The 103010-nt window shown below is 67.1% G+C and carries 85 protein-coding genes and 1 tRNA gene; 47 read left to right on the top strand and 39 right to left on the bottom strand.

What is annotated here, in order from left to right; translation table 11 throughout:
• The 6 genes from metG to ORK51_RS14760 form a co-directional block, all read right to left on the bottom strand.
• Positions 1 to 1593 (bottom strand): methionine--tRNA ligase (gene metG, locus ORK51_RS14785; protein ID WP_266085439.1); only part of this gene is annotated, 1593 nt, incomplete at its 3' end.
• A 97-nt stretch (positions 1594 to 1690) separates the two neighbouring features.
• Positions 1691 to 2134, bottom strand: coding sequence for a DUF2147 domain-containing protein (locus ORK51_RS14780; protein ID WP_266085437.1), 444 nt, complete (start codon positions 2132 to 2134; stop codon positions 1691 to 1693).
• Between the two features lie 101 nt (positions 2135 to 2235).
• The gene (gloA2, locus tag ORK51_RS14775; protein ID WP_026069813.1) at positions 2236 to 2655 is read right to left on the bottom strand and encodes an SMU1112c/YaeR family gloxylase I-like metalloprotein; all 420 of its coding nucleotides are present in this window, start codon (positions 2653 to 2655) and stop codon (positions 2236 to 2238) included.
• On the bottom strand, positions 2652 to 3692 hold the full coding sequence (locus ORK51_RS14770) for a serine hydrolase domain-containing protein (RefSeq protein ID WP_429000685.1): 1041 nt from the start codon (positions 3690 to 3692) through the stop codon (positions 2652 to 2654). Before ORK51_RS14770 ends, gloA2 begins: the two co-directional genes overlap by 4 nt.
• A gap of 57 nt (positions 3693 to 3749) precedes the next feature.
• The gene (locus ORK51_RS14765) at positions 3750 to 5666 is read right to left on the bottom strand and encodes a DUF885 domain-containing protein (protein ID WP_266085433.1); all 1917 of its coding nucleotides are present in this window, start codon (positions 5664 to 5666) and stop codon (positions 3750 to 3752) included.
• Positions 5667 to 5797: 131 nt separating this feature from the next.
• Positions 5798 to 6475 carry a DUF502 domain-containing protein gene (locus tag ORK51_RS14760; RefSeq protein WP_070425632.1) on the bottom strand — a complete coding sequence of 226 codons (678 nt, stop codon included), beginning with the start codon at positions 6473 to 6475 and terminating at the stop codon, positions 5798 to 5800.
• Positions 6476 to 6552: 77 nt separating this feature from the next.
• On the opposite strand from ORK51_RS14760, the gene ORK51_RS14755 reads away from it, so the two are divergent.
• Complete coding sequence (locus ORK51_RS14755; protein ID WP_266085430.1) at positions 6553 to 7845, top strand: hypothetical protein; 1293 nt, start codon at positions 6553 to 6555, stop codon at positions 7843 to 7845.
• A gap of 23 nt (positions 7846 to 7868) precedes the next feature.
• Here the strand turns inward: ORK51_RS14755 and ORK51_RS14750 are convergent, their stop codons facing one another.
• From ORK51_RS14750 to ORK51_RS14725, 6 genes are all read right to left on the bottom strand, one after another.
• Positions 7869 to 8597 carry a hypothetical protein gene (locus ORK51_RS14750; protein ID WP_266085428.1) on the bottom strand — a complete coding sequence of 243 codons (729 nt, stop codon included), beginning with the start codon at positions 8595 to 8597 and terminating at the stop codon, positions 7869 to 7871.
• Positions 8598 to 8647: 50 nt separating this feature from the next.
• The gene (locus tag ORK51_RS14745; protein ID WP_266085426.1) at positions 8648 to 9112 is read right to left on the bottom strand and encodes a DUF4442 domain-containing protein; all 465 of its coding nucleotides are present in this window, start codon (positions 9110 to 9112) and stop codon (positions 8648 to 8650) included.
• Positions 9113 to 9180: 68 nt separating this feature from the next.
• A complete protein-coding gene (locus ORK51_RS14740; RefSeq protein WP_266085424.1) occupies positions 9181 to 10812 on the bottom strand; it encodes a CHASE2 domain-containing protein in 1632 nt (543 codons plus the stop codon).
• Positions 10809 to 12467 carry a FecR family protein gene (locus ORK51_RS14735; protein ID WP_323054098.1) on the bottom strand — a complete coding sequence of 553 codons (1659 nt, stop codon included), beginning with the start codon at positions 12465 to 12467 and terminating at the stop codon, positions 10809 to 10811. Before ORK51_RS14735 ends, ORK51_RS14740 begins: the two co-directional genes overlap by 4 nt.
• Positions 12468 to 12682: 215 nt before the next feature.
• Positions 12683 to 13546, bottom strand: a complete 864-nt coding sequence (gene trxA, locus ORK51_RS14730; protein ID WP_266085420.1) for a thioredoxin — start codon at positions 13544 to 13546, stop codon at positions 12683 to 12685.
• Complete coding sequence (locus ORK51_RS14725) at positions 13543 to 13677, bottom strand: hypothetical protein (RefSeq protein WP_266085418.1); 135 nt, start codon at positions 13675 to 13677, stop codon at positions 13543 to 13545. Before ORK51_RS14725 ends, trxA begins: the two co-directional genes overlap by 4 nt.
• Here ORK51_RS14725 and ORK51_RS14720 point away from each other — a divergent pair.
• The 8 genes from ORK51_RS14720 (at position 13676) to ORK51_RS14685 (ending at position 20793) form a co-directional block, all read left to right on the top strand.
• Entirely contained in the window at positions 13676 to 14287 is a 612-nt protein-coding gene (locus ORK51_RS14720; RefSeq protein ID WP_266085416.1) for a DUF998 domain-containing protein, read from the top strand. The genes ORK51_RS14725 and ORK51_RS14720 overlap by 2 nt on opposite strands.
• A gap of 186 nt (positions 14288 to 14473) precedes the next feature.
• Positions 14474 to 17122, top strand: coding sequence for a leucine--tRNA ligase (gene leuS / locus ORK51_RS14715; protein ID WP_019183388.1), 2649 nt, complete (start codon positions 14474 to 14476; stop codon positions 17120 to 17122).
• Between the two features lie 162 nt (positions 17123 to 17284).
• The gene (locus ORK51_RS14710) at positions 17285 to 17875 is read left to right on the top strand and encodes an LPS-assembly lipoprotein LptE (RefSeq protein ID WP_019183387.1); all 591 of its coding nucleotides are present in this window, start codon (positions 17285 to 17287) and stop codon (positions 17873 to 17875) included.
• 31 nt (positions 17876 to 17906) lie between these two features.
• A complete protein-coding gene (holA, locus tag ORK51_RS14705) occupies positions 17907 to 18944 on the top strand; it encodes a DNA polymerase III subunit delta (RefSeq protein WP_070425626.1) in 1038 nt (345 codons plus the stop codon).
• A gap of 4 nt (positions 18945 to 18948) precedes the next feature.
• Entirely contained in the window at positions 18949 to 19614 is a 666-nt protein-coding gene (gene nadD, locus ORK51_RS14700; protein WP_266085412.1) for a nicotinate-nucleotide adenylyltransferase, read from the top strand.
• Between the two features lie 121 nt (positions 19615 to 19735).
• Positions 19736 to 20104 carry a ribosome silencing factor gene (gene rsfS / locus ORK51_RS14695; RefSeq protein WP_087947504.1) on the top strand — a complete coding sequence of 123 codons (369 nt, stop codon included), beginning with the start codon at positions 19736 to 19738 and terminating at the stop codon, positions 20102 to 20104.
• Positions 20105 to 20188: 84 nt separating this feature from the next.
• Positions 20189 to 20659 (top strand): 23S rRNA (pseudouridine(1915)-N(3))-methyltransferase RlmH, encoded by a 471-nt coding sequence (gene rlmH / locus ORK51_RS14690; RefSeq protein WP_019183383.1) that lies wholly within the window; start codon positions 20189 to 20191, stop codon positions 20657 to 20659.
• A 57-nt stretch (positions 20660 to 20716) separates the two neighbouring features.
• Positions 20717 to 20793, top strand: a tRNA-Asn gene (locus ORK51_RS14685).
• A 126-nt stretch (positions 20794 to 20919) separates the two neighbouring features.
• On the opposite strand, the gene ORK51_RS14680 is transcribed toward ORK51_RS14685, so the two are convergent.
• Together ORK51_RS14680 and ORK51_RS14675 are read right to left on the bottom strand one after the other, a co-directional pair.
• On the bottom strand, positions 20920 to 23754 hold the full coding sequence (locus ORK51_RS14680; protein ID WP_266085409.1) for a TonB-dependent receptor: 2835 nt from the start codon (positions 23752 to 23754) through the stop codon (positions 20920 to 20922).
• Between the two features lie 356 nt (positions 23755 to 24110).
• Positions 24111 to 24845, bottom strand: coding sequence for an SIMPL domain-containing protein (locus tag ORK51_RS14675; RefSeq protein WP_070427441.1), 735 nt, complete (start codon positions 24843 to 24845; stop codon positions 24111 to 24113).
• A gap of 130 nt (positions 24846 to 24975) precedes the next feature.
• On the opposite strand from ORK51_RS14675, the gene ORK51_RS14670 reads away from it, so the two are divergent.
• The 4 genes from ORK51_RS14670 to tldD are packed head-to-tail and all read left to right on the top strand — an operon-like array spanning position 24976 to position 32428.
• The gene (locus ORK51_RS14670) at positions 24976 to 25557 is read left to right on the top strand and encodes a Maf-like protein (RefSeq protein ID WP_070425623.1); all 582 of its coding nucleotides are present in this window, start codon (positions 24976 to 24978) and stop codon (positions 25555 to 25557) included.
• A complete protein-coding gene (gene rng, locus ORK51_RS14665) occupies positions 25550 to 27037 on the top strand; it encodes a ribonuclease G (RefSeq protein ID WP_019182611.1) in 1488 nt (495 codons plus the stop codon). Before ORK51_RS14670 ends, rng begins: the two co-directional genes overlap by 8 nt.
• Before the next feature lie 30 nt (positions 27038 to 27067).
• Positions 27068 to 30928: a YhdP family protein gene (locus tag ORK51_RS14660; RefSeq protein ID WP_266085406.1), complete on the top strand. Its 3861-nt coding sequence runs from the start codon at positions 27068 to 27070 to the stop codon at positions 30926 to 30928.
• A gap of 54 nt (positions 30929 to 30982) precedes the next feature.
• Positions 30983 to 32428 (top strand): metalloprotease TldD, encoded by a 1446-nt coding sequence (gene tldD, locus ORK51_RS14655; RefSeq protein ID WP_019182613.1) that lies wholly within the window; start codon positions 30983 to 30985, stop codon positions 32426 to 32428.
• Positions 32429 to 32506: 78 nt separating this feature from the next.
• Here the strand turns inward: tldD and yjgA are convergent, their stop codons facing one another.
• Complete coding sequence (gene yjgA, locus ORK51_RS14650; RefSeq protein ID WP_266085403.1) at positions 32507 to 33121, bottom strand: ribosome biogenesis factor YjgA; 615 nt, start codon at positions 33119 to 33121, stop codon at positions 32507 to 32509.
• A gap of 68 nt (positions 33122 to 33189) precedes the next feature.
• Between yjgA and pmbA the strand changes: the two genes are divergently transcribed.
• A complete protein-coding gene (gene pmbA, locus ORK51_RS14645) occupies positions 33190 to 34557 on the top strand; it encodes a metalloprotease PmbA (RefSeq protein WP_019182615.1) in 1368 nt (455 codons plus the stop codon).
• Between the two features lie 78 nt (positions 34558 to 34635).
• On the top strand, positions 34636 to 35013 hold the full coding sequence (locus tag ORK51_RS14640) for a DUF4870 domain-containing protein (RefSeq protein ID WP_019182616.1): 378 nt from the start codon (positions 34636 to 34638) through the stop codon (positions 35011 to 35013).
• Positions 35014 to 35115: 102 nt separating this feature from the next.
• On the opposite strand, the gene ORK51_RS14635 is transcribed toward ORK51_RS14640, so the two are convergent.
• The 5 genes from ORK51_RS14635 to ORK51_RS14615 all read right to left on the bottom strand — a co-directional run bounded on the left by ORK51_RS14635 (position 35116) and on the right by ORK51_RS14615 (position 39925).
• Positions 35116 to 35994, bottom strand: a complete 879-nt coding sequence (locus ORK51_RS14635; RefSeq protein ID WP_266085398.1) for a polyprenyl synthetase family protein — start codon at positions 35992 to 35994, stop codon at positions 35116 to 35118.
• Positions 35984 to 36244 (bottom strand): exodeoxyribonuclease VII small subunit, encoded by a 261-nt coding sequence (locus ORK51_RS14630; protein ID WP_019182618.1) that lies wholly within the window; start codon positions 36242 to 36244, stop codon positions 35984 to 35986. The genes ORK51_RS14635 and ORK51_RS14630 overlap by 11 nt, the downstream gene beginning before the upstream one ends.
• Before the next feature lie 36 nt (positions 36245 to 36280).
• Positions 36281 to 37570 (bottom strand): tRNA lysidine(34) synthetase TilS, encoded by a 1290-nt coding sequence (tilS, locus tag ORK51_RS14625; RefSeq protein ID WP_266085396.1) that lies wholly within the window; start codon positions 37568 to 37570, stop codon positions 36281 to 36283.
• 64 nt (positions 37571 to 37634) lie between these two features.
• Positions 37635 to 38213 carry a WG repeat-containing protein gene (locus ORK51_RS14620; protein WP_266085394.1) on the bottom strand — a complete coding sequence of 193 codons (579 nt, stop codon included), beginning with the start codon at positions 38211 to 38213 and terminating at the stop codon, positions 37635 to 37637.
• Entirely contained in the window at positions 38213 to 39925 is a 1713-nt protein-coding gene (locus tag ORK51_RS14615; protein WP_019182621.1) for an alkaline phosphatase, read from the bottom strand. The genes ORK51_RS14620 and ORK51_RS14615 overlap by 1 nt, the downstream gene beginning before the upstream one ends.
• A gap of 149 nt (positions 39926 to 40074) precedes the next feature.
• Between ORK51_RS14615 and ORK51_RS14610 the strand changes: the two genes are divergently transcribed.
• From ORK51_RS14610 to ORK51_RS14580, 7 genes are all read left to right on the top strand, one after another.
• The gene (locus tag ORK51_RS14610; protein ID WP_266085391.1) at positions 40075 to 41403 is read left to right on the top strand and encodes a dicarboxylate/amino acid:cation symporter; all 1329 of its coding nucleotides are present in this window, start codon (positions 40075 to 40077) and stop codon (positions 41401 to 41403) included.
• Between the two features lie 654 nt (positions 41404 to 42057).
• On the top strand, positions 42058 to 42588 hold the full coding sequence (locus ORK51_RS14605) for a FapA family amyloid fibril periplasmic chaperone (RefSeq protein WP_266085389.1): 531 nt from the start codon (positions 42058 to 42060) through the stop codon (positions 42586 to 42588).
• On the top strand, positions 42585 to 43223 hold the full coding sequence (locus ORK51_RS14600) for a FapB/FapC family functional amyloid domain-containing protein (protein WP_266085387.1): 639 nt from the start codon (positions 42585 to 42587) through the stop codon (positions 43221 to 43223). The genes ORK51_RS14605 and ORK51_RS14600 overlap by 4 nt, the downstream gene beginning before the upstream one ends.
• Before the next feature lie 44 nt (positions 43224 to 43267).
• The gene (locus ORK51_RS14595) at positions 43268 to 44746 is read left to right on the top strand and encodes a FapB/FapC family functional amyloid domain-containing protein (protein WP_429000684.1); all 1479 of its coding nucleotides are present in this window, start codon (positions 43268 to 43270) and stop codon (positions 44744 to 44746) included.
• Positions 44747 to 44893: 147 nt separating this feature from the next.
• Positions 44894 to 45589 (top strand): C39 family peptidase, encoded by a 696-nt coding sequence (locus ORK51_RS14590; RefSeq protein WP_266085451.1) that lies wholly within the window; start codon positions 44894 to 44896, stop codon positions 45587 to 45589.
• Positions 45590 to 45598: 9 nt separating this feature from the next.
• Positions 45599 to 46363, top strand: a complete 765-nt coding sequence (locus ORK51_RS14585) for a hypothetical protein (RefSeq protein ID WP_070425615.1) — start codon at positions 45599 to 45601, stop codon at positions 46361 to 46363.
• A 48-nt stretch (positions 46364 to 46411) separates the two neighbouring features.
• The gene (locus ORK51_RS14580) at positions 46412 to 47728 is read left to right on the top strand and encodes a hypothetical protein (protein WP_019182628.1); all 1317 of its coding nucleotides are present in this window, start codon (positions 46412 to 46414) and stop codon (positions 47726 to 47728) included.
• Positions 47729 to 47759: 31 nt separating this feature from the next.
• Here ORK51_RS14580 and ORK51_RS14575 read toward each other — a convergent pair whose 3' ends face one another.
• The 3 genes from ORK51_RS14575 to ORK51_RS14565 all read right to left on the bottom strand — a co-directional run bounded on the left by ORK51_RS14575 (position 47760) and on the right by ORK51_RS14565 (position 50791).
• Complete coding sequence (locus ORK51_RS14575; RefSeq protein ID WP_266085382.1) at positions 47760 to 49097, bottom strand: sigma-54 interaction domain-containing protein; 1338 nt, start codon at positions 49095 to 49097, stop codon at positions 47760 to 47762.
• Positions 49098 to 49343: 246 nt separating this feature from the next.
• Positions 49344 to 50120, bottom strand: a complete 777-nt coding sequence (locus ORK51_RS14570) for a C40 family peptidase (protein ID WP_429000683.1) — start codon at positions 50118 to 50120, stop codon at positions 49344 to 49346.
• A 131-nt stretch (positions 50121 to 50251) separates the two neighbouring features.
• Positions 50252 to 50791 carry a C40 family peptidase gene (locus ORK51_RS14565; protein WP_070425614.1) on the bottom strand — a complete coding sequence of 180 codons (540 nt, stop codon included), beginning with the start codon at positions 50789 to 50791 and terminating at the stop codon, positions 50252 to 50254.
• Between the two features lie 111 nt (positions 50792 to 50902).
• Here ORK51_RS14565 and ORK51_RS14560 point away from each other — a divergent pair, with 111 nt between their 5' ends.
• The 6 genes from ORK51_RS14560 to ORK51_RS14535 all read left to right on the top strand — a co-directional run bounded on the left by ORK51_RS14560 (position 50903) and on the right by ORK51_RS14535 (position 56527).
• Positions 50903 to 51382: an FKBP-type peptidyl-prolyl cis-trans isomerase gene (locus tag ORK51_RS14560; RefSeq protein WP_019182632.1), complete on the top strand. Its 480-nt coding sequence runs from the start codon at positions 50903 to 50905 to the stop codon at positions 51380 to 51382.
• Positions 51383 to 51465: 83 nt separating this feature from the next.
• On the top strand, positions 51466 to 52713 hold the full coding sequence (locus tag ORK51_RS14555) for a DUF418 domain-containing protein (protein ID WP_266085378.1): 1248 nt from the start codon (positions 51466 to 51468) through the stop codon (positions 52711 to 52713).
• A gap of 154 nt (positions 52714 to 52867) precedes the next feature.
• A complete protein-coding gene (gorA, locus tag ORK51_RS14550) occupies positions 52868 to 54223 on the top strand; it encodes a glutathione-disulfide reductase (protein ID WP_070425612.1) in 1356 nt (451 codons plus the stop codon).
• Between the two features lie 260 nt (positions 54224 to 54483).
• Positions 54484 to 55404, top strand: a complete 921-nt coding sequence (locus ORK51_RS14545; protein ID WP_026069690.1) for a DMT family transporter — start codon at positions 54484 to 54486, stop codon at positions 55402 to 55404.
• 11 nt (positions 55405 to 55415) lie between these two features.
• Positions 55416 to 55763: an MGMT family protein gene (locus ORK51_RS14540; protein WP_266085447.1), complete on the top strand. Its 348-nt coding sequence runs from the start codon at positions 55416 to 55418 to the stop codon at positions 55761 to 55763.
• A gap of 89 nt (positions 55764 to 55852) precedes the next feature.
• Positions 55853 to 56527 (top strand): rhomboid family intramembrane serine protease, encoded by a 675-nt coding sequence (locus ORK51_RS14535; RefSeq protein ID WP_070425611.1) that lies wholly within the window; start codon positions 55853 to 55855, stop codon positions 56525 to 56527.
• Positions 56528 to 56629: 102 nt separating this feature from the next.
• On the opposite strand, the gene ORK51_RS14530 is transcribed toward ORK51_RS14535, so the two are convergent.
• From ORK51_RS14530 to ORK51_RS14510, 5 genes are all read right to left on the bottom strand, one after another.
• Positions 56630 to 58642 (bottom strand): M13 family metallopeptidase, encoded by a 2013-nt coding sequence (locus ORK51_RS14530; RefSeq protein WP_266085374.1) that lies wholly within the window; start codon positions 58640 to 58642, stop codon positions 56630 to 56632.
• Positions 58643 to 58785: 143 nt separating this feature from the next.
• A complete protein-coding gene (locus ORK51_RS14525) occupies positions 58786 to 60894 on the bottom strand; it encodes a M13 family metallopeptidase (RefSeq protein ID WP_174704342.1) in 2109 nt (702 codons plus the stop codon).
• Positions 60895 to 61114: 220 nt separating this feature from the next.
• Positions 61115 to 63928, bottom strand: a complete 2814-nt coding sequence (locus tag ORK51_RS14520) for a TonB-dependent receptor plug domain-containing protein (protein ID WP_070427439.1) — start codon at positions 63926 to 63928, stop codon at positions 61115 to 61117.
• Positions 63929 to 64336: 408 nt separating this feature from the next.
• On the bottom strand, positions 64337 to 67144 hold the full coding sequence (locus ORK51_RS14515; protein ID WP_266085371.1) for a TonB-dependent receptor domain-containing protein: 2808 nt from the start codon (positions 67142 to 67144) through the stop codon (positions 64337 to 64339).
• A 420-nt stretch (positions 67145 to 67564) separates the two neighbouring features.
• Entirely contained in the window at positions 67565 to 70366 is a 2802-nt protein-coding gene (locus tag ORK51_RS14510; protein WP_261997115.1) for a TonB-dependent receptor domain-containing protein, read from the bottom strand.
• 204 nt (positions 70367 to 70570) lie between these two features.
• Here ORK51_RS14510 and apbC point away from each other — a divergent pair, with 204 nt between their 5' ends.
• Positions 70571 to 71428: an iron-sulfur cluster carrier protein ApbC gene (apbC, locus tag ORK51_RS14505; RefSeq protein ID WP_070425608.1), complete on the top strand. Its 858-nt coding sequence runs from the start codon at positions 70571 to 70573 to the stop codon at positions 71426 to 71428.
• Positions 71429 to 71503: 75 nt separating this feature from the next.
• On the opposite strand, the gene ORK51_RS14500 is transcribed toward apbC, so the two are convergent.
• The gene (locus ORK51_RS14500) at positions 71504 to 74545 is read right to left on the bottom strand and encodes a TonB-dependent receptor (protein WP_070425607.1); all 3042 of its coding nucleotides are present in this window, start codon (positions 74543 to 74545) and stop codon (positions 71504 to 71506) included.
• Positions 74546 to 74817: 272 nt separating this feature from the next.
• Here ORK51_RS14500 and dcd point away from each other — a divergent pair, with 272 nt between their 5' ends.
• Positions 74818 to 75390, top strand: coding sequence for a dCTP deaminase (dcd, locus tag ORK51_RS14495; RefSeq protein ID WP_019182646.1), 573 nt, complete (start codon positions 74818 to 74820; stop codon positions 75388 to 75390).
• Between the two features lie 242 nt (positions 75391 to 75632).
• On the opposite strand, the gene ORK51_RS14490 is transcribed toward dcd, so the two are convergent.
• From ORK51_RS14490 to ORK51_RS14480, 3 genes are read right to left on the bottom strand one after another with little or no spacing between them, the layout of a single operon-like run.
• The gene (locus ORK51_RS14490) at positions 75633 to 75800 is read right to left on the bottom strand and encodes a LiaI-LiaF-like domain-containing protein (RefSeq protein WP_019182647.1); all 168 of its coding nucleotides are present in this window, start codon (positions 75798 to 75800) and stop codon (positions 75633 to 75635) included.
• Positions 75801 to 75815: 15 nt separating this feature from the next.
• Positions 75816 to 76238 carry an HIT domain-containing protein gene (locus tag ORK51_RS14485; protein WP_019182648.1) on the bottom strand — a complete coding sequence of 141 codons (423 nt, stop codon included), beginning with the start codon at positions 76236 to 76238 and terminating at the stop codon, positions 75816 to 75818.
• Positions 76235 to 76912 carry a dienelactone hydrolase family protein gene (locus ORK51_RS14480; protein WP_266085365.1) on the bottom strand — a complete coding sequence of 226 codons (678 nt, stop codon included), beginning with the start codon at positions 76910 to 76912 and terminating at the stop codon, positions 76235 to 76237. Before ORK51_RS14480 ends, ORK51_RS14485 begins: the two co-directional genes overlap by 4 nt.
• A 203-nt stretch (positions 76913 to 77115) precedes the next feature.
• On the opposite strand from ORK51_RS14480, the gene rimO reads away from it, so the two are divergent.
• Both rimO and ORK51_RS14470 read left to right on the top strand, forming a co-directional pair.
• Positions 77116 to 78480, top strand: coding sequence for a 30S ribosomal protein S12 methylthiotransferase RimO (gene rimO / locus ORK51_RS14475; protein WP_070425605.1), 1365 nt, complete (start codon positions 77116 to 77118; stop codon positions 78478 to 78480).
• Entirely contained in the window at positions 78477 to 79310 is an 834-nt protein-coding gene (locus ORK51_RS14470) for a DUF3025 domain-containing protein (RefSeq protein WP_429000682.1), read from the top strand. The genes rimO and ORK51_RS14470 overlap by 4 nt, the downstream gene beginning before the upstream one ends.
• Before the next feature lie 74 nt (positions 79311 to 79384).
• Here ORK51_RS14470 and greB read toward each other — a convergent pair whose 3' ends face one another.
• Entirely contained in the window at positions 79385 to 79888 is a 504-nt protein-coding gene (gene greB / locus ORK51_RS14465) for a transcription elongation factor GreB (protein WP_261997112.1), read from the bottom strand.
• A 55-nt stretch (positions 79889 to 79943) separates the two neighbouring features.
• Positions 79944 to 81449, bottom strand: coding sequence for a helicase HerA-like domain-containing protein (locus ORK51_RS14460; protein ID WP_266085362.1), 1506 nt, complete (start codon positions 81447 to 81449; stop codon positions 79944 to 79946).
• A gap of 121 nt (positions 81450 to 81570) precedes the next feature.
• Between ORK51_RS14460 and ORK51_RS14455 the strand changes: the two genes are divergently transcribed.
• Both ORK51_RS14455 and ORK51_RS14450 read left to right on the top strand, forming a co-directional pair.
• Positions 81571 to 83175 carry a transglycosylase SLT domain-containing protein gene (locus tag ORK51_RS14455; RefSeq protein ID WP_102788066.1) on the top strand — a complete coding sequence of 535 codons (1605 nt, stop codon included), beginning with the start codon at positions 81571 to 81573 and terminating at the stop codon, positions 83173 to 83175.
• A gap of 114 nt (positions 83176 to 83289) precedes the next feature.
• A complete protein-coding gene (locus tag ORK51_RS14450) occupies positions 83290 to 83631 on the top strand; it encodes a ribonuclease E inhibitor RraB (protein WP_070425601.1) in 342 nt (113 codons plus the stop codon).
• Between the two features lie 99 nt (positions 83632 to 83730).
• On the opposite strand, the gene asd is transcribed toward ORK51_RS14450, so the two are convergent.
• Both asd and ORK51_RS14440 read right to left on the bottom strand, forming a co-directional pair.
• Positions 83731 to 84573, bottom strand: a complete 843-nt coding sequence (asd, locus tag ORK51_RS14445; protein WP_046273246.1) for an archaetidylserine decarboxylase — start codon at positions 84571 to 84573, stop codon at positions 83731 to 83733.
• Positions 84570 to 85220, bottom strand: coding sequence for an SCO family protein (locus ORK51_RS14440; protein ID WP_019182656.1), 651 nt, complete (start codon positions 85218 to 85220; stop codon positions 84570 to 84572). The genes asd and ORK51_RS14440 overlap by 4 nt, the downstream gene beginning before the upstream one ends.
• A 147-nt stretch (positions 85221 to 85367) precedes the next feature.
• Here ORK51_RS14440 and prmB point away from each other — a divergent pair, with 147 nt between their 5' ends.
• The 7 genes from prmB to ORK51_RS14405 all read left to right on the top strand — a co-directional run bounded on the left by prmB (position 85368) and on the right by ORK51_RS14405 (position 93402).
• Entirely contained in the window at positions 85368 to 86297 is a 930-nt protein-coding gene (gene prmB / locus ORK51_RS14435; RefSeq protein WP_019182657.1) for a 50S ribosomal protein L3 N(5)-glutamine methyltransferase, read from the top strand.
• Positions 86294 to 87397: a chorismate synthase gene (gene aroC / locus ORK51_RS14430; protein WP_266085356.1), complete on the top strand. Its 1104-nt coding sequence runs from the start codon at positions 86294 to 86296 to the stop codon at positions 87395 to 87397. Before prmB ends, aroC begins: the two co-directional genes overlap by 4 nt.
• Complete coding sequence (locus ORK51_RS14425) at positions 87390 to 88445, top strand: 2-hydroxyacid dehydrogenase (RefSeq protein WP_261997108.1); 1056 nt, start codon at positions 87390 to 87392, stop codon at positions 88443 to 88445. The genes aroC and ORK51_RS14425 overlap by 8 nt, the downstream gene beginning before the upstream one ends.
• A 206-nt stretch (positions 88446 to 88651) precedes the next feature.
• Positions 88652 to 89677, top strand: a complete 1026-nt coding sequence (locus ORK51_RS14420) for an aspartate-semialdehyde dehydrogenase (protein WP_019182660.1) — start codon at positions 88652 to 88654, stop codon at positions 89675 to 89677.
• Between the two features lie 88 nt (positions 89678 to 89765).
• Complete coding sequence (locus ORK51_RS14415; protein WP_266085352.1) at positions 89766 to 91829, top strand: motility hub landmark protein FimV; 2064 nt, start codon at positions 89766 to 89768, stop codon at positions 91827 to 91829.
• A gap of 146 nt (positions 91830 to 91975) precedes the next feature.
• The gene (gene truA / locus ORK51_RS14410; protein ID WP_266085350.1) at positions 91976 to 92749 is read left to right on the top strand and encodes a tRNA pseudouridine(38-40) synthase TruA; all 774 of its coding nucleotides are present in this window, start codon (positions 91976 to 91978) and stop codon (positions 92747 to 92749) included.
• A complete protein-coding gene (locus tag ORK51_RS14405) occupies positions 92746 to 93402 on the top strand; it encodes a phosphoribosylanthranilate isomerase (RefSeq protein WP_019182664.1) in 657 nt (218 codons plus the stop codon). The genes truA and ORK51_RS14405 overlap by 4 nt, the downstream gene beginning before the upstream one ends.
• 45 nt (positions 93403 to 93447) lie before the next feature.
• Here ORK51_RS14405 and ORK51_RS14400 read toward each other — a convergent pair whose 3' ends face one another.
• Positions 93448 to 94338, bottom strand: coding sequence for a LysR family transcriptional regulator (locus tag ORK51_RS14400; RefSeq protein ID WP_261997106.1), 891 nt, complete (start codon positions 94336 to 94338; stop codon positions 93448 to 93450).
• Positions 94339 to 94433: 95 nt separating this feature from the next.
• Here ORK51_RS14400 and trpB point away from each other — a divergent pair, with 95 nt between their 5' ends.
• From trpB to glmM, 5 genes are all read left to right on the top strand, one after another.
• Positions 94434 to 95660, top strand: a complete 1227-nt coding sequence (gene trpB, locus ORK51_RS14395) for a tryptophan synthase subunit beta (RefSeq protein ID WP_019182666.1) — start codon at positions 94434 to 94436, stop codon at positions 95658 to 95660.
• Positions 95657 to 96355 carry a hypothetical protein gene (locus ORK51_RS14390; RefSeq protein WP_070425596.1) on the top strand — a complete coding sequence of 233 codons (699 nt, stop codon included), beginning with the start codon at positions 95657 to 95659 and terminating at the stop codon, positions 96353 to 96355. Before trpB ends, ORK51_RS14390 begins: the two co-directional genes overlap by 4 nt.
• Position 96356: 1 nt before the next feature.
• Complete coding sequence (gene trpA, locus ORK51_RS14385) at positions 96357 to 97169, top strand: tryptophan synthase subunit alpha (protein ID WP_266085345.1); 813 nt, start codon at positions 96357 to 96359, stop codon at positions 97167 to 97169.
• Positions 97170 to 97307: 138 nt separating this feature from the next.
• A complete protein-coding gene (gene accD, locus ORK51_RS14380) occupies positions 97308 to 98192 on the top strand; it encodes an acetyl-CoA carboxylase, carboxyltransferase subunit beta (protein WP_019182669.1) in 885 nt (294 codons plus the stop codon).
• The gene (gene glmM / locus ORK51_RS14375) at positions 98192 to 99544 is read left to right on the top strand and encodes a phosphoglucosamine mutase (protein WP_019182670.1); all 1353 of its coding nucleotides are present in this window, start codon (positions 98192 to 98194) and stop codon (positions 99542 to 99544) included. The genes accD and glmM overlap by 1 nt, the downstream gene beginning before the upstream one ends.
• Before the next feature lie 72 nt (positions 99545 to 99616).
• Here the strand turns inward: glmM and ORK51_RS14370 are convergent, their stop codons facing one another.
• Both ORK51_RS14370 and ORK51_RS14365 read right to left on the bottom strand, forming a co-directional pair.
• Complete coding sequence (locus ORK51_RS14370) at positions 99617 to 100471, bottom strand: polysaccharide deacetylase family protein (protein WP_070425593.1); 855 nt, start codon at positions 100469 to 100471, stop codon at positions 99617 to 99619.
• Entirely contained in the window at positions 100458 to 101609 is a 1152-nt protein-coding gene (locus tag ORK51_RS14365; protein ID WP_070425592.1) for a glycosyltransferase family 4 protein, read from the bottom strand. Before ORK51_RS14365 ends, ORK51_RS14370 begins: the two co-directional genes overlap by 14 nt.
• A gap of 391 nt (positions 101610 to 102000) precedes the next feature.
• Here ORK51_RS14365 and ORK51_RS14360 point away from each other — a divergent pair, with 391 nt between their 5' ends.
• Positions 102001 to 102936 carry an isopenicillin N synthase family dioxygenase gene (locus ORK51_RS14360; RefSeq protein WP_266085338.1) on the top strand — a complete coding sequence of 312 codons (936 nt, stop codon included), beginning with the start codon at positions 102001 to 102003 and terminating at the stop codon, positions 102934 to 102936.
• The last annotated feature ends 74 nt before the right edge of the window (positions 102937 to 103010 follow it).

Here is a 103010-nt window from a genome sequence, read left to right as displayed (position 1 = left end):
GAACAGGGGCTCGTACACCGCGATGGTGTGCGCGGTCAGCGGAGTGGCGATGTCGGTCCAGGCCTGCACCGGCGCGGCCAGGAAGGCCTCGGCCTGCGCGGCGGTGGCCGGCAGCACCGGCTTGAGCGCGGTAACCAGCACGCGGAACAGGTTCAGGCCCTGGGTGCAGACCGACTGCAGCTGCGCATCGGCGCCGTCCTGCTTGGCGATCACCCACGGCTTTTCATCGTCGATGTAGCGGTTGGCTTCATCGGCCAACGCCATGGTCTGGCGCAGTGCACTGGCCGGATCGTTGCGCTCGTACGCCTCGCGGATCGGCGCCAGCGCGGCGACGAAGCGGTCGTACTGGGCGGCATCGGGCAGCGCAGCGGCCAGGCGGCCCTCGAAGCGCTTGCTGATGAAGCCCGCGCAGCGGCTGGCCAGGTTGACGAACTTGCCGACCAGATCCGCGTTGACGCGCGCGATGAAGTCGCCCAGGTTCAGGTCGAGATCGTCCACGCCGCCGGAGGACTTGGCCGCGAAGTAATAGCGCAGCGCTTCCGGTTCCAGCCCGGCATCCAGGAAGGTGCGCGCCATCACGAAGGTGCCGCGCGACTTGGACATCTTCGCGCCATCCACGGTCAGGTAGCCGTTGACGTGCAGGCGGGTCGGGGCGCGGTGGCCGGTGCCGTGCAGCACCGCCGGCCAGAACAGGCCGTGGAAGTTCACGATGTCCTTGCCGATGAAGTGGTGCAGCTCGGTGCTGGTGCCCGCGCGCAGGTGCGCCTCGAAGTCTTCGCCGGTCTTCGCGCACAGCGTCTGGAAGCTGGACAGATAGCCGATCGGCGCATCCAGCCAGACATAGAAGTACTTGCCCGGGTGGCCGGGGATCTGGAAGCCGAAGTACGGCGCATCGCGCGAGATGTCCCACGCGCGCAGGCCACCGTCGGCATTGAGCCACTCACCCAGCTTGGCCTTCACGCCCGGCAGGGCGACGTCGCCGGCCAGCCACTCGCGCAGGAAGCTTTCGAAGCGGCCGACCTCGAAGAAGAAATGCTCCGAATCGCGGATTTCCGGCGTCGCGCCGGAGATCACCGATTTCGGGTCTTTCAGGTCGGTCGGGCTGTAGGTGGCGCCGCAGACTTCGCAGTTGTCGCCGTACTGGTCCGGGGTGCCACAGTTCGGGCAGATGCCCTTGATGTAGCGGTCCGGCAGGAACATGCCCTTGGCCGGGTCGTAGAACTGGGCCACGGAGCGGCGCGCGATGTGGCCTTCCGCCTCGAGCTTGAGGTAGAAGGCTTCGGTCAGCGCCTTGTTGGCCGCCGAGTTGGTCGAGTCGTAATGATCGAACGCGACGCCGAACGCGGCGAAATCGCGCTCATGGCTGGCCTGGATGCTGGCGATGAAGGCTTCCGGGGTCACGCCGGCCTTTTCGGCCGCGAGCATGATCGGGGTGCCATGGGTGTCATCGGCGCAGACGAACCAGGTCTTGCCGCCGCTCATTCGACGCGCGCGCACCCAGATGTCAGCCTGGATGTAGCCGACCAGGTGGCCCAGGTGCAGCGGGCCGTTGGCGTAGGGCAGGGCGGTGGTGACGAGAGCGGTGCGGGTCATGGTGAGCGCTGTTGCCAGGGGAACCGGGGATTATCGCATGCCAAAACGCAGTAACCCGGCCGAAGCCGGGTTACCGGGGCTGGAACCTGCGCGGGGCTTACTCGCGCACCCAGGTCTGGGCGCGGCAGATGAAGGCCACGCAGCCGGACACGTCCAGCTTGGCGCCACCGGTCTGCAGCTTCATCTTGGACTTGTAGGTCTTGCCGTTGCCCGGGTCCAGGATGGTGCCGCCGGACCAGGCGTTGGCGCCATCGGCCTTGAGGTTCCACAGGATGGTCATGCCCTTGACCGGCTTGTTCTTGTTGGCGCCCTCGCAGCCATCGCAGACCGGGTTGGGGCCCTTGTCCGAGTGCAGGATGTCCACGACCTTGCCGGTCAGGGTGCCGTTGGTGGCCTGGGTGATCTCCACGATCGACTTCACCTTGCCGGTCTTGTCATCGATGGTCTTCCAGCGGCCGACGGCGCCATCGGCGGCGCTGGCCGACAGGGCGGCCATCATCAGCGGCAACGCCAGCAACAGGGTCTTGAAGGTCTTGCGCATGTTCCCCTCCCAGGGATGTCCGTGAACGCCGGCGCAGGCGGCCGGTACAAGGCCGACTGTATACCCATTCGCTCCGGTACGGAACGTGCCCGGCGCACGGTTCAGCCGGCGTCGGCCGGGATCTCGTACAGCTCCAGCGGCAGGTCGTCGGGATCGGCGAAGAAGGTGAACCGGCGCCCGGTGTACTCGTCCACCCGGATCGGCTCGCAGGCCACCCCGGCCGCGGCCAGGCGTTCGATCATGGGCTCCAGCAGGTGCACGCGGAAGGCCAGGTGGCGCAGGCCCTGGGCCTCGGGGCGGCTGGGGCGCGGCGGCGCCCCCGGGAACGAGAACAGCTCCAGCTGGCTGCCGTCGGGCAGGGCCAGGTCGAGCTTCCAGGAGTCGCGCGCCGCGCGGTAGTTCTCGGCGATCACCCGCAAACCGAGCACGCGGGTATAGAAATCCTTCGAGCGGGCGTAATCCGAGGCGATCAGGGCCACGTGGTGGATGCCGGTCAGCGGCGAGGTGTCCAAAGCGTTCATTGCAGGGTGTCCAGCCAGCGCCGGGCGATCTGCAGCGCCAGCGGATAGGGTTCGGGTGCGTTGCGGTTGCTGAGCACGATCACGGTGAGGCGCTGCGCCGGGTAGCGCAGGATCACGTTGCGGAAACCGATGCTCTCGCCGCTGTGCCAGTGTGCGCGGCCGTTGAGGCGCCAACCGAAGCCGTAGAACGGCACGTCCGGTTCGGCGGTGGGCGTGGCAGGGGAGAACATCTGCGTCAGCGATGTCGCTTTCAGCAGCCGCTGGTCATACAGCGCGGCATCCCACCGGGCCAGATCGTCCACCGAGGAATAGATGCCGCCATCCCCGAGCACTGCACTCGTCAGGCTCTGGTCGGTGCGCTGCCAGCGCCCGTCGACCTCGCTGTAGCCGTAGGCGCGACGGGCGATATCGTCCACCCCGTCCTGATGGGCCACGCTGTCGCGCATGCCCAGCGGCAGGAAAATCCGCTGGCGCAGGAAGGTCGCGAAATCGCTGCCGGAGGCCTTGCCGACCACCAGCGCCAGCAGCGCGTAGCCGCTGTTGCTGTAGCGGTAGGCCGTGCCGGGTGTGAAGTACGTCCGGTCCTGAGCCTCCAGCAGATGCAGCACATCCTGGTCATGCACCTGCGCGGTCGCGTCGGCGGCCATCAGGTCTTCGTAGTCGAGCAGGCCGCTGGTGTGGCTGAGCAGCTGGCGCAGGGTGATCGCATCGGCGGCGGCCGGCAACGAGGGCAACCAGCGCTTCAGCGGATCATCCAGGGTCAGCGCGCCGTCCTCGGCCAGCAGCAGGATCGCCGCGGCGGTGAACTGCTTGCTGAGCGAGGCCAGCCGGAAGTTGGTCCGTGCGGTCACGGCGGTGCGATCTTCCAGCACCGCCAGCCCGTAGCCGCGTTGGAACACCGGTTTGCCATCGTGCAGGACCAGCACCGCCGCGCCCGGCACCTGGCCGTCGTAGCGCTGCATCAGGGCATCGATGCCCGGATCCGGCGGCGTCAGCACCGGCGCGGCCATCACTGATCCGCTGCCGGCGATGCACATCGCGCCGATCCACCCACGTAGATGCCGCACGATGTGCATGTCCGGTTCCTTCTGCGATCAGGGCGCGGGCGTTGCCGCACCGTTCTGGCTGGCGATCCAGCGGGCGATCTTGGCCTCCAGGATATCCAGCGGCATCGAACCATCGCGCAGCACTTCCTCATGGAAGCGACGTGCATCGAAACGCGGCCCCAGTGCCGCCTTGGCCTTGTCGCGCAGCCCCATCATCTTCAGCTCGCCCAGGCCGTTGGCCAGGGTCTGCCCGGGCAGGGCCATGAAGCGCTCGACTTCGGCGTTGGCATCGCTGGCACTCATGTCCGCGGTCTTGACCAGGTAGTCCACGGCCTGGCGCTTGCTCCAGCCCTGCGCGTGCACGCCGGTGTCGGCGGCCATGCGTGCGGCGCGGGTCAATGCGGCCTGGAGATAGCCGATGCGTTCGTACGGGTCCTGATAGACGCCCAACTGCTCACCCAGCGACTCGGCGTACAGGCCCCAGCCTTCCACGAAGGCGATATCGCCGCCCAGGCGACGGAAACGCGGCAGCTTGTCCAGCTCCTGCTGCAGGCCCAGCTGCACGTGGTGGCCGGGAATGCCTTCGTGCAGGAACTGCATCGGTGCGGCCCAGCGGCGGCGGCTCGGCAGGTCGCCGGTGTTGATGTACAGCACGCCCGGGCGCATGCCGTCCGGCAGCGGCTGCTGGTAGCTCACCGCGCCGGCGGTGGCGGCACGCTCGGGCTCCACCGCGCGGATCTCCATCGGCGCCTTGGGCAGCGTGCCGAGCAGGGTCGGCAGGCGCGCATTGACCTGGCTCTGCAGCTGCTTGTAGCGGTTGATCAGTGCATCGGCGTTGGCGTACTGGAAATCGCGGTCGGTGCGCATCGTGCGCAGCAGCTTCTGCTGCGAGCCGCGGATCCGGTTGTCTTTCATGATCGTGGCGATCTGTGCCTGCAGCGAGGCCACGCGCTGTTCGGCCAGTGCGTGGATCTGCTCGGGCGTCAGCGTGGAGGCCGTGCTCTGCACGATGGTCTGCGCATACCAGGCCTTGCCGCCGGGCAGGCCGGCCAGGCCATCGCTGCTGCGCGCGGCGGGCAGGTACTCGGTGGCGATGAAGCCGCGCAGGGCGCGGTAGGACGGCATGATGCGCAACTCGATCATGCGCTTGTACTCGGCCGTGATGCGCGCCTTGTCAGCCTCGGGCAAATCCTCGGGCAGATTGCGCACCGGCGCCCAGAAGATGCTTTCCTCGGCGGTCGGCTTGATCACCGCATCCAGCTGCGGCAGCACTTTTTCCATCAGGTCGCGCGGCTGCACCACGCCGGCAGCCATGCCCTGGCGCATGTTGGCGATGGCCTGTTCGAACAGTGCGGGGATGCCCAGCGAACGGCGCGACCAGCCGTCGTAATCCTGCACCGTGTTGAACGGCTGGGCGCCGGAGCCGGAGCCGAGAATGGCCATGATGCTGCCGAGGTTGTAGTACTGGCTTACCGGCAGCATCCAGCCCGGGAACTGTTCGGCCGCCAGCGACATGCGCGCATCGCGCACGAAGATTTCATAGCTCAGCAGGTCCTGGCCGGTCAGGCCATCCGGGCCGATCTTCTCGACCTTGCCCAGCCATTCCACGGTGAAATCATGCGACTGCTGGCGGTACGCGGCCGAGAGGATGTTGGGGAGTTGATCGTTGTGGCGGCTGTCGCCCTGGAAAGTGGCCTGCAGCGGGTTGAGCCGCATCGAGGCATCCCAGTACTCATCGTAGATCCGGTCCAGCTGCGCGGCCTTGCTCTGCTGGCGTACCAGCGGCTGGCGGGCAGGGGCGGCGGCCGGGCGTGCACGCGGCTTGGCCTTGGGCTTGGCGGCGGGCCGGGACTGGGCCGCGGCGGGCCGGGTGGCCTTTTTCTTGGCGGCTTCGGCCGGAGCGGCGGCACTGAAGGCCATCAGTACGGCGATGGCAAGCGCCAGGGCGCGGGCGGGGTGGGGCATCGGCTGTTTCCGTAAACGCACAGACGAGGGAGCTTGCCCGATTCGCCTGCGTACGGCCAGCATCGGCCCCCGGTCAGCTTTGTCATGTACGGCGCGCGGTCAGCTGCGGCAGCGCGAGGCTGCCGCCACGCTCAACGATCGCCGGCGCGGGTGAACGGCATGGTTTCCGGCGCGACCGCACCGCCGGAGATGATGAAGCTCATCGCCTGGTCCACGGTCCAGTCGGTCGGGGTCAGCAGCTCGACCGGCACGATTTCCAGATAGCCCGAGGTCGGATTGGGGGTGGTCGGCACGTACACTGCCGCCAGCTCGCGCCCACTGCCTTCTTCCTTCATCACCCGCGTGACCAGCCCGACCGACTTCATGTCCCGGTGCGGGAAATCGATCAGCACCACGCGCTGCGTGCTGCCCGGTTCGGTCTGCAGCATGTCCAGCAGTTTCTTGGCGCTGTCATAGATGATGCTGGCCAACGGGATGCGTTTGATCACCGCGCCGAACCAGCGCAGCAGGCGCTGGCCGATCACGCGGCGGCTGAGCACACCCACCGAGAGGATCACCAGCAACGTGGCGGCCAGGGCGATGATGTCCTGCATCCACTCGACCTTGATCCAGCCCAGGTAATGCGGGAAGGAGGCAGCGATCTGCTCGGACAACGGCACCACCAGCGGGCTGGAAATGCCCGAGAGCAGCACGAACACGAATTTGACCACCACCCAGGTCAGCCAGATCGGCAGCAGGGTCAGCAGGCCGGTCAGGAACAGGCGCTGCAGGGAGGGACGCGGAACGAGTTGGGGGGCTTCGGGCGACATCCGCGCATTGTAGCGGTGGCGATGCCCGGTTTACGCTGCCCGTCCCCGCAGGACGCGGGTACGGGGAGAATGCTGTGTTGAAGAATGGACTGAAATGGGTGGGCATCTCGATCCTGAGCCTGATGGTGGCGGTCGCGGTGGTCTGGGCGGCCTCGCGGTTCTGGCCGCTGCCGGTTGAGCAGCGCGAGGCGATGCGGCTGCTGCAGGCGCCCGTGCCCACGAACGGCGGCAACGGCTTCTCCGCGTTGTGGACCCTGCGCTACGACGGACTGGATGCCAACGCACGCGAAGCGGTGCTGGCGCAGGATGTGGAGCGTTGGCGCACCGGCACGCCCGGCCAGCGGCCGGTGGACTCCAGCGCGGAAGGACGCTACCCCGCTACGCCGCTGCCCGCGCTGGCGCGGTGTGGCCGACGGGGCATGGGCTGTCTTGCGGCGGTGCGCGCCGACCCGGAGCGTTTCGCCGCCGCGCATGCCGGTCATGATGCGCTTCACCAGCGCGTGGCCGCGATTGCCGGCCATGGGCACTTCGTCTCCCCGTTCATGCCGTTCGATACCGACCCGATGGTGCCGCTGCCGGTCTTCCACCCGATGCTCGACCCGGTATCGGCGCATGCGCTTGCCCACGTGCGTGGCGACAGTGGCGCCGCACTCGCTGGTGCGTGTGCGGACATCCTCAGTGGGCGCCGGATGACGGGGCAGGGCGATACGCTGCTCACCAGCATGATCGGCGCGGCGGTGGTGGAGACCAACGCGCGGCTGCTGGCCGACATCCTGGTCGAACTGCCCGCCGATGCGACGCTGCCTGCGGCCTGTGAGGCCGCGCTGACACCCATGACGTCCGGCGAGCAGAGCCTGTGCATGGCGATGCGCGGTGAGTTCGCGCTGGCCGGGGCGGGGTTGCGCCTGGCCAGCGGAGACCCGAAGGGCAATCGCCTGCTGCTGGATGTGCCCCGTACCCAGGCGCGCATGGCGCCGCGCTACGCGTGGGCGTGCGCTGCCAGTGCCGAGCTGGTGGCAGCGCGCGATGCGCCCGCCCCGATTCCCGGGCCGGCGCAGGATCGCTTTGCGTGCATCGCCAATCCGCTGGGCTGCAGCCTGGCCAATCTTCCCGGGCCGGACATGCAGCAGTACGCGGGCCGCCCGCAGGACGCCGCCGCGATGCTGCGCCTGGTGGCGGCACAGCGCTGGCTGCGCCAGCAGCCTGGCGAGGCATCCGTGGCGCTTGAGAGGTTGCCGGAGGCGCTGCGTTCGCCCACCCGCACCCCGGTGCTCAGCGACGATGGCCTGTGGCTGCAGGTGGACCGGCGCGTGGTGAGGGACGAGGGCGGGCCGACCCTGCAGGTGCCGATGCAGGCACCGGCACGTTGAACCGCGCGCGGTGCGGCGGCGGTTCAGCGCCCCTCGGCGTCCGCCAGCGGTTCGAAGCTGCTGCCGTCGCCCACCGTCTCCAGGGTCCAACGGCGCGGTGAGGTCAGCGTTTCCCAACGCACCGTTTCGCGGTCGGCGTCGGTGCTGCCCTCGGCGTGGCGCACCCGGCGGGTCGAGTAATTGATGCTCAGGTCTTCGGTCTGCCCGGAGTTGCGCATCAACGAACTGCGGTCGTAGCCGATCAGCGCGAAGGCGCCATCCTGCCAGCGGAAGGTGAAGCTGGCCGAGCCGGTGGACCAGCTGCCGGCATTGGAAAAGAAGAACAGGGTGGTGCGCAGGGTGCCCCGCACGATCGAGACGCCCGCGCCGTCCTCGAATACGTCGGACAGGTTCGGCGCCTCATGGCGGGTGATCAGCGTGTGGTTCTGCGCGGCGAGCGCGTAGCCGTCCTGCGTGGCCCAGGCGATGGCAAGCAGGCGCGGATTGCTGTCCAGCGGGCTGATCCCGAAGCCATCGTGTTCGACGATGTTGCGCGGGTCCTGCTGGCGCAGCACCAGTACCAGGTCATCGCGCTTGTCACCGTTGAGGTCGCCGCTCAACTGCTGCTCGATACGCCAGCCGGCGGGCACGAAGCCGGCCGCGGAGGTGGCACTGGCCGGCAGCACCGGGTAGGCGACCGGCGGGATCCGAAGTTCCTGGCCAACGGCGGGCAGGGCGGTGAGCAGCAGGGTGATCAGAAGCGGCAGGCGCATGGTCGTCCGTGGGGTGGAGCCGGCGCGCGAGCATAGCAGCGCGCTGTCGTTCACCCCGCGCGCTGGCGCGCCCCGGGCTTGAGGCGCAGGTAGACCTGCTTGCGCACGCGCGCGATGACCTCGCCCTGGGCATCGACGATGTCATTGCTGAACCAGTGCAGGTATTTCCCGCCGTCGGCGGTGGCTGCGCGCAACTGGTCCAGCAGTGGCTCGTCCAGACGGAACTCGGCCACCACCGTGCCGCGGCCCGGCTTGAGGAATTCGATCTCGCCGGCGCGGTCCCAGACGTAGTAATCGCGCCCCAGGTTCTGCATCACGGTGAGCATCCAGAACGGATCGGTCATCGCGAACAGGCTGCCACCGAAGTGGGTGCCGACGTAGTTGCGGTTCCACGGGCGCATGCGCAGCTCGACGCGCACATGGCGGTAGTCCGGGCTGACATCGGTCACGTGGATGCCGGTGAACAGGAACGGTGGCCACAGGTTGATGCCGTGGCGGAAGACAGCGGCCTTCATTCGGATCACGTCACGCTGGGGAGGTGATCGGAGTCTACCATTCGCTTGCGTATGGTGCTTGGCGGGGCTCAGCCCGGGCCGCCGTCATCGGCCGCATAGCCGTTCCGCCCGGCCGCCTTGGCCTGGTACAGCGCCGCATCGGCTCCTTCGAAGAAGTGACGCGGTTCGGTGCCCGGCGTCGGCACCCGGGTGAACACGCCGGCGCTCAGGGTGATATGGGTGGTCGCACCGCGGCCGGCCGGAATCTCCAGCCCCTGCGCCCGTGCGACCAGGTCCTGCACCACCTGCACCGCACCTTCCGGCGTCGTGTCGGGCAGGATCAACGCGAACTCGTCGCCGCCGAAGCGCGCGGCCATGTCGCGCGGGCGGCGCGCGTGCGCACGGATCTCCTGGGCGATCCGGCGCAGCACGGTGTCACCGGCCTGGTGACCGAACTCGTCGTTGTGGCGCTTGAAGTGATCCACATCGATCAACACCAGGCTCAGCGGCCGCCCGCTGCGCCGACCGGCGTCGTGCTCGGCCTGCAGGGTCTGCTCGAAGCGCAGCCGGTTGCCCAGCCCGGTGAGCGCATCGCTGTTGGCCTGGCGACGCCAGGCACTGACCCGCCACAGCGTCCAGGCCAGCAGCACGGCCAGCATGCCGGTCAGGGCCGCAGCCGGTGCGAACCACAGGTTGCCCGCGCGCAGCAGCACGAAGCTGAGCAGCAGCGTCAGCGGGAGGGCGAGCACGCCGGTGAGCCATGCCCGCGGCAGCGTCAACAACAGGCAGCACAGCGCGACCAGCACCCCGGCGAGGGCGCTCTGCCATGCCGACGGCAGCGGGTTGATGACCTTGTCGGCCAGCAGCATCGAAGCGACGTTGGCCTGGTACTCGCTGCCACTCATCCAGCGCTCGCGGGTGGTGGGCGTCAGCAGGCGCGGCGCGATCCCGCTGGCGGTCGTTCCGACCAGCACCCGGCGCCCGCGCAGCAAGGCCGGATCAACCTCGCCGTTGAGTACGTCGGCATAGGAAACCTGAGGGAAGCGCTCGGGCGGGCCGGCGTAGCGCACGCGCACATAGTGGTCGCGCCGCCATTGATAGGGCGAGGCCAGATCGGGCTGGGGGTCATGCAGGCCCGGCAGCGGGCCGCGCGTGTCGGCCAGCGCCAGCCCCAGTGCAGGCCAGTGCGGTGAGCCGATCCCGGCGGTGAGGTACAGGCCACGGGCCACGCCATCGCCGTCGACTTCGATATCGCTGTGCCCCAGGCTGGCCGCGTTGGCGGCGATCAGCGGGATCGGCAGCAGTTCCTCGGCCATGCGCGGGCCACTGGCCGGGGCCGCCAGTACCGGCAGCACCACGTTCCCGTTGCGGCGGATCGCCGCGGCCAGTTCGGCATCCTGGGAGCTGTCCTGCCGGTCCGGCTCGGACAGCATCAGGTCCAGCACCACGCGCTCGGCGCGGGCGTCGGTGAGCCGGTCCAGCAGGCGCGCGTGGGTGCCGCGCGGCCACGGCCACTGGCCCAGCTGCTGCAGGCTGTTGTCGTCGATCGCCACGATCAGCAGGCGGGCGTCGGGGGTGTACTCCCACCCGCCGACGTAGGCGTCGTAGACCGCCTCGTCCTGCTTCCAGAACCATTGCCAGTGACTGGCCGCGACCGCCAGCGCACCGACCAGCGCGGCCAGCAGGAGGCGGTGGGGCCAGGGCAGATGCAGCGGCGTCACAGCAGCAGCCACAACAGCAGCGCACTGCCCCCGGTGGCGTAGCAGGTGCGGCACGGCAGGGCGATCTGCTGTGCCGGCGAGAACGGCCCCGCGTAACCGTCGTCGTCGATGTACTGCACGCGCACATGCAGGGTGCCGCGCCAAGGGCGCTTGATCGACACCTCCGGCTGGTCCAGTTCGCGATCCAGCAGCGGCGCACTGAAATCGCCGCGGCGGTCCAGCTGCACGCGATAGCGCTGGCCCGGTTCGCCCGCCTGCCAGCGCAGGGTCAGCTGGCCCTGGGCGGCTTCCGGTGGTTGCAGCGCCGGGTCGACCGGCTCGTCGGTGATGGTCAGCGGCAGCGGGTGGCCGAAGCGGCCGCGGTCGCCGTTGCGATCCACCGACGCCACGCGCCAGACATAGTCCCCCGGGGCCAGATCCAGGATGGGACGCAGGTGGGTGGCGCGGGTGTCCTGTTCAAGCAGAAGAGTGAGGAACTGCGGATCGCGGGCGATCTGCAGCACCGTGCGCTCGGCCTCGGCCACCCGGGTCCACTCGAAGCGCGGGCGCGCGCTGTTGAGGGTCTGCCCATGCAGCGGGCGCACGGTCAGCGGCGGGACCGGCTGATCGCGCACCAGGAAGTCCTGCCTGGCGTCCAGGCCTTCGACCTGCGCTGCGCTGACCGCCCGTACCAGCAGGCGCAGCTCGCCTGGCGGCAGGTCGGGCAGGGTGAGCGTTGTGGCAGCGGTATCGCGCCCGAACAGCAGCACCTCGGGTTGATCGGCGCGGACCACCTCGACCCGGTATCCGGCAGCATCGCTGACCGGCTGCCAGGCCACGGCAGCCGGCAGGGTGGCGAGCCGCTGCGGCTGGGTCGCCATCATGGGTGCGGGCAGCAACGCCTCCAGGCCGGCCGGGCGCGTGTCCAGCGAGGGGCTGCGGGTGGCCTGGCCGCGGCTGACCAGGCGCTGGCCACGGCGGTTGCCGACCTGCACCCGGCCTTCCAGCACTTCGGTCGCCGCGCCGCGGCCGTCCTGGCCGGCGCTGACCCGGAACACGGTGCCGCGCACGCTGCTGGTCGCGGTCGGTGCATCGATGATGTAGCGCGAGGCCGGTCCCTTGGCAGGGGTCACCCGGTTGCTGGCGCGGCCCTGTTCCAGCCGCAGGCGGGTATCGACCATGCCGGTGTGCCCGTAGCGCGAGAGCTGGTCGAAGCGCAGGCGCGAGCGCTCGCGCAGCTGAAGACGCGAATCATCGGCGAACACCACGGTGACGCTGGCGTCCTCGCCGGTGACCAGCTCCTGGCCGATCCGCAGCAGATCGCCTTCGATCACATCGCGACGGGGCTGGCCGTCGGCCTGGCTCTGCACCGGGCCGCGCACGGCGAGCACGCGTGCCGGCGCGGGCTGCACCTGCAGCCAGGCCACCGGGAAGCGCAGCTGGCTGCCGGGGGGCAGGCGGTAGGGATCGGCGATGCCGTTATGCGACTGCAGCTGTTCCCAGGCGATGGACGGCTTGAGGTAGCGGGCACTCAGGTCCCAGATCGTGTCGCCGGGACGCACCCGGTAGGTCCAGTCCTGTGCCAGCAGCGGCGCGGCGGATATCAGCAACGCCACCAGCACCACAAGGCGGGCAGCCAAAGCGAAACGGGGCAATCGGGTCAATCTCACGGTCATTCACGGCCCTGCAAGGCGGGGCGCAGCCAAGTAGGCCGCCATGGCCCAGACCTCATCCTCCCCGATGGATCGCAGCCTCCAGTGGGCCGCGGCGGCATTATTGCCCGGGAGCCGTGCAGGGTTTCTGAACGTGATTCACGTCACACATCAAAGCTGCCAGTTGGGATAGGCAGGTTCGACTGGCCAGCGCCCCGAGAGGCGCTGGCCGCCGGCGATCAGAACAGCAGCGACGCCATGCGGCGGCGGTACTGGCCGACCAGATCTTCATCCTCGATCACCTTGAAGGCATCGATCAGCAGTTTGCGCGGACGCCCGTCGTCATAGGTGCGATCCCGGCGCAGCATGTCCAGGAACTGCTCCAGCGCAGCGGCGTCCTGGCCGGACAGCAGCAGCTGCACGCCGCGCAGGTGGCGGGCCTGCAGGTCGTCGCCGTTGGCCGCAATGCGCGCGTCCAGCACCTCCGCGGCCGGCGCCTCCTGCAGCGCACTGGCGAACTCCAGGCGGGCACGAGCGCGCACGGCGCGGTCATCGGTGGACAGATTGGCCGGCAGCGCATCGATCAGCGCGGTGGCCTCGGCGGTGGCGCCGGTCTGCAGCAGGGCCAGGGCGAGGTCGAGCTTGAGTTCTTCCTTGTCCGGCTCGGCGGCGATCGCCGCGCGCAGCACGTCGACCTGGGCCTGCGGATCCAGCGGGGGCGCCTCGAGGGCTTCTTCTTCGTCCGGGGCCGCCTCCAGCGGGACCACGCCATGCTGGGTCAGGAACTCGCGCAGTTGACCCTCCGGCACCGCACCGGGGAAGCCGTCCACGATCTGCCCGCCCTTGACCAGGAACACGGTGGGCACCGAACGGATCTGGAACGCGGCCGCGATCTGCTGTTCCTTGTCGACATCGACCTTGGCCAGCTCGAAGGCACCGTGGTATTCGCCCGCCAGCTTTTCCAGCATCGGGCCCAGGGTCTTGCAGGGGCCGCACCAGGTGGCCCAGAAATCGACCAGCACGGGGGTCTGCAGGGACTTCTGCAGGACCTCGGTCTCGAAGGTCTCGGTGGTGGCGTCAAAGACGTGGGGCAGATCGCTCATGGTTTCAAATCAACCGGGAAACTGGAGATCAAGTGTATGGTGCCGGCCGCGGCCGGACGCAACCCCGGCCGGCGGATCGGCGTGGAAGCGGCGACAATACGGGCCTTGTAACGCAGCCGGGTGAGCAACATGCAGGGAATCCAACGTTGGGAAGGGGCGATAGGCATTGCCGCCGCCGTGTTGTTCGTGGGCGCGGTGCTGGGCTTCGGCGCGGCGCTGCCGCTGTTCGATCCGATCGGCCACCCGGTGGCGCTGCTGGGCGCGATGGGGGTGCCGCATGCGCTGGCCTTCAATATCGTCGGGTTCGCGTTGCCCGGCCTGCTGGCCAGCCTGGTGGCGCTGCGCCTGCTGCTGCGGGTGCCGCGCACGGCGCCGTGGTCGATGCGCGTTGGCGCCCAGCTGCTGATGCTGGCCGGGGTCGGCTTCACCGCGATGGGCGTGCTGCCGCTGGATACCAGCGACCTGGACAACCCGGCCAGCCAATACCACGCCAGCGCGTGGATGGTCTGGGTGCTGGCCTTCGTGCCCGGGGCGGTGATGTCCGGGATCGGCGCGCTGCGGCTGCCGGCGTGGCGCGCCGTGGGCGCGCTGCACCTGGCCTGCGGGCTGGGCGTGCTGCTGGCGGCGTTCGCCCTGCAGGCCCTGCTGCCGGCACCGCTGGCCCAGCGCGTGGCCTTCGGTGCGTGGCTGGTCTGGCTGGTGGCGGTACTGCCGCTGGCCCCGGCCGCGCGCCGTGCCTGAGCGCGGTTCACCTGCCGCTGCGCCCCGGCACCGCGCCGGGGCCAGGGCAGGGCGATGACGTATTCGGCCAATCCCCAGTCAATTCAATGAGATGACGGGTTTGGGCGCTGCGGTGGGCCACCTCGATTGGAGCCCTATGCCGCACTGCGGTACCCTGTGCCGCTTTGCCGCCGCACTAGCGTTTTTATGACCAGCGTCGAACCCAACGTTTACGATCCGCAGCAGGTTGAATCCGCCGCCCAGCAGTACTGGGATGCCACCCGTGCCTTCGAGGTCACCGAGACCTCGGACAAGCCGAAGTTCTACTGCCTCTCGATGCTGCCGTATCCGTCCGGTGCGCTGCACATGGGCCACGTGCGCAATTACACGATCGGTGACGTGATCAGCCGCTACAAGCGGATGACCGGCCACAACGTGCTGCAGCCGATGGGCTGGGATGCGTTCGGTCTGCCGGCCGAGAATGCGGCGATCAAGAACAAGACCGCGCCGGCCAAGTGGACCTACGCCAACATCGAGCACATGCGTGGCCAGTTCAAGGCCATGGGCTATGCGATCGACTGGTCGCGCGAGTTCGCCACCTGCACGCCCGAGTACTACGTGCACGAGCAGCGCATGTTCACCCGCCTGATGCGCAAGGGCCTGGCCTACCGCCGCAACGCGGTGGTGAACTGGGACCCGATCGATCAGACCGTGCTGGCGAACGAGCAGGTCATCGACGGCCGCGGCTGGCGTTCCGGCGCGCTGGTGGAAAAGCGCGAGATCCCGCAGTGGTTCCTGCGCATCACCGATTACGCCCAGGAACTGCTGGACGGCCTGGATGAACTGCCGGGCTGGCCCGACTCGGTCAAGACCATGCAGCGCAACTGGATCGGCCGCTCGGAAGGGCTGGAGATCCAGTTCGACGTGCGCGATGCCGACGGCAGCACGCTGGACCCGCTGCGCGTGTTCACCACCCGTCCGGACACCGTGATGGGCGTGACCTTCGTGTCCATCGCCGGTGAGCATCCGCTGGCCCAGCACGCGGCCAAGTCCAACCCGGCACTGGCAGCGCTGCTGGCCGAGATGAAGCAGGGCGGCGTCTCCGAAGCCGAACTGGAAACCCAGGAAAAGCGCGGGATGGATACCGGCCTGCGCGCCATCCATCCGGTCACCGGCGCCCAGGTGCCGGTGTGGGTCGCCAACTTCGTGCTGATGGGCTACGGCACCGGCGCGGTGATGGCCGTTCCGGGCCATGACCAGCGCGATAACGAATTCGCCAACAAGTACGGCCTGCCGATCCGCCAGGTCATCGCGTTGAAGTCGCTGCGCAAGGAAGAAAGCGCTTACGACGCCACGCGCTGGCAGGACTGGTATGGCGACAAGACCCGCGACACCGAACTGGTCAACTCCGAAGAGTTCGACGGGCTGGATTTCCAGGGCGCCTTCGAAGCACTGGCCGAGCGCTTCGAGCGCAAGGCCCAGGGCCAGCGCCGCGTGAACTACCGCCTGCGCGACTGGGGCGTCAGCCGCCAGCGCTACTGGGGCTGCCCGATCCCGGTGATCTACTGCCCGAAGTGCGGCGCCTTGCCGGTGCCGGAAGAGCAGCTGCCCGTGGTCCTGCCGGAGAACGTCAATTTCGTCGGCACCGGTTCGCCGATCAAGGCCGATCCGGAATGGCGCAAGACCACCTGCCCGGACTGCGGCGGCGCGGCCGAGCGCGAGACCGACACCTTCGATACCTTCATGGAGTCGAGCTGGTACTACGCGCGCTACACCTCCCCGGGTGCCCGCGACGCGGTGGACAAGCGCGGCAACTACTGGCTGCCGGTGGACCAGTACATCGGCGGCATCGAACACGCGATCCTGCACCTGATGTACTTCCGTTTCTTCCACAAACTGCTGCGTGATGCGCGCATGGTGGACAGCAACGAACCGGCGCAGAACCTGCTGTGCCAGGGCATGGTGATCGCCGAGACCTACTACCGCCAGAACCCGGACGGCTCCAAGGACTGGATCAACCCGGCCGACGTGGATGTGCAGCGCGACGAGCGCGGCCGCATCGTCGGCGCGACCCTGATCGCCGACGGCCAGCCGGTGGTGATCGGTGGCACCGAGAAGATGTCCAAGTCCAAGAACAACGGCGTGGACCCGCAGGTGATGGTGGGCAAGTACGGTGCCGACACCGTGCGCCTGTTCTCGATGTTCGCCGCGCCGCCGGAACAGTCGCTGGAGTGGAACGAAGCCGGCGTGGACGGCATGGCCCGCTTCCTGCGCCGTTTGTGGGCGCAGGTGCAGAAGCACGCCGCCGACGGTGCCGCCCCGGCGCTGGACGTGGCCGCGCTCAACGCCGAGCAGAAGGCGCTGCGCCGCAAGACCCACGAAACCATCGGCAAGGTCGGCGACGACTACGGCCGCCGCCACAGCTTCAACACCGCCATCGCCGCGGTGATGGAGCTGATGAACGCGCTGGCCAAGTTCGATGACGTCAGCGAGCAGGGCCGTGCGGTCCGCCAGGAAGCGCTGCGCGCCACCGTGCTGCTGCTCAACCCGATCACCCCGCATGCCAGCCATGCGCTGTGGCAGGTGCTGGGCCACGCCGAGGAACTGCTGGAAGACCAGGCGTTCCCGCAGGCCGATCCGGCCGCGCTGGTGCGCGACGCGGTGACGCTGGCAGTGCAGGTCAACGGCAAGCTGCGCGGCACCATCGAGGTCGCTGCCGATGCCCCGCGTGATCAGATCGAAGCGCTGGGCCTGGCCGAGCCGAACGCGGCCAAGTTCCTGGAAGGTCTGACCGTGCGCAAGATCATCATCGTGCCGGGCAAGATCGTGAACATCGTGGCCGCTGCGCAGGGCTGATGCTGTCGTGCCACCGGGTGCCTGCGCGCCCGGTGGCACGGATCTCCAGGGGCAGGGTCCGGACGCGCCATGCAGGCCGCTCGGTATCAAGTCCTGTTCACGCGGCATCCGGCACGATCACTGCTTGTTGCCGCGACCGCCCGGCTCCTACAGACTGTGTCCATGACCCGATTCCTGCTTGCCCTTGTCCTGACCGCAACCCTCGCCGGCTGCGGCTTCCATCTGCGCAACAAGCTGATGCTGCCAGCCGATACGGCGGCGGTGCAGGTGGTGTCCACCGCGCCCTACAGCGAACTGGTCAAGCTGCTGCGTCGTGGCCTGCAGGCCTCGGGCGCGCAGATTGCCGACAGCGACAGCACCGAACCGGCCGCACAGCTCCAGGTGCTGTCCGAGCGTTGGGGCGATCTGCCGATCGCGATCGATGCCCAGGGCCGTGCCCAGGAGTACAGCCTGCGCTACGCGGTGATCTTCATCTTCCGCCGCGAAGACGGCAGCGAACTGGTGCCGCAGCAGGTGATCGAGCTCTCGCGCGATTACGTGTCGCCGCCGACCGACGCCACCGGTACCACCACCGAGCGCGAGATCCTCGCCGACGAACTGCGTCGTGAAATGTCGGCCTCGATCATGCGCCGCATCGACAGCGTGGTCCGTGCCGAGCTGGAGCACGGCCGTGCCCCGGCCAAGCCCGGCACGACGCCGGCCACCACCCCGGCCACGCCGGCGGTGCCGGCCGACGTGCCGCAGGGGCACTGAGCCCGGTCCGCCCGCGGATCGGCCTGCCCGGATGGAACTTCGTCCCGAACAGCTTGCCAGCCAACCGGCCAGCCAGCCGCTGGCTCCGGTGTATCTGATCGCCGGGCCGGAAACACTGCGCGTGCTGGAAGCGGCCGACGCCGTGCGTGCACGTGCTCGCGCCGACGGCGTCAACGAACGCGAAGTGTTCGATGCCGATGGCCGTGACTTCGACTGGAACCAGCTCGACGCCAGCTTCAACGCCCCCAGCCTGTTCAGTGCCCGGCGCCTGATGGAACTGCGGCTGCCCAGCGGCAAGCCGGGCAAGGAAGGCGCTGAAGTGATCAGCCAGTTCTGTGCCAACCCGGCGCCGGACGTGATCCTGCTGATCACCTGCAACGAATGGAGCAAGGCCCACCAGACCAAGTGGGCCGATGCGGTGGGCCGTGCCGGGGTGATCTCGGTGGCGTGGGCGATCAAGCCGCACGAACTCACCGAGTGGATCGAGCGCCGCCTGCGTGGCAAGGGCCTGCGCGCGGATCCGCAGGCCGTGCAGCGCCTGGCCGAGCGGGTGGAGGGCAATCTGCTGGCCGCCGCCCAGGAAATCGACAAGCTGGCCTTGCTGGCCGACGGCCAGACGCTGGACGTGGACACGATGGAGTCGCTGGTGGCCGATGCGGCCCGCTACGACGTGTTCCGGCTGGTGGAAGCGACCTTCTCCGGCCAGCCTGCCGCGGTACTGCGCATGATCGCCGGGTTGCGTGCCGAAGGTGAAGCCGTGGCGGCCCTGACCCCGATCGTGATCCGCGAGCTGCTTTCCACCGCCGGCCTGGCGCGGGTGCAGGCGCGCGGTGGCAACCTGGCCGCGGAAATGAAGAGCCGCGGCATCTGGGAATCGCGGCAGGCGCCGTTCAAGCGCGCCCTGCAGCGCCATCCCGAGGTCAAGCGCTGGGAGCGCTTCGTGGCCGAGGCCGGGCTGGTGGACCGCATCGCCAAGGGGCGCGCCGATGGCGATGCCTGGCTGGCGCTGGAGCGGCTGTTGATCGCCGTGTCCGAAGCCCGTGCCGTGCGCCTGCTCGCCCGGGCCTGAGCCCATGGGGCTGCGCATCTATTACGGCGGGACCTTCGACCCGGTTCATCTGGGCCACCTGGCCATTGCCCGCGCCGCGCGCGACCAGCTGCAGGTGGCCGTGCGCCTGCTGCCGGCCGCCGATCCGCCGCACCGCGCCGCCCCTGGCGCCGATGCCGCGCAGCGCCTGGCCATGCTGGCCCTGGCCGTCGGCGACGAACCGGGCCTGCTGCTGGACCGGCACGAGCTGGACCGCGCCGAGCGCCAGCCCGGCGTACCGTCCTACACCGTGGATACCCTGCGCGAGCTGCGCGCCGAACTGGGCCCGCGCCAGCCCATCGCCTGGCTGGTGGGGGCCGACAGCCTGTTGGCCCTGCCCAGCTGGCACGAGTGGGGCGCGCTGTTCGAGCTGGCGCATTTCATCGTGGCCGACCGCCCGGGCAGTCCGCTGGCCGGCACGCTCGACCCGGTCCTGGCCAAGGCCCTGGAAGGACGCTGGGCCAGCCACGAGCGCGCGCTGTTCACCGCCCCGGCCGGGCGCCTGCTGCGTCTGCAGGCCCCGTTGCGCGAGGAATCGGCCACCGCCGTACGCGCGCAGATCCAGGCCGACGGTCCCTGGCAGGCGCTGCTGCCGGCGCCGGTGGCCGACTACATCCTCGGTCACCGCCTGTACGGCGCAACACCGTCGTGAATACGCGCGGCCCCGCCGCCCCGTATAATCGGCCCCACATTTATCGAGTTGACCCGCTTTGAGCAACCAAGCCCAGCCCCAGACCATCAAGGTCCAACTGCCCAATCCGGCGCCCTCCGTCATGCAGCTGCTCGAGTGCGTGCGCGGGGCCACCGAAGAACTGAAGGCCAAGGATCTCGTTGAGATCGACGTCATCGGCCGCTCCAGCGTCGCCGATTACATGGTGATCGCCTCGGGCACCTCCAGCCGTCACGTCAAGTCGATTGCCGATGAAGTGGTGAAGTTCGCCAAGAAGCTGGGTGTGATGCCGCTGGGCGTGGAAGGCGAGCGCGAAGCCGAATGGGTGCTGGTCGACCTGGGCGACGTGATCGTCCACGTGATGCTGCCGCGCGTGCGCGAGTTCTACGCGCTCGAGCGCCTGTGGACCGTGGGCGACCAGCCGCCGATCGAGCTGCTCGACGATGCGGACGACGACTACGACGCACGCTGATCGCAGCGTGCCCGGTCACGACAACGGCGCCGATGGCGCCGTTGTCTTTTGCGGCGCCGCCTGCGGCAGCTGCGGAGGACACCGATGAAAGCCAGGTTGATCGCCACCGGCGAGCGCGCGCCATCCTGGGTCGCGCAGGGGTTTGCCGAGTACCAGAAGCGGCTCTCGCACTGGCTGCCGTTCGAGCTGGTCGAGATCGAGCCCGGCCTGCGTGGCAAGGGGCGCGATGCGCGCCGCGCGACCGATGACGAAGGCAAGCGGGTGATCGCCGCGCTGCCGAAGAATGCCTATGTGGTCGCGCTCGATGTGCCGGGCCGCCAACTCAGTTCCGAGCAGCTGGCCCAGCGCCTGGAGCATTGGCGTGGGCAGGGCAGGGACCTGGCGTTCCTGATCGGCGGGCCGGAAGGCCACTCGGCCGAGGTGTCGGCGATGGCCGACGAGAAATGGTCGATCGGGCCGTTGACGCTGCCGCACATGCTGGTGCGCCTGGTCGTGGCCGAACAGCTGTACCGCGCTGCGGCCATGCTGGCCAATCATCCGTATCACCGTGCGTGAAATAGTTGTCGCCAGACGGGTTACATCTCGCGAAAAACGGGCTACAATGCGCACCCCGCCCGAATAGCTCAGCCGGTTAGAGCACTTGACTGTTAATCAGGGGGTCGTTGGTTCGAGTCCAACTTCGGGCGCCAAGATTTGAAAAAAAGCCTCGCAGCGATGCGGGGCTTTTTTTTGCCTGCGATGTGCGCAACTCGCGTGGCCGAGCAACAAAAAGCCCGGGCACTGCCCGGGCTCCTTGTTCCCCAAGTGCGGCTACCTCATTCGAAGGTGTACTTGGCACCGACGGTGAAGTAACGGCCGATCGCACCGCTGAAGTGCAGCGGGTTGTAGTTCACGCCACCGTAGGTGGTCGGATCCAGCGGAGCGATGCGGTCGAACAGGTTCTGCACCGATGCATTCAGTTCGAAGGCCTCGGTGATGTTCCAGCGACCGGACAGGTCGAAGGTGGTGAACGAGGAAATCTTGGTGACATCCGTGCCGTCGGCATAGGCGAACTGATACGAGCCGTCCGGACCGCGGAAGTCGGTGTTCTCCATCTTGGAGATGTAGTTGGCCACGCCGCTGACGCTCCACGGGCCCTGCTTCCAGGTGGTGCCGAAGTTGATGCGGTCCTTCGGGGTGCCGATGCAGTTGGTGACGTCGCAGTTGCCGTGGGTACCGGCATAGTCGACGGTCACGTCGGCATCGGTACGCTCGAACTTGAGCACGTGGCTCCACTGCAGGTCCATCTCCAGCTGGCCCGGACCGATGTCGAAGGTCTGGCGGATGTCGGTATCGATACCGCGCACGCGGGTCGATGCCGCATTGATGTACTGCGTATTGACCGCCAGGATGCTGCCGGTGCCCGGAACGCCATTGAGCAGGTTGTTGTCACGCAGCACATTGCCCGCGGCAATCGCTTCGGCCGTGCTGCCCTGGGCGATTTCGTTGGTGCGCTTGATCTGCCACGCGTCGACCGTCATCGAGGTGCTGGAGGTCGGCTGCAGCACCAGGCCCACCGAGTAGCTCTTGGACTCTTCCGGCTTCAGGTCGGCGTTGGGGCGGGTGATGATGGCGACCGGCAGTGCGCCGCAATCGTCACCGTTTGCGCCCGGGGCCGGGTTGCCGTCGGGGCAGCGCACGGGATCGGCAGCGTTGGAGAACGCGGCCAGGCCACCGTCGCCGTTCTCGGCCGGGTTGGGGGCACGGAAGCCTTCGGCATAGCTGCCGCGGACGGCGATCCATTCGGCCGGGGTCCACTTGATCCCGACCTTCGGCGTCGCCTTGCCTTCGCCGCTCTCATACTTGTCGTAGCGGACCGCGCCGGACAGTTCCAACTGCTCCAGCACCGGGGCGGACAGCTCGACATAGCCGGCGTACACGTTCTGTGTACCGTCGTAGGCCGAGTAGCCCAGGCCGATGATCTGGCCCTGGTCGGTGAAGGTCTGCGGGGTCAGGCTGTTGCTGGTCTTGCGCCATTCGGTACCCAGCGCCAGGCCCAGCGGGCCACCCTTGAGGTCGGCCAGGCTGCGCGACACGGTGAAGTCGAACATGTCCAGGCTGGACTTGGCGCGGGCGCTGATGTCCGGCGAGATGTAGTCATACAGGGCCTGCGAGTTCAGCCCCGCGTTGTCGCCGATGCGCCACACGCCTGCCGGGCAGGCCGGGTTGCCGAGCACGCAACGCACGGCGTCGTAGTTCAGGAAGCCGGTACGCTTGTTGACCAGGTCGGTGCCCGAATGCAGGTAGGCCGTGTCGTAGCTCCACTCGCCCCAGTTGCCCTTGACGCCGACCAGGAAGCGGTTGAACTCGTTGGTGTTCTCGGTCACACGCGGGCCGACATCCCAGGCCGAGTAGCGCAGGCGCGAGGCCTGGCCGGGGATCGGGTTGTCCGGGTGGGTCGGGCTGAGCACGGTGGCGCCATCGCCGCTGTTGGCGTTGACCGGGCCACCGGGATAGCCCCAGCCACCGGAAACGCCGGAGGGCGTGTTGCTGAAGGTGGTTTCCTTCTTGGAGTAGCCGATTTCGGTGTAGATCTCACCGCCCTCGCCGAAGGCGAAGCTGGCGCGACCAAAGACGTTGACGTACTTCTCTTCCGGGGTCAGGTCACGGTACAGCTGGGCCGGATCCCACAGGCAGCCCTGCTGCTGGGCGGTGACATCGTTCTGGCCGGGGATGGTGGTCAAGCCGGCGCAGCCCGGCAGCGCGACGAGGAAGGCCGGGTCGTCATCCGTCACCGCACGGTCGTCGAACACCGAACCGTTCGGACCCACACCGCCACGGGTACCACCGGAAAGCGCGGCGCCACCCAGGAACTGGGCATTGTTGCCATAGCCCCACGGGCGGATATCACCGGTGCCGATCCACTTGCGGTTCTTGCGGTCGCTGATCTTGATCGCGTCGGTCTTGCCCACGTCCAGACTGAAGAACGCGTTCCAGCCATCGGTGGCCAGGTCGCCGGTGCCGGCGGTCAGGGTGGCCTTCCTGGCATCGCCGTCGCTGTCGCCAGACAGGCCGTAAGAGGCGCGCAGGATGGCGCCGTTGAAGTCACTGCGCAGGATGATGTTGACCACGCCGGCGATGGCGTCCGAACCGTAGATCGCAGAAGCGCCGTCCTTCAGGACTTCAATGCGCTCGACCGCATCCAGCGGAATGGTGCTCAGGTCGGTGAAGACTTTCTGGCCGTCATCGGCCAGGCCGTAGGTCGCCATGCGGCGGCCGTTCAACAGCACCAGCGTGGAGCCGGCGCCCAGGCCGCGCAGCGAGATGCCGGCGCCACCGCCGGCAAACCCGTTGCCGAAGGTCTTGGGAATGGAGCCTGACCCGTCCGCGGTCAGGGTCTGCAGATACTCGGCGACCGTGGTCTTGCCGGTACGGTCGATTTCCTGGCGGGTGACCACCTGGACGGGGGAGGGGGTTTCGGTATTCGTGCGGGGGATGTTCGACCCGGTGACGGTGATCCGGTCAAGGTTGGTCGCCTGCTCCTGCGCGAACGCGGAGGACGACGCCATGGCCCCTACCAGCAGCAGCGCGCCGCTGGTCAGGATCGTGGAAATGGAATGGGCCAGGGTATTGCGGCGGCTGTCGTCGCGGCGTTGGGTCGGGTGTTTCACAGCTTCTCTCCTGACTGGGAAAACCTAGATGTCAATAAGTCGACACCAGAACGGTGGCAACGGCGCCAATCTAGGTTTCCGGCAGGTGACGCAAGTGTGAAAAATTGCTTAATTCGGGAAAGATGGCGTGAGGGCGTTGTATGAATGGGGAGAGCCCCGTCGCGGGGCTCCGGACGCCTCAACGCGGCAACGAGAATTCCACCGGCACCCGGCCATCGGCCTCGACGACCTGACCATCGACGATGGCGGTGCGCCGCGGGCTGCAGCCGGGCTATGACCGCGGACAGCATGACGGCGCCCCAAGGCGCCGTCATGCCAGGCAGGAGCGGACCGTGGGGCCGCTCTGCTGCGACGTGTTACCGGCCCAGATCGAACACCACGTCCAGGTTGACCGACACGGTCGATTCGCCCGGCGACACCGGCGTGGAGACATCGGCCGCCATCGGCGCGGCCGCCGCACGCATCATCACCGGGCGGAAGTTGCCGCCACCGCTTTCGGAGATGCTCACGATCCGGCGCACGCGCAGGCCCAGCGACTTGGCATACGTTTCGGCGCGGGCCTGGGCCTTCTTCAGTGCGGCCAGGCGGGCTTCGTCGTAGACCGGCTCGGGCTGGTCGATCTCGAACTGCGGGCCGTTGATCTGGTTGGCGCCCTGCGCGGCCAGTGCATCAAGCACTTTGCCGAGCTTGGCGATGTCGCGCACCTTCAGGCTGACCGTATTGCTGGCCTGGTAGCCGGTGATCTTCGGCGCCTCGTTGTCGGCATAACGGTATTGCGGGCTCAGGTTGACGCCGCTGGTCTGCACATCGCGCTCGGCAATGCCGGCGGCCTTGATCGCGGCAAGCACCTTGGTCATCTGCTCGGCGTTCTGGCGCATGGCGGTGTTGCCGTCAACGGCCTGGGTGACGACACCGGCCGACAGCGTTGCCACGTCCGGCACGCGCCTGGCCTCGGCATTGGCCGAAATGTTGAGCAGGGTGCCGTCGGCCGGCACGGCGATGGCGGGCTGGGACTGGGCGTGGGCGGTCATCGAAGCTCCCAGGGCAAGGGACAGGGCGAGCAGCAACGGGGACAGGGACGGGCGGCGCATGTACATCTCCTTGTGAAGACGTTGAGGTTGGTGTCGGGGCGATGAACGCGTCGTGAGGTTTGATGGGGTTGATGACGATTGGAGGGTGTTGCTTGCGATTCAGACAGTAGCCTCAGGTTATGCTTCCTCGATGCTTTATCTCGCCTCTCGATCCCCCCGACGAAACGAACTGCTTGCGCGCCTGGACCGACCGTTCCGGGCGCTCGACCTTCACGTGCCCGAAGTCCGTGCGCCCGCCGAGTCGGCCGCCGATTACGTGCAGCGGGTCGCCGCCGACAAGGCGCGTGCCGGGCTGGCGCTGGTCGCCCATGACCCCGACGCGGTGGTGCTCGGCTCGGACACCGAGGTGGTGCTGGATGGGCGCGTGTTCGGCAAGCCGGTCGATGCCGACGATGCGCGCGCGATGCTGCGCGCGCTGGCCGGGCGCACCCACCAGGTGATGACCGCCGTGGCGCTGGTCGCCGCCGGCCGGGAGCAGGGCGTACTGGTGGTCTCGGAGGTGACGTTCGCGGCGATCGACGAGGACCGGATCGCCGCCTACGTGGCCACGGGCGAGCCGATGGACAAAGCCGGCGCCTATGCGATCCAGGGCGGCGCCGAACGATATATCCGCCACCTGGCGGGAAGCTATTCGGGTGTGATGGGTTTGCCCCTGCAACAGACCGAGCAGTTGCTGCAGGCGTTTGAACTGAAGGGAGTCGCCCATGTCTGAAGAAATCCTGGTCAATGTCACCCCGCGGGAAACCCGCGTCGCCGTCATCGAAAACGGCATGCTGCAGGAGCTGCATATCGAACGCGGCTGGCGCCGTGGCGTCGTCGGCAACATCTATAAAGGCAAGGTCCAGCGGGTGATGCCCGGCATGCAGGCGGCGTTCGTGGAGGTCGGGCTGGAGCGCGCCGCGTTCCTGCACGCCAACGACGTGATCCGCCCGGCCCCGGTGGCCAGCGCCGATACTGAAGGCACCACCCTGCCGCCGCCGTCCTCGGTGCCGATCGTGGAGTTGCTGCGCGACGGCCAGGACATCGTGGTGCAGGTGGTCAAGGATCCGATCGGGACCAAGGGGGCCCGGCTGACCACGCAGATCAGCATTCCCTCTCGCTACATGGTGCTGCTGCCGCAGTCCAAGGTGGTGGGCGTGTCGGCCCGGATCGAAGACGAGGCCGAGCGCGCGCGCCTGAAGACCCTGGTGACTGAACTGTCGGCCCAGCACGGCGGTTATGGCTATATCGTGCGCACCAACGCCGAAGGCCAGCCGGCCGAAGCGATCGCCGAGGACGTGGCCTACCTGTCGCGGGTCTGGAACGTGGTCGAGCGCCGTGGCCGCGATGCCGCCCCGTGCAGCGTGATCTATGAAGACCTGAGCCTGCCGCTGCGCTCGGTGCGCGACCTGATCCGCAAGGACGTGGACAAGGTCAAGGTCGACTCCAAGGAGACCTTCAACCAGTTGCAGGCATTCGTGGCCAAGTACATGCCGGTGCTGGCCGAGAAGCTGGAGCTGTACAGCGGCGATCGCCCGATCTTCGACATGTTCGGGGTCGAGGACGAGATCGGCCGGGCGCTGGACAAGCAGGTGCCGCTCAAGTCCGGTGGCTATCTGGTGATCGACCAGACCGAGGCGATGACCACCATCGACGTGAACACCGGTTCGTTCCTGGGCCAGCGCAATCTCGAAGAGACGGTGTTCCGCACCAATCTTGAAGCGGCGCAGGCCGTGGCGCGCCAACTGCGGCTGCGCAACCTGGGCGGCATCATCATCATCGACTTCATCGACATGGATGACGCCGAGCATCGCCGCCAGGTGCTGCGCACGCTGGAGAAGGCGCTGGCCCGCGACCATGCCAAGACCACCGTCTATGACTTCTCGCCGCTGGGCCTGGTCGAGATGACGCGCAAGCGCACCGTGGAAAGCCTGGAGCGCCAGCTCTCCGAGCCGTGCCCGGAGTGCAGCGGGCGGGGGTCGATCAAGACCGCCGAGACGGTGACCTATGAAATCTTCCGCGAGATCACCCGGGCGGTGCGCCAGTTCGATGCGGCCCGCCTGCTGGTGATCGCCTCCTCGAAGGTGGTTGCGCGCATCACCGACGAGGAATCCTCGGCGGTGGCCGAACTGGAGGAGTTCCTGGGCAAGAGCATCCGCTTCCAGGCGGACGAGCAGTACCTGCAGGAGCAGTTCGATGTCGTGCTGCTCTGACCGCGGCCGGTCCGGCGTTCCCAGGTTCCGATGAGCACACCGCTGCGCCTGCGCCTGCGCCGGATCCGCCGCCATGCCGTGTATGCGGTGGCGGTGCTGCTCGTGGGCGTGGCCCTGCTGGTCGGCACCGCCAGCCAGCTGCTGCCGCTGGCCGAGCGCCATCCGGACAGGGTGGCGGAATGGCTGAGCGCGCGTGCCGGCCAGCCGGTGCGTTTCGATGCGCTGGATACCGCCTGGACCCGGCGTGGGCCGCTGCTGCAGCTCAAAGGGCTGCGGATCGGTGAAGGGCAGGGCCTGCGCATCGGCGAGGCCGAGGTGCTGGTGTCGATGTATGCCGGCCTGCTGCCGGGTCACTCGCTGACCGAGCTGCGCCTGCGTGGCCTGGCGCTGGTGCTGCAGCGCGCCGATGATGGCCGCTGGTCGGTGCAGGGGCTGCCGCAGTCGGCTGCGGGTGACCCGCTGGAAACGCTGCGCCGCTTGGGCGAGCTGCAGGTGATCGGCGGGCGGCTGCGGGTCGATGCGCCCTCGCTGGGCGTGAACGCCTCGCTGCCGCGGATCGACCTTCGCCTGCGCGTCAACGGCCAGCGCCTTCGCGTGGGCGCGCGTGCCTGGGCCGATCCCGCCGCCCAGCCGCTTACAGCGGTGCTCGAGTTCGAGCGCAAGCGCGGCGATGGGCAGGCGTGGCTGTCGGCCGATCCGGCCGATTTCCGTGCGTGGTCCTCGCTGCTGCAGTTTGGCGGCATCGGTCTGCAGCAGGGCACCGGTGAATTCAATGCATGGGTGGATCTGCGCGATCACCGGGTGGTGATGGTCACCACGGATGCCGACCTGCAGAACGTGCAGGTCCGCGGCGTGAAGCTTGCAGACGGCACCCACCCGCAGCTGGCGCTGGACACGCTGGAGCTGCGCGCGCGCTGGCGCTGGGTGCACGGTGGCTGGCGCGCCGATGCGCCGCGCCTGCGGATCGGCATGGAAGGCAGCACCCAGCAACTGGATGGGCTGTTGCTGGCCGGCGGGCAGCATTTCGCGCTGGCCGGCGACAACATCGATGCCACCGCGCTGCTGCGCGGCCTGGCGCTGACCGACAGGATCGACCCCGGCCTGCGCGAGTGGCTGCATGACGCCTCGCCGCAGGTGCGGATGACCCGCGTGCGGGTGGCGGGCGAACAGGGCGGCCCGTTGTCGGTTGAAGGCGACCTGGAAGACATCCGTTTTGCCGCGGTCGGGCATTCGCCAGGGCTCAGCGGCGTGGGTGGCCGCTTCGATGGCGATGCCGATGGCTTCACCCTGGAGCTGCAGCCGCAGCGGGTCATGCAGTTTGATTGGCCCAGCGGCTTCGGCGAGCGCCACGACGTGCGCCTGGCTGGCCGCCTGGTCGGCTGGCGCGATGAAGCCGGCGGCTGGCGCATCGGCACCCCGGCCCTGCGCGTGCAGGGCACCGATTACGCGGCCGATGTACGCGGCGGTATCTGGTTCCAGAACAACGGCACGCGCCCGTGGCTGGAGCTGGCGGCCAAGATCGACGATGTACCGATGACCGCCGCCAAACGCTTCTGGATCCATTCCAAGATGAGCAAGGCCGCCACCGATTGGCTGGACGCCGCGCTGGTCTCCGGGCAGGTGCGCGGCGGCGTGGGCCTGGTGACCGGTGATCTGGAAGACTGGCCCTTCGACAAGAACAATGGCCGCTTCGAAGCGACCGGACATATCGACGCTGGCAGCATCCGTTTCCAGCACGACTGGCCGGCGATGAACAAGGTCGATGCCGACATCGCCTTCATTGGTCCGGGCTTCGAACTGCATGGCAAGGGCGACCTGGCGGGCGTGGCGGTGGACCACTTCGACGCCGGCATCCCGGATTTCGGCGTGACCGATCTGTACGTCAAGGCGACCAGCCGCAGCGATGCCGGTGCACTGCTGGCCATGCTCAAGCAGAGCCCGCTGCAGGCCACCTACGGCGAGACCCTGGACAACCTGACCGCGAAGGGACCGGCTGCGGTCACCTTCGATCTGCTGCAGCCGTTGCACCACGACGAAGGGGGCGGCCACCTGCAGGGCACGGTCGATCTCAACGGTGCGACGCTCACCGAGAAGCGTTTCGACCTGGTCTTCGAGAACATGCGCGGCCAGGCCCGTTACGGCCATGGCGGCTTCGATGCGGAACAGCTTGCCGTGCGGCATCAAGGCCAGGACGGGCTGCTCAGCCTGCGCGCCGGCGAGTTCGTGCGCGACCCGCAGCAGGCCTTTGAATCCGAGTTGACCGCTTCGCTGGCCGCAGGTGCGCTGCTGGACCGCGCGCCGGAATTGAACTGGCTCAAACCCTACATCCAGGGTACTTCGCGCTGGACCATCGGGGTGACCCTGCCCAAGGTCGCCGCCGGCAGCAAGGTCGAGCCGCCGACCGTGCTCAAGCTGCATTCGGACCTGGTCGGCACCACGCTGGAGCTGCCCGCGCCGCTGGACAAACCGGCCGCCACGCCGCTGGCCACGGCCGTGACCGCGCAGCTGCCGATGGGCAGTGGCCGCGTGGACGTGGCGTTCGGCCAGCGCCTGGCGCTGGCTGCCCGCACCCATGACAACCAGACCGGCGTACAGGTCACGCTCGGCAGTGACCATGTGGATCGGGATCCCCTCGCCACCGGGCTGGTGGTCAACGGCCGCAGCGGCTCATTGGATGCGCTGGAATGGATCGGCCTGGCCCGTTCGCCCGAGGGGGGCGATGACAAGGACCCGATGCCGCTGCGCCATGTGGATGTGCAGGTCGGCCAGCTGTTGCTGGCCGGTGGGGTGTTCGAGCAGACCCGGCTGCAGTTGCGCCCGACCGGCAACAGTGTGGATGTGCGCCTGGATGGCCCCTCGCTGGCGGGCAGCCTGAGCGTGCCCAATGCCGATGGCGGCACCATCGTCGGCAAGCTCAGCCGCGTCCACTGGCAATCGCTGCCCACGCCGGTCAAGGCGCCCAGTGATGGCGCTCCGATCCTGCTGCCGCCGGACGTGGCGTTGCCTGCACGGGTCCAGGCCAGTGCCAATGACACCAACCCGGCCAAGGTGCCGCCGCTGTCGCTGGATATCGAGGACCTGCAGTTCGGCAAGGCCAGGCTCGGCCAGGCGGTGCTGCGCACCCGCCCGATGGCCAACGGCCTGAGCGTGGACCAGCTGCAGTTCCGCGCGCCCAAGCAGGAGATCGACGTCAATGGCCGCTGGATGGGCATGGGCGCGGCCGCGCGCAGCCAGTTCAACGTGCAGGTCAGGAGCGAGGACCTGGGCGGGCTGATGCAGAACCTGGATTACGGCGGCCAGCTGCGTGGCGGGCAGGGCCAGCTGAGCATGACTGCCGGGTGGCAGGGGGGGCCGTCGGATTTCCAGCTGGGCGCGCTGCAGGGCCAGCTCGACGTGCATGCCCGCAACGGCCAGCTGCTGGAGCTGGAGCCGGGCGCCGGTCGCGTGCTCGGGCTGCTGAGCGTGGCCCAGCTGCCGCGCCGGTTGATGTTCGATTTCCGCGATTTCTTCTCCAAGGGCTTCGCCTTCAACCAGGTCGAAGGCAGCGTGGCCTTCGGCAACGGCATGGCCACCACCGACAAGGTGCTGATCGAAGGCCCGGCGGCGAACATCACCATCCGCGGCCAGACCGATCTGCGCCAGCAGCGCTTTGACCAGACCATCGACGTCAACCCGCGTGCGGGCAACCTGCTGACCGTCGTTGGCGCGGTGGCCGGCGGCCCGGTGGGCGCCGCGGTGGGCGCGGCGGCCAACGCGGTGCTGTCCAAGCCGCTGGGCGAGATCGGCGCCAAGACCTACCGCGTGACCGGCCCCTGGGCCGAACCCAAGGTCGAGGTGATCGACCGCGACACCGCGCCCAGGCCGGCGCCGGCCGCACCCCCGGCGCGCTGACTCCTTTCCCGCGCCCGGGTTGCGATTGCGCCCGGCGCCCATAGATCAAAGAGCATGAACAACAACGCACTTTCGCTGGCCACCGACCGTCTGCTGCTGCCCGCCGGGCTGGATGCGGGCGGTCTGGAACGCACGTTCGGCACCCTGCTGGGGCCGGGCATCGATTTCGGGGATCTCTATTTCCAGCACGCGCGCCGCGAGAGCTGGAGCGTGGAGGATGGCATCGTCAAGGACGGTGCGCATTCGATCGAACAGGGCGTGGGCGTGCGCGCCATCGCCGGTGAAAAGACCGGTTTCGCCTATTCCGATGACATCCACAGCGATGCGCTGCTGGCCGCCGCCCAGTCGGCCCGCGCGATTTCCCGCGAGGGCGGGGCGCAGTCGGCCCGCTCGCTGGTGCGTGGCAGCGGCCGCGCGCTGTACCCGGCGCTGGACCCCATCGATGGCATGGGCAACGAGGCCAAGGTCGAGATGCTCAAGCGCCTGGACCGCTACCTGCGCGCCGCCGACCCGCGCGTGCAGCAGGTGATGGTCAGCCTCTCCGGGGGTGTGGACACGGTGCTGATCGCACGCAGCGATGGCGTGCTTGCCGCCGACATCCGCCCGCTGGTGCGGTTGAACGTGCAGGTGATCGTCGAGCAGCACGGCCGTCGCGAATCCGGTTACTCCGGCGGCGGCGGCCGCTACAGCTATGAAGAGCTGTTCGCCGAGGGGCGCCCGGAGGGCTTCGCCCGCGAGGCGCTGCGCCAGGCACTGGTGAACCTGGAGGCGATCCCGGCCCCGGCCGGCGTGATGACCGTGGTGCTCGGCCCGGGCTGGCCCGGCGTGCTGCTGCACGAAGCGGTCGGCCACGGCCTGGAAGGCGACTTCAACCGCAAGGGCACCAGCGTCTACGCCGGCCGGATCGGCGAGCGCGTGGCCGCGCCGGGCGTGACCATCGTCGACGACGGCACCCTGGACGGGCGCCGCGGCTCGTTGAACATCGATGACGAAGGCCACCCGACCCAGTGCACCACGCTGATCGAAGACGGCATCCTGGTCGGCTACATGCAGGACTCGCTCAACGCGCGCCTGATGGGCGTGGCGCCGACCGGCAACGGCCGCCGTGAGTCGTTCGCGCACATGACCATGCCGCGCATGACCAACACCTACATGCGTGCCGGCCAGCACGATCCGGAAGAGATGATCCGCTCGGTCAAGCGTGGCCTGTACGCGGTCAACTTCGGTGGCGGCCAGGTCGACATCACCAGCGGCAAGTACGTGTTCTCGGCCACCGAGGCCTACCTGATCGAAGACGGAAAAATCACCGCGCCGGTGAAGGGCGCGACCCTGATCGGCAATGGCCCGGAAACCATGCAGAAAGTGCGCATGATCGGCAACGATCTGGCCCTGGACGAAGGCGTGGGCATCTGCGGCAAGGATGGCCAGAGCGTGCCGGTCGGCGTGGGCCAGCCGTCCCTGCTGATCGATGGCATCACCGTGGGCGGCACCCAGGCCTGAGCCGGGATGCGTGCCCTCGTGCTGCCCGACGACGCGGCCGCCAGCCTGGTACTGGCGGTGCCGCGTGAGCGCCGGGGCTCAGTCCTCGGCGTTCTCGTCGCCGTCGGTATCGGTATCGACCGCGTCGTCCAGGTCATCGTCGGACGAGGCGTTCACGCCCTCCAGGCCGAGCGCGGCCGGCAGCAGCAGCGTACGCAGCACCTGGAAGATCTCCCGGTAGGCGCGCGGCGGCTTGTTCTTGGCCTTCTCTGCCTGGGCGTTGCGCACCAGCGTGCGCAGCTCCTGGCGGTCGGCATGCGGGTACTCATCCAGCAGCGCACCCAGCGCCTTGTCGCCGTCCTTGAGCAGGCGCTCGCGCCAGTCTTCAACGCGGTGCATGGTGGCCACTTCACGGCGCGAGGTCTCGCTGTTGGCATCCAGCGCCTTGCGGATCGCATCCAGCACGGCGTCGTCTTCGCGGCGCATGTGCTTGGCCAGGAACGCCAGCTGGCGCTTGTGGGCGATATGAGCGGTGATGCGCTTGGCCTCGGCGATGTGCGGCAGCAGGTCTTCGGGCACCGGCAGGCGCGCCAGCTGGGCCGGGGTCAGCGAGACCAGCTTCTCGCCCAGGGCCAGCACGTCCAGCGCAGCCCGGCGGTTCTGGCTGCGGCTGATATCAAGGAATTCACCGGTTTCTTCGTCGCGTCCGCGCATCGTCTTATTTCCACATCCGTAAACTGTGCCGGCGTCGCGCCGGGCACTCACCTGTACAGGATAAAGCATTGAACGTGATCTCCCCTGAAGTCTCCCCGGCCGACGACAGCCTGCAGCGCCTGGAGCAGCTGGCCGACATCTCCCAGCGCCTGCTGGAGCGGGCCAAAGCCCTGGGCGCCACCCAGGCCGAGGTCAGCTGCAGCGATGAGCGCGGGCTGGATGTGAACGTGCGCCTGGGCGAGGTCGAAACGGTCGAGTCCACCCGTGACCGCGGCATCGCCGTGACCGTCTACTTCGGCCAGCGCAAGGGCAGTGCCAGTACCGCCGACCTGCGCGAGAGCAGCCTGGAGTCGACCGTGGCCCAGGCCTGCGCGATCGCCCGTCACACCGAGGACGACGAAGCCGCCGGGCTGGCCGAAGCGGCGCTGATGGCCCGCGAGTTCCCGGATCTGGACGGCTGGCACCCCTGGGAGCTCAGCGCCGATGCGGCGCTGGACTTGGCGCTGGCCTGCGAAGCGGCCGGCCGTGAGGCCGACACCCGCATCAGCAATTCCGACGGTGCCTCCGCCGCGACTGCGCAGAGCCTGTCGGTGTATGCCAACTCGCATGGCTTCATCGGCCGCGAGCGCAGCAGCCACCACTCGATCGGCTGCGCGCTGATCGCGGGCCAGGGCGATGGCATGCAGCGCGATGGCTGGTACAGCAGCGCCCTGGCCCGGGAAGACCTGGATGATGCCGCCTCGATCGGCCGCCGCGCCGCCGAGCGCACCGTCGCCCGCCTGGAGCCGCGCTCGATGACCACCGCGCAGATGCCGGTGCTGTATTCGCCGGAGGTGGCCCGCTCGCTGATCGGACATCTGCTCGGCGCCGTCTCTGGCGGCGCGCTGTACCGCCGCGCCAGCTTCCTGCTCGACAGCGTTGGCACCCGGCTGTTCCCGGCGTGGTTCGGCATTGAGGAACTGCCGCTGCTGCGCCGCGGGCTGCGTTCGGCCGCCTTCGACGGCGATGGCGTGGCCACGCGCAATTCGGCGCTGATCCGCGATGGCGTGCTGGAGCGTTACATCCTGGGCAGCTATTCGGCGCGCAAGCTGGGGCTGCCGACCACCGCCAACGCCGGTGGCGTGCACAACCTCAAGGTCACCGCCAACGCGGACGATCTGGTCTCGATCGCCCGGCAGATGGGCAATGGCCTGCTGGTCACCGAACTGATGGGGCAGGGCGTCAACAGCGTGACCGGTGATTATTCGCGCGGCGCCGGCGGGTTCCGCGTGGAGAACGGCGAGATCAGCTACCCGGTGGACGGCATCACCATCGCCGGCAACCTCAAAGAGATGTTCGCCAGCATCGAAGCGGTGGGTGCCGACATCGACACCCGCTCGCACGTGCACACCGGTTCGATCCTTGTAGGACGAATGACCGTTGCCGGTAACGATTGACGTATTCTATTGGGGCTGCCCTGGCAGGCGGGGAGCCTGCCGCGTGCAATACCCATTACCTCGAACAAGGAGTTTCACGTGAGCGATTTCGACAACGTCACCACCCCGCCGCCGCCGGTGAGCGCCCCGGCACCGGCCGATCAGCGCACCATGGCGCTGGTGGCCCACCTGCTGGGCATCTTCACCTGGTTCCTCGGCCCGCTGATCATCTGGCTGATCAACAAGGACGACAGCAGCAAGCGCTTCGTCACCGACCAGGCCAAGGAAGCGCTGAACTTCCAGATCACCATCACCATCGCGATGCTGATCTGCATCGTGCTGACCATCGTCATCATCGGCGGCCTGCTGGCGCCGATCGTCGGCCTGCTCAACGTGATCTTCTGCATCATCGCAGCGGTCAAGGCCAACAACGGCGAAGCCTACCGTTATCCGTTCGCCCTGCGCCTGATCAAGTAACCGATCCGCAGCGCTGGAACGAAAAACGCCCGGGATTCCCGGGCGTTTTTCTGTGTCATGGCGTTGTGCAACCACGCCATGCGTGGCTGCCGGCACGGTCGCTCAATGATCCCGCTCAACCGCCAGCGTCGCCAGCGCACGCAGTGCATCTGCCGGCTCGCCATACCCGGCCAGGCCATCGAACATCTGCTCGCTCAGCGTGCGCAGATGCGCCTTCGCCCCGTCCATGCCGAGCAGTGCCGGGAAGGTCGACTTGGCCTGTGCCTCGTCCTTGCCGGCGGTCTTGCCGAGCTGTTCAGAACTGGCTTCGACATCGAGGATGTCATCGCGCACCTGGAACGCCAGACCGAGCGCCGAGGCGACCGTATCCAGTGTTGCCAGATCGGCGGCGGGTGCCTGGCCACACAGCGCGCCCATGCGCACCGCCGCGCGGATCAGTGCGCCGGTCTTGAGCGCGTGCATGCGCTCAAGATCCTGCAGCGGCTGTTGATGACCGGTGGCGTCGATATCCAGCGCCTGGCCGCCGCACATGCCGGCGGCACCGGAGGCGTGGGCCAGCGTCTGCAGACAGGCCACGCGCAGTGACGCGGGCAGCGGCGCATCGGCGATCAGGCCGAACGCGCGCGTCTGCAGGGCATCACCGGCGAGGATCGCGGTGGCTTCATCAAAGGCGATGTGCGTGGTCGGGCGGCCGCGACGCAGGGCGTCATCGTCCATCGCCGGCAGATCGTCATGCACCAGCGAATACGCGTGGATCAGCTCCACCGCCATCGCCGGCGCGTCCAGTGCGTTCTCGTCGGCGCCGAAAATCCGGCCGCCGGCATACACCAGCAGCGGGCGCATGCGCTTGCCGCCCCCGAGCACCGCATAGCGCATCGCCTGGTGCAGTCCACGCGGGGCATCGGACGGGGAGGGCAGGCTGGCGTCGAGCTGGCTTTCGATCCGGTCGCGCCAACGCGCGAACGTGGCCTCAACCGTCATGGCTGGGCGGGTCGAATGGCACCGCGGTGTCGGGCTGGGCCGGATCGCTGAGCAGGCGCACGCGCAGTTCGGCCTGTTCCAGCGCCTGCTGGCACTGGCGGTACAGGCCGACGCCACGTTCGTAGGCGCTGAGCGATTGCTCCAGGCTCATTTCGCCGGTTTCCATCTTCTCCACCAGCTGCTCCAGCTCTTCCAGCGACTGCTCGAAGTGGGCGACCGGGGAGGTTTCATTGGGGGACTTCTTTGCCATGTGCCAAGTGTGGGCTGCTGGCCGGGCGGGGTCAATTCAGGCCGCGCCGGGTATCCACTGCAACTGCGCGTGATGGGCCAGCAGCCATGGTTGCAGGGCGGCACCGATGACCCGGTCACCGGCGGCCAGCAATGTGTCCTCGTCGAACAGCAGCGGCAACTGGCGGCGCTGCCACGGCGGCAGGCCCTGCTGCTGCAGCAGGTCCTTGAGCGCATGGGAATGCGTGCGCCCGGGCAGCTGGATGCGCTCGCCGCCGCGGCGTGCGCGGATCTGCACCGGGCTATCGAAACCGGCGTCCGTGCCAAGCAGGCGCAGCTCGCCACCGTCTGGCAATGCCAGCGGCGCGCGGCCATCCCAGTGCACGCTCCAGTCGGCCGGCAAGGCCAGGCTGGCCGAGAGCAGGTGCAGTTGCCCGCGCCAGCGGCGGATGCGTGCCCCCTGCCAGGCGAACTGCGCATCGGCGTGGTGGGCAGCCGGGAGCAGCTCGCGTTCGACCGCCTCCACGCCCGCGGCCGGCAGCGGCGGCAGGCCACTGCCGCGCACCCAGTGCCGCAGCAACCGGGCGCGGCGCTCGATCGGCTGGCGCAGCAGCCGCGCGCAGTCGATCACACCGGGGCCGACGCTGCAGCGTTCCAATGCGTCGCGGTCGGCACTGTCGAGCAGGTGCTGGGACTGCGCGCACAAGGCGGCACTCCGGGCGAATGCTGCATCGGCCTGCGGCCAGCGCTGGCGCAGTTGCGGCAGCACGTGCAGCCGCAGGAAGTTGCGATCGGCGTCATCGCTGGCATTGCTGGGATCTTCGATCCACTCCAGCCCCTCGGCCTGCGCATGTGCGCGCAACGCACTGCGCGGAACCTCCAGCAAGGGCCGCCACACGGTGCCGGCGCCAAACGCGCTGGTGACCTGCATGGAGGCCAACCCATCCACGCCGGAGCCGCGCAGCGCACGCATCAGGAAGGTCTCGGCCTGGTCATCGCGGTGATGGGCCAGGGCCAGGTGTTCACCCGGCAGCAGCTGCGAAGCGAACGCCTCACGGCGCGCATGCCGCGCGGCGGCTTCCAGGCCTTGTCCCTGGTGACGCGGCACCTGCACGCGGATCACCCGCAGCGGGATGTTCCAGCGCGCACAGAGCTGCGTGCAGTGCACGGTCCAGGCGTCAGCCTGTTCCTGCAGGCCGTGATGGATATGCACGGCGCGCAGGCCGGCCGTCCGCTGTGCCGGCGAGGTGGCCAGCCAGTGAAGCAGGACGGTGGAATCGAGCCCACCGCTGAAGCCGACCAGCACAGGGTGGACGACAGAGGGCGGTGGCGGCAGCAGGGAGGTCATGGGAAGTGCGATCTCAGGCAGACCGGCAGTATCGGTGCTGCGTGGCGACGTTGCCACGCGGGAATCACGGTGTGCCGGCATCCATCGCCGGGCGCCCCTGCCGATCGATGCGATACCAGGTGCCGCCAACCATCGCAATGTGGCCGTGGTCGTCCGGCGTGCCCGGACGGCAGCCTTCGCAGACGCGGGCCACCCCGTCATCAAAGGCCCAGCCAAAATCGAACGTGCCCGGAAATGCTTGGCGCAGCTGGGTATCGAAGTAGCCGATGCGCTGCCCGACACGCCCACGGACCATCCCCTCCACAACGTAGTCCGGGCCGTTGTCGAAGGTGATCACCGGCAACTGACGGCCATCGGCACGGACGTAGTGGAATCCACCGCCGGCGTAGACCGCTGCCAGCCCGTCCTGATCGTAGGACAGCGACGCCAGGGACGCCGCGTCGAGTTCCAGATGCCCATCGAGCCACTGGCAACCGGGCAGCGGCTGCAGCCCATCCTCCTGGGTCAGGGCGGTGCAGCCGGTGTCGGTACCGGTGCCGGTGCCGGCGGCCAAGGCCAGCGGCGATGCGAACAGACCGGCCACCAGCAGCAGGGGCCGCGCGAGGCGGCCCCTGTTTGCTGCATTGCGAAGCAGTCGATGCATTACTTGCTGTCGCCCGCTTGGCGCTCGAACGCGGTCGGCTTGGGCAACTCGACCGGCACGCCCCTGGCATCGCAGGTGCCGGCTTCGCACAGGCGCTGGCGCAGGCGCGGGGTGGCCTGCACGATCATGTGGTAGATCGCGTTCTGCTCCATCGTGCCGCGGACCGCCTTGCTGCCCGGGCCACGTGCCCAGATGCCGACGTCTTCGCCGCCATGCGATTCGCTCTTGGCCGGGACCAGCGCTTCCTGCATGTAATCGGGATGCTCGGTATCCACCGCGGTCAGGTCCGGCCGACCCGTGGTCGGATCGAAGCTGCTCGGGTTGTGCGGGTAGCGCTTCGGGCCGACCGGCTGCTGGTTGGTGGCACCGGTGTAGCCCGGGCCGTTGGCGTAGGTCAGCGTGGTGTACGGCAGGCCGAGGCCGTCGCGGGCCAGGTCCAGCTTGCCGGCACCGTCTTCGCCCCCCTTGTCCTTGACCTTGCCCAGGATCGGGTTGCCACGGGCCGGGTAACCAACGAAGTTCAGTGTGTGGGAGTGATCGGCGGTGACGATGATCAACGTGTCCTGGTCGGAAGTCGCCTCGACCGCGGCGCGCACCGCATCGGACAGCGCCACCGTATCGGTCAGCGCCCGGTAGGCGTTGCCGCTGTGGTTGGCGTGATCGATGCGCGCGCCCTCGATCATCAGCACATAGCCTTCCTGATGGCGCGACAGATTGGCGATCGCCGCCTTGGTCAGCTCGGCCAGGCTCGGCTCACCGGCCGGGTCGTCCTTGCGCTCGGCTTCGTAGCGCATGTGGTCCGGCTCGAACAGGCCCAGGATGGCCGGCGCATTGGCCGCCGCCTGCAGCTGCCTGGCGTTCCACACGTACGCGCCCTGCGGGTGCGCCTGCTGCCATTCGGTCACCAGGCTGCGCCCGTCCAGGCGCTGGCCGACCTTGTCGTCGTACTCGGGATCGCGCTCTTCCACCGTGGTGAACTCACCGCGGCCGCCGCCGAGGGCGACCAGCGGGCCGCGCCCGAAGCGCGAGGTCGACAGCAGCTGCTGGGCGATGTCACGGCAGCCGGCCGCCTTGGCCTCTTCCGGCACATCGGTGTCGTTCTCCCAGTTGCGCTCCGGCGAGTGCGCGTAGGTCGCTGCCGGGGTGGCATGGGTCAGGCGGGCGGTAGAGACCACGCCGGTCGCCATGCCGGCACTGTCGGCCAGCTGCAGCCAGGTCAGCAGGCCCTTGTCGAGGCTGTCGGCGCAGTCATTGCGGGTGCCCGCGCTGACGCCGATCGCGCCCATGTGGGTCTTCACGCCGGTGGTGATCGCGGTCATGGTGCCCGCCGAATCCGGCGTCTGCGAATCGGTGTTGTAGGTCTTGCTGAACGCCGTCGCCGGGAAGCGCTCCCAGGAAAGCAGGTTCTCCTCGCCCGGGTGCCCGTTGCGCTGCCCCTCGAAGATGCGCGCTGCCGCCACCGTGGTCAGGCTCATGCCGTCGCCCAGGAACAGGATGACGTTCTTGGCCTTGCCGTCCATCGCACCGGTGCTGGCCGCCCGTGCCGCGCCGCTGCGGTACCACCACTGCGGCGTCTCCCCGGCAGGGTGGGCAATGGCCGGCACATCGACCTGGACCGCGCCGGCAGAGGCGCTGGAGGAGGGAGCGGTACTGGCGCAGGCGCCGAGCAGCAGGGTGGTGACGGCAGCCACCAGGGGCGTGAAACGGAACATGGATGAATGAATCTCACATGTGAAACGGGCGTTCATTATGCAGAACGCCGCAAGGCACGCCGATGACACGCTGATTTTCCGTCCACGCCTCGTTCCGCGGCCCGGCTTGGGCTAAGGTGCCTAGCTGTCAAATCATCTCTGGAACGCACATGAAGCTGGTCTCTGCCTGGCTGCGGATCCCCTTCTGGCAACGGGTCCTCGGCGGCTTCGTGCTGGGCGCACTGGCCGGCTGGCTGCTCGGCCCGGCGGCCGAAACCTGGTTCGGCCCCCTCGGCGATCTCTACGTTACCCTGATCAAGATGATCGCGGTGCCGCTGGTGTTCTTCGCCGTGATCAACGCCATTTCCTCGCTGCACGGGCAGAAGTCCGTGGCGGCACTCGGCGGGCGCACCTTCCTGTGGTTCATCATCACCGCGGCCCTGGCCGTGTGCGTGGGGCTGGGCGTGGGCACCCTCATGCAGCCGGGCAGCGGCGCGCTCAGCCTGAGCATGGACCACAGCTACACCCCGCGCGAAGTACCCAGCGTGATCAAGGTGCTGATGGATGTCGTGCCCTCCAACGTGTTCTACGCGTTGACCGGCATCGGCACCCGCGTCAACGCGGCCGGTGAAACCGTCCTGGCCGCCGGCCGCGGTTCGATCCTGCCGGTGATCTTCTTCGCCGGCCTGCTCGGCTTCGCCATGGTCAAGCTGGGCGACAAGGTCAGCGAAGCACGCAAGCTGACCGGCCAGATGAGCGACATCATGATCCAGGTGACCCGCTTCGTGCTGGAGATCACCCCGCTGGGCACCTTCGGCCTGATCGCCGGCCTGGTCGGCAGCTATGGCTTCGAGAAACTGCTGCCGCTCGGCAATTTCGTCCTGGCCCTGTACATCGCCTGCGCGCTGCACATCGTGGTGGTCTACGGCAGCCTCCTGCTCATGCACGGCCTGAACCCGCTGAAATTCTTGCGCGGCGCTGCCCCGGGCATGCAGGTGGCCTTCGTCAGCTCCTCCAGCTTCGCGGCCATGCCGGCCGCGATGCGCTCGATCACCCACAACCTCGGCGTCAACAAGGACTACGCCTCCTTCGCCGTTCCCCTGGGTGCCAGCATCAAGATGGACGGCTGCGGCGCGATCTATCCCGCCCTGTGCGCCGTCTTCATCGCCCAGTACACCGGCGTTCCGCTCACCCTCGAGCAGTACATCGTCGTGCTGATCGCCTCGGTCCTGGGCAGCTTCGGCACCGCCGGCGTCCCCGGCACCGCGGTGGTCATGGCCACCGTCGTGCTGAGCGCGGCCAACCTGCCACTGGAAACCATCGGCTACCTCTACGCGATCGACCGCATCCTGGACATGATGCGCACCATGACCAACGTTACCGGCCAGATGCTGGTCCCGGTGATCGTTGCCAAGGAAACCGGCCTGCTCGACCGCGCGGTCTACGACAACCCATCCACCAACCTGGGTGTGGACGAAGGCGAAGAACGAACGTCCTGATGCAGGCACGAACGCAGCACCCAAAGACCGGCGAGAGCCGGTCTTTTTTTTCCGCTTTGGGTGTCCGCGAGCGTCACGCCCCGAAGCGACCGGCAGGCCCCTCGGCAAATGTCCCCCGGCCGCCGCCTGGCGGCGACGGCCTCCTCCTTGATTTTGCCCAGGAGCCTACCGGCCGCTTCGGGGCTCGTTCGCGGTGGTAGGCGTACTGCAAACATGTGCTTGCTGAGGGGGGCGCCAGTGGCTGGACACGCTGGGCCTCGCTGCGCTTGTGGGCGAAATCAAGGAGGAGGGGACGGCCGCAGGCCGGCACCGGGGGACATTCGCCGACAAGCGTAGCGAGGCCCAGCGCTCGACACACCGGCCGCCCCCGCCAGTGAACAGTTGAAGCGTTGCGCGCGCCAGGCAACCACCCTGAATCCGCACCGTAAACCCCTGTATCACCCGGTGTAACACCCGTGATACACCCGCACCGCGTCTACCTGTCAGCAACGCGTGATCACCGCACCGACCCATTCATTCGCCCAAATGCCAACGCCCCTGTAACAGCAATGTTGCGTGCGATTAAGCCGAACCGCACGGAAAGCTAGGAAGCACGGGCGTTCGGAACTTGGCACGAATGCTGCTCCATCCCTCCGCATGTCATCGGAGGTCGCCATGGACAGCGTTGCCGCACACCGCATACGACACACCACACTCTGGCTGCTCGCCGTTGCACTCATCGTGCCGGCCGCCGCCAACGCCTCCGGCGCACGCCAGGGCGTCAAGGCCCAGCCCGGCGAAATCGTCCTCCTGCGTGACGTCTCCGCACGACCGGCCTATCGCCCCGCACCTCCGGGCATGGCCCTCATCGCAGACCCCTCGCCGCGCCGCGAAATCGGCCACGCCCTCGGCACCTCCACCGGCATGGATGAACTCAGCGACGACGATTACGCCTCGCTCGGCTCCAACACCGGCGCCGGCATTCCGCGCAACGCCACCACCATCGAGCGCGTCACCGGGCATACCGTCAACGGCACGCTCGGCAAGGTCACCGACAGCGGCATGCTGTCCAGCGGCCAGTTCAGCAACACCATCGGCGGCCCCATGGGCGCGGTCGGCAACGCGACCCGCGGCATAGGCGACCAGGTGCGCGGCGCGCTCGCCCAGTTCCCGCTCGGCCAGCCTGCGGGCGGGCCCGGCAAATGAATACCGTCCTGCGCACCGCACTGCTCACGGGCCTGATGCTCGCGCCGTTGGCCGCGCATGCCCAGCAGGGCAACGACTACGCCGCGATGCTGTCCTATCTCAACCAGAGCCGCATCGACGGCCGCACCCTGGCCGGCGCCGATGGCGCCATGACCGTCAACATGGCCGCCGGTGATCTCAACCAGCAGGCCAACCTGATGGGCATCGCCAACGGCCGCAACGCCCACATCAACGTCCATGCGCGCCAGCAGCAGTCCAACAACCTCAGCATCAGCGACACCGCCATGGACGCCAGCGCCACGATCGGCGGCCAGGCACTGAACGGCGCCAGCGGCGTCGCATCGATCAACCAGGCCAGCGGCAATGGCAACGCGACGCTCAACGTCGTCACCGCCACGCTGGCGCAACAGGGCATACGCGAAACGAACGACGAGGCCTTGGCCGCGTCGGGCGCGCTCGCGTCAGCAGGGGGGCAGGGGGCCGTCAACAGCGGTCGGTCGGCCGGAACTCGCAGGGTGGCGGTCGAAGCCTCCGCACTGCAGGGATTCGACGGCGTCCTGCAACTCAATCAGATCGCGGGATCCGGCAACGCCACCGCAAACCAACTGAGCATTTCGGTGCAGTCCACCCCGTGAGTAGTCACATCCACCCGATTGTCTGTGATGAGAGAGAGGGCACCATGAACACCAACATGAAACGGACCGTACTGGCCATCGCCGTCGCCGCTGCATCCGCCTCCGCCGGCGCCAATGGCTGGGGCAATGACCGCGACAACCAGAACCAGAGCGCCAACATCAACCACCTGCACAACGTGGCTGAAACGCGCACCAACACCAACACCGATACCAACACCGAAACCAATACCACCACCAACACCGATACCGATTCGCGCACCTGGAACCGGACCTGGAACAACACCCGCAACAACAACAGCACCACCAACACCACCATCAACGACAACGTGACGAGCAATACCAACGTCACCAGCAACCGCAACGTGACCAGCAACCGCAACGTCACCGAGAACGTCAACAAGAACAGCAACATCCAGGCTGACGAGCGCCAGGAAAAGAACAACCACGGCGTCGACGTCAACATTGAAAAGGACCTGCGCCTGAGCTCGGACATCAGCTTCTCGGGTGATCCGGAAATCACCGGCTCGATCGACATCGATTCGGCCGCCATCGCCGTCATCGACAACCGCCAGTCGGTCACCAACAATCTGGCCGGCAACAGCCTGGTGACCAACAGCGCCTCGATCGCCGACGACGTCGGTGCCGATGCCTCCGGCAACCTGGGCTTCAACGTTGCTGCCGGTGACAACAACGCGCAGGACAACGCCGCTTCGCTGTCCGCCGCCGATGCCTCCTTCAGCTTCGGCATGGCCGATGCGGAAGTCTTCGTCAACCAGTTCGGCGGTGGCAACACCACGATCAACTCCGGCGTGACCAACGCTGCGGGCCTGGGTGGCAATGCCTTCAGCGGTGCGTCCGGCAACATCGGCGCCAACGTCGCTTCCGGCAACAACAACGAGCAGAAGAACGCGCTCGCCGCATCGGTCGCCACCAGCGCCTATGCGACCTCGAGCATCAGCTCCAACCAGGTGTCCTCCGGCAACACCGTCAGCAACGCCGGCTACCTGCAGTCGATGACCGACACCGTGGACGTGAACCTGAGTGGTCGCGTCGCCGGCGCCACGTTGGCAGTGGGGGCGGGCCGTTACAGCGGCACGGGTAGTGCCTACCAGAAAGACAACTACTACCTGGACAGCTGGAGCGGCGCGCTGGATCACCCGAGCGGCAGCGCGAACGGTCACATCGATCTGGATAGCGATATCCAGAATGCCACCGCCAACCCGAATCGTCCGGGCGTGGGCGGCATTGCCTTCGATACCGATGAGCGCGGCACCAGCCAGTTCGTCGAACTGGGCGTGGCCGATCTCTACGCGAGCCTGAGCGGCACCGTCTCCACCACCCGCTGGGTGAACGTGGATGCGACCAACACCGCGGCGTTGTCCGGCAGTGCGTTCTCCGGCGCCTCCGGCAACATCGGGGTGAACGTGGCCTCCGGTACCGGCAACCTGCAGGCCAACAGCCTGGCCCTGGCGGTTGCGCAGCCCTCCACCGGCGGCGGTGGCGGCGGCGGTCCGGAACAGTAAGAAGGTTGTCCGTTTTCGCAGGCAGTATGCGTTGAGCGCAACAAACCCGGTCATCCGCCAATGACCGGGCTCCCCGGGAGCCCCTGTCCCTTCTCCCCCTTGGGGCAGGGGCTCCTTCCTGAGCCGGAGTAGACCATGTCCACACGTATGCGCACCTGGATGCTGGCCTGGGCACTGTCGATGATGATGCCCATCGGCCTGGTGCGGGCCGGCGACATCGGCTTCAGCGGGGTGCTGCCCAACGGGGCGGTGCTCACCCAGCGCGTGGAGAGCATGCAGGAACGGCGCTTCCGCAACGTGGTAAGGCAACACACCGATTACAGCTGTGGCGCGGCAGCCCTGGCCACGATCCTGCGCTACGCCTACCACCTGGAGGCGGATGAGGGCACGGTGATCGAAGGGATGATGGGGGTCTCGGATCCACAACTGGTCCACCAGCGCGGGTTCTCGCTGCTGGACATCAAGCGTTATGTCGAATCGATGGGCATGCGTGGACGCGGCTACCGCGTCAATGAAGAGCGCCTGCGCTCACTGCGCGTGCCCGGGCTGGTGCTGATGGATGTGCGGGGCTTCCGCCATTTCGTGGTCCTCAAGCAGGTCCGTGGCGATGTGGTGGATGTGGCCGACCCGATCCTGGGCAACCGCAGCATTCCCGTCAGCGAATTTCTCCAGGCGTGGCCGTCGCGCGCCGTGTTTGTCGTGATCGGCAGTGACTTCGATCGCAACACGGTGCTGCTGCAGCCCGGTGAACGGCCGAGTGCCCGTTCGCTGTACGCCAGGCAGGGACCGATCACCGACGCCGAACTGGTCGATTTCGGATTCACCCATGCCGATCTGTTTTAAGGAGGCAACATGAACATCGCAACCTGGACGCCCGGCATCGTGCTGCTTGCCCTGCTGGGCATCGCACCGGCACATGCCGACGACAGCCGGCCCGGCAAGGGATTGAGCGAAATCCCCGATCCGGAATTGAACCTCATGCGTGGGCGCTACACCGTTGGTGGCAACACCGTGGCGTGGTTCGGGGTCACCATGGTCTCGCAATGGCAGACCGCCGGTGGGCAGTCGGCACAGAGCGCGCTGAAGCTGGGCATGGACTTCAGCCACGGCGGCAACACGCCGAAGATCAGCTTCGCGCCCAGCGTGAGTGTCACCGCTGCGGATGCGCCACTGCCGGTGACACCCGGGCGCAGCGTGGACGCCAGCGGCCTGCAGAACGTGGCCGGCCTGAGCCAGAGCATCCAGGTCGCCGGTGACGGCAACCTGGCCAGCAACGCCACCCAGCTGACGGTGCGCGATGGCACCGCGCCAACGCCCACCGGCGAAGGCGTGAACCTGGCCACCGTGCAACAGGGCGGGGTCAGTGCACTGGCTCAACTGGAAGGCAACACGGCCAAGGTGCAGTTGCAGATCGAGGGTGTCGGCGCGGTCCAGCAGTGGATCCGCAACGGCAGCGTCGGGCAGAGCATCGCGCTGGGCAGTGATGGGCAATCGGTCACCAACCGGCTGCAGATCGACCTTGTCAGGCAGTCAATGGCCAACAACGTGCCGCTCAACCAGAACGTGGCGCAGGCGATGACGCTGGTACGCGGGGTAGGCATGGGGCCGGGCCAGTGATCCATCGGCACGGCAGGGGGAGCGTCAACACAACAGTGGGCCAAGGCAATGCACACGATGATCCGCGCAACACCGCTGGCGCTGGCGGCGCTGGCACTGATGGCGGCTGCGTCCGCCCAGGCGCAGGCGCAACAGCCTGCGCCGGTTGACGAGGCCGACGTCAAGGCACTGATGGCGCAGCTGGAAAGCCTCAAGGCCAACTACGCGCAGGAAGTACGTCGCCTGCGCGAACTGGACATGCAGGTGCAGGCCATGCAGGCACGGCTGACCGGCAAGACCGCGCCGGTGGCCTCCAGCGCGCCTCCCCCGCAGCAGGCCCTGCCGGCGGGCACCCCGGCCGCACCGGCCAGTGCCGATGGCTATGCCAGCTCGGCGGCCGAAGCGCAGCAGGCCAAGCAGGAGTCGCGGCGCAGCGTGGATGATGTCAAACAGCAGCAGGCCGCACTCTTCAGCCGCCGCTTCACGATTGAAAACAGCCTTTCCTACGCCCGCTACGACCGCAAGCAGCTCAGCCTCAACGGCTTCCTGGCGCTGGATGCGATCTTCCTCGGCAACATCGCCATCGAGAACGTGGAGTCGGACACGCTGACCTACAACCTGGCCGCGCGCTGGGGCATCAGTCCGCGCCTGACCTTGAACCTGGACGTGCCGTACCTGGCGCGCAAGACGGTGTTCCAGAAGGGCGGTGCCGGTGGCTCGGCCGCGGCCATCGCGCAGGAAGAGACCACGGGCAACGGCATCGGCGACGTTGGCCTGAGCGCCAACTACCGGCTGTTCGCCGAGCGCGGGCGGCTTCCCGAAACCGTGCTCACCGTGGGCGCGACCGCGCCGACCGGGCGGGCGCCGTACGGGCTGGACTGGAAGGTGCTCGAGCGCGATGACGATGACTTCATCCGCTTTGCCGTGCCCGAGCAGCAACCGACCGGCAACGGCGTGTGGCAGGCCAACGTCGGCCTGTCGGCCGTGAAGACCGCCGACCCGGCGATCCTGTTCGCCAACATCGGCTACATCCATTCCTTCCCGCGCAGCTTCGATGACATTGATGCCAACCCGGACACCACCAATCCGGGCGACGTGAAGCTTGGAGGCTCCTATTACTTCGGCGCCGGCGTGGCGTTCGCGTTCAATGAGCGCACCAGCCTGAGCATCTCCTTCAGTGACAAGCTGAGCGCGCGTGCCTCCACGCGCTACAAGAACGGGCAGTGGTTGAAGGTGATCGGCAGCGACGCCAATGCAGGCACGCTCAACCTGGGCATCACCTATGCGCTCAACCAGAAAACCACCCTGGTCAGCCTGCTGGGTATCGGCCTGACCCCGGATGCACCGGACTTCACCCTGGCCTTCAAAGTGCCGTACAGCCTGTGAGCGCGCCCGCTCACTCGCTGCGCCGTGCGGCTCAACGCAGTTCGGGCAGCGCGAGCTGGTGCTTGCGGCACAACCGGTAGACCGTCACCCGCGAGACCTGCATGTGACGGGCGCAGGCGGTGACGTTGAAATCGTGCTGGCGCAGTGCATGCAGCAGCGTTTCGCGTTCGGCGATCTGCTTTGCGCCGTGCAGGCCGCGTTCGGTGCTGGCCAGCAGCGGCTGACTCAACTCCAGGTCCGCCGCCGTGATCAGCTCGGCATCGCTGACGATCGCCGCACGCTGCACCCGATTGAGCAGCTCGCGCACGTTGCCCGGCCAGCCGAAGCGTTCGAGCGCCTGCACTGCCTCGGCCGTGAAGCCGCGCGCGCGGGTGACATGGCGATGCCGGAAGCTGCTGAGGAAATGGTGGGCGAGCAGTGCGATATCACTGCCGCGCTCACGAAGCGGCGGCAACGGCAGGCGCAGCACATTGAGCCGATAGAACAGGTCGCGACGGAAATGGCCTTGTTCGACCGCCTTCTCCAGATCCACGTGCGTGGCCGCGAGCACGCGCACATCGACCTCCAGCGGCCGGTTGCTGCCGACGCGTTCGACCGTGCCTTCCTGCAGCACCCGCAGCAGGTTGGTCTGCGCATCCAGCGGCAGGTCGCCGATCTCGTCCAGGAACACGGTGCCGCCACTGGCCGATTCGAACAGGCCCAGGCGCCGCGTCGCCGCACCGGTGAAGGCGCCGCGCTCATGGCCGAACAGTTCGGACTGGACCAGCGCAGCCGGAATGGCGCCGCAGTTCACTGCCAGGAACGGGCGCGCATGCCGTGCCGACAGCGCATGCAGCGCCTGGGCGGCGAGTTCCTTGCCGGTCCCGGTCTCGCCGGTGATGAGCACCGGCAGGTCCACCGGCGCGTACTTGCGGATGGCCGCACGGGTGACCTGCAGCACCGCGCTGTCGCCGATCAGGGACTGCGGGCCGTGGGCGGCGGGCAGGGATTCGGCGCCGGCCAGCTGCTGCAGCCGCTGCACGACGCGCGGCAGGTCGATCGGGGCGGCATAGGTATCCACGCACGCCGCCAGCAGCGCATCGAGCACCGGCGAGCAGCGCAGCGGCGCAGCAGGCAACAGCGCCAGCAGGCTCATGTGGCGGTGATCGACCAGCAATTGCTGCAGGTGGGCCAGGTTGGCCGGCACCACCGTGCGCAGGTCCAGAAGGCCGACCACCTGGTCGCTGCCGCGCATGCCGATCCCGGCGCATTGTTCGGGGGCCACGCTGCGGACCTGCCAGCCGGCCGCAGCCAGCGTCGCCCGTTCAAGCGCGAGGGGTTGCCCAAACCAGATCACACACCGGGCAGGAAAATCGGGGACAGCCGCCATGCGTCACCTTGTCGACAGGAATCGCGGGCGGTATCTGCTGCCTGATCGGTTGCCACGGACGTGCCGCCCCACGTCCGGGTCCGTCCCCCGCCGCAGCACGTGTGCGCCGGGCGCGTCGTCGGTCGGGAAAAAGACCGTGACAGAGAAGGGAACGCGGGTTGGGGCGGTCAGCGGCCACTGCCGCGGCCCAACGAAAAAGGCCGCTGCAGGGCAGCGGCCTTCGATCCGGTGGTCCCGCAGGGCGGGTCAGAGGTCGACGCGGCGGGCCTGCATGAACTTGCCACCCCAGTAGCCGCTGACCAGGCTGTCCACACGGACATCCTTGCCGGTGCTCGGGGCGTGCAGGAAGCGGCCTTCACCCACATAGATGCCGACATGGTCCACACGGCCCTTGCGGCCGAAGAACACCAGGTCGCCAGCGGCCAGGGCGTTGCGATCGTTGATCAGCTGGGCGGCGCCGTCATGGGCCATTTCGCGCGAGACACGCGGCAGCTCGACGCCCAGCGCGGTACGGAACACATAGCCGACCAGGCCACTGCAGTCGAAACCGCTGTCCGGCGAGGTGCCGCCCCAACGGTACGGCGTGCCCAGCAGGGTCATCGCACGGCGCAGCAGGGACTGGACCTTGCCGTTTTCGGCGGCGTCGCCGGCCACGGTAACCGCGCCGGTGCTGGCATCGTAATTGGCGAGCAGGCGGCTCAGATCGCCGGCGAACATCGCCGAACGGTCCATGAGGGGGATGGTGTCGTTGGCCGCCAGGTGCGGAAGCAGGGCGGCGAGGGTGGCGCTGGCAGCGGCATCGGCCTTGCTGCGGGCCGGCGCATCAGCCTTGGGCTTGGCCGGCGCGGAGGAATCGGGGGCAACAGTGACAGGGGTTGCAGAAGCTTCGGGGGCGATCGTCGGTGCGGACTGCGCCCAGGCCGGAAGGCTGGCCAGGCAGAGCGCTGCAGCGAGGAAAGCGGGTCGGGCACGTCGCCGGGTTGCGGCGGTCTGGCCTTTGCAAGTCAGGTCGTCTGTCGTCACGCGGCGGTCACTGAATAAAAACGATGGGTGATGATGCCGTGTAAGCGCAGTGATTAGGTACAAATTCCGTTAATTTTTCGTTTACAACTATGTGATTTGCGTCACAAATTTGTACCTTACCCCTGTTCAGCTTAGTTAAGGACGCGTTTCGCGCCGGTGTAGTGGTCCTTCCAATAGGGGCCACCGAGCGAGTCCAGCCTTACCGTGCCCCCGGTGCTCGGGGCATGCACGAAGCGCCCTTCACCCACATAGATCCCGACATGGAAGACGTTGCCCCTGTCGCCGAAAAACACCAGATCGCCCGGTGCCAGTCGTTTGGGGTCGATCTTCGGCCCCTGCACCGCGGCCAGATCGCGCGAGGTCCGCGGCAGGCGCAGGTCGAGCATTTCCCGGTACACATACGCGACCAGGCCGCTGCAGTCGAAACCGGATTCGGGGGTGTTGCCGCCATAGCGGTAGGGCGTGCCGACCAGTCCGATCGCGCGCATCAGCACCGAGTTGGCGGCCTGCGGGTCGTTGGGGGTGACGCTGGGCCAGACCTGGGCCGGGGCGGGCGGCGGGGCCGGGCGGGTGGTCTTGCCGCCGCCGCAGGCGCTCAGCAGGGCGATGATCGCCAGCAGGGCCACGTGGCCGGGCAGGCGGGTCAGGCGCGAAACTGGCGTCATGTGCATGTTGTCCGGATAATGCGCGACCTTAGAAGGCCGTCATGATGGCGGCGTATCCGGCAGGCCACAACCCGCCTCACCCGTCTGCCCTCGGCAGTCTCCAGACCAGAGTTGCGCATGAAGATCGAAAAAGACCGCGTCGTCCGTTTCCATTACACCGTCGCCGAGCAGGGCCAGGAGCCGATCGAGAGCTCCAGGGACCGTGATCCGCTGGCGATCCTGATCGGCCACGGCAACATCATCCCCGGCCTGGAAAACGCCATGATGGACAAGGAAGCCGGCGCCACCTTCGAGGTGGACGTCAAGGCGACCGACGCCTACGGCGAGCGCCGCGAAGGCCTGACCCAGCGCGTGCCCAAGAAGCACTTCGGTACCAGCAAGCTGGTCCCGGGCCAGCAGGTCGTGCTGCAGACCAACTTCGGCCCGCGCGCGGTGACCGTTGAGAAGGTCGGCATGAGCGTGGTCGACGTCGACCTGAACCACCCGATGGCCGGCAAGGACCTGCACTTCAACGTCGAGATCGTCGACGTGCGCGAAGCCAGCAAGGAAGAAATCGAGCACGGCCACGTGCACGGCGACGGCGGCCACCAGCACTGAGTGCTGCGCCCCCTCGTTGATCCAACGGCCCGCTTCGGCGGGCCGTTTTCGTTTCCGGGGCAGGCCGCCGTGCGCACGGCATAATGACGGACCTGGTCAGCGGATTGCCTGTGAACGCAGCTTCTTCTCCTTTGCAGCCGGTGGGCGCGCATGAGCGCATCGCCGTCATCGATATCCTGCGCGGGTTCGCGTTGCTGGGCATCCTGCTGATGAACATGGAGGCGTTCAGCGGTCCGCTGGACCTGTCCTTCACCGGCATCGATCCGCACTGGCAGGGCGCGGACTACTGGGCCGACGCGGCGATCTACGTGCTGGTCCAGGGCAAGTTCTTCACCCTGTTCTCGCTGCTGTTCGGGGCCGGCTTTTCCGTCATGGCGCAGCGCGCCGAAACGGCTGGCCGCGCGTTCGCACCGTTCTATCTGCGCCGCAGCGCCGCCCTGCTGCTGATCGGCCTGTGCCATGCGCTGCTGGTGTGGTCCGGCGACATCCTGGTGATCTACGCGTTGATCTCGCTGCTGTTGCTCGCCTGCCGCGAAGCGCCGCGCAGTTGGCTGCCGGCGATGGGCGCGATCAGCTACCTGGGCGCGGCCGGGCTGGTGCTGGTGCTGGGCGCACTGATGAGTTGGATGGCCAGCATGGAGCACGCGCAGGACCCGCTGCGCGAGGCCATCGCCCAGGCCCAGCGCACGATCGAACTGCAACGGCAGGCGTACGCGCACGGCACGTGGGGCGAGGCCGTCGGCCAACGCCTGCGCGACCTCGGCGCGATGCTCTCGGGCATCTTCGTGATCGGTCCGGAAGTGCTGGGCATGTTCCTGATCGGCAGTTGGTTCGCCCGTAGCGGCGCGCTGGCCGAGCCGGAACGGTTCGCGCGGCTGTATGCGCGGCTGCGCTGGATCGCCCTGCCGGTCGGCCTGGTGTTGATGCTGGGCAGTGCAATCTGGCATCCGTACCAGGCCCCCGGCACGCTGGATCTTGCCGGTGGCGTGGCCTACGCCGTGAGTGCATTGGCCGGGCTGCTGATGTGCCTGGGGTACCTGGCCTGGATCGTGCACTGGCGCGCGCGGCTGCAGTTGCTGGCGGCGATGGGGCGGATGGCGTTGACCCACTACATCGGGCAGTCGCTGGTCTGCACCTGGGTGTTCTATGGATACGGACTGGGCGCGTTCGAGGCGATGCCCCGGCTGTGGCAGATTCCCTTTGCGCTGGCGCTGTTCGCGCTGCAGGTCGGCATCAGCCATGTGTGGCTGCGCTGCTTCCGCTTCGGGCCGCTGGAGTGGATCTGGCGCGCGATGACCTATCTGCAGTGGCCGCCGCTGCGCCGGACCTGACCCCGTCGCGCCCAGCCCCTCACGTCTGGATCGCGGTCGGTCATGGCATGCTGGGAATGCGCATGAGCGGCGGCATCGGCGGTTGATGGCAGAGCTGATCAACTGCCCGCGCGCCGGCGATCGATCCTGCCCCTTACCGAGTTGAGCGATGCCAATGACGACGCAATACGACTATGACCTGATCGTGCTGGGCGGTGGTTCCGGCGGCCTGGCCGCGGCCTTCCGCGCTGCGCAGCATGGGCAGCGGGTGGCGATGCTGGAGCCGGGCGAACTCGGTGGCACCTGTGTCAATGTCGGCTGTGTCCCCAAGAAGGCGATGTGGCTGGCCGCCGATCTGTCTGCACGCATCGGCCTTGCCGCGGCGATGGGATTCGATGTCCCGGTACGCCCCTCGCTGGATTGGAAAGAACTGGTGGTACACCGCCAGGCCTACATCGCCAACATCCATGCCAGCTATCTCAAGCGCCTGGATGAGAACAAGGTGGTGCGCGTGCCGCGCCGTGGTCGGCTGGTCGACGCGCACACCGTGGAATGCAGCGATGGTGTACGCATCAGCGCCGCGCACATCCTGATCGCCACCGGTGCGCATCCGCAGCGCCCGGACATTCCCGGCGCCGAGCTTGGCCTGGTCTCCGATGATTTCTTCAACCTGTGCAGCGCGCCCGAACGCGTCGCGATCGTCGGCGGCGGCTACATCGCCGTCGAGCTGGCCGGGCTGCTGCAGGCCCTTGGCAGCCGCGTGACCCTGCTGGTCCGTGGCGAGCGCCTGCTGGAGCGCTTCGATGCGGAACTCACCGGGCAACTTGCCGAGAATCTGCGCCATCAAGGCGTGCAGGTCCACTTCGGCTACCGCCTGCGCGAGCTGCGCCGTGACGGCGATGCCGTTGTGGCGTTCGGGCACGATGGACCCGCGGATGGCCAATTCGATGCCGTGTTCTTTGCCACCGGCCGGCGCGGCAACAGTGCCGATCTCGGGCTGGAGGCGGTCGGCGTGGTGGTGGGCGACAAGGGCGAGGTCGAGGTCGATGCGTGGCAGACCACCGCGGTACCCAGCGTGCACGCGGTGGGTGACATCGCCGGCAAGGTCGGCCTGACCCCGGTGGCGATCGCCGCGGCGCGCAAGCTGATGGACCGCCTGTTCGGTGGCCAGCCCCAGGCGAAGATGGACTATGAGAACGTGGCCAGCGTGGTGTTCTCGCATCCGGCGCTCGGCGCCGTGGGGCTGAGTGAAGAGGAGGCGTGTGCGAAGTACGGCGACGTGCGCGTGTACCGCAGCAACTTCCGCCCGATGCTGCAGGCGCTGGCCGACGGCACCCAGCGCAGCGTGTTCAAGCTGGTCTGCGTGGGCGAGGAGGAGCGCGTGGTCGGTGTGCACCTGCTGGGCGAATCCGCCGATGAAATCCTGCAGGGATTTGCCCTGGCGGTGAAGATGGGCGTGACCAAGGCCCAGTTCGACGACACCGTGGCGATCCATCCGACCTCGGCAGAAGAAGTCGTACTGATGCGCTGAAAGCGCGCCAGCGGCGTGTCGCCGCCGAAGCCGCGCCCGGGATCCAGGTAGTGCCACGCCATGCGTGGCAACCGCGCACGAAGCGGCACAGCCTTCCGCAGGCGCAGGGTCTGTCGGTCGGCCGAGCCCTTTCCGCCGTTGAAACAGGCTCGGAGCGCCGTTCCTGCAGGGTCTGCCGGCACAAAACACCCGCCGCCAGCATGCGACAATGGCCGCCCCACCTGCTGCCAGCCGCCTCCGTGCGGCTGTTCGCCGTCCTGATGTCGTCACCCGCTTCCTCGCTCCCCACGTCCTCCAGTCGCATCGCCGCCGGCGGCATCGCCTTGGCCGCGATCGGGGCCATTGCCGCCTCGGGCAAGGCGGTCATCGTCAAACTTGCGTACCGGCACGGGGTGGATGCCACCACGCTGCTGGCACTGCGGATGCTGATGGCCTTTCCGTTGTTCGCGGTGCTGGCGGTATGGTCGGCACGGCGCGCGCCGGCGTTGTCCTGGGGCGACCGTGGGCGGGTGGTGTGGCTGGGCTTCACCGGCTACTACCTGTCCAGCCTGCTGGACTTCCAGGGCCTGCAGTACATCAGCGTCACCCTGGAACGGCTGATCCTGTATCTGAACCCGACCCTGGTGCTGCTGATCAGCCTGGTCCTGCTGAAAAAGCGCCCCGGCCGCTGGCAGGTGGCCGCGCTGGTGCTCAGCTACCTCGGCGTACTGCTGGCGTTCGGCCATGACCTGCAGCTGGAAGGCGGGCGCATCGTGCTGGGCAGTGCGCTGGTGTTCGCCAGCGCGCTGAGCTATGCGCTGTATCTGTTCGGCAGCGGCCAGGTGGTGGCGCGGATCGGTGCGATCCGCCTGACCGCCTACGCCAGCTGCGTAGCCTGCGTGCTGTGCGTGCTGCACTTCGCGGTGCTGCACCCGATGTCCGCCCTGGGCCAGGCCCCCCCGCCGGTGTACTGGCTGTCGCTGATCAATGCGACGGTCTGCACGGTGCTGCCCGTGATGGCGATCATGCTGGCGGTGAAGCGGATCGGCTCGTCGCTGGCCGCGCAGGTCGGTATGCTCGGTCCGGTCTCCACCATCGTGATGAGTCTATGGCTGCTCGACGAACCCATGGGAACGTGGCAGATCCTCGGCACGGCCCTGGTCCTGCTCGGCGTGCTGCTGGTCAGCCGGGTCCGCGCGTGAACGCCGCTGCCATGGGCGATGACGCGGCCGCACAGGCACGGGCGCGGATCCTGGCGGTGATCCATGCGATTCCGCGCGGGCAGGTGATGGGCTACGGCCAGGTCGCCGCCAAGGCCGGGCTGCCGGGCAGGGCGCGGCTGACCGCACGCGTGCTCGGCATGAATGACGATCCAGCTCTGCCGTGGCACCGGGTGCTGCGCTCGGACGGCCGCATCGCGATGCCGGAAGGCTCGGCCGGCTGGAAGGAGCAGAGCCAGCGGTTGCGTGCCGAGGGCGTGGTGGTGGAGCGCGGCCGGGTCAAGGGAATGCAGGTGGCCGGTGCCAACGATCTGGATGCCGCCCTGTGGGGACCGGGCTGACGCTGCCTGCGGGTTGAACGCGGGCGCTGGCGCGCAGATCGCAGCGGGGTGCTGCGGCTATGATGGAGGCAGTTCCAACGGATGCCCCCATGTTTCCCCGCCTGCCTACCGTCACCAAAGCGTTGCTGATCGCCAACGCCGTGCTGTTCCTGCTGCAGCAGCCGTTCCTGCTCGGCAATGCCACGTTCGAGCCCTTCATGCTGCAGCCCCTGGGCGGCGGCTTCGATCCGTTCTCGCCCGGCGGCAACTTCCAGCCCTGGCAGCTGCTGACCTATGGCTTCCTGCATGGCAGCTTCGGCCATCTGTTCTTCAACATGCTCGCGCTCTTCATGTTCGGCGCGCCGTTGGAACAGACCTGGGGCGAGAAGCGTTTCCTGACCTATTACCTGGTGTGTGTCGCTGGCGCCGGCCTGTGCCAGTTGGTGGTCGGCATGATGCTGGCCGATCCGGCCACGGTGCTGGGTGCCTCCGGTGGTGTGTTCGGCCTGCTGCTGGCCTACGGCATGCTGTTCCCCAACCAGCGGGTGATGCTGCTGTTCCCGCCCATCCCGATGAAGGCGCGCACGTTCGTGATCGTGTTCGGTGCAATGGAGCTGATGCTGGGCGCCACCGGCTGGCAGCCGGGCGTGGCCCATTTCGCCCACCTGGGCGGCATGCTGTTCGGCTGGCTGCTGATCCGCTATTGGCGCGGCCAACCGCCGTTCAAGAACCGGCGACCGCCGGGCCCGCCGAAGCGGCCCAATCATCTGCGCAGCATCAAGTAAGGCAAATAACAGGGACGGAGGTAGTCAATAACCACCTCCGTCCCCGTTAAATGCAAAGGGCGCCCAGTGGGCGCCCTTTTCGTTTCTGCTGTGCAGCGGGGCTCAGCGCCAGACCTTGATCTGGTCGTTGTCCACGCGCTGCATCGGCTGGCCCGGCTTGCAGGTGAACGTGGCACCGAAGGCCGGCAGGTTGGACAGCGGGCCGTTGGTGCGCCAGCGGCCCGGGGCCAGGATGTCCGAGCTCAGGCGCTGGGCGGCGACGTTCGGCGAGAGCTGCTGCGGCCACAGGCTCGCCCAGGCACGGAAGAAGCCCTGCTGTGCGGCCGGCTTGGCGGCCGGCTCAACGGCCTTGTAGGCCTCCCACGCCAGTTCGAGGCCGGCCAGGTCGGCCAGGTTCTCTTCACGGGTGAGTTCACCGTTGACCTTGGCGCCCTTCACGCCCGGGTAGTCATAGCCGCTGTACTGCGCGGCCACGCGGTTGCCGAACAGGGTCCAGGCGGTCTTGTCGGCCGGGGTCCACCAGCTGCGCAGTTCGCCCTTGGCATCCACCAGCGCGCCCTTGGCGTCGATCGCGCGGGTCAGCTCGTGCGCGACCAGCGCGCCGTAGCTGCCGAACAGGTCGGCGGTATCGCCCTTGGCATTGAACACCGGGCCCTGCAGCACGGCGGCGGTGACGATCAGGCGGTTCTGCGCGATGTCGTAGGCCAGGGCCGGCTGCTGCGGCAGCACGTCCCAGCGACGGTCGGCGTTGCCCTTGCCGATGCGCTTCATCTCTTCGCGGTGGCGCCAGGTCGAGGCGATCAGCATGTTGCCGCCAAAGCTGCCACGGCCCATCGGCTGCACGGTGTAGTCCAGATCGCGCAGCGGGGTGCCGATCTCGATCTTCAGCGCGGCCAGCTTGGCCTGCGCTTCGGTCTTGGCCTCATCGCTCATCCAGGTGCTGCGCTTGACCGCATCGATCTGCACTTCGCGGATCTTGTCCACCACCAGCGCCGCCTTGCGACGGTCGTCGGCCGAGAGATGCTTGGCGGCGTACTCGCGGCCGACCATCGGGCCGGCGGCGACGTTGATCGCATCCAGCACCTGCTCCCAGCGTGCCGGCGGCAGGGTCTGGCCACGCATCACGCGGCCGCGGAACTCGAACTCGGCATCGCGGTAGGCCTTGGACAGGTACGGGGCCATCGCATCACCCACGCGCCAGCGCAGGTAGACCTTCCACTGCTCCGGCTTGAGCCGGGTGACCATGCCGTCGAGCTGCTTGAACAGCGCCGGATCGGACAGCGAGACCAGGTCGTCATTGACGCCCTGTGCCTTCAGGAAGGCCTCCAGCTGCAGGTTGCGGTAACGGCTGTTGAGCTCCTTGGTGGAGATCGGCGCGTAGTTGTTGAACGGGTTGTTGATGCCAGCCAGCGACTGCGCATTGCGCGCCAGTTCGGTTTCCAGTGCGATCACCGACTGCGATTCGGCATCGAGCTTGTCCGCCGGGGTACCGGTCAGCGCCAGCACCTGCTTGACGTAGGTGCGGTAGCGCGCCATCAGCGCGACGGTGTCGGCATCGGTACGGGTGTAGAACGCCGGGTCCGGCAGGCCCATGCCGCCCTGCATGAAGTAGCCGATGTGGCGGTCCAGTGCCTTCAGGTCCACGTCCGGGGCGAAGTTGAAGGCCACCGGGATGCCCACCTGATGCAGCGCGGCGATCGAGGCCGGCACGTCCTTGGCCTTCTTGATCGCGTTGATGCGGGTCAGCAGCGGGGCGATCGGGTTGGAGCCATCGGCTTCCACGGCGGCTTCGTCCAGGCCGCTGGCCCAGAAGTCGCCGAGCAGCTTCTGCACGCTGCCCTGCGGCGCGGTCATCGCGCCATCCAGCAGTTCACGCTGCTGCTGGCGTGCGCGGTCGGCCAGCTGGCCCAGTGCGGTGGTGGCACCGGTCTGCGGCACCGGATTGGCTTTCAGCCAGGTCGCATTGGTGGCCTCGTAGAAGTCGCTGCACTGGGCGCTGACGGCCGGCGCACGGGCGGCGGCCTTCTTCTTCGGCGCGGCGTGCGCATCGGGAGCGATGACCAGGGAGGCCAGGCTCAGGCCCAGGGCAATGGCGAGCGGACGGAGGTTGGACATGTAAAGCGAATCCAGCAGGATTGGGATCGCGCGAGTGTACCAAGCAAAGCGAAAAGAGCGTGATGGGTGCCCCCCCGCACCAAAAGCAAAGGCCCGGGTTTCCCCGGGCCTTTGCATGGGTAACGCTCAATAAAGGGCGCTTGTTACCAGATCACGACCTGCTGGTCGCCAGCGCGCACCATTGGCGAGCCGGCCTTGCACTGGAACGCCGCGGCGAAGGTGGGCAGGTTCGACGGGGCACCCATCGCGCGGAACTGCGCCGGGGCATGCGGGTCGGTCGCCAGACGGACCTTCATGTTCTCCGGGGTGTACTTGGTGCGCCACACGGTGGCCCAGTTGAAGAAGAAGCGCTGGTCACGGGTGAAGCCGTCGACCTTCGGATCTTCCTTGCCGGCCGAGGCCTTCTGCAGGGCGTCGTAGGCGGTGGCCAGGCCACCCAGGTCGGCGATGTTCTCGCCCAGGGTCAGCTTGCCGTTGACCGGCTGGCCGTCCACCTTGTAACCGTCGAACTGCTTGATCAGCTTGCCGGTCAGGCCGCTGAAGTTCTTGGTGTCCGCCTCGGTCCACCAGTTCTCGAAGTTGCCGGTCGGCCCGAAGCGGCTGCCCTGGTCGTCGTAACCGTGGGTCATTTCGTGGCCGATCACCGCACCGATGCCGCCGTAGTTCAGCGCGTCATCGGCCTTGGGGTCGAAGAACGGCGGCTGCAGGATGGCGGCCGGGAACACGATCTCGTTCTGCAGCGGGTTGTAGTAGGCATTGACCGTCTGCGGGGTCATGCCCCACTCGGTCTTGTCCACCGGCTGGCCGATCTTGGACAGCGCGAACTTGTAGTTGAACGCGTTGGCAGCGCGGACGTTGCCCAGGTAGCTGTCGCGGCCGGTGGTCAGGCCGCTCCAGTCACGCCACTTGTCCGGGTAGCCGATCTTCGGGGTGAAGGTTTCCCACTTGGCGATGGCCTTGGCCTTGGTCTCATCGCTCATCCAGGTCAGGCCCTGGATGCGCTCCTTGAGGGCGGCGGCCAGGTTTTTGACCAGTTCTTCCATCTTGGCCTTGGCTTCGGGCGAGAAGGCGACCTTCACGTACAGCTGGCCGAAGGCGTCGCCGGCATCGTTTTCGATGGTGCCCAGCACGCGCTTCCAGCGCGGCTTCTGCTCCTTCTGACCGTTCAGGGTCTTGCCGTAGAAGTTGTAGTTCTCATTGACGAAGGCATCGGCCAGGTACGGCGAGGCGCTGTCCACGGTGTGGAAGCGCAGGTAGGCACGCCACACCGACGGATCGGTATCGCCCAGTGCCTTGCTCACTTCCTGGTGGAAGCTGGGCATGGCCAGCGAGAACTTCTCCGGGGCGGCGATGCCCTGGGCCTTGAAGAATTCGGTCCAGCTGAAGTTCGGGGTCAGCTTGTCCGCGTCGGCCACGGTGACCGGGTTGTAGAACAGCGAGACATCGCGCGAGAGCTCGACGCTGGACTTGGACGCCTTGGCCAGGCGCGTTTCGAACTTGACCACATCGGCGGCCTGCTTCTCAGCGTCGGCCGTGGCCACGCCGGCCAGTTCCAGCACCTTGGCCACGTGGGCCTGGTAAGCCTTGAGCTTGTCGGCGTTCTTGGCGTCGGTGTAATAGGTGGTGTCCGGCAGGCCCAGGCCGCCCTGGCTGGCGTAGGCCAGGTTCATGCTGGAATTCTTGAAGTCCGCTTCCGGACCGAAGCCGAACAGCACGTTCTCGCCCTTGGCGGCGCTGGTGCGCAGGTAGTTGGCGATCGCGTCCTTGTCCTGCAGGCCGTCAATGGCGGCCAGGTCGGCCTTGATCGGCTCGATGCCCTGGGCGTTGATCTTGGCCTCGTCCATGCCGGTGGCCCAGAAATCGCCGACGATCTTCTCGATGCCGGCCGGGTTCTTGACCGCCGCGACCTGCTCGGCGAGCTGGTGCTGCACGGCGACCGAGCGCTCGTCCAGGATGGTGAAGGCGCCCCAGCTGGTGCGGTCGGCCGGGATCTCATTGGCGGCCAGCCACTTGCTGTTGACGTAGTCACCGAACGCGCCACAGGCGTCCATGCTGGTGTCCAGGTCGGACGGGTGGAAGGCGTTGTAGGCCGGCAGCTTGCTCTCGTCGAGCTTGTACTCGGTGGCGGCCGGGGCCGCCGGCGCGGCGGTGGAGGCTGCGCTGTCCGTGGCCGGGGTTTCGTTCTTGCCGCAGCCGACCAGCGCGGCCGAAACGGCCAGGGTCAGCAGTACCAGTTTGGGTGTACGTGCGATCACGTGATTGGCCTCCAGGCCGGAAAAGTCGTGCAGGAATGGCCCCGAAGAGCCTGTGGGCCAGACGATACGCCGCCGGCCCGGCCTGCAAGGGTGTCGAAGGTCATGGCCGATGGCAAGAGGCCTGATCCGGTCAACTGCGGACGTGGCCCCGCCCGGCAGCGGCCATGGAAAAGCCCCGCCTTGCGGCGGGGCCTGGGGGTGTCATCCCGGGTTTGGCTCAGTTGGTCTTGGTGCCGAAATCGTACTTGGCCTGCACATACACCGCGCGTCCGTACGGGTTGTAGATGCTGCTGTTGTACGGCGAGGCGATGTTGCCGGCGTAGCTGTGGGCCTGGCCGTCGGGCATCTTGTTGAAGACGTTGTTGACCATCAGCGACAGGGTCAGGTTGTCCAGCGCCCGGTAGTTCACACTCAGGTTGTAGGTGGTGTAAGAGCCCCACTTGCCGGCTTTGTAACCGGACGGGTGGACGTAGTCGAAGCTCTCGCCCAGGTAGGACATGTAGTTCGGCGTCTTGCCGATGTAGTTGAAGTACAGCGTGGTGGTCCAGCGGTCCTTGGCCCAGCCCACCGAACCATCGGTACGGACCTTGGCGTAGGCGTCGTAGTACCACATCGCATACGGGTCGCGCAGCAGATCCAGATAGTCGTCGCCCGGCTGCGGCTGCAGCTCGCGCTTGAGGATGTTGGTGTAGTTGCTGGCGAACTGCAGCGAGCCGAAGCGGCCGATGTCCTGCACGTACTTGAAGCTGGCCGTCAGGGCCTGCAGGTTCTGGCGCGCGACGTTGAGCTTGGGCGTGAAGATCTGCTCGATGTTGCCGGCCGCATCGCGGGTGATCCAGTCAGCGACGTTCTCGCAGCTGGCCGAGGTCGGGTTGCCCTGGCCATTGCGGCAGTAGTACTCCGCGCGCAGCAGCTGGTCCGAGCTCAGGGTGTCGACTTCGTTGTCGATCTTCCAGTTGTAGTAGTCGACCGAGACCGAGAGGTTGTTCATCGGCGCCCAGACCACGCCGGCGTTCCAGACATCGGCGGTGATCGGTTCCAGCTCCGTGTTGCCCGCCTGCACGCCGAACACCGACTCGTTGCCGTACGGGCAGGCGAGGGTATCGGCCGGGGCATAGCCGAGCTGGCCGCAACGGTAGTAGTCGACCGCGCCGTTGGCGTAATACCCGCTCTCGCCCTGGAAGGCGTCGGGCAGGGTCGGCGCACGGAACGCGGTGCCGTACTTGCCACGGAACAGCAGGCTTTCGATCGGACGGAACTCCACGCCGACGCTGTAGGTGGCCTTGTCGACGGTGTTGTCTGCGATCTTGTAGGCGTCGTAGCGACCCGAGCCGGTCACGGTGAGCGAGTCGATCAGCGGCAGGCGCAGTTCGGAGGTCACCGCGTAGTTGCTGCGATGGCCATTACCGGCCACCGAGGTGGTGCCCCACACGCTGCCATCCATCAAGCGCTCGTCCGGGCGGTAATCCCAGCCTTCGCTGCCGGCTTCGGCGACCACGGCAAAGCCTGCATCGCCACCGGGCAAGGTGAACAGCGAGCCGTTGGTGAGCTGGAAGCGGCCCAGGTTCTGCCAGGTCTTGCTCTGGTTGTAGGTGTAGCCGGTGAAGGTCTGGAAATCGCCGGCTGGCAGCTGCGAATAGAACGCGCCCCAGTTCGGGCTGTAGATGTTGTAGCCGTCATCGGTGGTACCCAGCACCGGGCCGAGCACGCGGTTCTCGAAGTAGCTGTCGATGTCATCGGCCCAGCGCACGAAGCCGCGCTCGGTCAGCTTGTATTCGCCGCGGCTGAAGCTGGCGCTGTAATCCCAGTTGCCGAACGTGCCACGCCCGCCCAGGGTGACCTGGTAGGCCTTGTTGCGGTCGGTGTTGAGGATGTCCTTGTAGCCGTTCGGCCCGATGTCCTCCGGCGCGAACGCGCGCTGCAGGTTCATGTACTGATCGGTGTCCTGGTCATAGAACGCGCCGAAGCTCAGGTCGCTGCCCCAGAACGTATACCCCGAACCCGGCGTGTACTTGACCTCTTCCAGGCTGTACAGCGCATCGGCGAACAGGGTGAAGTTGTCGTTCACATCGAACGTCATCGAGCTGTAGAACTGGCTGCTCTCCTTGTCGTTCTTCAGCGTGCGGTAGCCGGCGCCGTAGGCCGAGCCGCAGGACTCGCCGGCCGCGCGCGTGCCCAGCACGGTGGTGCCGCCGAACTGACCGGCGACGCTGGCGCAACGGGTCGGGTCCATCATCACGAACGCGTTGTTGTCGGCGGGCAGATAGACCAGAAAATCGTTGGCCGGCACCTGCGCGCTGTAGCCGACGCGGTTGTTGGTGCGGGTCAGGTCGCGCTGGTAGCCCCAGATCGGGTTGCTCTTTTCGTACTGCACGTTGACCAGTGCATTGAAGCGGTCATCGGCGCTGTTGAAGCCCCTGGCGCCGCTGACGCGGATGTTGTTGCCGCCGCCTTCGGTGGTGGCGCCGCCGCGGACATTGAGCACGCCGCCATCCATGCGCTCCTTGAGGATGATGTTGACCACGCCGGCGATGGCGTCAGAGCCGTACAGCGAGGACTGGCCGCCGGGCAGGATCTCGATGCGCTCGACGATGTCGATCGGAATGCCGCTGAGGTTGTTGAACGCGTCGCTGCCGTTGTACAGCGCCGGGTACTGCAGCATCGGCCGGCCGTTGATCAGGTATTTGGTGTAGCCCGGGTCCAGGCCGAACATGCCGGCCGCTTCGGCACCCTGGGTGAAGGAGGCGGCGGTCTGGCCGCCCTGCAGGCCGCCGGTGGTCAGCGAAGACTGCTGCAGCACCTCGGAGATACTGGTGAAGCCGCGGGTCTGGATGTCCTCGGCGGTGACGGTCAGCACCGGTGTGTGGTTCTCGATCTCGGTCTGCGGGATCAAGGACCCGGTGACGGTGACGCGGTCGAGATTGGTGGCGGCGTTGTCCTGTGCGAAGACGGTGGCGCTGGTGAGCAGCAGGCCGGTGAGGACGGCGGCGACAAGCGGATGACGCGAGATCGAATTACCTTGGCGAGACATGTGCAACCCCATGTAGTGGTGATGTCGTGGCTTGCCCTTCCGTGGGACCTCTTGATTGCGTGCAACAACGATCCGGTATCAGGCCTGCATGGCCGTCCTTGGGTGTTTCATTCTGCGTTCAGTCGGTACCGGCGTGCCGCGAACGTAACACGCGCTTAACGTGAAATACGCTGAATGGGCTCGGCCTGTCTGCGGCGAAGGCGAGGCGTTGTTGAAATATCTTCAAAAACAATGGGCTGGATGAACATGAAACTTTATTCATATTGCGCCGCGGCCTGGCTGCTGAACAGGGAGGTGATTAACAAGTGGGATTAAACCGGTAATCGCATTCCGAATGTACGATGCCGCATGAAAAAAGCCCCGCCTTTCGGCGGGGCTTTCTGGTGTCAGTGCTGAGTGGCTATCGTGTTACTTCCCGCCAAATTCATACTTGGCCTGCACATACACGGCCCGGCCGTAGATGTTGTAGAAGTAATTGTTGTAAGGCGTACCGGAGGTGCCCGGGTAGTTGCTCGCCTGGTTGTCGGGCATCTTGTTGAACACATTGTTGACCATGACCGAGAAGGTCATGTTCTCCGCTGCCCGGTAGTTCACGCTCAGGTTATAGGTGGTGTACGAACCCCACTTGCCAGCCTTGGCGCCCGAGGGGTGCACGTAGTCGTAGCCGTTGCCGGCGTAAGCCAGGTAGTTCGGGGTCTTGCCGACATAGTTGAAGTACAGCGTGGTGGTCCACTTGTCCAAGGCCCAGGCCAGCGAACCATCGGCGCGCACCTTGGCGTAGGAGTCGTAGATCCACATGTTGTACGGATCGCGCAGCAGGTCCAGGTATTCATCGCCCGGCTGCGGCTGCAGCTCGCGCTTGATCATGTTGGTGTAGTTGGTGGAGAACTGCAGTGCACCGAAACGACCCAGTTCCTGCACGTACTTGGCACTGGCGGTGATGGCCTGCAGGTTCTGGCTGGCCACGTTCATCTTCGGGGTGTAGATCTCGTCCAGAACGCCGGACGCATCACGGGTGATCCACTCGTTGACATTGTCGCAGCTGGCCGAGGTGTTGTTGACCAGGCCGTTGCGGCAGTAGTACTCGGCCAGCAGCAGCTGGTCCGAGCTCAGCGTGTCGACTTCGTTCTTGATCTTCCAGTTGTAGTAATCGACCGAGAAGGACAGGTTGCTCAACGGTGCCCAGACCACGCCGGCATTCCACACATCGGCGGTGATCGGTTCCAGGTCCGGGTTGCCGGCACGCTGGCCGAACACCGAGACGCTGTCATAGGCGCAGCCGGTGGTATCGGTCGGCGCATAGCCGAGCTGGCCGCAGCGGTAGTAGTCGGTGGAGCCGTTGGCGTAGTAGCCGCTCAGGCCCTGGAACGCATCGGACAGGCTGGGCGCGCGGAACGCGGTGCCGTACTTGCCGCGGAACAGCAGGCTCTCGATCGGACGGAACTCGACGCCGACACTGTAGGTTGCCTTGTCGACGGTGCTGTCACCGATCTTGAAGGCGTCATAGCGGCCCGAACCGGTGACGGTCAGCGAATCGAGCAGCGGCAGGCGCAGCTCGGAGGTCAGCGAGTAGTTGCTGCGATGGCCTGCACCGGCGACCGCGGTGGTGCCCCATACGCTGCCGTCCATCAGGCGCTCGTCGGGGGTGTAATCCCAGCCTTCGCTGCCGGCTTCGGCAACGACGGCGAAACCGGCATCACCGCCGGGCAGCGAGAACAGCGTGCCGTTGGTGAGCTGGAAACGGCCCAGGTTCTGCCACGTGCGGCTCTGGCTCTCCGTGTAACCGGTGAAGGTGGCGAAGTCGCCGGCCGGGATCGGCGCATAGAAGGCGTCCCAGTTCGGCGCGAACACTGCGTAGCCGTTGCGGGTGCCCAACTGCGGGCCCAGTACGTGCTCTTCGAAGTAGTTGTTGATCGGATCGGCCCAGCGCACGAAATTGCGCTCGGTCAGCTTGTACTCGCCGCGGGTGAAGCTGGCGCTGTAATCCCAGTTGCCCAGCGTGCCGCGGCCACCCAGGGTCACCTGGTAAGCCTTGTTGCGGTCGGTGTTGAGGATGTCCTTGTAGCCGTTGGCGCTGATGTCTTCCGGGGCGAACGCGCGCTGCAGGTTCATCCACTGGCCGCTGGTCTGGTCCCAGAAGCGACCGTAACCGGAGGCCGTGCCCCACCAGGTGTAGTTGGAGCCGGTGGCGTACTTCACGTCCTCATAGCTGTACAGCACGTCGCCGAACAGCTGCAGGCTGTCACTGGCATCGAAGGTGAACGAGCTGTAGACCTGCGCGCTGTCCTTGCCGTTCTTGACGGTCTTGTAGCCCGGGCTGTAGATCGAGCCGCAGGACTGGCCGGCCGCACGCGTGCCGAGCACGGTGGTACCACCGAACTGGCCGGCGACGTTGGCGCACAGGTTCGGATCCATCATCAGGTAGGCGTTGCCGGCCGCCGGATTGACGACCAGGAAGTCATTGGTCGGCACCTGGGCGGTGTAGCCCTTGCTATTGGTCGTCTTGGTGACGTCGCGCTGGTAGCCCCAGATCGGATTGCTCGACTCGAACTGGGCATTGACCAGCACGTTGAGGCGATCGTCGGCGCTGTTGAAGCCGGTCGCGCCGCTGACGCGGAAGGTGCTGCCGCCGCCTTCGGTGTAGGTGCCGCCGCGCACGTTGAGCACGCTGCCGTCCATCCGCTCTTTCAGGATGATGTTGACCACGCCGGCGATCGCATCCGAGCCGTACAGGGAGGACTGGCCACCAGGCAGGATCTCGATGCGCTCGACGATGTCGATCGGGATGCCGCTGATGTTGTTGAACGTATCGCCGCCGTTGTACAGGGCGGGGTAGGACAGCATGGGCCGGCCGTTGATCAGGTACTTGGTGTAGCTCGGGCTCAGGCCGAACATGCCGGCCGCTTCAGCGCCCTGGGTGAACGAGGCGGAGGTCTGGCCGCCCTGCAGGCCGCCGGTGGTCAGCGAGGACTGCTGCAGCACATCGGCCACGCTGGTGAAGCCGCGGGTCTGGATGTCTTCGGCGGTGATGGTCACCACCGGGGTATGGGTTTCAATCTCGGTCTGCGGGATCAGCGAACCGGTGACGGTGACCTTGTCCAGGTTGGTGGTACCGGTGTCCTGGGCAAAGGCGGTGACGGCGCTGGTCAGCAGCATGCCGGTCAGTACGGCGGCGGTCAGCGGGTGGCGAGACAGAGTGGAGCTGTGGCGAGACATGGGCATCCCCGAGTGCGGTGTCGACGTGGGTAGGGCCGTCCATGGAAGCGATCACTTTGCGTGTGAAGCTTTCCGTGCTTCGTCATCGAACGTAACACGGGCTTAACGATGCTTACACGGCTCAGTCACATAGCCATTGGCCACAAGGCTGGAGATTCAATAAAAAGTGTTTGAAAATCAGTCGTGTATGAAAATGTAACAATTTGTAACAACGGGTTTGATGACGCAGTGCTGAATGGTGGTGGTTGAAAACGATCACTGCTTCCACGGTCGTCGTCTCGGTTTCGCCTCCTCTTTCGCGCCGGTGGCGGCGCGGGTGACGTGGCAGCCCCGCAAACGCGAAACGCCCCTTTCGGGGCGTTCCGGATGGCGAACCGGCAGGGCAGGGCCCTGCACGGTCGCCGGTGTGGCCTGCGGCGGTTACTTGCCGAAGTCGTACTTGGCCTGGACGTACACGGCACGGCCGTACGCGTTGTACAGGCCGGTGTTGTACGGCGCACCCGAGGTGCCCAGGTAGCTGTAAGCCTGGCCGTCGGGCATCTTGTTGAACACGTTGTTGACCATCACCGACAGCGTCAGGTCCTCCTGGGCGCGATAGTTCACGCTCAGGTTGTACGTGGTGTACGAGCCCCACTTGCCTGCCGCCTTGCCCGATGCCGGGTGGACGTAGTCATAGCCGTTGATGCCGGCCAGGTAGTTCGGGGTCTTGCCGATGTAGTTCGCGTACAGCGTGGTGGTGAACTTGTCGACCGACCAGCCAACGGAGGCATCGCTGCGGACCTTGGCGAAGTTGTCGTAGTTCCACATCGCGATCGGGTTGCCCAGCAGATCCTGGAACTCCTCACCCGGCTGCGACTGCACTTCACGCTTGAGCATGTTGGTGTAGTTGGCCGAGAACTGCAGCGAGCCGAAGCGGCCGATGTCCTGCAGATACTTGAAGCCGACCGTCACGGCCTGCAGGTTCTGGCGAGCCACGTTCATCTTCGGGGTGTACAGGCTGCTCAGGTTGCCGGCGGCGTCGCGCACGACCCAGTCGGCCACGTTCTGGCAGCTGGCCGAAGAGCCGTTGGGCAGGCCGTTGCGGCAGTAGTACTCGGCCAGCAGAAGCTGGTCGGTGCTGGCCGTATCGACTTCGTTCTCGATCTTCCAGTTGTAGTAGTCGGCCGAGATGGAGAGGTTCGCCATCGGTGCCCAGACCACGCCTGCATTCCAGACATCGGCCGTGATCGGCTCCAGGTCCGGGTTGCCGGCGCGCTCGGAGTACACCGAGACGTTGTCGTGGTAACGGCAGTCGGCGGTGTTGCCCGGTGCATAGCCCAGGGTGCCGCAACGGTAGTAGTCGGTCGAGTTGGCCGCGTAGTACCCGCTCTTGCCCTGGAAGGCATCGGACAGGGTCGGTGCGCGGAACGCAGTGCCGTACTTGCCGCGGAACAGCAGGCTGTCGATCGGACGGTATTCCAGGCCCAGGCTGTAGGTGGCCTTGTCGACGGTGTTGTCGGCGATCTTGAACGCGTCATAGCGACCCGAAGCGGTCACCGTGACCTGCTCCAGCACCGGCATGCGCAGTTCGGAGGTCACCGCATAATTGCTGCGGTGGCCATTGCCGGCCACGGCCGAGGAGCCCCACACCTGGCCGTCCAGCAGGCGCTGGTCGGGGGAGTAGTCCCAGCCTTCGCTGCCACCTTCAACCACCACGGCGAAGCCGGCATCGCCGCCCGGCAGCGAGAACAGCGAGCCGTTGGTGATCTGCACGCGGCCCAGGTTCTGCCAGGTACGGCTGCGGTTGGTCGCGTAGCCGGTGAAGCTGGCGAAATCTTCCGGCGAGATCGGCGAGTAGAACGCGTCGTAGTTCGGGTTGTAGATGCCCCAGCCGTCGGCCGTGGTGCCCAACTGCGGGCCCAGCACGTGTTCGGCGAAGTAGTTGTTGATCGGGTCCTTCCAACGCATGAACTTGTTTTCGGTGAGCTTGTACTCACCGCGGGTGAAGCTGGCGCTGTAGTCCCAGTTGCCGGCCATGCCCTTCGCGCCCAGGGTCACCTGGTAGGAGCGGCTCTCGTCACTGTTGAGGACGTCGTTGTAGCCCTGGCCACCGATGTCTTCCGGGGCGAACGCGCGCTGCAGGTTCACTACCTTGCCCGAGGACTGGTCGTAGAAGCCGCCCATGCCGCTCTTGGTGCCCCACCACAGGTAGCTCGAACCGGAGGTGTACTCGGTCTTTTCCTTGCTGTACAGCACGTCGGCGAACAGCTGCAGGTTGTCGTTGACGTCGAAGGTCATCGCCGAATAGAACTGGCCGCTGTCCTTGCCGTTCTTGAGCGTCTTGTAGCCGGCGCCGAAGTAGGTGCCGCACGACTGGCCGGTCGGGCGGGTGCCCAGCACGGTGGTGCCACCGAACTGGCTGGCCACGTTGGCGCAGTTGTTCGGGTCCATCATGTACAGGCGGTTGGTATCGGCGTCGATGACGGCGAAATCGTTGCTCGGCAGCTGCGCGGTGTAGCCGTTGGCATTGGTGGTGCGGGTCAGGTCGCGCTGGTAGCCCCAGATCGGGTTGCTCGACTCGATCTGCACGTTGACCAGTGCGTTGAAGCGGTCATCGAACGCGCTGAAACCGTGCGCGCCGCTGAAGCGAACGCTGTTGCCGCCACCTTCGGTGTAGGTGCCGCCGCGCACGGAGATGCTGCCACCGTCCATGCGTTCCTTGAGGATGATGTTGACCACGCCGGCGATGGCGTCCGAACCGTACAGCGACGACTGGCCGCCCGGCAGGACTTCAATGCGCTCGACGATGTCGATCGGAATGCCGCTGATGTTGTTGAACGTATCGCCGCCGTTGTACAGCGCCGGATACGACATCATCGGACGGCCGTTGATCAGGTACTTGGTGTAACCCGGGTTCAGGCCGAACATGCCCGAGGCTTCCGCGCCCTGGGTGAAGGACGCCGAGGTCTGGCCGCCCTGGAGGCCGCCGGTGGTCAGCGAGGACTGCTGGAGGACTTCGGCCACGCTGGTGAAGCCGCGGGTCTGGATGTCCTGCGCGGTGATGGACATCACCGGCGTCTGGGTTTCGATATCGGTCTGCGGAATCAGCGAGCCGGTGACGGTGACTTTGTCCAGCGTCGTGGCTTTATCCTGTGCCATGGCCGGAGCGGCTGCGGTGGCGATCAGGGCGGAGAACAGTGCAGCGGCGAGCGTGTTGCGACGTGCGGTGGTGCTGTAATTCATTGATAGTCCATAGAACAAAACAGAAAGCACTGACGCCAATGATTCCCTCCCGGAACGCGCGGAAAACGCTCAACGTAGTGCGTTTCGACCGTAACATGAACTTAACGAAAATTGCATGCTTTCGTAGCAATCGGGATTTTCAGTCAGGTGCAGTCAAGGTTGTATAGTGTTGCGTCCAATTGTTGTGTTCCCGGAGTGCCCGCAGTGAGTGCCAGCCAAGTGCGTCGTCCCCACGCCAGCCAAGTGCAGAAGGGGTTGTCGCCGCATCCGCGCGTGCGCAACGTGATCGCAGTGGGGTCGGGCAAGGGCGGGGTCGGCAAGTCCACCACCGCGGTCAACCTGGCTGTCGCACTTGCCGCGCTCGGCGCGCGCGTGGGCCTGCTGGATGCCGATATCTACGGCCCCAGCGTGCCCGCCATGCTCGGTCTGAGTGGCCGTCCGGAAAGCCCTGACAACAAGTCGATCGAGCCGATGCGCGCGTTCGGGGTGGAGACCATGTCGATCGGTTACCTGATCGAGGACGAGACGCCGATGATCTGGCGCGGGCCGATGGCCACCTCGGCGATGACGCAGTTCTTCAATGACACGCTGTGGGACGACCTGGATTACCTGCTGATCGATCTGCCGCCGGGCACCGGCGACATCCAGCTCACCCTGACCCAGAAGATTCCGCTGGCCGGTGCGGTGATCGTCACCACGCCGCAGGACATCGCCACGCTGGACGCGAAAAAGGCGCTGAAGATGTTCGAGAAGGTGGAGGTGCCGGTGCTGGGCATCGTCGAGAACATGGCCGTGCATACCTGCAGCAACTGCGGCCAGGTCGAGCATCTGTTCGGCGAGGGCGGTGGCGAGCGCATGGCCGCCCAGTACGGGGTGCCGCTGCTGGGGTCGCTGCCGCTGGAGATCGGCATCCGTGAACAGGGCGATGCCGGTACGCCGATCACTGCTGCCGCGCCGGCGTCTTCTGCGGCCCAGGCCTACCTGCGCGCGGCCGAGCGGTTGATCGAGGAAGTGGCCAAGCGGCCGCGGGCAGCCATCCCGATCCTGTCCTCGTTGCTGTAAGGCTTTTGTTCCCTGCAGAAAAAACCGCCGGCACGAGGCCGGCGGTCAAGAGAGAAAGCAACGCGGGTTTTCGGCTTACCAGTCGTACTGCACCTGGAACCGGACATAGCGCGGATCGTTGAAGTACTTCGGCGTGTTGTAGTTGTAGAAGGTCCGGATGGTCGGTGCCGAGCTCGGGCGGCCGTACTTGGTTTCGTACACCTGGACCGGCTTGATGTTGTTGAAGGCGTTGATCACCGAGACCTGCATGCTCAGCCCTTCCAGCCAGTTGGGCGTGTAGGTGATGTTCGGGCTGACGGTGAACTGCCACGGCGTGCGGCCAGCGCTGCCCACCTTGGAGATCTCGTCGGTACCCTGTTCGCAGGTGTGGAATACGCCGGTATAACCGTACTCGGTGTCGAAGCTGCCCCAGCCGCCACCGAGGCAGCTTTTCGGTGCGCCGGACTGGGCCAGCACGTTGACGCCGACCGACCACTCGTCGGTGAACTTGAAGCCGCCGAAGAGCTTGAAGCTGTGGCGGTGGTCGTTGAACAGGTAGCCGTCGGCGCCGTACATGATCTCGGCAAAGTCGAAGTCCGAGGTCGTGCCGGTGTCATCCTGGCCGTTGGTGCTCTTGACCAGACCTTCGTAGTTGCCCTCCAGCTTGGACCAGGTGTAGGAGAGGCTGGCGTACCAGCGCTCGGTCTGCTTGTCCGCGCTCAGGGTGACGGCCTTGTAGGTGCGCTTGGCCTTCGGGCCCAGCGTATCGCCCGGCACATTGATCTCTTCCACCGTGCCATCGCCGTCGACATCCAGGGTGACGTTCAGGTCGCTGCCGGGGTTGTAGATCCAGCAGCCCGGCAGGCCTTCCGGCACGGTCCACGGGTCGGACCAGTTGGACAGGTCATAGCCGGCGGCAACCGCTGCGTTGTAGAGCGAACGCGAATCGCAGGTGTCATCGATCGCATTGTTGATGCGACGGTAGGTGGCCTTGATGCCCACGGTCCAGTCGTTGAAGAAATCGATCGACGAATTGATCTGCTGCTGGTAGCCCAGGATGACTTCGTCCTGGGTGTACGGCTTCAAGCCCCGCGACGCGACCGCGCGCGGATCAGGCGTAGCACCGCTTTCGCCGTTGATCACTGCGTCATACGCACCGTCCTCGAAGCTGCCGGTGACGATCGGCGAGCCGTTCGGATTGATGCCGCTGTAGGTGAAATACTCGTCCAGATAGTACGAGGCACTGGCTGCGCGTAGCGCGACGTTGGCGGCGATCGGCAGCGAGTACCGGCCAACCGAGGCGAACAGCTTGCTGCGACCGTCGCCCAGGATATCCCAGGAGAAGCCTGCACGCGGCTGCCAGATGTCATCCTGCTTGACGAAGGAGATGCCGTCCGAGTTCTTGTTGTCGAACGAGTCATTGCGGATACCCGCATACAGCATGAAGTTCGGGGTGATCTGCCAGTTGTCCTGCAGGTACCACGACTGCTGCTTGATCTCGATGGAGCCACCGTTGCGGAAGTTCACCCGCTCGGCATAGTCATCTTCCAGATACCACAAGGCCCCGCCGGAGTAGGACGTGCCCTGCACAGAGGTCCATTTCTCGTCGCTGTAGCCGAAGCCGATCTTGTGGTCGCCCAGCTGCCAGTCGAGATCCAGGCGGGTGCCTTTGCGCTCGTTGCGGCCGCCGAAGATGCCGACGGTGCTGGCCACGGCGCAGCCAATCTGCCGGCCGGTTCCGCCGGTCTCGGACCGGTAGTCCAGAACGTAGGGGCAGCTGCCCTGCGGGCTGTTGATGTCGCCGTCGTAGGTGCTCATCACACCGTCGGGGCTGATCGTGTGCTCCGAGCTGCGGTTGCGCATCTGGCCGTACTGCAGCGATGCAGTCAGGTTGTCGGTCAGGTAGCTGGTCCACTTGAAGACGTCGGTCTGGCCGCCGGACTTGCCGATCAGCGCGCCGAGGGCGCTGGTCTTGGCCGGTTCGCCACCACTGCTGGGATCATCATAGGCAGCGTTGTAGTAGTCGTAATTGTAGCGGCGGCTGTTGTCGAAACCGGTGTATTCCAGGTGGTTGCTGTCGTTGAGGTACCAGTCCAGCTTCAACAGCCAGTACGGGGTCTTGGACTCATAGTCGTAGGCCGACGTGGACAATGCGGTAGCGGAGGGCGGACGGCCATTGGTGGTGTACTGCGAGCCGCGGTTGCCGTAATTGCCGGTCTTGGAGTTGCTGAACTGGCCCATCGCAAACACGAACAGCTTGTCTTCGATCAGCGGGCCGCCGGCCCAGACGCTGTAGACGTTGGAGCTGCTGCTGTTGCGATCATAGGAACGGAAGAGCGAGCCATCGTCGTAGTACGTATCGGGCGCGCTCTCGCGCAGCGAATCCGGGGCGCCGGTCCAGCTGAAGCCACCCTTCCATTCGTTGGTGCCGCGCTTGACGTTGACGCTGGTCACGCCGCCGGTGGAGAAGCCGTACTGCGCGCCGTAACCGCCGGTCTGCACGTCCAGCTGGTCGATGGCCTGGTAGGGGATCTCGGAGAACGACAGGCTGTCGTACAGATTGGTGACGTTGAAGCCGTTGACGTAGTAGCTGTTCTCTGCGGCCGAGGCGCCGCCGAACGATGCCGGGCCGAAATATCCACTTGATGCAACGGTCCCGGGGGTGAGCAGCGAAACGCTCGTGATATCGCGTGCCACGGGGAGGGAATTGAGCTGGTCGGCGGTAAAGGTGGTGCGCGATTCCACGCTACCGAGATCGATGGCATTGGCCGCGCTGAGCGCGCGCACATTGACCGTGTCGAGGGAGGTGGCGCCGCTGGATGCCGAGGCGAAGCTGGCAGTGGTCGACTGGCCGGCGACGACATTGACGCGCGTGGTGTTCACCGCACTGCCGCCACTGAAGGTGGTGACCTCATAAGTGCCGATGGGCAACTGCGAGAAGCTGAAGCGGCCGTCGGTTCCGACGGTGACTTCGCGGGTGGCACCGGAGGCCAGGCTCTTGACCTGAACCTTCTCCGCCGTAGCGCTGCCGTTGATGTTGCCGGAGGTGCTTTGTGCGAAAGAGGTGCCGATGCATGCGCTCAACATCAAGGCGAGTGCGGTACGGGCGAACTTGCGTCCATGGATGGTGTGTTTCATCAGATTCCTTTGCGTGATGCTTTACGGTGACTGAATATCCCTACCTGAATCGAGCGTTCAGGCTTAATGAAACCATAATGAACAGTTCTTCGCGGCGCAACCATTCTGTAAAAATGAGATAATTAGAGGTTATATGTCTCACTTTAGAGCGAGAGTGGTTGGGCTGATTCGCGCCTTTCCCGGTCACGCTGAAGCGCGTAGGCGAGCATCACAGGTCGCTGTAGAATCGCTGGCCCGGGCGTCTGTCCACTTGTTCCCAGCCAGGATCGAACATGAGCATCAAGAGTGACCGCTGGATCCGTCAGATGGCCGAGCAGCACGGCATGATCGAGCCGTTCGAAGCTGGCCAGGTCAAGCAGGCCAACGGCCAGCGCATCGTCAGCTACGGCACCTCCAGCTACGGCTACGACGTCCGTTGCTCGCGCGAGTTCAAGGTGTTCACCAACATCAACTCCACCATCGTGGACCCGAAGCACTTCGACCCGGGCAGCTTCGTGGACATCGTGGGTGATGAGTGCATCATCCCGCCCAACAGCTTCGCGCTGGCGCGCACCGTGGAGTACTTCCGCATCCCGCGCGACACGCTCGTGGTGTGCCTGGGCAAAAGCACCTACGCGCGCTGCGGCATCATCGTCAACGTGACCCCGCTGGAGCCGGAGTGGGAAGGGCATGTGACCCTGGAATTCAGCAACACCACGCCGCTGCCGGCGCGCATCTATGCCAACGAAGGCGTGGCCCAGATGCTGTTCTTCCAGGCCGACAAGGACGATATCTGCGAGACGTCCTACAAGGACCGCGGTGGCAAGTACCAGGGCCAGACCGGCGTCACGCTGCCGCGGACCTGATGATCACGCCGGTGGCGCGGCGCACCTGATCGATCCCCGGGCGTGCTGCCGCGTCCGCGCCTGGTAGAGCCGACCGTTGGTCGGCTGCTTCTGCGGCTACCGTGACCCATCAAGGGGCGACCACAAAAAAAGCGCGGAGTACTCCGCGCTTTTTTTGTGGCTTGGTCCGGAGTGTGGCGTGGTGACCAAGAGCAGCGGACCCAAAAGCAGTGGGCCGAAAAGCAGCGGACCAACGGTCCGCTCTACTTGCCTCGGCCGAACAGCAGGCCGATGCCAACCGCCACCAGCACGACCGGCCACCAGGTGAGGATCAGCTTTCCCATGTTCATGTTGGTCCAGCCCAGATTGCTGGCCAGCAGGAACAGGCCGACAAGGATCAGGACGATGGCGGCGACAAGGTTGGAACGCATCAGGGGCAGGGTCCGCTAGGGCTGGGGCGAATATCCTAGCCGTTCCTTCCAGAGTGCGACACGCTCGGCCAGCACCTCCGGGTCAAAACGGTGTGCCTGCCCCTGGCCCCAGACCGGGCCCGGCCATGCCGGATCGCCGACATGGCGCCCGATCACATGGAAATGCAGCTGGCGCACGATGTTGCCCAGCGAGCCGATGTTGATCTTCTCGACCCCATCGGTGCCCTTGAGCGCCTTGCACGCCCGGTTCAACTCGGTCCGCAGCTTGTCCTGCTGCTCGCCATCCAGGTCGATCCATTCGGTCACGCCACTCAGGCGTGGGACCAGGATCAGCCAGGGATACCTTTCATCGTTCATCAATCGCACTTGCGATAACGGCCCTTCTGCTACCAGTACGCTGTCGGTGGCCAGGCGTGAATCCAGTTCGAACTCGCTCATCCAAGATGCTCCGCAAAGAAGTCCAGGGTGCGTTCCAGCGCCAGGTGGGCGCTGTCTGGATCATACGCCTGTCCGACGCTGCGGTTGAAGGCATGATCGGCCGGGTAGACGAACGTGGCCATCTGCGGCAGCTTCTCGCGGTGGGCCTTGATCGCTTCAGGCGGGATGCTCTTGTCCTGGGCGCCGAAGTGGAACATGACCGGCGCCTTGGGCGTTTCGTCCAGGTACTTCACATTGCGGGCGCCGTAATAGCTGACCGAGGGCAGGCCCAGGCGCAGCGCGGAGAGCAGGGCGATGCTGCCGCCCCAGCAGTAGCCCACCGTGCCGACCTTGCCAGCCGGTGCCAGCCGCGACGCGGCGGCCCGGACGATCTCCAGCGCTTTTTCCACTCCGAGTTCGTCCACCATCTGCAGGCCGGCGGCCACGCCTTCACTGTCATAAGGCAGTTCCGGCGGTTCGGTCCCGTCCGGGGCCGAATCGGCCAGGTCGAAGAACGAGGGGGCCAGCACCGCATAGCCCTTGGCGGCATAGTCGTCGGCCACCGCGCGGATGTGCGGGTTGGCGCCGAAAATCTCCTGGATCACCACCAGGCCCCCGCGCGGTTTGCCTGCCGGCGTTGCCTGCCAGGCGCGGACCGGTCCGTAATGCGTATCGAGCGTGATCCACTCACCCATGGTGCGAGACTCCGTTGGTTCAGGCATTCATTATCGGCCCCGCGCCGGTTAGCGTGATGTCAGCGGGCATGCGGTATCTGGCGGGATCGACCCGATCCGGTTCAGGGGCGCGGGCTGAACGCCGGTATACTTGCCGCCGTTTCCGGCCCCAGGTCCCCACGCCATTCCGGCATGGGCCCAGGCCCCCAGAGTCCTTGCGATCCATGTCCCAGCTGAACCCCAAAGTCGGCTTCGTCAGCCTTGGCTGCCCGAAGGCCCTTGTCGATTCCGAGCGCATCCTGACCCAGCTGCGGTCCGAGGGCTACGACATCGTTCCCTCTTATGACTCGGCCGACGTGGTGGTGGTCAACACCTGCGGCTTCATCGATTCGGCCGTGACCGAGTCGCTGGATGCGATCGGCGAGGCGATGAACGCCAACGGCAAGGTGATCGTCACCGGTTGCCTGGGCAAACGCCCGGAGCAGATCCGCGAGGCCTACCCGAACGTGCTGGCGGTGTCCGGTCCGCAGGACTACATGAGCGTGATGGAGGCCGTGCACGCCGCGCTGCCGCCCAAGCACGATCCCTTCGTGGATCTGGTGCCCGATTACGGCATCAAGCTGACCCCGCGCCATTACGCGTACCTGAAGATTTCCGAAGGCTGCAACCACAAGTGCAGCTTCTGCATCATCCCCTCGATGCGCGGCAAGCTGGTCTCGCGCCCGGTGGATGAGGTGCTGCGCGAAGCCGAGCGGCTGGTGCGTGGTGGCGTCAAGGAACTGCTGGTGGTGTCCCAGGACACCTCGGCCTATGGCGTGGACGTGAAGTACGCCGAGCGCATGTGGCGCGACAAGGCCTACCAGACCCGCCTGAAGGCGCTGTGCGAAGGCCTCTCCGAGCTGGATGCGTGGACCCGCATGCATTACGTCTACCCGTACCCGCACGTGGACGAGATCGTGCCGCTGATGGCGGAGAACCGGATCCTGCCGTACCTGGATATCCCGTTCCAGCATGCCAGCCCGCGCATCCTCAAGCTGATGAAGCGCCCGGGCGCGGTCGACAAGACGCTCGAGCGCGTGCAGCGCTGGCGCCAGCTCTGCCCGGACATCACGGTGCGCTCGACCTTCATCGTCGGCTTCCCCGGCGAGACCGATGCCGAGTTCGAGGAGCTGCTGAGCTTCCTGGACGAGGCGCAGCTGGACCGCGTCGGTGCGTTCGCTTACTCGCCGGTCACCGGCGCGACCGCCAACGATCTGCCCGGTGCGGTGCCCGAAGAAGTGAAGCAGGAGCGCCTGGCCCGCTTCATGGAGCGCCAGGCGGAGATTTCCGCCGCGCGCCTGGAAGCCAAGATCGGCACCGTGCAGCAGTGCCTGGTCGATGCCATCGAAGACGGCATCGCGGTGGCCCGTTCCAAGGCCGATGCGCCGGAGATCGACGGTCTGGTGCATATCCAGAACGCGGAAGAAGCCAGGCTGCGGGTGGGTCAGTTCGTCGATGTGGAGATCACCGAGAGCGACGACCACGATCTGTTCGGTGACGCGATCCTCGCCGCCGAAGCGCGCAAGCCGTTCGATCTGCACGTGCTGTGATCGTATCGGCGTCGGCTGCCGATACTGGCGGTCGACGCCGCTTCATCGCACCACCGCGCAACGCGGTGGATGCGGCCTGCTTCGCACAGCCGATCTATGCCGGGCTGCGCGAGTTCCAGGATCTGATGGGCGCACCCGACTGGCCCACCATCGCAGCACTCGATGCGCGCCTCGCGTTGCCGGACAAGCATCTGGCCGAGCAGGACGAGGCGTTGCTGGCCGACGGCCTGCACTACGAAACGCGCATCGCCGGGCGCGGCCGGATCGCCACGCGTGCGGACAACTGGCATGACCTGTTCAACGCCCTGATCTGGGCGCGTTACCCTGCCATCAAGCGCGCGCTCAACCAACAGCAATGCCGGCACATCGCGGCGATGGCGCCGGGGCAACGCAACCGTGCGCAGGCTGCACTGACCCAGTTCGACGAAACAGGCGTGATCGTGCGGGTGCGCGACCCTGCGCTGCTGGGCGCATGGGACCGGCACGACTGGCCGGCGCTGTTCGTGGACGGAGCAGGGCACTGGTGCAACGGTGATATCGCCGTCGCGGCGGTGATCGGGCATGCGCTGCTGGAGCAGGCCCTGCTGCCGGACCGCCTGCTGGTCGGCAAGTGCGTGCTGGTACAGGGCGATGACGATGCCAGTGCGGTCGCGGCGGTGGCGCAGGCCATCGCGGACGGTGAGTGGCTTGGTGATCCGCTGGAGCTGCGTCCGTTGCCGTTGGCGGGGATTCCCGGGTGGCACGCGCGGCAGGCGGCGGCCTTCTATGCGCGGGCCGACTACTTCCGCCCGTTGCGCCCGGGGCGCGTGTATCCCGCAGCGCTGGGGTGATTCGGCGGCTGCTCTAGCCCCGCTGGTTTCCGGCGCCACCTGTAGATCCACGCCACGCGTGGATGCACTTGCCGTCAGCCGGGATACGCCACCGACAGGATCGCAAACCCATGGCGGCCGCTGGGCAGCTCCACCTCGAACTCATCGTCCACCCGCTTCTTCAGCAGTGCACGGGCCAACGGCGAATCGATGCTGATCCAGCCGGCACCGGCATCGGTCTCGTCCGGGCCGACGATGCGATACACATGGATGTCGCCCGAATCGATGTTCTCCAACTCGACCGTCGCCCCGAAGAACACGGCATTCGGATCGGTCGGCGCGGTATCGACAATGCGCAGTGCTTCCAGCCGCTTGGTCAGGTAACGCACGCGCCGGTCGATCTCGCCCAGCTGCTTCTTGCGGTAGGTGTACTCGGCATTCTCGGAACGGTCGCCTTCCGCGGCGGCGGCCGCCAACGCTTTCACCACCTCCGGGCGCTTGTGCCGCCACAGCTCATCCAGTTCGGTCTTCAGCCGCTGGTGGCCCTGTGCGGTGATCAGGGCCGTGCTTTTTTCCGCGGGGGGACGCCAACGCGACATCAGGTCTGCTTGTGCTCGTCAAAAGGTGCCGCGCCACAGGGCGCCACACGAAGTATCAGCGCTTTCCGCCGAAAATACCGCCGAGCAGGCCACGCACGATCTGGTTGCCCAGCTTGGTGCCGACGGTACGGGTGGTCTGCTTGGCCATGGTTTCGATCATGCCCTGGCGGCGCTTGGTGCCAAAGATCGCATCCTTGATGCTCTGGCCGAAGCCCCCTTCCTGCGCCTCGTCCTGCTGGCGGGTCCGGGCTTTCGGTGCATCGGTCTGCTCGACGGTCTTCTGCGCACGCTGCGCCAGCAGTTCCGCCGCGGACTCGCGGTTGATCGCGGTGTCGTAGCGGGTGCCCACCGGGCTGCCGGCGCGCACCTGCGCACGTTCGGCCTCGGTAATGGCGCCCATCCGGCAGCGCGGCGGCGCGATCTGGGTCTGCTGCACGGGCGAGGGGATGCCCTTGTCCTGCAGCGTGGACACCAGCGCTTCACCGGTACCCAGCTTGGCCAGCGTCGCAGCCACATCGAGTTTGGGATTGGGTACGAAGGTTTCGGCGGCGACCTTCACCGCTTTCTGGTCGCGCGGGGTGAATGCACGCAGCGCGTGCTGCACGCGGTTGCCGAGCTGGCCAAGAATGTTGGCCGGCACGTCATCGGGGAACTGCGAGCAGAAATACACGCCCACGCCCTTGGAGCGGATCAGCCGGACCACCTGCTCGATGCGCTGCGCCAACGCCGGCGGTGCGTCATCGAAGAGCAGATGCGCTTCATCGAAGATGAAGACCAGCTTGGGCTTCTCCAGATCGCCCACTTCGGGCAGTGTTTCGAACAGCTCGGAGAGCAGCCACAGCAGGAAGGTCGAGTACAGCCGCGGTTTCAGTACCAGCTGGTCGGCGGCGAGGATGCCGATCACGCCGCGGCCGTCGTGGTTGACGCGCATGATGTCGGCCAGCTCCAGCGCAGGCTCGCCGAAGAAGGCCTCGCCGCCGTCCTGCGACAGGCGCAGCAGCGAACGCTGGATGGCCGCCACCGTCTGCGCGCTGACCAGCCCGTATTCGGTGGAGATGTCCTTGCGCTCTTCGGCGACCAGGCCGAGCAGGGCGCGCAGGTCATCCAGATCAAGCAGCAGCAGGCCGCGGTCGTCGGCAAGCTTGAACACGATGTCCAGCACGCCGGCCTGGGTGTCGTTGAGCTCCAGGATGCGGGCGAGCAGGGTCGGGCCCATCTCGCTCACCGTGGTGCGTACCGGGTGGCCGAGCTTGCCGTACAGATCCCAGAAAATGGTCGGGCTGGCGGCGGGCGCGTAGTCGGCCACGCCCAGGTCCTTCGCACGTTGCAGCAGTGCATCCGTCCCGGCACCGGCTACGGCGAGGCCGGACACGTCACCCTTCACATCCGCCAGGAACACCGGCACGCCGATCCGCGAAAAGCCCTCGGCCAGCGTCATCAGGGTGACGGTCTTGCCGGTACCGGTCGCGCCGGCCACCAGGCCGTGCCGGTTGCCCAGCCGCGGCAACAGGGTGACGGGGATATCGTCGGTGATGCCTTTGCCGAGCAGAATCGGATCCATGGTCAACTCGCAGTGTGAATAGGCGGGATTCTAAACGTCGGCACTGACCGGCCGGCAGACGGGTTGCCCCGATGCAAGCGGCACGGCTACTCTGCCCCATCGTTCGCACACAGTGCCAAAAATGCCCGTTCCTGTCTTGCTTGTCCGTGGTTGGCCGTTGCTGGCGGTCGCCGCGATGCTGTCGTTCGTCCCCGAGGCCCATGCCCAGCGCGTCTCCGCCCGCGACAAGGCCAAGGTGGAGGCGCTCGATCAGCGCATGACAGCCGCCGAGAAGCGCTACAACGCGGCGCTGGTGCTGGTGAACAATGCCGACCCCAAGGGCACCAACGAGGCCGACGCCGCGCTGGAGGACATGGAGGATGTGATCAGTGCCTGCGTGGCCCAGAAGGGCTGCCAGGTCAGCAATCTGCTGCCGACCTACAAGCGCCTGCTCAAGAGCAACGCCGACAGCCAGCAGGACAGCGAGGACGGCACCGTCATCGCCGACGGCACCCTGCTGGAGGCCGACCCGGACCATGTCGGGCCGCTGGCCGCCGATGTGCCCGAAGCGGCGCGCGCCGCAGCGCTGCTCAATGACAAGCGGCACGCCTTCGACACCATGGTCGAGTACAACCCGGCCGTGCAGGCGGGCATCCGCCGCTGGCTGACCGACATGCGCCCGGCGCTGCTCACCAGCTATGAGAACTACCAGAACCTGCGTGCGGTGATGTGGCCGGAGTGGGAAAAGCGCGGCCTGCCCGAGGCGCTGCTGTTCGGGATCATGGCCAAGGAATCCAACGGGCGTGTCCACGCCTCCTCGCGCGCCGGCGCCGCCGGGCTGATGCAGTTCATGCCGGCCACCGGCCGCCGTTTCGGGCTGGGCCCGGACGGTACCGGCTTTGACACCCGCTTCGATGCCCGCAGCGCGGCCGAAGCCAGCGCGACCTACCTCAACGAACGCATGCGCGAGCTCAACAACAGCGTCGAGCTTTCGCTGGCTGGTTACAACGGCGGCGAAGGTCGCGCCATCCGGGTGTTCCGCCAGTATCCGGGCCAGAGCTTCTGGACCGACAGCGTCTACAACCAGTTCCCGGGCGAGACCAAGGACTACGTGCCGATGGTGATCGCCGCGGCGTGGATCTATCTGCACCCGCAGCAGTACGGCGTTGAATTCCCGAAGATCAGCGCGCAGCCGGCGACCATCCGCCTGGCCAAGTCGACCACGATCTACGAGTTGACCATCTGCCTGGGCAGCACCGGCACCCGTGACGGCTACATGCGCGCGCTGCGCAACCTCAACCCGCGCTATGAGGCCGACGGCTGGATTCCGGCCGGCACCACGATCAACGCGACCACCCGCATCGCCGGGCTGTACAACCGCTTCTGTGTCAGCGGCCCGCGTGCCGATCTGGCCCGCACCCTGATCACCGCCGACCTCAATGCGGCGATCGTGCGTCCCACGGCCGTCAGCTACACCGGCAACGTGGCGGTGGGCAGCGTGGTCCCGGTCGCCCAGGCCCAGGCCATGCCGGCGGTGACCCCGGCTGCGCCCGTCGCCGTGCCGGTCGCCAAGCCGAAGGCCAAGCCGGCCCGCAGTTACAAGGTCGGCAAAGGCGAGACCCTTGGCAAGATCGCGGCCAGGTTCCAGTGCGACGTACCGACCCTGGCCCGGGCCAACGGCCTCAAGGCGCCGGCCTATTCGCTCAAGCAGGGCCAGAGCATCAAGCTGCAGGGCTGCGACAAGTAAGCCATAAACGGGTAGGCTCGCCGGCATCACGCCTGCGGCCGCCCGGCCCAGCACATCCATCGCAGCGTCGGCCACGGGTCGGTGCTCACCGCAACACGCAGACAGGACAGCAAGATGGATATCACCGCGATCAACGAGATGTTCGCCAACATCCGTGAAAACACCGATTGGGACCTCAACGGCCCGATGCTGTGGGGCTACTTCTTCGTCAACACCACCCCGGAGCCACTGCACGGCCTGGGCGAGAAGCTGGTCGAGATGGGGTACACCCTGGTGGAAGTGTTCGAGCCGGACCTGGAAGAGGGCGAGGCCCCGTACCACGTGCTGCACGTGGAGCGCGCCGAGGTCCACACCGAAGCCTCGCTGGATGCCCGCAACCACGAGCTGCAGGCGCTGGCCGAAGCGAACGGCGTGGAAGACTACGACGGTATGGACGTCGGCCCGGTCGAGGTCTGATCGAGCGGAACATCGCACACAAAAAAACGCCCCGGTTTCCCGGGGCGTTTTTTTATGGGCGTGAGCCCGGGTAGTGCCGGCCATGGGCCGGCACTACCGTCACTTCAGGGTGGCCAGCGCCTGCCCCAACTGCACCGCATGCTCGGCGTCCAGATGCGGCGCGAACTCGGCCACGCCCGGCGGCAGCAGCACGATCACGGTCGAGCCGTAATTGAAGCGCGCCATCTCCGCAAAGCGCTCCAGGGTGATGCCCTTGCCGCGGTAATCCTTGCGGGTGATGGTATCGCCGTAGGCCGGGATCTCCTCGCCGCCCCACACCGTCTCCACGCCGGAGACCAGCAATGCGCCGACCATCACCGAGACCATCGGGCCGAAATCGGTATCGAAGTGGCAGACCAGGCGCTCGTTGCGGGCGAACAGCCCGGGCACCTTGTTCACCGCCGCCGGCCCGACACTGAACAACCGACCCGGCACATGCACCGTCTCGCGCAGCGTGCCGGTCCACGGCATGTGCACGCGGTGGTAATCCTTCGGCGAGAGATACACCGTGGCGAACAGGCCGTGGTGGAACACTTCCGCATCCTTGGCATCGCCCAGCAGTTCGGCGGCGGTGAAGGACTGCCCCTTGGCCTGGAAGATGCGCCCGTCCTCGATCGTGCCCAGCTGGCTGATCCGGCCGTCGGCCGGCATGACCAGCGTGCGCGGATCGGCATCGGCCACGCGCGCGCCCGGCTTCAACGCACGGGTGAAGAACTGATTGAAGGTGCGGTAGCTGCGCGGGTCCGGGTTGGCGGCTTCGGCCAGGTTCACGCCGAACTTGGCGGTCACGGTATCGATCAGCCAGCGCGAGATCCGCGGGTTGCTCGAGTACGCCAGTCTGCGTGCCATGGACGACAGCAGGCGGTGGGGCAGGGCGTAGCTCAGCGTGGTCATCAAACTCATGGGGCGGATTTCTCGGTCAGCAGTTGCAGGTCGCGGGCGATGGCCTGCGCTTGGAAAGGAGGGCGGATCAGGCCGGCCAGGCGGCCTTCCGGGTCCAGCACGGCCAGGCTGGCCGAGTGCTCGAGGGTGTAGTCCTCGGGGTTTTCATCGAAATGCTTGCCCGGCACCTTCTGGAACACGAAGCCCAGCGAGGTGGCGAAGCGCTCCAGCGAGGGCACATCCGCCGTGGCCGCCAGCGTGTCCTTGTGGAAGGCGTGGACGTACTCACCCAGCCGCGCCGGGGTGTCGCGCTCGGGATCGACCGAAATGAAGACCAGCCGCGGGCGCAGTGTTTCAGGCAGGGCTTCCCACTGCTTCTGGGCCTGGGCCAGATCGGCCAGCGTGGTCGGGCAGACGTCCGGGCAGAAGGTGAAGCCAAGGAACACCAGGGTCCAATGGCCCTTCAGCTCGCCGGGGATCAGGCGGGTGCCGTCGGACTGGCCGAGGTTGAAATCGGGCAGCGGGCGCGGCTGCGGGTAGAACGTGATCGATTCCGTGGCGGGTCGTTCACCGCCCGGCTTGGGCGCGAAGACCTTCTGGGCCACGACCAGGCCCAGCCCGGCGGCCAGGGCGATCAGCAGGATGATGCCGACATTGCGATTGAACATAAGGGCCCCGTCCCGGAAGTGGCCACCATGATAGAGGGATGCGGGCGGTGGCGTCCCATGCGGCAGCCGCACCCGTTTCGACTGCAACGGATGCCCCGGCCCGCCCCAGCGCCTATAATCGAGGGCCACTTTGTCTGTTGCCCCGCCATGACTGCCGAAACGGCCGCCGAACTCCACACGATCATCGACCTGATCCGCTACGGCACCAGCCGTTTCAACGCCGCCGGGCTGACCTTCGGGCACAGCTACGACAACGCCCTGGACGAAGCCACCCAGCTGGTCCTGCACAGCCTGCACCTGCCGCACGACCTTGGCCCGGCCTATGGCCAGGCGCGCCTGCTGCAGGACGAAAAGGTCCGCGTGCTGGAGCTGTTCCAGCGCCGTATCGACGAGCGCATCCCGGCCGCCTACCTGACCGGTGAGGCCTGGTTCGCCGGCCTGAGCTTCAAGAGCGACGCGCGCGCCCTGGTGCCGCGCTCGCCGATCGCCGAACTGATCGAGTGCGGCTTCGAGCCGTGGCTGGCCGGCCGCGATGTCCATCGCGCCCTCGACCTGTGCACCGGCTCGGGCTGCATCGCCATCGCCATGGGCCACTACTACCCGAACTGGGAAGTGGATGGTGTGGACCTCAGCGACGAGGCCCTGTCGCTGGCCGAAGAGAACAAGGAACGGCTGCAGACGCCGAACGTCACCCTGCTCAAGTCCGACCTGTTCAACGGCCTGACCGGTCGCCATTACGACCTGATCGTCACCAACCCCCCGTACGTCACCAACGATGAGACCGATGCCCTGCCGCAGGAATACTCCTACGAGCCGGAAATGGGCCTGCGTGCCGGCGACGATGGCCTGGACCTGGTGCTGAAGATCCTGCGCGATGCCCCGCTGCACCTGAGCGAGGATGGCCTGCTGATCTGTGAAGTGGGCGAGTCCGAGCAGCACCTGTACAAGCTGCTGCCCGAAGTGGATTTCCGCTGGGTCGAGTTCAAGGTCGGCCAGATGGGCATCTTCGCCGTGGAGTGCCGCGAACTGATCGCGCACAGCGCCCGCATCACCGAACTGGCAGCGCAGCGGCCGTGAGTTCCAACAGCTTCGGCAAACTGCTGACCGTCACCACCTTCGGCGAATCGCACGGTCCGGCGATCGGCTGCGTGGTGGACGGCTGTCCGCCGGGGCTGGAGATCAGCGCCGACGAATTCGCCCACGACCTGCAGCGGCGGGCCACCGGCAAGAGCCGGCACACCTCCGCGCGGCGCGAAGCCGATGAGATCGAGATCCTGTCCGGGGTGTACGAAGGCCGTACCACCGGCACCCCGATCGGCCTGCTGATCCGCAATACCGACCAGCGCAGCAAGGATTACACCAACATCGCCCAGCAGTTCCGTCCGGGCCATGCCGACTACAGCTACTGGCAGAAGTACGGCATCCGCGATCCGCGCGGTGGCGGGCGTTCGTCCGCGCGCGAAACCACCATGCGCGTCGCTGCCGGTGTCATCGCCAAGAAGTGGCTGCTGCAGCGCCATGGCGTCACGGTGCGTGGCTATCTCTCGCAGCTGGGCGAGATCACCCCGACCGGCTTCGACTGGTCGGCGGTGGAAGACAACCCGTTCTTCTGGCCGGTCGCCGATCAGGTGCCGGCGCTGGAAAGCTACATGGATGCGCTGCGCAAGTCCGGTGATTCGGTCGGCGCGCGCGTCAACGTGGTGGCTGACGGCGTGCCGCCGGGCTGGGGCGAGCCGATCTACGGCAAGCTCGATGGCGATCTGGCGGCCGCGCTGATGAGCATCAACGCGGTCAAGGGCGTGGAGATCGGCGACGGCTTTGCCAGCGCCGCGCAGAAGGGCACCGAGCACCGTGACCTGCTCACCCCGCAGGGCTTTGCCAGCAACCATGCCGGCGGCATCCTCGGTGGCATTTCCACCGGCCAGCAGGTCACCGCCTCGATCGTGCTCAAGCCGACCTCCAGCCTGCGCCTGCCCGGTGCCACGGTGGACGCCAGCGGTGCCTCGGTCGAGGTGATCACCACCGGTCGCCACGATCCCTGCGTCGGCATCCGCGCCACGCCGATCGCCGAGGCGATGATGGCACTGGTGCTGATGGACCAGGCGCTGCGGCATCGCGCCCAGTGCGGCGATGTGGGCGAGATCACCCCGCGCATCCCGGGCATGATCGATGGCTGACCCGCGCGCCAAGGTCTGGGTCAGCCAGCCCCTGTTCGACGATGTCGTCGAGCAGCTCGGGCAGCATTTCGACCTGACCATGACCGGCGACGTCACCCGCTATACGCCGCAGGGGCTGGCCGAGCAGTTGGCTGGCGTCGATGGCGCGCTGATCACCCTCAACGAACGCATCGGCGCGGCCGAGATCGCCAACGCGCTGCGGCTGCGCGCGATCGCCAACGTCGGTGTGGGCTACAACAACCTGGATATCGACGCGCTCAGCGCTGCCGGCATCCTGGCCAGCAACACCCCGGACGTGCTGACCGAAACCACGGCCGACCTCGGCTTCGCGCTGCTGATGGCCACCGCGCGCCGCATCACCGAATCCGAGCGCTGGTTGCGCGATGGCCAATGGGGCCAGTGGTCGTTCCAGACCATGCTCGGTGCGGATATCCACGGCAGCACGCTGGGCATCCTCGGCATGGGCCGCATCGGCCAGGGCATCGCCCGCCGCGGCGCGCACGGCTTCGGCATGCGCGTGCTGTACCACAACCGCTCGCGGCTGCCCGAGGCCACCGAGGCCGAGGTCGGTGCGCAGTACGTGGACCTGGACACCCTGCTGGCGCAGGTGGATCACCTCGTCCTCGTGCTGCCGTACAACGCCTCCTCGCATCACATCATCGATGCCGCCGCACTGGCGAAGATGAAGCCGACCGCCACCCTGGTCAACATCGCCCGGGGCGGCATCGTGGATGAGCTGGCGCTCGCCGATGCCTTGGCCAAGGGGCGCCTGGCCGCGGCCGGGCTGGATGTGTTCGAAGGCGAGCCGACGGTGCGCCCGGAGCTGCTCGCCCTGCACAACATCGTGCTGACTCCGCATATCGGCAGTGCCAGCCAGGCCACGCGCCGGGCGATGGTGCAGCTGGCCGTGGACAACCTGACCGCCGCACTGGGGCAGGGGCCGAACGCGGGCCATCCGCCGAGCGCGATCAACGCCGACGCTGTCGCTGCCGTGAAAACCGGCGGCGCGACCGTGGGCGGCAAAAAAATCGACGACGCAAAACGATAGGGAACCGCGCTGGCCAACAGGCGAGGTTCCCGAACCGGAAGGTGCCGACCGTCGGTCGGTACGCATCCCCAAGGCACGGCAGGTACCGATCGTTGGTCGGCACGCACATTCAACATTCCGGCAGATACCGACCGTGGGTCGGTACACATCCCCCAAACAAGGCAGGTACCGACCGTTGGTCGGTACACCCAACACGAGGTTCCCCCATGAGCAATCCAGATCGTCGTTTCCACGTCGCCGTCGTCGGTGCCACCGGTGCTGTCGGCGAAACCATGCTGGCCATCCTGGCCGAGCGCAACTTCCCGATCGCCACGCTGAGCCTGCTCGCGTCCTCGCGCTCGGCAGGTGGCGAGATCGAGTACCAGGGCGAGAAGATCAAGGTCCAGGACCTGAGCACCTTCGATCCGAACGGCGTGGACATCGCGCTGTTCTCTGCCGGTGGCAGCGTCTCCAAGGAATTTGGCCCGAAGTTCGCCGCCGCCGGTGCGGTGGTGATCGACAACTCCTCGGCCTTCCGTTACGACGATGACGTGCCGCTGGTCGTCTCCGAAGTGAATCCGGAGGCGCTGAAGCACCGCCCGCGCGGCATCATCGCCAACCCGAACTGCTCGACCATGCAGATGCTGGTCGCACTTGCCCCGCTGCACCGCCAGTACGGCATCGAGCGCATCAACGTGGCGACCTACCAGTCTGTCTCCGGCGGTGGTCGCTCGGCGCTGGAAGAGCTCGGCAAGCAGACCGGCCAGCTGCTCAGCTTCCAGGACATCGACCCGCAGCGCTTCCCGGTGCAGATCGCGTTCAACCTGATCCCGCACATCGATGACTTCCAGGACAACGGTTTCACCAAGGAAGAAATGAAGCTGGTCTGGGAAACGCGCAAGATCCTTGGCGATGACAGCATCCTGGTGAACCCGACCGCCGTGCGCGTGCCCGTGTTCTACGGTCACTCCGAAGCGGTCACCATCGAAACCCGCGACAAGGTCACCCCGGACGCGGCGCGCGAGCTGCTGGCGCGTTCGCCGGGCGTGGAAGTGGTGGACAAGCACGAGGCCGGTGGCTATCCGACCCCGGTCACCCATGCCTCGGGCACCGATGCGGTGTACGTCGGCCGCATCCGCGAGGATCTGTCGCACCCGCGTGGCCTGAATCTGTGGATCGTCTCGGACAACATCCGCAAGGGCGCGGCCCTCAATGCCGTGCAGCTGGCCGAGCTGGTCGCCGCCGAAGGCTGATCGCGTGGCTGTCGGCGGCATGGGGATGCCGCCGACAACCCGCATTGAAACATCGCCGATCACGGGGGGAGCCGTTATATTGGCCGCCATGAAGAACCGGGCTCCGGGCGCAGTGCGTCCGCTCAAGTATGTATCGACGCTGCTGCTGGCCCTGGCCAGCAGTTCGGCCATGGCCCTGGGCCTGGGCGATATCCGGGTGCTGTCCAAGCCGGGCCAGCCGCTGCTGGCCGAAATCCCCGTCATTTCAGCCGATCCGTCGGAACTGGAAAACCTCCGCGTCGCGCTGGCCTCGTCGGCCACGTTCGCCCGGGTGGGCCTTGAGCCGCCGTCCGGGCTGGTCAGTGAGCTGCAGTTCGAGCTGACCCGCAATGCGCAGGGCCGCGCCGTGGTGCGCGTGAGCAGCCAGGCACCGGTCGCCACGCCCTCGTTGAATTTCCTGATCGAAGCCGACTGGGGGCAGGGCCGCCTGGTCCGTGAGTATTCCGCCCTGGTGGACGCGCCCAACAGCGCCGCCACCGTGGCCGAGCCGGAGATCGTCGCCCCTGCCGGCGCGATGTCCAACGCCATCATCCGTGAGCCCGCACCGGAGGCCGCACCTGTTGCCGCCACGCCGTCGCGTGGTGCGCAACCGGTCACCACGCCACGCCCGGCCGCGCCACGTGCGGCACCCACTGCGCCGGTCGCCGCTGATGGCAGCGTCACGGTGCAGCGTGGGCAGACCCTCTCGCAGATCGCAGGCTCGCTGGCCCGCGAGCAGGGCATCAACCGCGACCAGGCGATGATCGCGCTGCTGCGGGCCAATCCCGATGCCTTCATCCGTGGCAACGTGAACCTGCTCAAACAGGGCGCGGTGCTGCGCACGCCGGGCGCCGACGGGGTGGCGCAGATCGATGCAAAGCAGGCTGCGGCGATCGTGCGCGAGCACACCGCGCAGTGGCGGCAGTCGCGTGCGGCGATCCCGCAACCGGCCGACAGTGGCGTCGTCGCAGCGCCGGCACCCGCCACCGTGGCCCCGGCCGCCACCCAGGGCGCTCGCCTTGAAATCGCGCCGGCCGTTGCCGCCGCAGGCACCACCGCAGGTACAACCACCGGCACCGCTGCCGGCACCGAGGGCGACATGCTGGCTAACGAACAACTGCGACAGGCCAAGGAAGACGTTGCCACGCGCGATGCCGAGATCCAGGAACTGGGTGAGCGCGTGGCCGAGCTGGAAAAGCTCAAGGCGCAGCAGGCCTCGCTGATCGAGATGAGGGACACCGACCTGGCCGCCGCGCAACAGCGTCTGGAGCAGGCGCCCGGTACGCGCGACAGCGCCGGCGGTGGCTGGTACTGGCTGGGCCTGGTCGTGCTGCTGCTGGTGGTCGGGGGCTGGGCGCTGGTGCGCCGCCGCAAGCCGTCGCCGCTGCCGCCACTGGCGCGTGATGGGCTCGACGGCGCCTCGCTGGCCGCGGCCGTGCCGGCGGCCGATGATGGGGACGAACTGGCCGAACAGCGCGATGACGCGCACCGCTTGCCCGACGAGCAAGCCGTTGCCGACGCCGACGTCTATGCCGGGCTGCGCCGTGAGCCGGTCTTCTCGCCCACGCCTTCCATGCACGACGCCGAGACGCAGGTTCCTCTCGATGATCCTCGCTGGAGCGCCCCCGCGACGGACGAAGCGCCGGTGTTGCCGGAGGTCGAGGCCACGGCTGCATCCGCCTACGGCATCGAGGCCGACGCGCAGCATGTGACCGTGGACGATGCGCTGTTCCGTGACCCGGCACCGCTGATCGAGCCGCCGGCGCACGCGTTGGAAGCCCAAGCGCACCCCTCGTTCCGCGGCGTCTTCGAATTCCCGGACGAATCCGCGGCGGGTGAAGCGCACGGTTCAGAGGCGAGCGATCATCCTGAGGGTCTCGACGCTGCGCCGGCCATCGCCAGTGCGGATGACATTGCCGATGCCGATGCCGATGCCGATGCCGCTGCTCCGCCGGCCGACGAGGCCCCCATCGCCCCGGTCGGCAGCCCTGGCCGCGACCGCCTGGAACTGGCCATTGCCTATCTGGACCTCGGCGACGCCGAGACCGCGCGCACCCTGCTGCACGAAGTGGCCGTCGGTGCCGACCCGCACAGCCAGGCCGAGGCGCGCGAACTGCTGGCGCGGCTGGGATGAGCCACGTCCGCCCGATGGCAACCCGCGCACGCCCGCTGGAGCACGTCGCGTTCGCTTCCAGCGAACCGGCTGTGTGGTCCGAGCGCGACGCTGCCTGATGCACCACCCGGCGCCTGCGCCGGTCCCCCAAAACACAGAGGTTCACCATGCGCTACGCACTGGGCGTGGAATACGACGGCAGCGAATTCAAAGGCTGGCAGCAGCTCGGTGAGAGCGGCTGCCCGAGCGTGCAGGCCAGCCTGCAGGAAGCGCTGTCCTCGGTGGCCAATGCGCCGATCCAGGTCGTGTGTGCCGGGCGTACCGATGCCGGCGTCCACGGCGAATGCCAGGTCGTGCATTTCGATACCGATGTCGTGCGCGATCCGCGCAACTGGATGCTGGGCACCACCACCCGCCTGCCGCGTTCGATCGCCGTGCGCTGGTGCGTTCCGGTGGCCGATGAGTTCCATGCGCGCTTCGCCGCGCGCGCGCGCCGCTACCGCTATCGCCTGCTCAATCGCCAGGTCCGCCCGGCGCTCTACCGGCAGACCTTGAGCTGGGAGCGCCGGCCGCTGGATGCCGGGCTGATGCATGCGGCAGGGCAGGCCCTGCTGGGCGAGAACGACTTCAGTGCCTTCCGCAGCGTGCAGTGCGAGGCCCTGCACGCGCGCCGGAACATGCAGTCGCTCTCGGTGACCCGCCAGGGCGAGGTGGTGGAGGTCGCCGTTCAGGCCAATGCATTCCTTCATCACATGGTGCGCAATATCGTCGGTTCACTGATTCTGGTCGGTTGTGGTGAGCAACCGGTCTCGTGGATGGAGCAGTTGCTGGCCGGGCGCGACCGTACCGTCGCCGGCCCGACCGCTCCGCCGCAGGGATTGGTCTTCGTTGGTCCCCTGTACCCCGACAACTGGCAGCTGCCTGCCGAGGTCACCTTATGAGCCGCTCCTTCTACCGCACCCGTATCAAGTTCTGCGGCATGACCCGTGCCGGTGATGTGCGCCTGGCTGGCGAGCTCGGCGTGGACGCGGTCGGCTTCATCTTCGCCCGCGAGAGCAAGCGCCGGGTCGCCCCGGCCGAAGCGCGCGCCATGCGCCAGGCGATCGCGCCGATGGTGGATGTGGTGGCGTTGTTCCGCGACAACAGCAAGGAAGAGGTGCGCGAGGTACTGCGTACCGTCCGGCCGACCCTGCTGCAGTTCCACGGGGACGAAGACGAGTCGTTCTGCCGCAGCTTCAACATGCCCTACCTGAAGGCCGTGGCGATGGGCGGCAAGGATGAGGTCAACGCCCGTCAGCTGCAGCTGCGATACCCCAGCGCGGCCGGGTTCCTGTTCGACAGCCACGCTCCCGGGGGCGGCGGCGGAACCGGCGTGGCCTTCGACTGGACCCGCCTGCCGACCGGTCTGCACCGGCCGTTCCTGCTGGCCGGGGGAATCACCCCGGACAACGTGTTTGATGCGATCGTGGCGACCCTGCCATGGGGCGTGGATGTCTCCAGCGGTATCGAGTCCGAGCCGGGCATCAAGGACGGCTACAAGATGCGCAAGTTCGTGGAAGAAGTGCGCCGCGCCGATTGCCACGAAGCGGATTGATCCGCAGGCCCCACGCGGAGGCCACGACCGTTGGTCATGGCGCGCTCATCCCGCCAGCTGCGCCGTGAGCCAGTCCGCCAGCGCATCCACCCGGGGGTCCGCCGCGCCCTCCGGCGTCGCCAGAACCCAGAACCCGCCGGTTGCGCCGAATCCCCACGGTGCCAGCAACCGACCTGCGGCCAGGTCATCGGCGACCAGCGGCTCCGGCGCGATCGCCACGCCAAGGCCCGCGACCGCCGCTTCCAGCAGGTAGTACAGATGCTCGAAGCCGCTGCCCAGCTGCAACTGCGCCGGGTCCAGCCCATGCGACAGCGCCCATGCCGGCCATGCCTGCGGGCGCGAGGTGGTGTGCAACAGGGGCTCGGCCAGCAACGCTGCCGGCGGCTGATGGCGCAACCGTGCCGCCGCTGGGTGGTGGGGGCTGATCACCACGCCCACGCGCTCGGGGGCCAGTTCCCGCACCTGCCACCCACGCGGCCACGGTGGCTGGGCCAGCAGCAGGACCGCATCCAGACCCTGCTGTTCGCTGGTGAAGCTGCCGTCCTGCGCAGACCAGTGCAACGGCAGCTGGGGCAGGGCGCTCTGCAGCGCCTGCAGGCGCGGAATCATCCAGCGCGCCAGGATGCTGCCACTGCAGCCGAGCACCAGCGCTTCGGGCCGCTGTTGGCGCTTGAGCGCCACGACCGCCTCGCGGATCTGTTCGAAGGCGCCTTCGCAGGCGGCCTGCAGGTCCGTGCCGGCGCGGGTCAGGCGCAGCCCACGGCCTTCCCGCTGGAACAACGCAACGCCCAGGTACTCTTCGAGCAGACGCAACTGGCGGCTGATCGCGCCATGGGTGACATGCAAGGCGTCGGCCGCCCGGCCGACCCCGCCCAGGCGGGCGGCCGCCTCGAAGCTGCGCAGCGCATTGAGCGGGGGCAACGGTCCGTCGGTCATGTGAGTTTTCCTGACAGGTCGCGACAGATATTATCGATATTCCTGTCATGACAGGTGCGTTAAATTGGCAGCCTGTCTCCACCGGCTGTCGCGCTATGTCCGCTTCCCCCACGTCCCCCATCGTCGATTTCCACGCCTACCCCGATGCCAACGGCCATTTCGGCCGCTATGGCGGGAGTTTCGTCGCCGAGACCCTGATCGGGCCGTTGCAGGAGCTGGCCGCCGCCTATGACCAGGCACGTCGCGATCCGGCCTTCATCGCCGCCTATGACAAGGACCTGACCCACTACGTGGGCCGTCCCAGCCCGATCTACCATGCCGAGCGCCTGAGCCAGCAGGTCGGCGGTGCGCAGATCCTGCTCAAGCGCGAGGACCTCAACCACACCGGCGCGCACAAGATCAACAACACCATCGGCCAGGCGCTGCTCGCCGCGCGGATGGGCAAGAAGCGCATCATCGCCGAAACCGGCGCAGGCCAGCATGGCGTGGCCAGTGCCACCGTGGCCGCACGCCTGGGCCTGGAATGCGTGGTCTACATGGGCGCCACCGACATCGAGCGGCAGAAGATCAACGTCTACCGCATGAAACTGCTCGGCGCGACAGTGGTGCCGGTCACCTCCGGCTCGGCCACCCTCAAGGACGCGCTCAACGAGGCGATGCGCGACTGGGTCACCAACGTGCGCGACACCTTCTACATCATCGGCACCGTGGCCGGCCCGGATCCGTACCCCCGCATGGTGCGCGATTTCAACGCGATCGTTGGCCGCGAGGCGCGCGCTCAGATGCTCACCGATTACGGCCGCCTGCCCGACGCGATCACCGCCTGCGTCGGTGGCGGCAGCAATGCGATCGGCCTGTTCCACGCGTTCCTCAACGATCGCGACGTGCGCATCGTCGGCGCCGAAGCGGCCGGCGATGGCATCGAGACCGGCCGTCATGCCGCCTCCATCGCGGCCGGCCGCCCGGGCGTGCTGCATGGCAACCGCACCTATGTGATCTGCGATGACGACGGCCAGATCACCGAAACCCATTCGGTCTCGGCTGGCCTGGACTACCCGGGCGTCGGCCCGGAGCACGCCTTCCTGGCCGATGCCGGGCGCGCCGAGTACGTGGGCATCACCGATGACGAAGCGCTGGCCGCGTTCCACCAGCTGGCGCACAGCGAAGGCATCCTGGCGGCGCTGGAATCCAGCCATGCGGTGGCGCAGGCGATCAAGATCGCCCGCGAACTGCCGCGCGACAAGCTGGTGCTGTGCAACCTGTCCGGCCGCGGCGACAAGGACGTACACACCATCGCTGCGCGCGAGGGTCTGGTGCTGTGAATCCGCTGCTGCGCCAGGGAAGTGCGCTGCTGATGGTGGTCGGCCTGACCGGATGCACCCCGCCGGATCCGCCGGTGCTGCCGGCACCTGCCGCAGCGGTCGGTGCGGTCGCACCGGCGCGGCAACTGGCCAGCAATGACGATGACATCGCCAATCGCCCGATCGAGGACGAGCCGGCGCCGCCTGCCGCGGCGGAGGCCACCGTGGCTGACGAGGCCGCCCCTTCGGTGGTCTCGGTCGCGCTGGATCATGCCGGCGATGTGCTGATCGGGCAGCGCTTCACCGAGCTCGCCGCCGACGGCCCCTGGCATTCGGCCGGGCTGAGCGAGGGCGAGCCGAGCGGTGCGTGCGAGTACTACGAGCGGGGCAACCTGCCCGAGGGCGTGTCGATGATGGTCGATGACGATCACGTGCAGCGCTTTGAACTGGCCCCGATCGAGGACTCCTACGAGGCCATCACCCAGCCGGGGCCGTTCGGGCTGCGCCTGGGCATGACGCTGGATGAAGCGCTCAAGCGCTTGCCGCCGGGCAGTACGCGCGCACCGCATGCCTATGACCCGGAAACGGGCGAATACCTGACCTGGCAGGACCCTGGTTCGGATCTGGCGATCCGGCTGGAGATCTTCGACGGGGTGATATCGAAGCTGTACTGGGGCGCCAGTGGCGCCGTTGAACTGATTGAAGGATGTGCCTGAGATGTCCGTGGACCGTATCGATGCCTGTTTTGCCCGCCTGCGCGATGAAGGTCGCAAGGCGCTGATTCCCTTCATCACCGCTGGTGACCCTGGCCTGGACGCCACCGTGCCGGTGATGCACGCCCTGGCGGCTGCCGGTGCGGACGTCATCGAACTGGGGGTGCCGTTCTCCGACCCGATGGCCGACGGCCCCACCATCCAGCGCAGCTCCGAGCGCGCGCTGGGCCGCGGGGCGGGGCTGCGCTACGTGCTGGAAACGGTCGCAGCCTTCCGGCGGGACGATGCCACCACGCCGGTGGTGCTGATGGGCTATCTCAACCCGATCGAGATCCATGGCACGGCCCGCTTCGCGCAGTCGGCGATCGCCGCGGGCGTGGACGGCATCCTGCTGGTCGACCTGCCGCCGGAAGAAGCCGCCGAAACCCGTGAGATCTTTACCACGGCCGGTCTGGCGCTGATCCTGCTGGCCTCGCCGACCACGGCCGACGCTCGTCTGGATACCTTGTCCGCGATGGCCGAAGGCTACCTCTACTACGTCAGCTTTGCCGGCGTGACCGGCGCATCCGAACGGCTGGACAGCAGCGCCGCCAGTGCCCGCCTGCGCGACCTGCGCAGCCGCTCCAGCGTGCCGGTGGTGGCCGGCTTCGGGATCAAGGATGCGGCCAGTGCGGCGGCCATGGCCGTCGAGGCCGATGGCGTGGTGGTGGGCAGTGCGCTGGTGGCCGCATTGGGCGAGGCGCCCGATGCCACGGGCGCAGCACGGACCGCGCAGGCATTCCTCACGCCGCTGCGACGCGCTCTCGACGCCGCCTGAAGCACGCAAACGTACGTACCAGAATGGTTTACGTCAGCCCCCCGGCAACCGCCGGGGGGTGCCCGAGCATGGAAACGGTGAGCTAGACTGTCCGCCTTTGCGGCCCCCGGGCCGCCCTGAACGGAAGTAGCATCCCGCATGAGTTGGCTCAGCAAGTTGATGCCGTCTGGCATCCGCACCGACAACGTCCCCAGCAAGAAGCGCAGCGTCCCCGAGGGCCTGTGGGAGAAGTGCAGCAGCTGCGGCAGCGCGCTCTACCGTCCTGAGCTGGAAGAGAACCTGGAAGTCTGCCCCAAGTGTGGCCACCACATGGCCATCCGCGCGCGTGCGCGCCTGGCCGCGCTGTTCGATGCGGACAGCACCACCGAGATCGGTGCGCGCCTGGGGCCAACGGACCTGCTCAAGTTCAAGGACCAGAAGAAGTACAGCGAGCGCATCAAGGCCTCGCAGAAGAACACCGGCGAGTACGACGCACTGATCGCCATGCAGGGCCTGATGAAGGGCCGCCCGCTGGTCGCCTCCGCGTTCGATTTCGCCTTCATGGGCGGCTCGATGGGCTCGGTGGTCGGTGAGCGCTTCTCGCTGGCTGCGGAAAAGGCCTTGGAGATCGGTGCGCCTTACGTGTGCTTCTCCGCCAGTGGCGGCGCGCGCATGCAGGAAGGCCTGTTCTCGCTGATGCAGATGGCCAAGACCTCGGCCGCGCTGGGTCGCCTGCGCGATGCCGGCCTGCCGTACATCTCCGTGCTGACCCACCCGACCACCGGTGGCGTGTCGGCCTCCTTCGCGATGCTGGGCGACATCAACATCGCCGAGCCGCAGGCACTGATCGGCTTCGCCGGCCCGCGCGTGATCGAGCAGACCGTGCGCGAAAAGCTGCCGGAAGGCTTCCAGCGCTCGGAGTTCCTGCTCGAGCACGGCGCGATCGACCAGATCTGCGACCGCCGCGAGATGCGCGATCGCCTGTCCGAAATCCTGGCCATGCTGGCACGCCAGCCGGCGCCGGCACCGGACGCGGCGGCCTGATGGCGTCGCGCAAGTATTTCGGCACGGATGGCATCCGCGGCAAGGTCGGTGAGGGCGTCATCTCCGCCGATTTCGTGCTGCGCCTGGGCAATGCGCTCGGGCGCGCGCTGACCGAGCGCAACGGGCACCGCCCGGTGGTGGTGATCGGCAAGGACACGCGCATCTCCGGCTACATGTTCGAAGCCGCGCTGGAGGCCGGGCTGGTCGCGGCCGGTGCGGACGTGCAGCTGCTCGGCCCCATGCCGACGCCGGCGGTGGCCTTCCTCACCCGCACCCTCGGTGCGGATGCCGGCATCGTCATCAGCGCCTCGCATAATCCGCATTACGACAACGGCATCAAGTTCTTCTCCGCCGATGGCGAAAAGCTCGATGACGCCACCGAGCTGGCCCTGGAAGCGGCGCTCGATGCGCCGTTCACCACGGTCGAGTCCGAGCGGCTGGGCAAGGCCATGCGCGCGCGGGATGCGGTCGGCCGCTACATCGAATTCTGCAAGGCCAGCGTGCCGCGCGGGTTCGATCTGCGTGGGCTGAAGATCGTGCTCGACTGCGCGCACGGTGCCACCTACCACGTTGCCCCGCTGCTGTTCCGCGAGATGGGCGCGCAGGTGGTCAGCATCGGTGATGCACCCAACGGGCTGAACATCAACGATGGCGTCGGCTCGATGCACATCGACAATCTGGCCGCGAAAGTGCGCGAAGTCGGCGCTGATTTCGGCATCGCCTTCGACGGTGATGGCGATCGCGTGCTGATGGCTGATGACCAGGGCAATCCGGTCGATGGCGATGACCTGCTGTTCGTGCTGGCCCAGGCCTGGCAGCGCAGCGGTCGCCTGCATGGCCCGGTGGTCGGTACGTTGATGACCAACTTCGGCCTGGAGCAGGCACTGGAACGGCTGAACATCCCGTTCCAGCGCAGCAACGTCGGTGACCGGTACGTGCATCAGGCGCTGGTGGAAAACAACGGCGTGCTCGGCGGCGAAGCGTCCGGCCATCTGCTGTGCCTGGACCGCGCCACCACCGGTGATGCGATCGTCAGTGCGCTGCAGGTGCTGGAAGTGCTGCGCCGTGACGGCACCTCGCTGCGCCAGGTGCTGTCGGTACTCAACAAGGTGCCGCAGAAGACCGTCAACGTGCGCCTGCAGGGCGCTGCCAAGGCCACCGTACAGGCCGAGAGCGTGCAGGCTGCGCTGCTGGCTGCACAGCAGGCAGTGAAGGGGCGCGGCCGCGCGTTCCTGCGGCCCTCGGGCACCGAGCCGGTGGTGCGTGTCACCGTCGAGGCCGACAGCGCCGAGTTGATGCAGTCCACGCTGGACAGCCTCTCGGCGGCGGTGAAGGCGGCGGCCGCGGCCTGAGCCGGGCAGCGAGGCCGGAAACTGGAAACGCCCCGGGAAACCGGGGCGTTTTCGTTGCGGCGGGGTAGCGCGTTACGGCCCCGGCACCATCTTCTTTTTCTTCGCCTTGAAGCGGTTGAACAGCGGCGCGACCAGCGGGTGGTAACTGTAGGCGATGCGCTTGCGCAGCCAGCTCGCCGGGCGGTTGCGGATCGCGAAGCGGTAGATGTGTTCCGGATCGCCACCGACCACGTTGCGGCCGAACGGATGGGTGGTATGCAGGTACTTGAAGCCGTGCGCCCGCGCGATCTGCACATAGTCCTCGTCGAAGTCGCCGTACGGCCAGCACAGGGTGTCCGAGACCTCGCCCAGCTGCTGCTGCAGGACATCGCGCGCTACCGACAGGTCGCCGGCGATGCCCTGGCGCTTGTGCTCGCGGGAGATCGCCTGCTTGAGCCAGCGGGTGTGCGTGTGCGTGTGGCAATGCACTTCGAAGGTGCCGGCGGCGATCATCGCGCGCGCCTCGCTCCAGCGCATCATCACATCGTCCGGGCGGTTGTCGCGCAGGATCGCCTCCTCGCAGCCGCGATGGTCCGGTGTCGCGGGCAGGGTGGCGCCGGGCTGGCCCGCATGCGGGCGGACATCGCCTTCGCCCATCCAGCCGGTCACCACGAACACGACCGCGTGCATGCCGTACTTGGCCAGGATCGGATGCGCGTACACCCAGTTGTCCAGGTAACCGTCATCGAAGGTGATCACGATCGACCTGGCCGGCGTCGGCTTGCCCGCGAGGAAATCCGCGTACTGGTCCAGCGTCAGCGAGGTCCAGCCATTGGCCGCCAGCCAGGCGATCTGGCTTTCGAAGTTTTCCGGCGAGACCGTGATCATCCCCGGGGACGGGGAGACATGGTGGTGCATCAGCACCGGGACGGATCTAGCGTTGGCCATGGCCCAGTTCCTTCAACCACTGGTGGTAATAGTGTTCGGTCGCTTCAGTGTGACCGGTCGGGGTGAAGCGGTGCGCGCTGCGCATCCATTCCCAGCCCGCCAGGCCCATCTGCTGGCGGCGGTCGGGCTGTTCGATCAGGGTACGCAGTGCGTTGGTCAGCGCGGCCTGGTCGCCCAGCGGCGCGAGCAGGGCATTGCTGCCTTCCACCACCATCTCCGGCACGCCGCCCACGCGCGTGGCCACGATCGGCACGCCGACGTAGGCGGCCTCGAGGAACACCGTGCCGGCCGCTTCCTTGTGGGTGGCCAGCGCGAAGATATCGAAGCCGGCCATCAACCGGCAAGCGCCCTGGCGGTAACCCAGCAGGTGCACCTGCGCGGCGATGCCGAACTGCTCGCGCAGGGCGATCAGGCGATCCATCACCGGCTGGCCATCACCGACGATCACCAGCTGCACGCGCGGGTTGGCCTGGCAAAGTGGCGCCATCGCCTTGAGCAGCTCCAGGTGGCCCTTGGGTTCGCGCAGCACTGCGACACAACCGACCACGATCTGCTCGTCGCTGAAGCCCAGTTCGGCGCGCACGTCGGCGCGGGTGTCCTGCAGGCACTGCCACGGGTCGCGCTTGGCGATCTGCGACCACTGCGGCGGTACCGCGATCGGCGGGACGATTCCCACGCGCGCATCGTCGATGCCGCGGCTGACCATCAGTTTCTTGACGAAGCTGCTCACGGTCATCACCCGGTGGGGCAGGCCGGTGTAGGTCAGCAGCGAGTTGATCGGGCTCATCAGGTGGCGCGAACGCACCACCAGCGGCGTGCCGCCCAGGCGCGCGCCGGCGGCGGCAATCAGGCTGTCGCGGCGGCTGGTGGTGTTGACCACGTCATAGCCATGGCGACGTACCAAGCGCGAGACCGACCAGATGCCGCGCAGCATGCGCAGCAGGCCGCCCATCCTGAGCGCGTGCACGGTGAAGCCGGCTTCGCGTGCCATCTCGCCCAGCCGCGCGCCTGGCTGGCACAGCAGCGAGACGTCATGGCCGCGATCGCGCATGGCCAGCATGTGGCGGTAGATGTAGATCTCCTGCCCGCCAAATCCCTTGGCAGCCTCGGTATGGAGAATTTTCAGTGGAGCGTTCATCGGTGGACAGTCCATGTGTGGAAACGCGCCCGCGGCAGGCGCGGGCGGCCGTCGTCATTGCCTGCGGAATCGCGCCAGCGCATCCCATGCGCTGTGCGGTGCCGTGGGTGGGAGGTCATGCGTGCACATCGGCCACGGGGTCGGCCCTGCCGGCGTGAGCCGGCGCAACGCCATCGGCGATGAGGGGGAGGGCAGGGCATCCATCAGGCGGGCGGGCAAGGAGTAAAGGGGGCGGCGCGTCAGCGTCACCGTTGGCCCGTTCTGGCCGTCTGGGCGCGCGCATTGTATCGGTTTGTATCAATGTATCGGTGGCGGGGTTGACCCGATCTGGCACAATGTTCAGCCGGGCCACAGCTGGCCCACCGACCACCATGAACAAGCAGGAATCGCTGTGAGCCAGATCCCCACCCTCGACATCACCCGTTTCGACACCGACCGCGATGCGTTCGTGGCTGAGCTGGGTGCGGCCTACCGCGAATGGGGCTTTGCTGGCATCCGCAACCACGGCATCCCGCAGGCCGACATCGACGCCGCCTACGAGGTCTTCAAGGCCTTCTTCGCGCTGCCCGAACAGACCAAGCGCCAGTACCACGTGCCGGGCAGTGGCGGCGCGCGCGGCTACACGGCCTTCGGCGTGGAGACCGCCAAGGGCTCGCAGCACTTTGATCTGAAAGAGTTCTGGCACATCGGCCGGGAGATCCCGGACGACTCCCCGTACCGCGAGGTGATGGCCCCGAACCTGTGGCCGAGCGAGGTGCCGGGCTTCCGCGAGCGGGGCTACGGGATCTACCAGGCGCTGGACAAGCTGGGCTCGCGCGTCCTGTCGGCGCTGGCGCTGCACATTGGCCTGCCGGAGGATTTCTTCGCCGACAAGACCAACAACGGCAATTCGATCCTGCGCCCGATCCATTACCCCCCGATCACGGCGGAGAACATCCCGAACGTGCGCGCCGGGGCCCATGGCGACATCAACTTCATCACGCTGCTGGTCGGCGCCAGTGCGGCCGGCCTGGAAGTGCAGTCGCACGAGGGCAAGTGGGTGCCGTTCACCTCCGACGCGGACACCATCGTGGTCAACATCGGCGACATGCTGCAGCGCCTGACCAACCATGTGTACCCCTCCACGATCCACCGCGTGGTCAATCCCCCGGGCGAACAGGCGCGCCAGCCGCGCTACTCGGTGCCGTTCTTCCTGCACCCGAACCCGGATTTCCTGATCGACGTGCTGCCGACCTGCATCACCCCGGAGAACCCGAGCCGCTACCCGGAGCCGATCACCGCCCACGGCTTCCTGGAAGAGCGCCTGCGCGAGATCAAGCTGAAGTAAGCGATCCTGCCGGGACACAAGAGAAGGCCGCCGCAAGGCGGCCTTCTTCATTCCGGGTCGTGCCGGCCGCTGGC

The organism is Stenotrophomonas sp. RIT-551 (assembly GCF_026241915.1).
In the GTDB taxonomy this organism is placed as follows: Bacteria; Pseudomonadota; Gammaproteobacteria; order Xanthomonadales; family Xanthomonadaceae; genus Stenotrophomonas; species Stenotrophomonas bentonitica_A.
Note: the sequence above shows the minus strand (reverse complement) of the source record. Positions and strands in the feature narration are given on the sequence as shown.

What these genes read in the sequence shown, in the direction of transcription:
- ORK51_RS14780 (WP_266085437.1), bottom strand. Translation starts at nt 2,134, where the DNA reads ATGCGCAAGACCTTCAAGACCCTGTTGCTGGCGTTGCCGCTGATGATG.
- gloA2 (WP_026069813.1), bottom strand. Translation starts at nt 2,655, where the DNA reads ATGAACGCTTTGGACACCTCGCCGCTGACCGGCATCCACCACGTGGCC.
- ORK51_RS14770 (WP_429000685.1), bottom strand. Translation starts at nt 3,692, where the DNA reads ATGTGCATCGCCGGCAGCGGATCAGTGATGGCCGCGCCGGTGCTGACG.
- ORK51_RS14765 (WP_266085433.1), bottom strand. Translation starts at nt 5,666, where the DNA reads ATGCCCCACCCCGCCCGCGCCCTGGCGCTTGCCATCGCCGTACTGATG.
- ORK51_RS14760 (WP_070425632.1), bottom strand. Translation starts at nt 6,475, where the DNA reads ATGTCGCCCGAAGCCCCCCAACTCGTTCCGCGTCCCTCCCTGCAGCGC.
- ORK51_RS14750 (WP_266085428.1), bottom strand. Translation starts at nt 8,597, where the DNA reads ATGCGCCTGCCGCTTCTGATCACCCTGCTGCTCACCGCCCTGCCCGCC.
- ORK51_RS14745 (WP_266085426.1), bottom strand. Translation starts at nt 9,112, where the DNA reads ATGAAGGCCGCTGTCTTCCGCCACGGCATCAACCTGTGGCCACCGTTC.
- ORK51_RS14735 (WP_323054098.1), bottom strand. Translation starts at nt 12,467, where the DNA reads ATGACCGTGAGATTGACCCGATTGCCCCGTTTCGCTTTGGCTGCCCGC.
- trxA (WP_266085420.1), bottom strand. Translation starts at nt 13,546, where the DNA reads ATGAGCGATCTGCCCCACGTCTTTGACGCCACCACCGAGACCTTCGAG.
- ORK51_RS14720 (WP_266085416.1), top strand. Translation starts at nt 13,676, where the DNA reads ATGCAGGGAATCCAACGTTGGGAAGGGGCGATAGGCATTGCCGCCGCC.
- ORK51_RS14725 (WP_266085418.1), bottom strand. Translation starts at nt 13,677, where the DNA reads ATGTTGCTCACCCGGCTGCGTTACAAGGCCCGTATTGTCGCCGCTTCC.
- leuS (WP_019183388.1), top strand. Translation starts at nt 14,474, where the DNA reads ATGACCAGCGTCGAACCCAACGTTTACGATCCGCAGCAGGTTGAATCC.
- ORK51_RS14710 (WP_019183387.1), top strand. Translation starts at nt 17,285, where the DNA reads ATGACCCGATTCCTGCTTGCCCTTGTCCTGACCGCAACCCTCGCCGGC.
- holA (WP_070425626.1), top strand. Translation starts at nt 17,907, where the DNA reads ATGGAACTTCGTCCCGAACAGCTTGCCAGCCAACCGGCCAGCCAGCCG.
- nadD (WP_266085412.1), top strand. Translation starts at nt 18,949, where the DNA reads ATGGGGCTGCGCATCTATTACGGCGGGACCTTCGACCCGGTTCATCTG.
- rsfS (WP_087947504.1), top strand. Translation starts at nt 19,736, where the DNA reads ATGCAGCTGCTCGAGTGCGTGCGCGGGGCCACCGAAGAACTGAAGGCC.
- rlmH (WP_019183383.1), top strand. Translation starts at nt 20,189, where the DNA reads ATGAAAGCCAGGTTGATCGCCACCGGCGAGCGCGCGCCATCCTGGGTC.
- ORK51_RS14675 (WP_070427441.1), bottom strand. Translation starts at nt 24,845, where the DNA reads ATGCGCCGCCCGTCCCTGTCCCCGTTGCTGCTCGCCCTGTCCCTTGCC.
- ORK51_RS14670 (WP_070425623.1), top strand. Translation starts at nt 24,976, where the DNA reads ATGCTTTATCTCGCCTCTCGATCCCCCCGACGAAACGAACTGCTTGCG.
- rng (WP_019182611.1), top strand. Translation starts at nt 25,550, where the DNA reads ATGTCTGAAGAAATCCTGGTCAATGTCACCCCGCGGGAAACCCGCGTC.
- ORK51_RS14660 (WP_266085406.1), top strand. Translation starts at nt 27,068, where the DNA reads ATGAGCACACCGCTGCGCCTGCGCCTGCGCCGGATCCGCCGCCATGCC.
- tldD (WP_019182613.1), top strand. Translation starts at nt 30,983, where the DNA reads ATGAACAACAACGCACTTTCGCTGGCCACCGACCGTCTGCTGCTGCCC.
- yjgA (WP_266085403.1), bottom strand. Translation starts at nt 33,121, where the DNA reads ATGCGCGGACGCGACGAAGAAACCGGTGAATTCCTTGATATCAGCCGC.
- ORK51_RS14635 (WP_266085398.1), bottom strand. Translation starts at nt 35,994, where the DNA reads ATGACGGTTGAGGCCACGTTCGCGCGTTGGCGCGACCGGATCGAAAGC.
- ORK51_RS14630 (WP_019182618.1), bottom strand. Translation starts at nt 36,244, where the DNA reads ATGGCAAAGAAGTCCCCCAATGAAACCTCCCCGGTCGCCCACTTCGAG.
- tilS (WP_266085396.1), bottom strand. Translation starts at nt 37,570, where the DNA reads ATGACCTCCCTGCTGCCGCCACCGCCCTCTGTCGTCCACCCTGTGCTG.
- ORK51_RS14620 (WP_266085394.1), bottom strand. Translation starts at nt 38,213, where the DNA reads ATGCATCGACTGCTTCGCAATGCAGCAAACAGGGGCCGCCTCGCGCGG.
- ORK51_RS14615 (WP_019182621.1), bottom strand. Translation starts at nt 39,925, where the DNA reads ATGTTCCGTTTCACGCCCCTGGTGGCTGCCGTCACCACCCTGCTGCTC.
- ORK51_RS14610 (WP_266085391.1), top strand. Translation starts at nt 40,075, where the DNA reads ATGAAGCTGGTCTCTGCCTGGCTGCGGATCCCCTTCTGGCAACGGGTC.
- ORK51_RS14605 (WP_266085389.1), top strand. Translation starts at nt 42,058, where the DNA reads ATGGACAGCGTTGCCGCACACCGCATACGACACACCACACTCTGGCTG.
- ORK51_RS14600 (WP_266085387.1), top strand. Translation starts at nt 42,585, where the DNA reads ATGAATACCGTCCTGCGCACCGCACTGCTCACGGGCCTGATGCTCGCG.
- ORK51_RS14595 (WP_429000684.1), top strand. Translation starts at nt 43,268, where the DNA reads ATGAACACCAACATGAAACGGACCGTACTGGCCATCGCCGTCGCCGCT.
- ORK51_RS14590 (WP_266085451.1), top strand. Translation starts at nt 44,894, where the DNA reads ATGCGCACCTGGATGCTGGCCTGGGCACTGTCGATGATGATGCCCATC.
- ORK51_RS14585 (WP_070425615.1), top strand. Translation starts at nt 45,599, where the DNA reads ATGAACATCGCAACCTGGACGCCCGGCATCGTGCTGCTTGCCCTGCTG.
- ORK51_RS14580 (WP_019182628.1), top strand. Translation starts at nt 46,412, where the DNA reads ATGCACACGATGATCCGCGCAACACCGCTGGCGCTGGCGGCGCTGGCA.
- ORK51_RS14575 (WP_266085382.1), bottom strand. Translation starts at nt 49,097, where the DNA reads ATGGCGGCTGTCCCCGATTTTCCTGCCCGGTGTGTGATCTGGTTTGGG.
- ORK51_RS14565 (WP_070425614.1), bottom strand. Translation starts at nt 50,791, where the DNA reads ATGCACATGACGCCAGTTTCGCGCCTGACCCGCCTGCCCGGCCACGTG.
- ORK51_RS14560 (WP_019182632.1), top strand. Translation starts at nt 50,903, where the DNA reads ATGAAGATCGAAAAAGACCGCGTCGTCCGTTTCCATTACACCGTCGCC.
- ORK51_RS14555 (WP_266085378.1), top strand. Translation starts at nt 51,466, where the DNA reads ATGACGGACCTGGTCAGCGGATTGCCTGTGAACGCAGCTTCTTCTCCT.
- gorA (WP_070425612.1), top strand. Translation starts at nt 52,868, where the DNA reads ATGACGACGCAATACGACTATGACCTGATCGTGCTGGGCGGTGGTTCC.
- ORK51_RS14545 (WP_026069690.1), top strand. Translation starts at nt 54,484, where the DNA reads ATGTCGTCACCCGCTTCCTCGCTCCCCACGTCCTCCAGTCGCATCGCC.
- ORK51_RS14540 (WP_266085447.1), top strand. Translation starts at nt 55,416, where the DNA reads ATGGGCGATGACGCGGCCGCACAGGCACGGGCGCGGATCCTGGCGGTG.
- ORK51_RS14535 (WP_070425611.1), top strand. Translation starts at nt 55,853, where the DNA reads ATGTTTCCCCGCCTGCCTACCGTCACCAAAGCGTTGCTGATCGCCAAC.
- ORK51_RS14530 (WP_266085374.1), bottom strand. Translation starts at nt 58,642, where the DNA reads ATGTCCAACCTCCGTCCGCTCGCCATTGCCCTGGGCCTGAGCCTGGCC.
- ORK51_RS14520 (WP_070427439.1), bottom strand. Translation starts at nt 63,928, where the DNA reads ATGTCTCGCCAAGGTAATTCGATCTCGCGTCATCCGCTTGTCGCCGCC.
- ORK51_RS14515 (WP_266085371.1), bottom strand. Translation starts at nt 67,144, where the DNA reads ATGTCTCGCCACAGCTCCACTCTGTCTCGCCACCCGCTGACCGCCGCC.
- ORK51_RS14510 (WP_261997115.1), bottom strand. Translation starts at nt 70,366, where the DNA reads ATGAATTACAGCACCACCGCACGTCGCAACACGCTCGCCGCTGCACTG.
- ORK51_RS14500 (WP_070425607.1), bottom strand. Translation starts at nt 74,545, where the DNA reads ATGAAACACACCATCCATGGACGCAAGTTCGCCCGTACCGCACTCGCC.
- dcd (WP_019182646.1), top strand. Translation starts at nt 74,818, where the DNA reads ATGAGCATCAAGAGTGACCGCTGGATCCGTCAGATGGCCGAGCAGCAC.
- ORK51_RS14490 (WP_019182647.1), bottom strand. Translation starts at nt 75,800, where the DNA reads ATGCGTTCCAACCTTGTCGCCGCCATCGTCCTGATCCTTGTCGGCCTG.
- ORK51_RS14485 (WP_019182648.1), bottom strand. Translation starts at nt 76,238, where the DNA reads ATGAGCGAGTTCGAACTGGATTCACGCCTGGCCACCGACAGCGTACTG.
- ORK51_RS14480 (WP_266085365.1), bottom strand. Translation starts at nt 76,912, where the DNA reads ATGGGTGAGTGGATCACGCTCGATACGCATTACGGACCGGTCCGCGCC.
- rimO (WP_070425605.1), top strand. Translation starts at nt 77,116, where the DNA reads ATGTCCCAGCTGAACCCCAAAGTCGGCTTCGTCAGCCTTGGCTGCCCG.
- greB (WP_261997112.1), bottom strand. Translation starts at nt 79,888, where the DNA reads ATGTCGCGTTGGCGTCCCCCCGCGGAAAAAAGCACGGCCCTGATCACC.
- ORK51_RS14460 (WP_266085362.1), bottom strand. Translation starts at nt 81,449, where the DNA reads ATGGATCCGATTCTGCTCGGCAAAGGCATCACCGACGATATCCCCGTC.
- ORK51_RS14455 (WP_102788066.1), top strand. Translation starts at nt 81,571, where the DNA reads ATGCCCGTTCCTGTCTTGCTTGTCCGTGGTTGGCCGTTGCTGGCGGTC.
- ORK51_RS14450 (WP_070425601.1), top strand. Translation starts at nt 83,290, where the DNA reads ATGGATATCACCGCGATCAACGAGATGTTCGCCAACATCCGTGAAAAC.
- asd (WP_046273246.1), bottom strand. Translation starts at nt 84,573, where the DNA reads ATGAGTTTGATGACCACGCTGAGCTACGCCCTGCCCCACCGCCTGCTG.
- ORK51_RS14440 (WP_019182656.1), bottom strand. Translation starts at nt 85,220, where the DNA reads ATGTTCAATCGCAATGTCGGCATCATCCTGCTGATCGCCCTGGCCGCC.
- prmB (WP_019182657.1), top strand. Translation starts at nt 85,368, where the DNA reads ATGACTGCCGAAACGGCCGCCGAACTCCACACGATCATCGACCTGATC.
- ORK51_RS14425 (WP_261997108.1), top strand. Translation starts at nt 87,390, where the DNA reads ATGGCTGACCCGCGCGCCAAGGTCTGGGTCAGCCAGCCCCTGTTCGAC.
- ORK51_RS14420 (WP_019182660.1), top strand. Translation starts at nt 88,652, where the DNA reads ATGAGCAATCCAGATCGTCGTTTCCACGTCGCCGTCGTCGGTGCCACC.
- ORK51_RS14415 (WP_266085352.1), top strand. Translation starts at nt 89,766, where the DNA reads ATGAAGAACCGGGCTCCGGGCGCAGTGCGTCCGCTCAAGTATGTATCG.
- truA (WP_266085350.1), top strand. Translation starts at nt 91,976, where the DNA reads ATGCGCTACGCACTGGGCGTGGAATACGACGGCAGCGAATTCAAAGGC.
- ORK51_RS14405 (WP_019182664.1), top strand. Translation starts at nt 92,746, where the DNA reads ATGAGCCGCTCCTTCTACCGCACCCGTATCAAGTTCTGCGGCATGACC.
- ORK51_RS14400 (WP_261997106.1), bottom strand. Translation starts at nt 94,338, where the DNA reads ATGACCGACGGACCGTTGCCCCCGCTCAATGCGCTGCGCAGCTTCGAG.
- trpB (WP_019182666.1), top strand. Translation starts at nt 94,434, where the DNA reads ATGTCCGCTTCCCCCACGTCCCCCATCGTCGATTTCCACGCCTACCCC.
- trpA (WP_266085345.1), top strand. Translation starts at nt 96,357, where the DNA reads ATGTCCGTGGACCGTATCGATGCCTGTTTTGCCCGCCTGCGCGATGAA.
- accD (WP_019182669.1), top strand. Translation starts at nt 97,308, where the DNA reads ATGAGTTGGCTCAGCAAGTTGATGCCGTCTGGCATCCGCACCGACAAC.
- glmM (WP_019182670.1), top strand. Translation starts at nt 98,192, where the DNA reads ATGGCGTCGCGCAAGTATTTCGGCACGGATGGCATCCGCGGCAAGGTC.
- ORK51_RS14370 (WP_070425593.1), bottom strand. Translation starts at nt 100,471, where the DNA reads ATGGCCAACGCTAGATCCGTCCCGGTGCTGATGCACCACCATGTCTCC.
- ORK51_RS14365 (WP_070425592.1), bottom strand. Translation starts at nt 101,609, where the DNA reads ATGAACGCTCCACTGAAAATTCTCCATACCGAGGCTGCCAAGGGATTT.